Origin of the sequence: Paenibacillus sp. YIM B09110, from assembly GCF_037167145.1 — a bacterium.
Lineage (GTDB): Bacteria > Bacillota > Bacilli > Paenibacillales > Paenibacillaceae > Pristimantibacillus.
This window is the reverse complement of sequence record NZ_JBANSP010000004.1, coordinates 403,701-510,689: the sequence shown is the minus strand read 5'-3', so window position 1 is coordinate 510,689 and position 106,989 is coordinate 403,701. Positions and strand designations below refer to the sequence as shown.

Sequence of the window (106,989 nt, the reverse complement as noted above, 5' to 3'; positions counted from 1 at the left end):
AGTTCATTCGTGGTAAGGCCTCCATTCTATGAAATGAATAGCTATTATAATTGAAGTGGCTGACGGGATGAATGACACCCGTCAGCCACTTTCATGTTATTCGACATTCAGAACAAATTTCTCAATGACATGTCGTACGCCCTCTTCGTTATTCGACAGGGTGACGTAGTCGGCAATTTCTTTCAATGAGCCTATTGCATTGCCCATAGCGACACCAAGTCCGGCAGCGGAAACCATCTCGTTATCGTTCCATGCGTCGCCCATGGCGATCGTTTGATCCATTGAGCAGCCAAGATGCTCGGCCATGAATCGAAGGGCATGTCCTTTCGTGCCCTCCTTATGCATAAACTCTAAATAATGAGCCTTCGATTTCGTAATGTGAACGCGGTCGCCTATTAGCGGGCGAAGCTGCTCAGCAATGACGTCGAGCTTGGCGGGATCGTCGATAATGAGCATTTTGTTAAGCGGCTGACCGATTAGTTTATCGAAGTCGGGCTCGATTTTATAAGGAATATTGGACAGCTTGGAGTAAGCTTTGATTTTGTCGTTGTCCTCCGTGCCGTACAGCTCATCATTAACGTACAGCTGCAGATGAAGACCATTTTCCTGCACGAATTGGTATAGTTCCTTCGCTGCATCGGTAGGTACATTGCGCTCATACAGAACGGTGCCGTCGAGCAGCGTTTTGACGAGAGCTCCCTGATACGTAATAATAGGAACATTGAGCTCAACTTGCTTGGCGATCTTCACAGCGGAAGAATACATGCGGCCTGTAGCGAGCGTAACCGTTACACCTTGTGCGATCGCAGCTGCCATGGCGTTCTTCGTTCCTTCGGTTACGACGAGTTCGTCGGTCAGCAGTGTATCGTCTACATCAATTGCAATAAGCTTATACATAATAGCGGTAAAGCTCCTCTCTAGTCTCTTTCTGTACTCCTATATGGATAGTTCGCGTGGTAACCTTGATTGTATCGAAAATAGACCTATCATTCAACGCCTAAGAAGTCAAATTATACACATAAACTTGAAGGGAAGACATCACATGAACCTATTTACCTCTACTGCAGCGAAACAACGATTTATTGCGTTATGCGCATTGGGAGCGGTATTATGCGTTGCTATCGGGTTTGCAATCGGACTCCTATCGATGGGCAACCGATACCCGATGCTTAGAGAGAGGAGCTTCCAGCAATTTGCTGCGTCGTATGACAGAGTCATGAGCGACTACTTGAACGGCGCGGAACCGAAGCAACTGCTGGACGGAGCAGCCGAAGGCATGATTGCTTCGCTGGACGATCCTTATTCAAGTTATATGACCGGAGAGAAGGGAACTGCGTATACGCAATCCTATGAGGGGCAATTCTACGGTATCGGGGCAGATATTCGCGTCGAAGAAGGGCAATATGTTATTAGCAGTTTGACGAAAGGCGCGCCCGCCGAACGAGGCGGTCTGCTTCCTGGGGATATCATTGCTATGATTGACGGGAAACCAGTTAAGGGAATTGAGTTCCAAGAGCTGCTCGCTCGCGTTAGAGGGGAAGAGGGGACGACTGTTGTGGTGAAGGTCGTTCGCGGCAGTGATTCCAAGCCGATCGAAGTATCATTAAAGCGTGAAGCTATACCGGTGCATACGGTCACTTCGGAACTGCTGGATGGCGGGATTGGGCATGTAACGATTAGCCGTTTCGCGGAAATGACGGCGGAGGAATTCAAGACCGAGCTGGATGCGATGCAGAAGGACAAGCCGCTGAAGGGGCTGTTGCTCGACCTACGATCGAATCCTGGCGGTCTGCTTAAGCCAACGATTGAGATCGCGAACATCCTTATTCCGGATGACAAAGTGATATTAAATGTTGTCTACAAGGACGAGCGCCAAATTATGACGTACAAATCCAGCCAGGAGAAGGAATGGACGATTCCAATCGCCGTGCTCGTGAACGGAATGTCGGCCAGCGCAAGCGAGGTGTTGACTGCCGCATTGAAGGAGTCGGCGGGAGCGGTCGTTATCGGCCAGCAGACGTATGGCAAAGGCGTCGTTCAGACGTTCAAGCAATTTCCCGATGGCTCAGTCCTCAGCTTGACGGAAGCGCAGTGGAAGACGCCTAGCGGGGCTTGGATTAATAAGAAGGGCGTAACGCCCGATCATGTTGTTGCTCTGCCTGCGTATGCGAGTCTGCGGCCGCTGGCAATCGGTACGGAGATGAAGATTGGCAGCTACGGAGAAGATGTTCATACGCTTCAACAGGTCTTGCAGGAGCTTGGATACGGCCCAGCAGGCGCCGAAGGCTACTATGACAAGCAAACGGCTGCTGCGATGAAGAAATTCCAAGAGGCAGAGGAGCTGGAGTCGAGCGGTCAGTTCAACGATAAGAGCGGCTATCTGCTGCTGCAGCGGCTGCGTGAGAAGCTTGACCTTGAAGATCCACAACTCCACAAAGGATTAGAGCTGTTATTGAACCAAGGCGCTTAGATCGAGTTCTGAGTCGTCTCTGCGTCTATGCTGGCAGCGGTCCGGCCAACCAAGCTGTTCATATTCGCTGTTGACAACGGTAGTGATAATCATTATCATCTAATAGGGATGAGATAATTACACCGCGGCGGCGAGAGGTGACTTAATGAAATGAAGAAGATCAAGTATTGCAAACGTAATTTCAGGCACGGACTGAAGCCAATCTATAAGGCGATGAAGGATAAGTATCCTGAAATTAAGCAGAAGAAGAGCGATTGTCTAGGCAACTGCAAGACATGCAAGCTTGAATGCTTCGTTGTCGTTAAGTCCAAAACAATATCCGCGCCATCGGCAGATCAGCTGTACAAGAGACTCAAAAAAATGATCGGCTAAATAGATCTACCGTCGCCATCCTTTAGCATTTGTTGCCAAAGGATGGCGACAGCTTTCTCCGCATGTGTTAGAATAAGTACAATCTAGAGAAGAGAGGTGCGTTACGCCAATGAAGGACAATTTAGCAGAAGCATTAAATGAACAGATGAACTTTGAGTTTTACTCCGCCCATGTATACCTAGCTATGGCGGCGTATTGCTCTGCAGAGAACTTGGAAGGTTTTGCGAATTTTTTCCTTGTACAAGCTGAGGAAGAACGTTTTCACGCAATGAAAATTTACAAGTTTCTGAATGACCGCGGACGTCGCGCGACGATTTCGGCACTTGGTGAGCCGCATAACGATTACAAATCCGTTCTCGACACGTTCGAAGCAGGTTATGGTCACGAACAGCAAAATACGAAGCGCTTCTATGATCTGTCTGACCTCGCGATGAACGATCGCGAGCATGCGACGATCAACTTCTTGAAGTGGTTCATCGACGAGCAGGTCGAAGAGGAAGCGTTGTTCGACAACATCATCCACAAGCTGAAGCGCATTGAGAAAGACAGCAACGCGTTCTATATGCTTGATGCTGAGTTCGCACAGCGTTCGTTCACGCCTCCGGCTGGCGAGTAATCATTCACTGCGCAACAATAAGGGCAGTTCCAGAAGGTCTTCAATGACCTTCCGGAACTGCCCTTTACCTTTACTTAAATTGAAAGTTGTTCCTTCTGTTCGATTAGCGCAAGGAAGGAATCGACGAGAGACGGGTCGAAGTGTCGGCCTCTCTCCTCGCGAATGAGCTGCAAGGCGCGATCGACGGACCACTTTTCCTTATATGGCCGTGTGCTGGTCAAGGCATCGAACACGTCGACGATGCTAACGATACGCGCTTCAATCGGTATGTCCTCGCCTTTGAGCTGATGCGGATAGCCGCTGCCGTCCCATTTCTCATGATGGTGCAAAATAATGTTTTTGCCTGTTTCGAGTTCATTGGCAAGCAGCTCGTCTTGAAATTCGTTATAAATTTTATCAATGATATCCCGGCCGATCAGCGTGTGCATCTCCACAATCTGCCGTTCGTAATAGGCTAGCGCACCTGGCTTGTAAAGAATGCCTTCCGGAATGCCGGACTTGCCGATGTCGTGCAAAATGCTGGCATGAGAAATACGGTCAATCATCTCAGTGCTCCATTGCAGTTGCAGCCGCTCATTGTGATGGGCAGCAAGCGAGGCCGTTAGTTCGCGAACACGAACGAGATGAAGCTCAATGCCTGGATCGCGGATTTCACAGGAGATCGCCAGTACCTTGAGCATTGAGCTTTGCAACGATGAGATTCGTTCCTCGGCCAAGTAGTGGCCGCTTTCCAATTGCTCAAGCTCCCGGAAGACGCCGACGAAATAATTGTCCGTTTCGACAACGATCGGTGTAATCGTAATGGAGGAATGCCATAGATCTCCATCGCGCTTGCGGTTCGTGAAGACGCCTGACCACGGGTATCCAGCATGGATGGCGTTCTTCATCGTGTCATGCGTTTCCTTCGGTGTATAGGAGGTGCGCAGTATGCTCGCTTTCTTGCCTGTTATCTCATGTGAAGCATATCCGGTAATACGTTCATAGGCGGAATTGACAGCTAGTATTCGGTGCTGCCCGTCGGTGATAATAACGGCATCGGCGAGCAGCAGGAAAGATGCGAGTTTGTCATGGATGAGATTCATATCGCTTTATTGGATTCTCCTTATGTCTAGTTGGCTGTGAGCTTTGCTTTGTGTTGCGGATCGGATCATATTAAGTGATCGTTACACATTAACGGAGGTTGGAAGCCGTTTCGGACCTTTGCGCATCGGGCTCTTGCATAACGGGCATTCGCGCTCCTCGGGCTGCGCTTCCTCATACGTAATGATTCTCTGCCATACTTTGCAGCTCTCACTAGAACACATCCAGGCAAGCGCCAATTCCCCGCGCTCCTGGTCGTCGTTTATTGCGTGATCCGCAGGCAAAGGCTGGAAGGCGGACAAGACGAATCGGGACAGCTCGGCAGGCTTGCCGTGGTATACGGCCGGAGAGCTGATATAGAGCTGCTCCTGAGCTCTCGTGACTGCGACATAAGCGAGCCGCCGTTCCTCCTCCAGCGCCTCAGCGCGCGTATCGTCGCCTGTCTGCGCCGCGCTTCGATCGCTTCGTTTATCGGCGGCTAACGCGGACGTATGGGGCAAGATACCCTCCGATGCTCCGATGAGGAAGACGGCTGGAAACTCGAGCCCCTTCGACTTGTGTATAGACATAAGTGAAATCGCGCTTCTTCTGGTTGCAGCGTGCTGCTGCTGCTTCTTCTGTTGCGAAGCGGAGTTGTGCTTATCCGTGATGTCATCGATATAAGTTAAGAAGGCTTCGATCGTTTCATGCGCCTGTGCGGCTGATTCGAGCTCGTCGACGACCTCTTTAATCGCTTCCTTATGTTCGGTAAGGACACTTTGCTTACCCGTCTCAAGGTATTGGTCGTAGAAAGATTGGCGCAGCAACGCGATAGCAGCTTGCGGCTTCAGCTCGGTTAATGTTTTCAGCAGCTTGATGCGTTCCTTGATCTTTTCTTTCTGAAATTCCTTTAATGCGGGATAGTCGAGCAGATGAATTAGCGGCCATTTCTTGGCCCGCTCTTTGTCTTGATGCCAGATGAACGCCATCGCTTGCTCGCGATTCACATACAGCGTCTGGAGCATTGACTCGATCGCGTCGAAGTTGCGCCGGTCCAGTACGAGCCGCAAATGGGCAAGGAGCGGCTTCACTACAGAATGGTCGTAGAACAGCTGGCCGTCGCCGAAGTCGACGAACGGCAGTTGCCGGAGCAGAAGCTGCTCCACGAGCGCCCGGCTGCTGCTGGCAGTCCGGTAGAGCACGGCGAAGTCGCTGAACGAGCGGGTGCCTTGCTCCTGCTGCTCTGCTATGGTATCCGCAATGAGACTCGCTTCTTCCTGAGTCGTCTTAACGCGCGCGTAAGAGGGTGGCTCCCCCTCTGGCTTCACGACATGCAGCGTCTTCGGCTTGCGAAGCTTGTTGCGGCGAATAATCGCATTGCCAAGACCGACGATAGCGGCGGTCGAGCGATAGTTAATATCGAGCACGATCGTCGCAGCGCCCGGATACTGCTGCTCGAAGTTTAAGATATAGTCGTTCCGAGCGCCGTTGAACGAGTAGATCGTCTGATCATCATCGCCGACGACCATCAGATTGCGATGGCCTGCGGCAAGAAGCTTCACAATAGCGTACTGAACCTCGTTCGTATCTTGGAATTCGTCGATCATGATATAGTGGAAGCGCTGCTGTAAGGAAGCAAGCAGCGCATTATCACTTGATAACAGGCGATACGCTTCAAGCAGCAGGTCGTCGAAGTCGAAACGGTCACTTTCCTTCTTCCATAGCTCGTATCTCGTGAAGAGCACCTTCAGCTCGCGTTCCTCGGAGGTTGATTCGGGCAGCTCGTTTACATCGATCATCTGCAGCTTCACGGAGGACAACTGAGCAAGCAGCGTCTCCGGCTCATATTCGCGCGTGAGCGTATGTGCCAGCTCTCGCATCAGCCGCTTGAAGAAGACAAGCTTCTGGCTTGTCTCGCTTAAAATCGATTGCCGATAGCCCCTTCCGCGCAGCAGCTGGAGGCAGAAGGAATGGAAGGTGCGCGCTTCAATAGCTCCTGCAGCCTGTGCTGGAATGGCGGGCAAGGAACGAATACGGCCTTTCATTTCGTCGGCTGCCTTCTTGGAGAAGGTCATGAGCAGCACCTGTTGGGGCTGTACATGGCGAACTGCGACTAGATAGGCGGTACGGCAGACGAGCACCGACGTCTTGCCTGTGCCGGCGCCTGCAAGGGTAAGCGCCGGGCCTGTAGCATGGCGCACGGCGGCGATTTGCGGGCGGTTAAGCGAGATGCCGTGCCGCTCAAGCGCGCGGAAGAAAGCGGCATCCGCCTCGTTGCTGCCGACGAGTTGAGCGCTCGTATCGGCTTCTGCGCGGTCGGCAACGGGAATGGAACTATTTTGGATCCCAATAGGGTAAGAATAATAGGTAAGACTCATGTATCAATCACCTTCGTCAACAAATATATAGACCATCATAGCAGATGGCATAAGATTTCGACTAGCTAACGAAAGAGAGAGGAAGCTGACGCAACATGATTAGACAAGCTGTTCAAGAGGATGTGCATGAAGTGTTGCCGCTGCTGCTGGCGGCGATTGGCAACATCGCCCACACGCTGGCGGGCACGGAAGACGATGCGGAGACGAAGCGCATATTGGCGGAATTTTACGGAAGAGAGGGCAATCGGATCAGCTTTGAGCATGTGCTCGTCTATACGAGGGAGGGACATGTTGTGGGGATGGCAATCAGCTATCCGGGTGATGGAGCGGCGTTGCTTGATCGGCCCTTTGCCGAGCGCAATGCGCTAATCCATGGGGCTGCCGGAGCGGAGCCCATCGTCGTAGAGGCCAAGGAGGGAGAATATTACCTGGATTCGATCGCAGTCGATGAAGAGTATCAGGGGCAGGGGATTGCTAAGGAGCTGTTCGCCGCGTTCGAGGAGAGGGGCAAGGAAGCGGGTTATATCAGAATGTCGCTTATTGTAGAGTCATATAACGAAGGTGCCTATGCGCTATATAAAAAGCTTAACTACCTAGAGGACGGGATAATTACCGTCAGCGGGGGCCAATACAGAAGAATGGTGAAAATTATCGAATAATAGCTTGCGCTTCAAAACTATTTCTTGGAATAAATAGGATCGGTACGTTAATATAAAAGTGACAGATAAAGTCATTTTCAGTCATTTTTCATTCGTATCCGGGAGCGTGTTGTTTATGTTGGGTGGTCGGTTAAGAAGCACGAAGCTAGCTTACAGTTCGGGTAATTTGTCGGTAAATTTGATTGCACAGGCATTCGCGACCTACATCGTATTTTATTATGTGGACGTGCTGGGCGTGAAGCCTGGACTCATAAGCGCGGCCATGGTTGTGCACGGCATTGTAAACGCTGTTCTGAACCCTTTGTTCGGTCATCTGTCCGATCGAACGACCTCGCGCTGGGGAAGACGAATTCCGTATATGCTGTTCGGCATGGTGCCCTTGGCTGCTGCCTTCACCGCGATCTGGTTTCCTATAGGCGAAGGAATGACGTTATTCTGGTACTTCGTATTCATCGTACTCGTGTACGATATATTGTTCGTTATGGTTGTGCTCAACTACTCGGCGCTGTTCCCGGAAATGTTCACAACGATGAAGGAGCGCGCGAGTGTGTCCGCTTCACGCCAAATGCTCGGCATCGTAGGCATGATTATCGGCGTTGCGCTGCCTCCGCTGCTGTATAGCGGAATTGGCTGGGGCCCGATGGGCGTAATCTTCGCCGGCGTTGCGCTCTTGTTCCTTCTTATTATGGTGACGACAAGCAAAGAGAAAACAACCGTGGAGCGGGAGAAGCTTAGTCTGAAGCAATCGCTGAAATATACGTTCACCAATAAAGCGTTCGTTACATTCGTTATCGGAAGTTTCTTCGTGCAGTTCACGTTCGCTATGATTCCGGCGATTATTCCGTTCTTTACGAAATATGTGCTGCGCGCGTCCGACGACAGCAATACGATACTTCTCGGCGCGATATTCGTAGCTGCTATACCTTGCGTATTTCTTTGGAGCAGGCTCGTCACCCGCTGGGGACTGCGCAAGACGTCACTGGTCGCCGTCGCTTGTTATGCAGCTTCCATGTTGCCTTTCGCCTTCGTTTCCAGTGTGCTCGCTGCTGCGATTGCTGCTGCCGCAATTGGAATAGGTCTAGCCGGACTGCTCGTGCTGCTTGATATGCTGCTGTCTGAGGTTATCGACGAGGACGAGAAGCGGACGAAGGTGCGCAGAGAGGGCATGTACTTTGGCATGAACGGCTTCATCGTCAGATGGGGCGTATCGCTTCAGGCAGTAGTGCTTGGCATTGTGCTGGAGACAACAGGTTATGTGAAGGATGCGGTGCAGACGGACACCGCTGTATGGGGCATCCGCTCGATGCTGAGCTTTATTCCCCTCGGCGCGCTGCTGCTGGCGTTCGTGTTCTTCTATCTGTATCCAATCCGAAGTACGGGAACTGAACAGAAATCATCTAGAGTTACATAGGAAGTGTGGTTGTTGATTGGATGGCAAGTACATTTGATTGGGTTAAAAAGAATAGGCTGATCCTTGTTCTGTTCGCGATCGGCGCACTTGTGCGCTTGCTATATGCCGGTGCTATCCCGGCAGGCTTTAACCAGGATGAGGCGTCGATCGGTTATGACGCTTATGCTATTCTTCATTACGGTATAGATCGTAACGGCATAGAGCTGCCGATCCATCTCATTGCTTGGGGCAGCGGGCAGAACGCCTTATACGCGTACTTGTCGATGCCGTTTATATGGCTGCTCGGCTTGAATGAGCTATCGGTCCGCGCTGTCAATATCGTGTTTGGTCTTGTGGGCATGATCGCTTTCTACTTTATTGCAAAGCAATTGTTCAAGTATAAGGCAGCGGCCGGTACGGCCATGTTTCTTATCGCGATTTGTCCATGGCATATTATGATGTCGAGATGGGCGCTGGAGTCGAACCTTTTTCCAACGTTGGTACTATTGGCGGTGTGGTTCTTGTTCAAATCCATTCATCATCCGCGGTGGTTCACAATGTTTGCGATCACGATCACGTTGTCGTTGTACGCCTACGGAACGGCCTATTTCTTCGTTCCTGTGTTCGTGCTTGGCATTCTGGTCTTGTTCATCGTTCAGAAAAAAATCAAACTCCGTACTATAATATGGAATATAGGCATCATGATTGTGCTGGGGTTGCCGATCCTGCTCTTTCTGGCCATCAACCGATTTGGCAAGGATACGATTGAAACATGGCTGTTCTCGATTCCGAAGCTGACCGTTCCGAGGGTTGAGCAGGTATCGAGTGTTTTCCAGGGGGATGTGCTGCAAAATGCCGTTCAGCATTTCGATCTGCTGCTTCAAGTGCTGCTTAGTCAGGATGACGGCCTGCTGTGGAACGCTATTCCTCCCTATGGGTATATGTACCCTTTAGCACTGCCGCTCATGCTTGTTGGATTTTACGCAGTCTGCGTGAGAATTGGCAGCGGCTTGCGCACCGAGCAAGCGATTATCGCCATCTGGGGGATAACAGCAGTGCTGATGTCGCTCATTACGGATATTAATATTAATCGGATCAATATCATTTTCTTTCCGCTGGTTCTGCTAACGTTAGCAGGGTTGTTTTGGCTGAAGGGACAGCTCAAGTACGTTTTTCCAGTTACGCTTGCGGCGTTTGCAGTGTTTTTCGTTTTGTTCTGCGGCAATTATTTCGTAGAGTATCCGAAGAAAGCTGGTCCAATGTTCTATGAATCGTTCGGTGATGCGGTGCAATATGCGTCCGATCAGACGGATGGAACGATCTACGTAACGAATAACGTTAATATGCCGTATATATATGTGCTCTTCTACGAGCGGATCGATCCGCACACGTTTCTGGACACCGTCGTATACAGCAATCCGGGCGATCCGTTCCAATTCGTAAGCTCCTTCGGACGCTATCAATTCGGCTTGCCGTCTGCGTTGGAGAGTGGCGGCAATGCCGTCTATTTATTGTCCGAAGAAGATCCGCTTCCGAACGATCTGAGCGGCTACGAGGTGAGAGAGTTTAAGCACTATAAAGTCATTAGCACGGCGTCCCGTTAACGTAATAGCTGTCCTCGCGATAAGCGATGAACACGACCTCGACCTCGGATGCGCCGAGCCTTTGAATAGATTCGGTAACGGCTAGCGCGAATTCGTTTCTTGTCTGTTGTCCTCGATCGAACCAGCCTACCTCGACGAAGACGAACATCGATCCGTCAGCCGGATCGCCGAATACGCTTGTCGCATTCAGGCAGGACATCGTGAAGTTGTCCGTGCCGCAATGACATAACTTGGCTAACGTCTCGGCAAGCGGCTCGCTGACAGTGCGCAGTTGATCGGCGGTTACGCCGCGGAATACTAAATGTGGCAAGCTGTATGCCTCCTTATGCGGTAAGTTGTAGGAATGAAGCACAACCAGTATAACATATCAAGGATGGGCTGCTGATTCAGAAGGAATCAACTAAATAGAAATCGGATTCAGGAGTAGGCGCCACGGCATCTGCTCCTCTTTTCATTAACCTAAAGCGCAGAATAGTATTTGACAGGAAACGAATCCTGCACCATAATAGAATGAACATTCGATCTAAACTAATCAGTATAGAATGAACGTTCAATTTATTATTTGGAGGTATTAAAATGAATAAAACAGTTTTTATTACGGGAACCAGTTCAGGCTTGGGAAAACTTACGGCGATTCGGTTTGCTGAAATGGGCTGGAACGTAGCTGCAACCATGCGTACACCCGACAAAGAAACGGAGCTTACCGGTTACGATAATATCAAAATTTTCAAACTGGACGTCACCAATGTGCATGAAGTTCAAACATCGGTAAATCAAGCCATTGCCGCGTTCGGTAAGATCGACGTCGTCATCAATAATGCAGGTATGGGGACTTACGGTCCGTTGGAATTAGCCCAAGAGGAAGCAATCGACTGGCAATTCGCCGTTAATACGCGAGGACCGATCAATGTCATTCGTAAATTTATACCGCATTTCAGAGCCAATGGCGGAGGCATGTTCATCAATATTAGCTCTTTCATGGGAATCACGACAGCAGTGCCGCTCGGGTCTCTCTATAATATGTCGAAATTTGCTTTGGAAGGATTGACGGAAGGTCTTTATTACGAATTGAAGTCGTTAAATATCGAGCTTAGATTGATCGAGCAGGGCGGTTCTACAGGAAATAATTTCAAGAACAGTGTCACTTGGAACCGAGATGATAACATACATGATTACGATAATCTGATGACGAAAGTGCAGAATTTAATGAATCATGCGGAATCCAGTTCTTCATTGGATGATCCTCAGATTATCGTGGATGCCATAGCCGCTTTGGCGACTGGTGAGAGCAATAAATTTCGCACTGTCATTGGAACAGCAGGCAATGATCTGATGGCGCTTAGAAATTCTGTGTCCATTGAACAATATTTGGAGACGATCGCTAACAATTATATGTAATCCATTATTAACGCTTCGTCATAACGCCAGGTCGATCGGACAATCTTGACTACGGATTGCATGAGGTGTATGTTAAAAATAGAATGATCATTCGATCTTATGGTGGGAGCGGGATAACCTAATGTTTGAGAACTATAACAAGGTGCAGCGGGCTGTCCTTGAAACAACACTTAACATCATCATCCGAAAGGAATTACAGGCTACTTCAATGGCGCTTATCGCCAAGGAGTCTGGTGTATCGACCGGGAATATTTATCATTATTTCAAAAGTAAAGAGGATATCGTTAACGAATTGTACAAAGCCATTGTTACGTTTAACGGAGAGTATGTGCGAGGAGGCTTGCTGAATGGCACAACGATTCGTGAAAAGTTTGAATTAGGTTGGAATCGGGTTATCGAATTGGGAAAACAGTATCCTCAGGGCTTTCAATTTATTGAGCAGTATTCGTTCTCGCCGTACATTTACGAAGAGGTAAAGCAAGAAGTCTATACCGGCGGATGGTGCGGGCCAATGAACGAGTTATATCAAGAAGCCGTTCAGGAGAAGCTGTTTATCCCGATGAATCCGAAAATGATGGTGCAGATGCATTACGGCACATTTGTTTATATGTTGAAGGCCCATATACACGGAATCTTCGAGTTAAGCAGTGAGAGCGTCAACGATGCAATCCGTTCGTGTTGGAATGCAGTAACCCATAGAGATGTATCGTAGGCAGATGGCCAAAATCCGCGCTCAAAGGAAGTGTAATAACAACCTTTGAGCGCGGCTTCTGTTTTGTCCAATGCCTGCCGCTGTTTCTTATTGGAAAGGGTTTAAGAACAGCTTAGGAATCTCTGTCTCGAACCGAAGCAGCTCGCCGGTAGCCGGGTGGTTGAAAGCGAGCACGCGGGCGTGCAGGCCAAGTCGGCCAATCGCTTTCGTGCGAGCGCCATACTTTTTGTCGCCGACCACAGGATGTCCGATTTCCTCCATATGAACGCGAATTTGATTTTTGCGTCCAGTTTCCAGATGAACCTCGAGCAAGGAGAAGTTTTTGTCCGAGCGAAGCACTTTATAATGGGTCACGGCATGCTGACCGTCATTCGGATAGCTGCTGGAATACATCTTAAGCGTCTTGCTCTCCTTGAGCCAAGACGAGATTGTCCCTTGCGGCTGCTTAACCGCCCCTTCGACTAATGCTACGTACATACGCTCCTGTACGGTTTCCTGCCAATTGTTCTGGAGCTGCTGCTGAATGGCTTCACTCCTAGCGAACAGCATGAGTCCTGATGTATCCCGATCAAGCCGATGGACGATGAAGATCCGATTGTTCGGATTGTAGACGCGAACATAGGCCATCAATTGACGATAGGCTGTTACTTCGTTCTCCGGCCCTGTAGTAGAGGAAACCGACAGCAGTCCTGCCTGTTTAACAATGACAATCACATCATCATCCTCATGAACAATTTTCATTCCCTCGAGCGGCGGCGCCTCGATGGTTCTCCCTTTGTTCAGCGTAACCGTACTGCCCGGACGAAGCGGGAAATTATAGGCGGTGTTCGGTTTGCCGTCGACGGCGATCTGACCATGCGCGAGCATCGATTTGATTTTATTCCGACCGACACCCGCAATATGCTTAATGAGGAAAGGCAGCAGTTCTACATGCTCCTCCACGATATACGCCTTCTGCTTTTCTTTGGTGTTATCCTTCAACTGGGATCGCTCATTGTGCGGTTTAATATGGCCCGCAGATCTATTTCTATTGCCGTTATTGCCATTGCTTCCGCCGCTGCTGTGATTTTTCTTCTTTATTGGATTGTGCGTCTGCTTCTGTTGTTCAGGGCGACTTCTCCCCTTATTCATACTTACGACCTCCTAGCTTCATTGCTCCTACTATACCATGATTGGCCGTTGCTGTTCTAATGATTCACTTGAAAAGAAGAAGACTGCGCATGCCATTCTATGAAAGCTGTTTTCATAGACAAGCAAGGATAGGGGTGTTACCATAATTTTAATAGGTTGTCAGCTGTATAAAAGGTAAAGGTTAGGAGAATGCACAAAATGAAACTAGTGAACAACAAGCTTGCAACAAGGATAGTAATTCCAATGCTTGCCGCAGGCCTCCTGCTTGCTCCGCTGCCTGGTCTTAGCAGCCCTTCTGCAGTCGAAGCAGCTGTTGCACCGGCACCGGCTGCCGCAGCAGCTAATTCGCCACTCGTATATGTGGACGGCAAGAAGCTGACGTTATCGGCATCGGCATTCGCTCAGAACGGAGTTACATTCGTACCGATGCGCAATATTTTTGGCGCCTTGCAAGCATCCGTAACGTGGGAGCCGAAGACGAAGACCATTATCGGCCGCAAGGGCAATATTACGATTACATTAACGGTTGGACAGAAGACAGCGCTTATTAACGGCAAGTCAATAAAGCTAGACGCTGCGCCGATCGTCAAGGGCGGGGTGACATTCGTTCCCGTCCGCTTCACCTCCCAATCGCTTGGAGCGACAGTGAAATGGGATAGCACGGCGAATACGATTCGAATTACATCCGCGGAAGAGGCCCAGCGGCTGGCTTATGAGAATTGGTTGGAGCAGCAAGCCAATATTCCTAAGCTTACAACGAAGCAAATTGTAGAGAAATACGACCAAAGCGTCGTCCTTATTTCTACGAATATTGGCCAAGGCAGCGGAATTGTGATTGGAGACAATCTTATTTTGACTAACTATCATGTGATCGTCGATGCGACCTCGGCAACCGCAATGACGGTAGATGGAGAATCTCTGGGCGTGGTTGGTGTCGTTCATTATAATAAGACGGATGACCTGGCTATCATTAAGACGGAGGAATCCATTGGCGCTCCTGCAGTCGAGATCGGATATGGTATAAATGCGGAGAAGGGCGATAAGGTTGTAGCGATTGGAAGTCCGCTGGGCTTCCAAAACACGGTGTCGGAAGGCGTCATTAGCAACATCATCTATGAGGATGGCGTTCGTTATTTGCAGATTAGCGTACCGATCGACCATGGCAGCTCAGGTGGCGCGCTCTTCAGCGACACGGGCGAGTTGATCGGCATTACATCGGGGGGCATAGAAAATACGACTGCCCAATTGAATATTGCCGTGTCGGTTATGCATGCGTCGCTGTTGGAAGGAACGGTGACGGAGCAGATGATTAGGCAAGCCAAGTTCCTTCCTCCTTCTTTGCCGGATACGCTGGTCGGGGCTCCTTTTGCAGATGTGAAGAAGCTTATGGAAGAGCAGTTCGGCAGCGTGCAACTGAAGGCGTCGACGGCGACGTTCACGAATTGGGAAGTGAAGCGCGATGCGGAGGGCTGGTACGTCATAACGGCAGATATCGATCCGATGTTCTACATGTATTATGGTCCGGCATCGGCGGACGAGCTTCGCATTTGGACGGCTAACTTAGGTTACGAGCTTCATCGGATGCTGCCTGACGAGAAAATTCAATTTTTGGTATCCTATGATCGAGTTCTTACGTTCGAGCCTCGCGGCTACGAGGAGAATGAGGTTACACCCGCAGGCGAAGGCAAGTGGCGCCTGCGCTTCCCGGTAATCGATATGCAGGTGAAGGATCAGCTTGTCATTGATGTTAAGCAATAATAGAACTCATACGTTGGCGTTTCGCCCGCATGCTGCGGACGAGGCGCCTCTTCTTTTTTGATGCAAATTTCTGTACAATAAGAAGCAGTCTTATAATAAGCGCTAAAGTTAGAGAGGTATTTGCTATGAAAGTCGTCTTAACGACGTTGAACGCGAAGTTCATTCACACCTCGCTTGCGCTGCGTTGCCTGAAGGCATACAGCGGCGAGCGATTCGATATGGATATAGCAGAGTATACGATTAAGGATCCGGTGATGAATATCGTATCGGATATTTTCTCGCGCAAGCCGGACGTGGTGGGCTTCTCCTGCTACATCTGGAATATTGAAGAGACGATCACCGTCATTAATATGCTGCGCAAAATCATGCCTGAGGTCAAAATCATAATGGGCGGGCCAGAGGTCAGCTACGATATGAACTATTGGATGGATCGGGTGTCCGAGATTGATTTCATCGTCATCGGCGAAGGCGAAGAGACGTTCGACCAGTTATTGACCGAGATTCAAGGGGACGGCAAATATCATATGGTATTCGGCATTGCTTACCGCAAACAGCGCGGGGAGGAATCCGAGGTGATCATTATGCCGCCGCGTCCGAAGCTGAATCTTGCGGAGCTGCCTTCGCCCCATCGGTTCAAGGAGGACATTCCGAGTCTCGGAAGCCGTGTCGTTTATTTCGAGACGAGCCGCGGCTGTCCGTTCAGCTGTCAGTTCTGTCTATCCAGCATCGAGGTCGGCGTGCGCTACTTCGATATCGAGCGGACGAAATCCGATATTTTATATTTGATCGATTCCGGCGCCAAATTGATAAAGTTCGTAGACCGCACGTTCAATATTAAGCGCGACTATGCGCTGGAGATGTTCCAATTCCTGATCGAGAATCATCAGGGCTGCGTCTTCCAATTCGAGATTACCGCCGATATTATGCGGCCGGAGGTGCTCGATTATTTGGCAGAGCATGCGCCTCCTGGCGTATTCCGCTTCGAGATCGGCGTTCAATCGACGAATGATCCGACCAATGAAGCGGTGCAGCGGAGACAGAACTGGTCGAAGCTCGTGCGCACCGTAACGAAGGTGAAGGATTCGCAGAAGATTGATCAGCATCTGGACTTGATCGCCGGCTTGCCGCTTGAGAATTACGACACGTTCCGCGGGACGTTCAACGATGTGTTCGAACTTCGTCCGGAAGAGCTGCAGCTCGGATTCCTGAAGATGCTGCGCGGTACAGGGCTGCGGCTTGATGCGGCGAAGTGGGGTTATATTTATATGGATCGGGCGCCTTACGAAATGCTCGGCAATGATCTGATGCCGTTCGGCGATATCGTTCGCATTAAGCGGGTGGAGGATGTGCTGGAGAAATATTGGAACGCGCATCGGATGGACCATACGCTGCTGTATTTGGTCGAGCGCGTATTCGACTCGCCGTTCGACTTCTTCCAGCTGTTCGGCGATTATTGGGAGCGCCGAGGCTGGCAGAAGATCGGTCATCAGCTCGAGGATCTGTTCTCGCGGCTATGGGCGTTTCTTGGCTCGCTCGCGGATGCATCGGCATCAACGGAGCTGCAAGCTTCGATGCTCGCAGACGCTCGCGACCGTCTCGATTCCGACGTCGTGCTGGGGCTCATGAAATATGATTTCTTCCTGAATCATAATTACAAGCCGCGCAAGACATGGTGGGAATTCACGATGGACAAGTCGGAGTGGAGCGGCTGGATGCGCCGTCTCGTCGACCGTCCTGGCGACGTATCGCCGGAATTCGCTGCGCTCGGCTTAAGCGAGAAGGAGCTGCACAAGCATGCGGTCATCGAGAAGCTGCCGTATGATCTTACAGCCTTCCTTGCAAGCGGAGAGATCGATAAATCGCGGCATACGCTTCTCGTCATGCTGTATGCGCTCGATGCCGGCAGCACGAAGCCGACGCCGCGCCCATTTATGTTGACGATGGAAGCGGATAAGGCAAGCGAGGCAGTTACGAATTAACATTAGATTGATAGACGGCTTAGCGTCCGATAGTGACGCTGAGCCGTTTTTTTCTTGGTTGCGCGCTAACGAATCTTAGGAACGTTAATAGGAAGGACGTACGTATTTTCGTTAGCCTACGAACCCCAGTAACGCTAACAGCTGTCAAAGCCCAGCTTTTCTAAACAAAATAACTATTTAGCGTTTCCACGGTTCGTAAGAAGCAACGAAAGGTGGATTTGAGGTTAAATAGAGATACTACGATTCGTAAGCAAGCTGCGACCATGAACGAAGAAAGCAACAGCATAAAAAAAATGCCGTACCATGGCTGGAAGGCCAAGATACGGCAGTTATGAATAGGTTTACTTATTGCCAGGAACAACGCTGCGCAATACCGTCATGCCGCCGGACAGCTCGTAGCTGCCGAGTGTCGCCGGCAGTAGGAAGCACTCGCCCGCTTTGACCGACAGTTCGCCGTCCGCCCACTTCAGGCTGCCTTGGCCTTCGGCGATAACAAGGATGACAAAGCTTTGCGTCGTTGTTTCAAGCTGCCATGGCGCTGCAACAATGCCTTTCTCTACGATGAAATACGGGGAAGAGGCGATTGTCAGCCATTCGCCTGGGGCTGCTCCGTCCGTCTTCATGCGCTGAGCGCCAGCACCCTCGTATGCGATAACATTCAGCGAGTCTTCGATATGAAGCTCACGCAGCTGACCATCGAGGCCTGGGCGGTCATAGTCGTACAGGCGGTAAGTCGTGTCCGAGTTTTGCTGAATTTCAGCAACAACGACACCGGAGCATAGAGCGTGAACCGTGCCTGCAGGGATGTAGAAAGCATCGCCCGCCTCCACGGAAACCTCCTGAAGCGTATCCATAATGCGGCCTTCGGCAATAGCCGATTCCATAGCAGCACGGTCGATGCCGTCTTTGAGGCCGTATATGATTTTGGCGCCTGGCTTAGCGTCGAGAATGTACCACATCTCCGTCTTCCCAAGCTCGCCTTGCGGCAGTCCTTCATAAATATCGGTTGGATGAACTTGGATAGACAGGTCGTCATTGCAATCGAGTAGCTTGATCAGGAGCGGGAAACGTCCGTTTTTCTCTGAGAAGCCTTGCGAGCCGAACCACTCGCGACCGTATGTTTCGCGGATGACATCGAGGCCAGTGCCTGCCAGCTCGCCGTTCATCACTTTAGTTGTTCCGTTCGGGTGATCGCCGATCATCCAGCCTTCGCCGATCGATCCATCAGGCAGCGTAAGGCCGAAGCCTTCAAGTGCTCGTCCTCCCCAAATACGTTCTTTCATCTCCGGTTGAAATTGCAATGGATAAGGTTTTACTGTCATTGTTGTATCTCTCCCATGTACGTGAATTTATATGTAAAACGTTAAGACTGAGATTTAATTGCTGCGCCGCTTCTCCGCAGCAATAAGATATGGCGCAGTTCCGCGTTGCAACTGACGGTATATGACCGTCTGCGCCAAAGTTTGGGGAAGCTGAGCAGCCCAGTTCTCGACGGCTGCCGCTTCTTCTGCCCCGCCCGGATGACCGGGATAGAGCACGCAGGTTACGATGCCGCCTGGCCGGAGCAGCGACAAGGCGGCATCTAATGCCGCAAGCGTCGAAGCAGGCTCCGTAATGACGGCGTGATCCCCGCCTCCAGGCAAGTAGCCGAGATTGAACATAACCGCGGCTACTTCGCCTGCTGCTTCTGGATCAACAGCTTCCGCCATACGCGAATGGTTCTCCAGCAGCAGCCGGACATCTGGCTTCTTTCCATTGTCAGCGAGCGGAGATAGCCGCTGGTTAGTTCGATCCAGCGCTTCCTGTTGGATGTCGAAAGCGTACACGGTGCCGCCCTGGCCGACAAGCTCGGCAAGGGCAAGTGTATCGACACCGCCTCCTGCGGTTGCGTCAATGACAATTTCGCCGGCAGAGGCGCGCTCTGCGATCCATTTATGCGCCATGCTCAGCACGGATAAGAAGCCCATACTAACTCTCCGGCTGCCACAGCTTGCCTTGCCACGTATCGCGGCTGCGCAGCTCGGCATCGATGGCGTTCAGCACTTCCCACTTCTTCAGACTCCACATCGGCCCGATCAACAGGTCGCGAGGCGCATCGCCCGTCAATCGATGGACGATCATCTCCGGAGGGAGGAATTCCAAGCTGTCGACAATCAGCTTCACGTATTCGTCTTGCTCGAGGAAGCGCAGCAAGCCTGCCTCGTATTGGCGGACCATCGGCGTCTTGCGCATGAGGTGGAGCAGATGGATCTTAATGCCTTGCACATCCATTTTGGCAACTGCACGTCCCGTATCCAGCATCATCTCATGCGTCTCCTGCGGCAAGCCGTAAATAATGTGAGCGCACACGCGAATGCCGCGCTCTCTAAGTCTGCGAACCGCGTCGAGATAGCAGGCGGTATCATGCGCGCGATTGATTAGCTCGGATGTCGATTCATGCACCGTCTGCAAGCCCATCTCGACCCAAAGGTAGGTGCGTTCGCTCAGCTCCGCCAAATAATCGACGACATCATCCGGCAAGCAGTCCGGCCGTGTTGCGATCGACAAGCCGACTACGCCAGGCTGCTGAAGAATGACTTCATAATACTCCCTTAGCTCCTCGACCGGTGCATACGTGTTCGTATATGCCTGGAAGTAGCCGATGTAATTCGCCTCCGGCCACTTTTGATGCTGGCGGTCGCGAATATTATTGAATTGGGTGACGAGATCGTCGCGTCTGCTGCCCGCGAAGTCGCCTGATCCGCGCGCGCTGCAGAACGTGCAGCCGCCCTTGGCGATCGAGCCGTCCCGATTCGGGCAAGTGAAACCTGCGTCGAGCATGACCTTGAATACCTTGCCGCCGAACTGCTCGCGCATCTCGTAGTTCCATGTATGAAATCTTTTGTCGCCCCAGAGCATCGGCTGCTGCGGCGTCGATTTTAGATCAATCATTTTTTTCCCCTTCTTTCAAGTCGTACATCCTCTATTTTAGCGAAAAACGAACCGAAAAGCCACGACTTATCCACTTAGCCGCGGACAATGTTCGGAAACCGCTTTAATTGGAAATTATTTTTGAAATTGGTGATTATGGGCTTGCAATACCTTACATGAAGTGTTATATTAAAAGTGCGACAAAACAACAAATAAACCTAACATAGCCCATTTGCACCTGAATTCATGAAACGTCGATTAACTGGTAACGCTATATAATAAATCGATGAGGTGATGTGAGATGACTACAACAAAAATTCCGCATGGCAATGACAAAGTAACGGTAGAGCTTACAGTGAAAGAGTTAATGGCGCTGACAGGCGTTCGTTTCCACGATAATCACAGCGTAGAAATTTCGGCACGCAAGAAGCTGAACGAAGTGCTGGAAGGTACTTATGAGTTCGGTCAAAGCGGAGAAGCTCCAATCCCGTATCAGCTGCTAAGCTAATCGTGAACCAGCTCCAGTCCTATAATGCAACAGATTAAAGCCGAAGCGCCCTCATAAGCGCCGGCTTTTTTTATTTTATTTGCCCAAGCAAGCTCGTATTGATCATAATCTCCGAAATTCCTTTACAAGGAGGCTATTGTTGGGCACAATAAGGACTAGTTTCATTATAAAGAACTACACAATGGACTTTTGATTTTAGAGCAATTGGAGGCATATATGCGATGCGTTTAAGAGGAAGAAAAGGAATTCGTGAAAGCTTGGAGAGCCAGCCGGAGCTCGTTGTACTGGATGCTGCCCCGCACAAAGGAAAGTGGCGCGAGTTCTTCGGCAACGATAACCCGATTTATGTAGAGCTTGGCATGGGGAAGGGCCGTTTCATTAGCAATATGAGCGCTCGTTACCCGCATATTAATTTCATCGGCGTCGATATGTACGATGAGCTGATACGCCGTGCCAGCGAGAAGGCGCGTGTCATTTGGGAAGAGAAAGGTGTCGAATCCCCGCCGAATCTAGCCCTTCTGCGTGCGAATATTGAAGGCATTGAGGATATGTTCGCGCCAGGCGAGCTTGAGCGAATTCATCTGAACTTCAGCGATCCTTGGCCAAAAAGCAAACACGCCCGCCGGAGGCTGACACATTCCCGGTTTGCCCTGAAATATATCGAGCTGTTGAACGAGCGCGGTGAAATTCATTTTAAGACCGATTCGCTGTCGTTGTTCGAGTTCTCCTTGAATAGCTTCGCCGATATGGAGCTTATTATGCGCAACATCTCGCTCCACTTGCATAAGGACGGTCCGCGAGAGGACCTCGTGTTTACGGAATATGAAATGAAGTTTATGGAAAAAGGCCAAAATATTTATCGCGTCGAAGCGGTTATCGGTTCCGAAGCGCTCCGTAAGCATCGCGAAGCGAAACAAGCGACTGCAATAAAGGAAGCTGCTGAAGCGAATGATGCTGCTGTGGATAATGATAGTGACGACGAATCAGCAACCGAGTAATCGGATTAATTAAGAGCTACACGCTTGGAACGGTGGATGCGATCCAAAAGTAATTGACGGCATACGCGGTAGCCGTTCCAATCAGTGCTCCAGCTGCAACGTCCGACGGGTAATGCAGTCCCAGGTACATCCTCGACCAACCAACGGAAATGCCGATTATAATGGCGGTAGGCACGATAATGGTCAACCCGGCGCTGGCCGTCAGCAATATGGGGACGAGCCAAGCGAAGATGGCTGTCGTATGGCCGGACGGGAACGAAGAATCCTGCAACGGCTTATGACAAGTGTTGACATCCTGCAGCGCTTGATAGGGTCTTAACCGCTTGAATTTTCGCTTCACAATCGCTACCGGCAAGTGGCTAAGGATGACGGCCGCGAGGCACTGCCAGCCGGTTGTGCTCCAAGGTGTCGGAGCAATAAGCGCATAGAGCAAGGCGGTTACAAGGGTGAACGTAGCGCCGCCCATATGTGTTACGGTGTTCAACCATCTGCCAAGCAACGAATGAACTCTTCCGTCAATAGGTCTCCGGTTCGCCCAAAAAAGCATTCTCTGCTCATTCGATCGCAACCAATCGAGCATTCTCTCCATAAGTGAATCCCTCCTGCCGTATTTGCCCTCAGCAAATAACCTTCATATGCGTATTCCGATCTTACCACGTTTTTGTACGATGAACGTCAACGAATTGATAATCCTTTATTAATGAATTTTCATTTTCCATAAAACCCTTTTTTGTACCGAAATTCGTTTTACAATTCGAATCGTATGGAAATGCTGATACAGACTATCCGCATTATTCGACAATTTCTTCGAAAAGAAAATGATTAGCCATGCATCCGTTCACCTATTCGTCACACGTCTGGGACGCGAAATAGGGAACATTTTCAAACCTTTTATCGTAAGTAAGGTCGTTAGTGCTAAAAAGTCAGCAAATGGTTGAAAATAAGGCGTAGCCATCGCAAAAGGGGGGATTGGGCAGATTCCGTAGGAATGCAAGCGTTTTTCTGACGAGATTAAGCGTAATCGCGTCCTATTCTACTTTTGACAAAGCTGTTAATTGTGTGGAAAATCAAAAAGGGTTGGCGGAGCGCTTGCAGAGAAGCGCCCATACACAAAGAGAAAATATATGATAAAAACTTGCTCGATGTTCTCGTTAAGGTCGAAGCAAGAAAAAATGGGGTCTCAAGGGGGCAGTACCGCATGTTCAACACAATCATGCTTGTGGTTCAGATTGTTTTTGCTTTACTAGGATTGTATCAGCTGTTTCTAACGTTTTTTGGCTGGCATCGCAAGAAAGAGGATTTATCCCATCCGCCGCAGAAGTCTTTCGCGCTTCTCGTTGCGGCGCATAATGAGGAGCAAGTCGTTGGGGCTTTGATCGAAAACTTGCTGAAAATGAAATACCCGCGCGAGCTGTTCGATATTTTCGTTATTTGCGATAATTGTACAGACGGCACGGTTAACGTGGTTAAGAGTTACGACGGCGTATATGCTTGCGAGCGTACGAATCCGGCTCAACGCGGCAAAGGCTTTGCTGTGGAATGGATGCTGAAAGAACTGTGGAAGATGCCGAAGAGCTATGACGGCGTTGCGATCTTCGACGCTGATAACCTGGTAGCGACAGACTTCCTGCAATATATGAACAACGACTTGTGCAATGGTTCACGTGTTATCCAAGGTTATTTGGATACAAAAAACCCGAACGATTCTTGGATTAGCTCGGCCAATGCGATCAACTACTGGTTCTGCAACCGGTTGTGGCAATTGCCGCGTACGAACCTGAAGCTGGCGAATTTTCTCGGCGGTACGGGCATGTGCTTTGACGCTAAGCTGCTAAAGGAAATGGGCTGGGGAGCGACAAGCCTCGTGGAGGATTTGGAGTTTACGGTGCGCTGTATTCAGCGCGGTATTTATCCGAAGTTCAACTTCGAAGCGAAGGTATATGACGAGAAGCCGATTACGTTCCAAGCGTCCGCCCGTCAGCGTCTTCGCTGGATGCAAGGACACTTTGACGTGACACGCAAATATATGCTGCCGCTTCTATGGCAGGGCATCAAGGAACGCAGCATGACGAAGATCGACGCTGCGCTGTATGTTTTCAACGCTTACAACTATTTGGCCGGCTTCTTCATTGCGGCAATCGTCTGGGGCGATATCTTCTTATCCGGCGGAGACAATGTGACTTCCGTGTACAACATGCTGCCGATTTGGCTGAGCATTCCGTATATGGCTTACGTATTCGTGCAAATCCCGCTGTCGATGTATATGGCGAAGGTGGATTGGAAGCTTTACCTGCGCATTCCGACGTTCCTGCTGTTCACGTTGTCGTGGTGGCCGATTACCGTTCACGCCTTCTTCACGCAAAACAACAAGACGTGGAGTCATACGGAGCATACGCGTGTGATTCGGCTTGAAGAAGTACAGAGCAAGCAACTGTAGAAACGACAGTTGACATCGTTTAGCGCACTATGATATATTTACACGGTAGTATTTCTGAACAACTTAATGACGCACAAGCAGAAGCACCCGCTTCTCACCTTTTGGCTTAAGCTGACTGGTTCGCGATAATCGAAATCAAATGGTCGACCCTCGTTACATACGAACGGCGGCTGCTATGAACGGTTATGAGATGCGGGTTCGAGCGAACCCGCATTTTTTTTATTGTCTTCACCAAGCAACATACCATTTTGGAGGTGGCACGTTATTAGCAGAGAACATCAAATCAATGATGAGATCCGGGCAAGAGAAGTGCGCTTAGTCGGCGCGGAAGGCGAACAAATCGGCATTAAACCGATTCGCGAAGCGCTTCAAATGGCAATCGACCTTAGTCTGGATCTTGTTAACGTCGCTCCGACGGCAAAACCGCCGGTATGCCGCATCATGGATTACGGCAAATTCCGTTACGAGCAGCAGAAGAAAGAGAAGGAAGCCCGTAAGAATCAGAAGATCGTTGATATCAAAGAAGTGTGGTTCCGCGCCAACATTGAGGAGAACGACTACCAAACGAAATTCCGTAACGTAGTCAAATTCTTGAACGAAGGCGATAAAGTGAAAGCTTCTGTTCGATTCCGCGGCCGTGAAATCACGCATGCGGCGATTGGACAACGGATATTGGACCGCCTCTCCAAAGAGGTTGCCGAAATATGCAGCGTAGAACGTGCTCCTAAGCTTGAAGGCCGGAGCATGATTATGATTTTGGCACCAAAAACAACTAGCTAGCACTCGGATCATCATCCGTAGCAACGAAAACTTTTTAGGAGGATAACTGACATGCCAAAGATGAAAACGCACAGCAGTCTGAAGGACCGCTTCAAAATTACCGGTACAGGTAAAGTAAAACGTTACAAAGCTTACCGTAACCACTTGCTTTCGCACAAATCCGGTCGTCAAAAACGCGTTCTTGCTGGTCAGCCGCTTATGGCTGCAGGCGACGTTCGCCGTTTGCAACAAGGCCTTTCCCAATTGAAATAGTCGTATTGCTATATAAATTCATTCAACCTACAGGAGGTTTCCACAAATGGCAAGAGTCAAAGGCGGATTTGTCCGCACTCGTCGTCGCAAAAGAATTCTAAAGCTCGCAAAAGGTTATTTCGGTTCGAAACATCGTCTGTTTAAAACAGCGAAGGAGCAAGTAGGCAAATCGTTAATGTACGCTTACCGCGACCGCCGCAACAAAAAACGCGACATCCGCAGACTGTGGATCGTTCGTATTAACGCTGCTGCGCGCATTAACGGCCTTTCGTACAACAAATTCATGCACGGCTTGAAACTTGCGGGCGTAGAAGTAAACCGCAAAATGCTTGCTGACATGGCTGTTAACGATCTGAACTCGTTCAATTCGCTTGCAGGCATCGCAAAAGAAAAAATTAACGCTTAGTCGTTATTTTTGATATAAGAGGCTGTTCCTTTAGATCATGAGAATGATCTTAGGGGACAGCCTCTTTGCGTTAAATATAGGAAATTATATTATTATGTTATACTTTCTCTATTTCTCGGAATGAAACGCGCAGCGCTGCAAAAAGCAGCGATAGCCGGTTCACCTTGAATAAGCACATTTGTTGACTCAGTGGACAAACAAACAGACGATGACCCTCCTCCCGGAATAAACTGAAGAACAACGGGAAAGGAGGGATTTGGCATGCAGAATGTTTCCAAGAAGGAAGTGCGGAAACTAATCGGCAAACCGATCTATGCAGTACGTCCGGATGGCTCGGTCGTTACAGGGAAGCTTGTACGCATTCATCGCAATAAGCTTATTCTTGAGCCTCTTGGCAAGGATAAGGGCAAAAAAGTGCAGACTAGCTTTTTTTTCCTCCCGCTGCTTTTGCTAGGCGTGCTTGCGGTCGGCGCCCTGTGCAGCTGCGGCTGCGGCGCTAAAGCTGGTAACTGTTACAACAAATGCGGAGGCGGCTACGGCGGCGGTTATGGCGGCGGCGGTTACGGTGGAGGCTATGGCGGAGGCTATGGCGGTGGCGGTGGCGGTTATGGAGGCGGCTACGGCGGCGGATATAACGGATACAGCAACGGCAACGGCAATGGCAATGGCTACCAAGGTGACGGCTACTATAGCGGCTTCTAAAGGAAATTAGGCGATCAAGGCGAGGTTAGCGGTTTGATAAGCTCATAGCAGCGAAGATCCTGGTGATATTGGACGACGGAATAACCGAGCTTGACATAGAAATGTCCAGCTTTCTCATTAACCGAATCCACGAATAACCGGGCAGCTTTGCAATGGTGCGCTTGGCCGTAGGCCTCGCCTTGCGCCATTAAACGCTTTCCCCACCTTCGATTCTGATGATCGGGATGGGTCACGAGCATATCTACATAGAGAAACTCACCCATAATCTCGCAATGGACGAAACCGACCGGCGGGCTGTTCTTGGATAATGAGGCGACATATGTCATTCCGCTGCGGAACCGTTTAGGTAGCTCTCGAACGATTTGTGCGTCCAGCGGGCGTGCAGTATGAGAGAGCGGAAGCAGCTCGGTACGAATAAGACGAATGAGCTCGGCATCGTCGGTTCTCGGATTACGCAATCTGATCATGACATTCATTCCTATCTGCATGGCCTCTGTGTTGCATATGTACGGCCGTTGCATGGTTTTGCCGACGTGAGGCTACAATACTATATGTGATCAAGCGAAGAAATGCGCCCAATACAAATGATTAAATAACCATTTACGGGCGCTTGCCGTTTACGCTTGACGAACCGAATATCTCGGCATATAATAAAGAAAGTCTTATCTACCACATTGGCTTACGGCTTCAGTGGTAAATATATTATCGGCAATGATGAGGACGAAGTGCTAAGGGCTCTTTTGAACAGAGAGCAGACGGATCAGCTGCAACCGTCGCCAAAATCCCTTTTCTACGAGCTCACCTCGGAGCTGTTTCCCTGAAAAGCATCAATCGATGCGCATTAGGGGAAATCGCAGGGCAAGCGTTAAAGTGCCAAAGGTATGAACGACAATGTGCACATCGTTCTTACCTATGGAGGTTATACATTGGAATATGTATAACGAATTTGGGTGGTACCACGGAAGATAAACCTTTCGTCCCTCGTTGCTTCGATTATGAAGCGTGAGGAACGGAAGGTTTTTTTGTTTATTTGAAGTATAGCTAAGCATAAGCTTCATGCCTATGCGGACATCTATATTTCACCGCGAAACGTAAGCTTTTGCCGCCAGAGGACGGCGTCAGCCGTTTACGCTTGAGAGGAGGATGACTGATGGTAACGCAAGATGCTTTACAGAAGTCTAAAGAAGAATTGATGGAAAAACTCTCGAAGCCCGAGGTCATATCGGGATCGGAAATATTGCTCCGCAGTCTGTTGCTTGAAGGTGTAGATTGTGTGTTCGGTTATCCGGGCGGCGCTGTATTGTATATCTATGACGCCATGCATGGCAACCCTGACTTCAACCACTTATTGACTCGCCATGAGCAAGGCGCGATTCATGCAGCAGACGGCTACGCACGCGCCAGCGGCAAGGTCGGCGTATGTATCGCAACGTCGGGACCAGGCGCGACTAACCTAGTAACAGGTATCGCAACGGCTTATATGGACTCCGTGCCGCTCGTTGTAATTACGGGTAATGTTATCTCTTCCCTAATCGGATCGGATGCGTTCCAAGAGGCTGATATTACAGGCATTACGATGCCGATCACGAAGCATAGCTACCTAGTACGTAATGTGGAGGACTTGCCGCGTACCATTCACGAGGCGTTCCATATTGCGAACACCGGCCGTAAAGGCCCTGTGCTTATCGATATTCCGAAGGACGTATCCGCAGCGAAGACGCTGTTCAAGCCGGTAACGGAAGTAAGCATCCGCGGCTACAATCCAACGGTAAATCCGAACAAGCTGCAGCTTGATAAGCTGGTTAAGGCGATTGAAGAATCGACTCGTCCGCTCATTCTTGCCGGCGGCGGCATTGTCTACTCTGGCGCTCATGAGGAGCTGCTCGAGTTCGTGACAAAGACAGACATTCCCATCACGACGACGCTTCTGGGTCTTGGCGGCTATCCAAGCGGCAACGATCTATGGCTTGGCATGCCGGGCATGCACGGCACATATACGGCCAATATGTCGATTCAGAACGCAGACTTGCTTATTAATATCGGCGCACGGTTCGATGACCGCGTAACAGGCAAGCTTTCCGGCTTCGCTCCGAAAGCAAAGATCGTTCATATCGATATCGATCCGGCCGAGATCGGCAAGAACGTGCCGACAGACATTCCTATCGTCGGTGACGTGAAGACGGTTCTAGGTCTTGTGAACAAGATTGTGAAGCGTGCGGATAAAGCAGACGTTTGGCGCGCCGACATTCAGAAGTCGAAAGCGGCACATCCGTTCCGCTACATCGATTCCGAAGACGAGCTTAAGCCGCAATGGGTCGTGGAGTTAATTCACGAAACCACGAACGGCGATGCGATCGTAACGACGGATGTAGGTCAGCATCAGATGTGGGCGGCTCAATATTATAAATTCAACAAGCCGCGTTCTTGGGTAACATCGGGTGGCCTTGGCACGATGGGCTTCGGATTCCCATCGGCTATCGGCGCTCAAATGGCGAACCCGGATCGTACAGTCGTATCAATTAACGGAGACGGCGGCATGCAGATGTGTGCGCAAGAACTCGCGATTTGCGCAATCAACAACATTCCTGTTAAGGTAGTTATTATTAACAACCAAGTACTCGGAATGGTACGTCAATGGCAAGAGCTTATTCACGAGAACCGCTTCAGCCATATCGATCTTGCAGGCAGCCCTGATTTCGTTAAGCTTGCCGAAGCGTATGGCGTAAAAGGTTTCCGTGCTTCGAACAAAGAGGATGCTAGGGCGGTTTGGGAAGAGGCGCTTAATCATCCAGGTCCGGCTGTCGTGGAATTCGTCGTTCGCAGAGATGAGAATGTGTATCCGATGGTCGCGCAAGGCAGCACTATCGACCAAATGATCATGGGGGATTCGGAATGAAGAAGCATACGATCGCAGTAATCGTTAACGATCAGCCCGGCGTTCTGCAGCGCGTATCCGGCTTGTTCGGACGTCGCGGCTTCAATATTGAGAGCATTACAGTAGGCACAAGCGAGGAAGTTGGCTTGTCGCGCATGGTCATCGTCACTACAGGCGATGATCATACGCTCGAGCAAATCATCAAACAGCTGTACAAGCTGATCGATGTCATCAAAGTTATCGATCTTAGCTCAAACCCAATGGTAGCCCGTGAGCTTGCGCTCATCAAGGTAGCCGCTGAGCCGTCGGTAAGACCGGAAATTCTCGGTGTTGTCGATACGTTCCGCGCAGCCGTTGTCGACATTGGCACGCATTCATTGATCGTACAAGTTGTCGGCGACACCGAGAAGATCGACGCAATGGTCGAGCTTCTTAAGCCATATGGCATTCGCGAGTTGTCCCGCACCGGGGTAACAGCACTTAACCGTGGCAATTCTAAGTAAGAGCATCTTGTTCATCGTCTGACCTGTTCAACATCCCTATTTGAACGGGAGTTTAAGGGGAGAACCGCTTCTATTCGCCATTCTCTGCTTAAACACCCGTTCAAAAGGGTTAAATTAAAGGAGGCAATTATTATCATGGCAGTTACAATGTATTATGAAAAAGACGCTGATCAAGGCGTTCTTCAAGGTAAAACAATTGCAGTAATCGGTTACGGCAGCCAAGGCCACGCGCAAGCGCAAAACCTTCGCGACAGCGGTCTGAAAGTGGTTATCGGTCTTCGTCCTGGTAAATCCGCAGACGTAGCTAAGAAAGACGGCTTCGAAGTATTGACAGTTGCAGAAGCAACTAAAATCGCTGACGTTGTTCAAATCTTGCTTCCTGACGAAACACAAGCGAAAGTATACGCGGAAGAAATCGAACCAAACCTCAAAAAAGGCGCGGCTCTTATGTTCTCCCACGGCTTCAACATCCACTACGGCCAAATCGTGCCTAGCCAAGATACAGACGTTTTCCTAGTTGCTCCTAAATCGCCGGGCCACATGGTTCGCCGTACGTACCAAGAAGGCTTCGGCGTTCCTGGTCTGATCGCGATCCAACAAGACGCTACTGGCAATGCTAAAGCTATCGGCCTTGCATATGCTAAAGGTATCGGCTGTACTCGTGCAGGCGTTATCGAAACTTCTTTCAAAGAAGAGACAGAAACAGATTTGTTCGGCGAGCAAGCCGTACTTTGCGGCGGCGCTTCCGCGCTTGTTAAAGCTGGCTTCGAGACGCTTGTTGAAGCTGGATATGCTCCAGAGATGGCTTACTTCGAGTGCTTGCACGAGCTTAAGCTGATCGTTGACTTGATGTATGAAGGCGGACTTGCAACAATGCGCGATTCCATCTCCAACACAGCTGAGTACGGTGACTATGTAACTGGTCCTCGTATCGTTACAGAAGAAACGAAAAAAGAAATGAAACGCGTTCTTGAAGACATCCAATCCGGACGTTTCGCACGCGACTTCATCTTGGAAAACCAATCGAACCGTGCAATGCTTACAGCTACACGCCGTAACGAAGCGGCTCACCCTATCGAGCAAACAGGTAAACAGCTTCGTGAGCTTATGCACTGGATCAAGAAGTAATAAACTGCGTCTATACGCAAAATGATATGATCCCGGTACGCCTCTAGCGCTTGCGGCAATCGTCTGACGATCCGCGTGCGCCCCGCGTGTACCGGGATAATTCTGTTCACGGAGGTACTAGAGCCATATGCGGAAAATTTATATTTTCGATACAACGCTTCGTGACGGGGAACAATCCCCCGGCGTCAACCTGAATACGAAGGAGAAGGTCGAGATTGCGCTGCAGCTCGAGAAGCTGGGCGTCGATCGAATCGAAGCAGGCTTCCCGGCTGCGTCGCCAGGCGACCTGGCAGCCGTCAACGCCGTTGCGCGCGCTGTGAAGAACGCAAGCGTAATCGGATTGTCCCGCTCGCGTGAGCAGGACATCGATGCGGTGCGTGAAGCGCTTATCGGCGCACAAGATCCAAGCATTCACGTCTTCCTTGCAACAAGCCCGATCCATCGCAAGCATAAGCTTAGAATGGAGAAGGAGCAGGTGCTGGAGACAGCTGAGCGCGCCATTCGGTATGCGAAGCAATATTTCAGCAAGGTAGAATTCTCGCCTGAGGATGCAGGACGCACAGAGCTTGATTTCCTCTGCCAAGTGACGGAGATGGCAATCAAGGCTGGCGCTACGGTCGTGAACATTCCCGATACGGTAGGTTACTTGAATCCGCTTGAGTATGGCAATATCTTCAAGACGCTTAAGGAGAACGTGCCGAATATCGAGACGATTCAGCTTAGCGCGCACTGCCACGACGATCTCGGCATGGCGACAGCCAATGCGCTATCGGCAATCATGAACGGCGCGGATCAGATCGAAGGCACGATCAACGGCATCGGCGAGCGCGCTGGCAACACGGCGCTTGAAGAAGTGGCGATGGCGCTTGCGACGCGTCCGGATTATTTCGGCGCTCAGACGACGCTGAACTTGAAGGAAATCGCTAAGACGAGCCGACTAGTCAGTAAGCTTACAGGCATGGTCATTCCGGGCAATAAGGCGATTGTCGGTGCGAATGCGTTCGCGCATGAATCCGGCATTCACCAGGACGGCATGCTGAAGGAGAAGACAACGTACGAGATTATTTCGCCGGATACAATCGGCTTGAAAGAATCGAAGCTTGTCCTCGGCAAGCACTCCGGACGTCATGCGTTCCGCGAGAAGCTGATCGACCTCGGATACGAGCTGGAGGATGAATCTGTTAACGCGGCGTTCGCTAAGTTCAAAGACTTGGCTGATCGCAAGAAGAACGTAACGGATGAAGACATTCGCGCGATGCTCGAAGAGAAGCTCGTCGATACGCCGGAAGTGTTCACGCTTGAGACGATCCAGGTGAACTACACGAACCAATCGACCCCTAGCGCATCTGTTCGCATTAGCAAAGCGGAAGGCGAAGCAGTCGAAGAAGCGGCAGTCGGCAACGGCTCCGTGGATGCGATCTATAACGCGATCGATAAAGTAACAGGCGAGACAGTCGAGCTGGAGGACTACTCCATCAAGTCTGTATCGCAAGGCAAGGACGCGCTTGGCGAGGTTCATGTCGTGCTCAAGCAGGATGAAGTGACCGCTCAAGGCCGCGGCCTAAGCACCGACATTCTGGAAGCAAGCGCTCGAGCCTACATCGATGCGGTGAACCGCTTGATCGACAAGCGCAAGTCGCCGAGCCGCCGCGATAAGATGAGCCTGATCTAAGTTAAATAGACAATAAAGAAGAAGCCGGCAAGCAAAGGTGTTAATACCTTTTGCTTGCCGGCTTCTTCTCTTTCCAAAGCTATACGGCATAGGAAAGCTTGTGCTTCTTCATCATGCTAGCGAAAGCAGGATCGTTCGTGAATTGTACGAATCGTTCGACGACGGATGAATCAAATTGCGAGCCGCTATGCAGCAGCAGGTTAGCAATAGCTTGAGAGAGCGGCATACCTTTGCGGTAACAGCGGTTGTCCATCATGCTGTCGAAAGCATCGATAACGGTACAAATCCGCGTGAGATAAGGGATTTGATCCCCGCTCAAACGCGATGGGTAGCCTGTGCCATCTAAGCGTTCATGATGATGGGCAATGATGTTCATAACACGAGGATGAATCTGAATGCCAAGCTTCTTCACGAGGTCGCCGCCGCAATCGGGATGAAGCCTCATGATACTCCATTCCTTGTCTGTGAGCTTGCCTTCGTGAAGCAAGATGGAACTTGGGGTAAGCAGCTTGCCAAGATCATGCAGATAGCAGCCTTGGACCAGCAGCGATTGATCCTCTTCGGGAAGACGAAGATAGGAGGCGAATTGTCCGGCTAATAGAGCGACTCTGACGCAATGGTTGTAAGCGGAGGCGCTTTTCATTTCCAACTGCTTCATGCAGGTTTCAATGACTTTGGTTTGTTTCCAGCCTATGAAAGTGGTTTGTCGCTCGGTTAGGGGGTTCATCTGTAACACTCCTTCTATATGAATAGACATTATTTTTTAAGAATGCGATGCCGAGTGGAGCACCGTTACGTTACGGGATAAAGCCAGGTCAAGCTCATAAGGGGCATTCAACTTATTTCCTTCCGCATCCTGTATGATTTGTACGACGGGACGATGGATGATTGCCGAATTGTACGACTTGACGACCCCCATCTGTCCATTGCTGAGCTTTAATACGCTTAACAGAGGATACGCCGTTATTTGCTTCAGAAACAGTTTTACTAGATCAGCGTTAAAATAGAAATTTCCGGTAGCGAACATAAATTCGATCACGTCATCTGTTTTACACTTGCGCTGTTCCTTAGCCGTCGTATGCAATCGTCCGTATAGATCCGCCATGGCTACGATTTGGGCGTATTCCGGAAAGGCACTGCCTTTAAGCTTAAGCGGATAGCCGGAGCCGTCGTATCTCTCGTGATGAAGCAGCGCACATTGCGCTGATGAGGCGGGCATGCCTTGAATATCATGCAGCATTCGAAATCCTAAAGCGGTATGGCTTTGCAATTGTTCTTTCTCATAGGCGGTCAATATCCGCTCGCTGGCGGTTAATGACGCAGGCAACTGCGTCATGCCAATGTCGAACAGCAATGAGCCGATAGTTAGCTCCAGCATCCTCTCGGCGTTATAGCCGCATTCCATTCCGATTATCGTTGATAAGATCGATACATCTATAGCGTGCTCATACAAGCATTCGTCATAGCTTAGCAGTTGAGCCAGTAATGTGGTTGTCTCGGACTGCGATAGCATATCATTGATCGAGTTTCGGTAAAGCCTCTTATGCCGCTGCTCTGTCTCACCAGAGAAGGCATAGCCGCATAAGGAATGATTGTCCAGCCGTTTTATAATGTGATTGAATAACAGCGTTCGGTCAGGTTTCTTGTCTAGATAAGGGTGCTCCCCTTGTTGGATGAGATTTTCTGGACAATCTATCCATACTCTACGGACCTTGCGCTGAATCAAGCGTTTAATATAAAGCTCAGTTAGTATGGTTCCTTTGCCCAAGATCATCGTTCCGTTATCGGCGAGGATCGGCTTTGCGAGCAAGTCGCCTTCTTTCAGTACTGCTACGTCCGCTTCGCGCACTCGGAGCGGCCCCCTTTCTCCTCTTCATCGTTTCCATGCTCGCTTCCATCTGTTGATACAAGCGTAACATCGCACGATCCCCGCATCTATTATCCCTGTAGCCCTTTCAAGGTATCCGAAAGGATACTTTTGGTAGGGGGAAGGAGCAATAACTGCTGAAATGAGGAGATTAATCATGTAAAATAAAGTTATTAGTTAATAATTCGAAACGGGTGAGCTCTTTATGACGGTAGAGGAAAAGAAAAGTCAGGATGAGAGCCTGTACGTTGTTGGCCGCGAACAGGAACTTACGGTATTCCAAAGGGAATTGGACAGTGCTGTATTCACGCGGAAAATCATGAACCTGTATGGAACGGCAGGAATAGGCAAAAGCTTCTTGCTTGATGAATTTTATAAAAAAGCCCTCGCTAGCAGCGTTATCCCATATGTTATCGATTGCGAGAGCTTCGCGGTAACGCCCCAAGGATTTTGCCTTCACGTGCTGAACTTAGTTTATCCGCGAGGTTATGAGTCCGCTTCGGACGGCGAGCTTATGTCGGAGTGCGTACAGGCATTAAACGGGTTGGCGGATTCGAAGCGCGTCGTCCTTCTTTTCGATGCATATGAACGAATGGACGTATTGGACCAATGGCTGAGGGATTATTTTCTTAAGCAGCTGGAGCCGCATATATTAACGGTCATAGCGGGGAGAACGCCGTTAGCCGAGCCATGGTTCTTATCGCCTTCTTGGCGTCAGCAGATAATTAGAATGCCGCTCGTGGAGCTTGATTTCGAAGCGGTTGAGCGTTATGCCGGCAGCAGCGGCGTGCATGATCATGAATTGGTTGCAAGGCTCTGGAGACATTCGAAGGGACATCCCTTGACGTTGTCACTCGTTACATTCATCCTTGAGCAAGCCCAGCTGTATGGGCAAGATCCCGTATTCAGCGATCACGATACATTGCCTTACCTAGTAGACAAATGGCTGCAGGAGGTACCGGATGAGGAGCTTCGCTCACTCATCGAAGCCGCTTCAGTGCTTAGACAATTTAACCAAGACAGCTTATCGTTTCTTATGGACAAGCAGGTTCCATCTGCGCAGTTCCATCGTCTCATCCGATTCTCCTTCATCAGGAAGGTCGAGCGCGGCTGGTCGCTTCATGCTTTAATGCGGGAGGCCGTGAGCCAGGAGCTGATCGCCAGAGCGCCGATGCGCTATAAGAAGTTAAGGGAGAAAGGGCTGCTGTACTATTACGGAAGGCTGAAGGAGAACGAAACGTTCGAGGCGAGTCCCAGGGAAGCGGTCGAACTGATGTATTATATCGGCGATGCATTACTCAGAGCGCTCATGAATTGGTTCGAACTCGATCCGCCGCGGTTCGAGCAGGCAGGACGACATACGATGGGCGAGCTTGAGCGTTACATAGTGAGGCGAAGAGAAGAGGCGAGGGACTCGCGAATCGAATTGTACGATCCGCACTCGGGACGTACGTTCGACTTCTTCGTTACGGCCCAGCAGTCTTGTCTGACTTTGAAGCGCTTGGACTTTGAGAAGCTGTTCCAGCTTGGCTATGACGTTGTCCGAATCATGAGAGACACCGTTGGGGAGGTTATCGGATTCGCCGTCGTCATCCCGATTAACGGCAAGACATTGCCTTACTTGCTCGAAAGTCCGAGGTCCAAAGCATATTTCGAACAATTGCCTTCCGGGAGGTTGGATCAGCTTGCCGCAGTATCCGATTCGACGCGGGCGGGCTGGTTTATCGAAACGATCGATATTTCGGATTTCGCAGATGCGTCGCAGCAGACGGCTATGGGGCACTTAATTCATGCGTTGATCTTCACAGGCGAGCTAGTGGTTGAATCGCCGGCGCCTATCCCTTATTTTATTGAAGCGCATAAGAGCCTCGGTTTCGAGATCGTACCAAACGCGACGCATAGGGAATATGACGGGATAACCGACACCCCGACGTTTGTTATCGATATGCGTAAAAACAATCTGCTCAGCTACATCCATCGGATGATTCAAAACGAAGGCCAGTTGGAAACGATCATTAAGGAAAAGGAACGGCCATCCGATCCCTTAGAGGAAGAATCGACTAGAAGAGAAACAGCGGTTGATCCCATACTGGCCAGGAGCGATCTAACGCCTCGCGAGAAGGAGGTAGCCAAGCTGTTGGAGCAGGGGCTCAAAAATGCGGACATTGCGCAAAGGCTATACCTGAGTGAGGCAACCGTTAAGAAGCATATGAAATCGATGCTTGCCAAGCTGAATGCTGCCAATCGTACACAATTACTGAAGAAACTGTTGGAGCAGTCGTAGATAGGTTTCATGCAAAATTGGGCTTATAGTCGCAAACTATAAACTAAATAGATTTTATATCTTTGTAATCAATGCGGTTTTATGGTACAAATGATAATAGACTGAGAATGAGATAATAGAGGAGTGTACAATCAATCATGGCAGAAGTGAAAAAGATCGCGGTCATTGCCGGCGACGGTATCGGACCTGAAGTTGTAGGCGAGGCGCTTAAAGTACTTAAGAAATCAGAAGAACTGTTCGGGTACCAATTCGAGACGGAGAACGGCTTGTTCGGCGGTATCGCAATCGACGAGAAAGGTACGCCGCTTCCGCAGGAAACGCTTGACCTGTGCAAAGGCGCGGACGCTGTATTGCTCGGCGCTGTTGGCGGTCCGAAATGGGACAACAATTCGAAGGAGCTTCGTCCTGAGACAGGTCTGCTCGGCATTCGCAAAGCGCTTGGCCTATTCTCCAACATTCGTCCAGCAACTGTATTCGACTGTTTGAAAGAAGCTTCCACACTGAAGCCGGAAGTTCTTGAAGGTACGGACCTGATCGTTGTGCGTGAATTGACAGGCGGCATCTACTTCGGCGAGAAGTTCCGCCGCGAAGGCGCGAACGGCGAAGAAGCTGTTGATACTTGCGTATATAATGTACAAGAAATTGAGCGAATCGTACGCCAAGCGTTCGACATCGCTATGACTCGCAGCAAACGTCTTGCATCCGTTGACAAAGCGAACGTTCTTGAGACATCCCGCCTGTGGCGCGAAGTCGTTAACCGGATCGCTCCTGAATATCCAGAAGTTGAGCTTGAGCATGTACTCGTTGACAACTGCGCTATGCAATTGCTTCGCCGTCCATCGAGCTTCGATGTTATCGTAACGGAAAATATGTTCGGGGATATTCTTAGCGACGAAGCGGCAATGCTGACGGGTTCGATCGGCATGCTGTCGTCTGCTTCGCTAGGCGAAGGCAGCTTCGGCTTGTACGAGCCGGTACACGGCTCTGCTCCTGACATTGCGGGACAAGGCATCTCCAACCCAATTGCTACGATTCTGTCGGTTGCGCTTATGTTCAGACTGACGTTCGGCTATCACGAGGCTGCGGCATCGATCGAGAACGCGGTGAAGGAAGTATTGGATGCCGGCCACCGTACAGGTGATATCGCAGTTGATAAGAGCACTGCAATCGGCACAACAGCTATGGGCGATCTGATCGTAGCTGCAATGAAAAAGTAACAACCTAGTTTAAAATAATTATCAAAAACAATTAATTATAATATTGACTTCATTACATTCTAGTGATAGTATGTAACAAGTAAGTTGCGCAAATAAATCGGCACAAATAATAATCTATGGATAGGTCAAGGAGGTTTTTCGATTATGGCAGAACGTTTGGTAGGTCGCCCGGCTCCAGATTTCACAATGGAAACGGCAACTGGTAACGGACAAGATTTTGGTACGGCGTCGCTTTCGGATTACAAAGGTAAATGGTTGGTATTGTTCTTCTACCCGCTCGATTTCACTTTCGTATGCCCGACTGAAATTACCGCTTTGAGCTTGGCTGCAGAACAATTCAACAACTTGAACACTGAGATTCTTGGTGTCAGCGTAGATAGCAAGCACAGCCACCGCGCGTGGATCAACACGCCAGTTAACGATAACGGTCTTGGTCAACTGAGCTTCCCGCTCGCTGCTGACATTACGAAGAACGTTGCGCGTGACTACGGCGTATTGATCGAAGAAGAAGGAATCGCGCTTCGCGGTTTGTTCATCATCGATCCGGAAGGCGAAGTAAAATACCAAGTTGTTAACCACAACGACGTAGGCCGCAGCGTTGAAGAAACGCTTCGCGTATTGCAAGCTTTGCAATCCGGCGGACTTTGCCCAATTAACTGGAAACCAGGCCAATCTCACCTGGTAGCGAAATAATAATCGATTTCGTTCATACGGAACCCGTACCTTCTGGTACGGGTTTTGTTATTGTTAGAGCGGAATGTTTAAGTACCATAAACGAGATGTCATTTATTTCAAGCAGGAATTTCAGAGTTTATTAGCGAATAATGTAGGGTATAATGAGCAGCCAGCGTGAATGGTAATGATGCAACGTCTAAGGAGGGGTATCGCTATGAGTTTTTGCTGTGGAGCGAGTATGATTGGAACGAAGGGTACGCTGAAGCATTATCGAACACAAATTCACAATGTGCCAATTACGTTTTGTCCAGTATGCCATCGCGTCGATATTCACTATTTGGCACAGGACGAGTATGACATTTTGGCTGAGTATGCTCATGGCGACGATGCCGCCGAGGTGGACTTTCAAGAATATGTGGAGCAGGACGGCAAGCTGCTGTTCGAGAACTGTGTTAATAACGAGAACGAGGATCCAATGGATGTTGTGCATAGTCAGATCGATATGGCGCTTGATCTGCTCAGCTTCGCTAAGCAGATTGAGGATGCAGAGTGGGAGCTACAGCTTAAGAAGCGGCTTATGATGCTTAATAGCCGCCGCAACAAATTGCGTCAGAGGCGCACCTCGGTGTAGCTGCGATGAGTATAAAGCGACAGCCTCCTGCGGGAGGCTTTTTTTGCGGAGAGAAAAATGAAAAAAATTAAAATCGTCACCCCCCGAAAAAGAAGGAACACATTCGAATCATACTAGTAGTGAGGTGGAGCGGTTGTTACTTGTATTGTTCAAACGGTTCTTGCGAAAGTCCGCTTCCGCAAAAACGCAGGAGACCGAGCAGAAGCTCGCTCCCGAACAATGGGTTGCCAGAATCCGTCTGGGCGATGAAATGCTCCGAGAGCAGTTCATATCAGACTACAAACCTTATATTTTGAAAGTAACAAGTCGATTTAGCAAACGGTACATCGATCCGAGCCGTGATGATGAATATAGCATAGCGCTGCTGGCCTTTAATGAATCCATTAACCAGTTCGATAGCAATGCGGGAAAATCATTCATCGGATTCGCTGAAACCGTCATTAGGCGTCGGCTTATTGACTATGTCCGAAAAGAACAGCGCCATTCGCAGGTTGTTCCGTACAGCATGTTCGACACGGAGGAAGAGGATCAGCCGGTATATAACTCGGTGGAGACGAAGCAGGCGCTTCATCAATATGACTTAAGACAAACTGAGAACGAGCGGCGATTGGAGATCGGTGATCTGAATGCCGAGCTTGAGAGCTACGGTATAACGTTCATGGAACTGGTTGAGCATTCGCCTAAGCATGCCGATTCGCGCAAGCTGCTGATCGGCATTGCGCAGACACTTGCGTTCGACCCTGATCTGCTGCAGACGTTCAAGCATACGGGCAGACTGCCGGTTAAAGAGCTCACCGAGCTATGCGGCGTATCGCGCAAGACGGTTGAGCGCAATCGAAAGTATATTATCGCAATTGCGCTTGTGATCACGGGTACATATCCTTTCATGCATGATTACTTAAACATACCGATTGAACCCCATTCTATGAATCAGGAGGCTAGCCAATGAAGCGCGGAATCGTCATGAGCATGACTGATAAATATGCTGTTGTTATGACGGCAGATGGCGGATTTTTGCGAGCCCCTATTCAAGGAACGCCGCAAATAGGCGAAGAAATTATTTTCGAACAAGAATATTCGGAAGCCAGACGCAGACCCAGACTGAGATCCGTATATGGCTATTCAGGCGCGGCAGCCATTGCATTAATTTTATTTTTGCCGCTTCTCTTCATGATGGTGAAGGACGCTAATCCAATTGTTGCTTACGTCAGTATGGACATTAACCCAAGCATTGAGATCGGCGTCGATAGCCATGATCGCGTTCGGTCGCTACATGCATTGAATGAAGACGGAGAAAAGATTATTAGAGGTCTTACTTATAAGGGCGTTGCAGTTGAACTTGTTGCGGCAAGCTTGTTCGAGAAAGCAAGAGAGTCGCACTATCTCGATGTGGCAGACAAGGACATTGTCATTACAAGCATGGTGATGAAGGGCGGGCAAGATGGCAGCAATGATTATGATCAACTGCTGTCAGGCAAGATTAGCGATACGCTAATCGAACGACTGACCGAGCTTGCGGCTGAATCAATTACGGCTAATGTTACGACGCTTGCCATACCGTCGGAGCTTCGCGATGAGGCAGCCGCCAACGGCGTATCTTCGGGCAAAATGGCCGTCTATTTGATGGCGAAGGACGAAGGCTACCAGATCGAGCTGGAGCAGTTGAAGAAGCAATCGATCGATAGCGTAACTGCATCGATTGGCGGAGTGAAGACAATTGTCGACAATGCTTCGGATACGAGCAAAAGCAAGCTAAAAGAGCTTGTTGATCGCGAGAAGGCGGAGAAGATCAAGAAGAACGACAACGAGAAAAATAGTCAGAAGCCTGCCTCAACCCCTAAGCCTGCAAAGACGGCTAAGCCGAATGGCACAAGCAAGCCAGCTGTAACGAATAAAGAAGATAAGAAGCAGGGTAGTCAAGGCAATGGGGGCAGGAAACCCACGGCTACACCTAATAACGGCAAGAAGCCGACTTCAACCGATAAATCTTCCTCTGGCAAAAACGATGATAAAAATCGCGGCGATAAGGGTTGGGGGGACAAAGACGATAACAACGACGATAATCGCGGCAGCAGAGACAATGATAATAATGATGACAGGGGACACTCCAGCGGTCGCGGCAATAACGACAATGTGGATTGGGATAACGATTGGGACGATGACCGCAATGATGATCGTTCCAACGATCGGGATAATAATGAAGGTAATCGAGGCGGACAAGGCAGAAACGAGGATCGTGACAATAGTCGTGGCGGTGGATCGCAAAGCGGCAGAAATAGCAACGGAGACCGGCGACATTAGACGACGGTTATCACTATTTTAGCTGCATTTTTAGAAGAAACGTGTCTCCGGACTCATTTAAATAACAATTTTCGACAGTATTTCTGATTGACAGCGATTGTAAAGTAATCCTATGATTAGTGTATGTCATAACCATGGTCTGTAGTCGTAGCCGGGGAGGAGTACATAATGCAGGCTATTCGAAAGCGCTATTTCCCGGCGCTTGCCGAGTACTTACGGAGTCGCAGTGAAGAGTCTTTGTTTCGGGCAGGCGAACTCGGCAGAGAGCTGGATGGATTTATACCCGAGGAACTCATCGCCATGCATGAAGAAAGCTTGCAGAAGCTTGTCGCTAATGTAGAATCTGAGGAAGCGTTGCAGCTTTACAATCGTTCGTTTCTGTTCCTTATCGAACTTATGGTTGCAGTACGCTTCGAGGTGACTGCCGATCAATCTGTGGAACAACGATTTATGGAAATGAGAGAGATGCTTTTCCGATCGAACCGATCCTTTGAAATGGTCAAAAATAAATATGAGAACGTTCTGCAGCATATGGACAGCGGGATTGCCATCTTCGACAGCGATGGAATTTTGTCGTTTATTAACGTACAGATGGCCAAGCTGCTCGAGATTCCGCGGCAGACGCTTATCGGCTGCACTATGAAAGAAATATTGAGACATCGCCAACTGGGCATAAGCACGAAACGGACAATCCTTCGGCTCTATCGGGAAATGTTCCTCCTGCGCAGCAAATATTATGAATTTGAATACAAGGACGGCAAGCATCTGCTGGTGACTGTTACATACGGCGATCAACTGGACGGAGATTTTCTATTCAGCGTGAAGGACGTTTCCGAGTATAAACAGATCGAACAGAGCGCGATGCAGAATGACAAGCTGGCGATGCTTGGGAAGATTGCCGCAGCCATCGCGCATGAAATACGCAACCCGCTTACGAGCATTAGGGGCTTTATCCAACTGCTGCGCCCTTATTTGCTGCAAGTAGGCAAAGAGGAATATGCTCGTATTATTTTGACGGAGATTGATAGGGCGAACGATATTATTTATGAATTTCTTAATTCCTCTAAGCCGTCAGCACCGATGAAGCAATATGTATCTATCCACTCCTTAATCAAGGAAGTCGTCTTACTGACCGAGAGTGAATCATTGCTACGTAATTGCGAAATTGTGGCTGAGTGCCATATAGAAGATTTGTTCGTCTCGATCGATGTGAAGCAAGTGAAGCAGGTCGTGTTGAACATTATCAAAAATGCTCTCGATGCTATTGAAGATGTACAGCTGGAGCGCAGAGGCAGAATTGAAGTCATCGGCCGAAGCGACGGCCAGTACGCCGAGATCGTCATTCGAGATAACGGCAAAGGAATAGACAAAGCTACGATGAGCCGGCTGTTCGATCCATTCTTCACAACGAAGCAGCTTGGCACGGGACTGGGCTTGTCGGTAAGTTATCGAATCATACGCAATCATGGCGGAGCGATCCGGGTAGACAGCCAGCCCGGCAGCGGCACCGAATTTATCATTTATTTGCCATTAGCAGAGTAAACCATTAGAATCGGGGGTAATAACTCGATTCTTTTTTTCATTTCATTTGATCGCAGGAAAGTGAGGAGCAATAAACATGAACGTACAATTTACAGTTGGTGCACGCGCTGCCAATCAAGCCGCGCCTGATGCCGTTATTAGATGGATCGACGCTGCTGAGCTGAAGCAAGAGGCTGGTTCGAAGGTCATTATTCAGCCGCAGCTTGACGAGGCGATTCGAGGATTAAGCGCCAAAGGCATCTTCAAGGCGGAGTCCGAGCAAGTGGAGGTTGTTCCTACATTAGGACTATACCCTGCATCGCATATGTTATTTGTCGGATACTCGGAAGCGGGCGGAGCAGATGGCTTGCGGAAGTCAGCAGCGGCTGCGGCCAAAGTGTTGAAGCGGCTAAGAGCGCAATCCCTGCAAATTATTCCTCCAACGCTCGGCAACAGCGGAGCGGAAGGTTTGAGCGCTAGCGCTGCTGCTCAAGCAATGACGGAAGGATTGCTGCTTGCGCTGCATGATCGTATGCCGCTGAAGAAAGAGCAGGGCAACAGATTTCAGCTTAAGGATGTTAACATTACTCTAGAGGCTGCAACACCTGGGGACGTCTTGGGTTGGGAAACCGGCATTAAGCGCGCCAAGATTGTCGCAGGCGGCGTAAGCTATGCGCGCGACTTGACGAACTTGCCGGGCAATGACCTGACACCGGAGAGATTGGCTTTCCACGCGGAAGAACTGGCGCGTGAGTATGACTTGGACATAGAAGTTATTGACGAATGGAGCGCCTCTGAGCAAGGGATGGGCGGCTTGCTTGGCGTTGGCCAAGGAAGTATTAACCCGCCTCGCATGATTGTAATTGAATATAAGGGCGATCCGAATTCGAAGGAAACATGGGGACTGATTGGCAAAGGGATTACATTCGATACTGGCGGTATTTCACTTAAAAGAGCGCCCGGCATGGAGGAAATGATATCGGATATGGGCGGTGCAGCGGCAGTGCTCGGCGCCATGAAGGTTATTGCGGAGACGAAACCGGCGGTTAACGTGATCGCCGTCGTTCCAACCGCGGAGAATATGCCTTCAGATCGAGCGCTAAAGCCCGGCGATGTCATTCGTACAATGAGCGGTTACACGGTAGAAGTAGTAAACACCGACGCGGAAGGAAGGCTTGTGCTTGCCGATGGTTTAACGACCGCTATTCGTCGTGGCGCTACACGTCTAGTCGATGTGGCAACGCTGACCGGAGCGGTAGGAGTGGCGCTTGGTACGGAGGCAACGGGAGCGGTTACGAACGATACGTCATTGCTGCTGCAATTGCTTGCGGCTGCTGAACGGTCAGGCGAACGCGTATGGCAGTTGCCTTCCTATCCAGAGTACAAAAAGCAGTTGCGGAGCGACGCAGCTGATCTGAAGAACAGCGGCGGACGTTATGCCGGAACGATCACGGGCGGCTTGTTCATTGGCCATTTTGCCGAGGAGCTGCCATGGGTTCATCTGGATATCGCCGGAACGGCATGGCTGGAAGCGCCAAGAGGCTGGGAGCCTAAGGGAGCAACAGGCGTAATGGTGAGAACATTGGTGGAGTTAATCGATCAGCGAGATTAAGGTTGTTTCAGGCATCAGTTAGGCTATTCACCCTCCCGTAAGTGGGCATACTAACTATTAACTTAACGATCTGGGGGACAGTTGTCGTGACTTATGAAGAGGTTATGAGCGAGCTGGAACGAATGGGGTCGGAACAAACGAAGCGTACATGTATATCACATGGAGCAATGGAGCCTTTTTTTGGTGTAAAGATTGGAGATATGAAGAAGCTCGTGAAGCACGTAAAGAAGGATCAGGAGCTAGCTCTACTGCTATATGATTCGGGGAATTCTGATGCGATGTATCTGGCAGGTCTTAGTGTGAATCCAAAGTTGATTACGAAAGAGCAACTGCAGCATTGGGCAGATCGGGCGTATTGGTATTTGCTTGCGGAGTCGACAGTAGCGGGGGTAGCGGCCGAGAGCCCCTATGCCCGCGAGCTGGCGCTTGCATGGATGGAATCGCCGAAGGAAATGGTTGCTTCGTGCGGCTGGAGCACCTATGCGAATTATGTATCGGTGACGCAGGATGAAAAGCTTGACATAGAAGAAATTCGCGGCTTGCTTCGGCGCGTTGAGCAGACCATTCATCAAGAGCAGAATCGCGTCCGCTATACGATGAACAGCTTCGTTATTACAGTAGGCGTGTACGTCACGGAATTGACGGAAGAGGCCGTGGCAGCAGCTGCGCAAATCGGCAAGGTGCATGTGGATGTGGGTAATACGGCCTGCAAAGTGCCGCTCGCAGCCAATTACATACAGAAGACGGTAACCATGGGCAAGGCGGGCGTGAAGAAAAAAACATGCATATGTTAGCCTGCTTATTAACAATCAAACGGATTAATCGATTATCGGCAAGTTGATGCTCATAATTGATGCTTGAAATGGATGAAACCGATGCCAAGTTGATTATGGTTGACGGGCAAGTAATGTACTAAAATATTAAGAGGTTATATGAAATTATGAAGCAATTTGTATCAAGGAAGACGGCGCCCATGTATGTTGGCGTTCGCCTTAGAAAATAATAGGATGGTTATGAATAGAGAGGGTGGAATTTTCTGCAATGAGCATCCATGATGAGCGCAATCATTCGCCTTGGAAAAGCTACTATGGTCCCAATCTTGGTTATGTGCAAGAGCAATACGAGCAATATTTGACCGATCCGAATTCGGTTGACGCTTCGGTTCGTGAACTGTTTGTCCAATGGGGGGCACCTCCTTCCACGCCGATTGCGGGCGGAACGCAAGCTGCAAGTGCAGTAGTGAGCAACGGGGCACTGCCGGCAGGTGCCGGAGTCGGTCCGATCGACTCGAATATGTTGAAGAAGGTCGTTGCTGCGCATCAGCTTATGCTGAACATACGCAGATACGGCCATTTAGCTGCGGATATCGATCCGTTGGGCTTAAGTCCAGAGGCTGATACGAAGCTGCTTGATCCCGCGACGTTCGGTCTTACGCAAGCGGACTTGTCGGCTATACCGGGATCGTTGATCTGGGATAACGCGCCAGCGGATATATCGAACGGCTGGGATGCAATTGTGCGCCTGAAAGAAATTTACTCGCGTTCGGCTGCTTACGAGTTTACGCATATCCATGACGAAAGCGAACGTTTCTGGCTGCACGAGAAAGCGGAATCGGGTTCATTCCCTGCGCCGCTATCGGCAAGAGAACGCGAATCGCTTTTGGAGCGTTTGCTTCAAGTCGAGCAATTCGAGAGCTTCCTGCACCGCACATTCGTAGGTCAGAAGCGATTCTCGATCGAAGGCGTTGATATGCTCGTGCCGGTGCTGGACGAGATCGTCCGCGCAGTCGCTCATGATGGCGCTACTAATATTCTAATGGGTATGGCGCATCGCGGTCGTCTTAACGTACTTACTCACGTGCTCGGCAAGCCGTACGAGAAAATTTTCTCCGAGTTCCATCATGCGCCTAACAAGGAAGTTATTCCTTCTGAAGGCTCGATGGGCATTAATTACGGCTGGACGGGCGACGTTAAATATCACCTTGGCGCGGATCGCGCAATCAAGGAAGGCGAGACGGTACGCGCGAATGTTGTACTCGCGAACAACCCGAGCCATCTGGAGTTCGTTAATCCGGTCGTTGAAGGATTCACGCGCGCGGCGCAAGAAGACCGCAGCAAGCCTGGCTTCCCGCAGCAGGATCTGCACAGCGCCGTAACGATCGCCATTCATGGCGATGCGGCATTCATCGGCGAAGGCATTGTTGCCGAGACGCTTAACTTCAACAAGTTGCAAGGCTATCGCAACGGCGGAACGATTCACATTATTGCGAACAATCGCTTGGGCTTTACGACGAACAGCATCGATTCCCGCTCGACGCATTATGCGAGCGACCTGGCCAAAGGCTTCGACATTCCTATCGTTCACGTGAACGCGGATGAGCCGGAAGCTTGTCTTGCAGCCGTACGCCTTGCTTGCGAGTATCGTCTGCGCTTCAACAAAGGTTTCGTTATCGACCTGATCGGCTACCGCCGCTATGGACATAACGAGATGGACGATCCGGAAGTAACGCAACCGCTGATGTACACGAAGGTTCGCAATCATCCGACGGTTGCAACGCTTTACAGCGAGCAGTTGAAAGGCGCACAAGCGATATCAGAAGAGCAAGTGGAACAATTGCGCCAACGCACGACAGCTTCGCTTCAAGCTGCTTATGATGCGATGAAAGCGAACGAAGGCAAGGCGAAGATTGCCCCTCCTGAACAAACGGGCAATGTCGTGGCCGAGGATGTTGCGACAGCTGTTCCTCTTGAAGAGCTGCGCGAAATCAACCTGGAACTGTTGAACCGCCCAGAAGGCTTTACGGAATATACGAAGCTGCAACGTATTCTGCAGCGCCGGGCGTCGGCATTAAACGACGGCGAGAAAGTAGAATGGGCGCATGCGGAGACGCTGGCTTTCGCTACGATTCTTGCTGACGGAACGCCGATCCGTCTTAGCGGTCAAGATTCCGAGCGCGGCACGTTCGCGCATCGCCATATTATGTTGAACGACAATGCGAACGCGGAGAAGTTCTCGCCGCTGCACATGATTCCGCAAGCGAAGGCGTCGTTCGCTGTTCACAACAGCCCGTTGTCTGAAACGGCTGTACTGGGCTTCGAATACGGCTACAACGTATTCGCGCCGGACACGTTCGTTATTTGGGAAGCGCAATACGGCGACTTCGCGAACGTGGCGCAAGTTATTTTCGACCAATTTATTTCCGCAGGCCGGGCAAAATGGTCGCAAAAATCGGGTATTACGATTTTGCTGCCGCACGGTTATGAAGGTCAAGGTCCTGAGCATTCCAGCGCAAGGCTCGAGCGTTTCCTACAGCTCTCCGCCGACAACAACTGGACGGTAGCGAATTTGACATCCGCGGCTCAATACTTCCACTTGCTCCGTAAGCAAGCGGCTATGCTTGGCAGCGAGAATGTTCGTCCGCTCGTGCTGATGGCGCCTAAGAGCTTGATCCGTAATCCGCGTGTCGCATCGCATGGCGTAGAACTCAGCGAAGGCTCATTCAAGCCGGTGCTGCCGCAGTTCAGCCTGACTGAACCGAAGGCTGCGAAGGAGAAAGTGAAACGTCTACTCCTTGCGACAGGCAAAGTTGCTATCGATCTTGACGAGGCGCTTGCTTCAGGTAATTCTGAGGACTATGCTTGGCTGCGCGTTGCTCGCGTAGAGCAGCTGTATCCGTTGCCGCAAGCAGAGCTTGAACGCATAATTAGCCAGTTCCCTAAGCTGGAAGAGATCGTATGGGTACAAGAAGAGCCGAAGAACATGGGCTCATGGTTCTATATGGAGCCGCGTCTCCGCGAGCTTGCTCCTCATAAAGTGGGAGTCCGTTATATCGGACGTCCTGATCGCGCCAGTACGGCAAGCGGTCACCAAGAAGTGCATGCAGCAGAACAACAAAGCATTATTTCATCCGCTTTGAACGGTCAACCGTTCGAATCGAGTTTGGTAAGGGGGTAGTTACCGATGGCAGAAATTATTGTGCCGGAATTGGGAGAGTCGATTTCGGAAGGTACAATTACGAAATGGTTTGTGAAGGAAGGCGATTCCGTCAATCAGGGCGACGTCCTTCTGGAGCTGGAAACGGATAAAGTAAATATTGAGATCAGCGCAGACAGCAGCGGTGTTGTTTCGCGTATTGCAAAAGGCGACGGAGAGGTTGTACTTGTAGGCGAAGCGATCGGTTCGATCGGCGCTTCCGCAGGCGGTGCAGCGCCAGCGCAAGCGGCAGCACCTGCCGCAGCTCCGGCACAGCCAACAGCTCCAGCAGCCGCTGCGCAAGCGGCAGCACCTGCAGCTGTACAAGCGCCAGTAGCTGCTTCCGCAGCTTCTGTCAACGCTTCGCCGGCTGTTCGCAAGCTAGCTCGCGAGCAAGGCATCGATCTAACGCAAGCGCAAAGCCAAGCTGGCCGCATTTCTTCCGGCGATGTATTGTCGTCGCAAGGCGGACAAGCTTCTGCACCAGCAGCTCCAGCGGCAGCAGCACCTACTGCTCAGCCGCAAGCCGTGAGCGGCAAGCCGGTTGAACGCAAGCGCATGTCGCGCCGCCGGGCAACAATCGCGAACCGTCTTGTTGAAGCGCAACGTACAGCTGCGATGCTGACGACGTTCAACGAAGTAGACATGACAGCGATTCTTGACCTGCGCAAACGCCGCAAGCAATCGTTCTTCGAGAAAAACGACGTGAACCTCGGCTTCATGTCCTTCTTCACGAAAGCAGTCGTTGGCGCGCTCAAAGCGTTCCCGCTGCTTAACGCAGAAATCGACGGCGAAGATATCGTCGTTAAGAAATTCTACGATATTGGTATTGCCGTATCCGCGAAGGAAGGTCTTGTTGTTCCTGTCGTACGCGAGGCAGATCGTCTTAGCTTCGCTGAGATCGAGAAAAGCATCGGCGAGCTTGCATCGAAAGCTCGTTCAAACACACTTGCGCTTAGCGACCTAAGCGGCGGTAGCTTCACAATTACGAATGGCGGCGTCTTCGGCTCCTTGCTGTCAACTCCAATCTTGAACACGCCGCAAGTAGGTATTCTCGGCATGCATAAGATCCAAATTCGTCCGGTCGCGATTAACGATACAGAGATGGCTAACCGTCCAATGATGTACATCGCTCTTTCTTACGATCACCGTATCGTAGACGGAAGCGAAGCGGTTCGCTTCCTAGTTACCGTTAAGAACCTGCTTGAAGATCCGGAAGCTCTTCTTCTTGAAGGCTAAGGTCATTACCTATTCAATCTTAAGCCCGTGGGCAGCAACTTCGTTGCTTCCACGGGCTTTTTTTATGTTGGCGTACTGTTGCAGTTTCTGCAATGACCATCCGCAACGACCTGAAAATCGATGATCAAACAAATTTAATAGGTACTAAGCAGGACAATGGTTTTGCACGTTGAACATTATTCAATGATGATGACAAATTAACATGCAAATGCACATATAGGTGGGATAACATATGTCGATAAACAAAAGTGATCTTTTAATGATGGAGAGCGAGGAGCGTTATAGACATTTGGTTCAGATGCTGCCTGACGCACTCGTTGTATTTGTCGATTTTCACCTCGTTTTCGCGAATGACTCTGCACTTCGGCTTTTCAAGGCAGGGAAGCTGGAGGACGTGATCGGCGTGCCGATCGTTCAATTCGTGCATCCGGATTACTTGTATTGCCTCCCGGCACATGTGGAGTTTCTGCTTAGCGATGTTGGTCCCTCGAACCTTCAAGTGAAGAAGCTGCTGCGTATGGATGGAACTGTTTTTGACGTCGAGATCAAGGCAGTAGCCGTTGCTTACGATGGCAAACGCGGCATTCAGCTCCTTATCCGCGATTTATCCGATCAGATCCGCATGGAGGCTACCCTTAACGAAAAGGAGAAATTGTACAAGACGGTAATTGAAAACACGGTTGCAGGGGTTTTCGTCGCGCAAGGAGATGAAATTACATATACAAATCCGCATTTCGCGGAGATGTACGGTTATACACCCGAGGAGTTCGTACATATTAGAGTGCGAGATTTGCTGTATGATGACGATCTGAGAAAGCTTATGCATGAAGTAAGGGACAGTATAAGCAAAGGATCGACTAAGATTCATCTGAAATTGAAAGGACGGCGCAAGGACGGCAGCGTGATGTATATTGAAGGCAGCTCCTCGATCACAACGATAGAAGGTGAGGAGGTTATGCTAGGCATTGTGCAAGACGTTACGTTCAAGCATGAGCAGGAGCAGCAGCTTCGCAAGACAGCGCTAATGTATCAAAAAATTATTAAATTCATTCCTGAGGCTATCGTATTAACCGATAACGGTCAGGTTATATATGCCAACAAGCTTGCGCTTGAGCTGATTGGGGCAAAGGATGGGAATGAAGTAATCGGTCAGAACGTAATTAACTTCCTGCATCCAACCTTTCAAGAGATAACAACGATGCGGATGGACGAAATCATATTGTCTGAGGAAATCGCCCCATTCACCGATAGTATCGTATGCTGTATGGACGGTAGATATGTGGATGCCGAAATATCAAGCATACGCATCAATGACTACATGGGCAAAAACGTGCTGCTGAGCGTTATAAGGGATCTGACAAACCGAAAGCGGTCGGAGGAAATGCTTGTTCGTTCGGAAAAGCTCTCGGTCATTGGCCAATTGGCGGCAGGCGTGGCGCATGAGATCCGCAATCCGTTAACGGCGCTTAAAGGATTCACCCAGCTGCTTAAGACGAAGTATGACGATCATTCGCATTACTTTGATATTATGGCGGGAGAGATTGATCGCATTAACCTTATTGTGAATGAATTTATGACGCTTGCGAAGCCGCATTTCTCGCAATTCAGCAACGGACATATCGAACCGATTTTGCATAGCGTGCTTTCCATATTAGAAACGCAGGCAATTCTGCTTAACGTCGAGATTAAGGTGGCGCTCGAGCCTGAAATGCCGACCGTGTTTTGCAATGAGAATCAGCTGAAGCAGGTGTTTTTGAATGTCATCAAAAACGCGATAGAAGCAATGCCTAACGGTGGTGTAGTGGATATATCGGCAGTTCTTACTGCTGAGAACGACATTTGCATCCGAATTAAGGATGAGGGGCAAGGTATACCTGAAGAGCTCATTGCCAAGATTGGCGAGCCGTTCGTGACGACCAAGGAAAAGGGAACGGGTCTTGGTCTGATGATCAGTTCCCGAATCATTGAGGCCCACAACGGCACGCTTCATCTGAGCAGCAAGCAAAATGAAGGCACGACAATCGAAATTATATTGCCTGCTCGAGATTCCCAGCAGTAACGGCTGATTGGCGGCGCTTATGATGCAGAATGAAATAAACAACGGAAGATAAGGCCACAATGGTGCCGCAAATGAGATACATGGCAGTGTAGCCGTAATGAGTTGCGATTAAGCCAAGGCAAAAGGATCCGATGCCGTAGCCGAGATCGAACAGAATAAAGAACGTTGCCGTAGCGAGGCCTCTGCGATGCGGCGGAGCAGCCAGTACGGCTATCGTCTGAAAGCATGGAAGCAAAGCTCCGTAGCCAAGTCCGATGACGGCGCCCGATACGAGCAGCATAAGCGGTGAATGCGCTGCGCTTAGCATGAACAGGCCAATGGCAAAGACGGCGATGCTCGGATAGACGATATAGTGCTCGGATACTCGATCGAGCAGCTTGCCTACGATTGGACGAGGCAGGACGATCATAATGCCGAAGCAGACGAAGAAGTAGCTGGCATAATCATCAATAGCACGATCGGCTGCGAATACGGACATGAAGGTTACGAGTCCGCTGTAAGCGAAGGCGACGACGAAGCCGCTAACGGCAATAGGCAATACTTTACGTTCGAAGAGGTTACTCCATTGCAGCTTAGTCTTCGTCCGGGTATGAGTATTCTGAGATAGCTCCGATTGAGCCTTCGATGACTCTTGAGCTTTTGCGCTTGACTTGCTCTTTGCACTGGCTCCTAGAGCAAAAGCGATTAGCGCAAATACAGCGCATAACATGAACAGTGAATTGTAGCCGCCGTGTTTCGTAATCGTCAGCCCGACGAACGGTCCTATAACCATTGCAAGGCTCATGAACAAGCTGAAGTAGCTAATGCCTTCGCCCTTGCGATTCTCAGGCATAATGCTAATTGCGGTTGTGTTCGTTGAGGTTGTGCCGATTGCGAATGATCCTCCGTGAAGAAAACGGACAAGCAGCAGCATGCCGAAGCTATATACGCCTAAATAAGCGACGGAAAATAAAAAGAACAGCAATAGCGAAACGAATACGATCTTCCTTTCGCCAAATTTGTCCATTAGCTGACCGGTGAACGGGCGAAGCAATACGGCGGCGATAATGAAGACGGTCATTGCCAATCCCGCTTGTGATTCAGACCGGCCGAGGCCATCGGTTACGTAACCCGACAAGGCGGTAGCCATAATATAAAAGCTTAGAAATAAGAAAAAACTGCTTAAGCAGACCTTAACAAAGTCTTTGGTCCATAATTTATGATTGTCTATCACTGCAGGTTCCCCTCTCAGATGTAGTCGGTTATTCCTCAACACAAATAAAGCTGTAATCGCTAGAATGCAACGTCAGCTGTTTAAGCTTGAATATCTTGAGCGTTCTCGATGTTCCGGTTCACTTTGTTCATGAATTGCATGAACAATTGAATTTCTTCCGGCGAGATGCCGGACACGATCTGCCGGACATATGCGGCTTCGATAGGAGCTAGCATGTGCGCTGCTGATCTTCCAAGATCGGTTAAGTGAAGCAGGAGCGATCTTCGATCATTCGGATGCGCTGCCCGTCGCACGAGCCCTTTTTTCTCCAGTTGATCCACTAGGCGCGTGATGTTGGCAGGATCCTTCTCGGAACGCTGAGCGAGTTCCTTGTGGCTGATCCCATCCTTCTCGTCTAACGTCATGAGCAGCGTCCATTGCTCAGGCGTAACGTCTGATTGGTGAAATTGCTGCTGTAAGCTTTGATTAAGCTTCCGTCCCGTATTTGAGATCATATAGCCAACTGATTGTTTGAATTCCACTGATCATTCACCTTCTTCGTAATCCGAATCTAAATTAGTTGATATAACAATAATACGCTTAACAACTAAATGGGTCAAGATAAAGTTGTCGGCACAAAACGCCGTTAATTACGGAGCTGATGCTGCTTGCGGTATTGTTCAGGCGTTACATTTAATTGCAGCTTGAAGGCACGGCTGAAGTGTGACGGATGCTTGAAGCCGACCTCATAGCCAATATCGGTAATCGGCTGCTTGCCCTGAGTGAGCTCGATCTTTGCTTGATAAATCCGGCGCTGCATCAGAAATTGAAAGATCGTCATGCCGGTTATTTCTTTGAACGTTTTGGCCAAATAATATTTGCTTAAATGGAGCTCGGCTTGAACGGCGTCAAGCGTAACGTCGTCGGCGTAGTGCTTCTCCACATAGGAAATAATCGATTGAACATGATGCTCCTTCGGGGATGGAAAGGCCGCTATCGCCTGCAATGGCTGCTTGCAATGTTCGTTAATAATGATCATGAATTCGAGAAACAGAGCTTGAAACCGTTGGAACGCATATTTGGAAGGATCCTTATGGAATTGCACCAGCTTGGCGAATATCATCTCTATTTCCCGCTTGTCCTCGCCGCGAAGCTGCAGCCTCACGTTTTGCAGCTTCTGGAAAGGAGCTAGCAGATCAGCTGCAAAGGGCGGTTGAATGAACTGCTTGAAGTAATAGGGGTCGAAATGCAACGTCGAACGATGGTAAAGCACGTTTGGATCGACATTCGCACGGTGCAGCGTTGTGCCATGCATAAGAAGCAAATCGCCCGGTTCGAGCACATAAATGCGATCATTGATAAGATAGTTCGCTTTACCGTCATGGAAGTAATAGATTTCATAATGAAAATGGGTATGGTATTGAATTTGCGCGTTATAATCAGAGTTTGTCCCGATTGTGAAAGGCTTGGAGATTTTATGCTGCGTGCTCATTGCGCGTCGAGTCCTCCTAGTGTAAATAAACTCATTATACACCAACCAGAGTTAAATTAAAGCGGATACAAGCTAATGCGAATGAAGCCGCTTTCGCTCTGAAGTGATACGATTCAAGTAAACCAATACAAAGGGGAAATGACGGATGCAAACCGTTCGATTGGGCATCATCGGACTCGGCAATATGGGCAAGGGACATATCGGATATTTAAAGAAAGGCGAGGTTAGCGGCGTCGTCCTGACGGCCGTCAGCGACAGCGTGCCAGCCAGTCTTGCATGGGCAAAGGAGCAGCTCGGCGATCAGGTTGGCTTATTCGCGGATCCCTATGAGATGATGGACTCCGGACTTGTTGACGGCGTATTAATCGCAACCCCGCATTTCTCTCATCCCGAGCTTGCGATCGCTTGTTTCGAACGAGGTCTGCATGTGCTTTGCGAGAAGCCCGCAGGCGTCTATACGAAACAGGTCCGCGAGATGAACGATGCCAGCCGGAAAACGAACGTGAAGTTCAGCATGATGTACAATCAACGGACCAATCCGCTATATGTGAAGCTGAAGGATTTGATCGATTCCGGCGAGCTTGGCGAGATTAAGCGTACAAACTGGATTATTACAAATTGGTATCGTTCGCAATCCTATTATGATTCGGGCACTTGGCGCGCGACTTGGGCAGGCGAAGGCGGCGGCGTGCTGCTTAACCAAGACCCGCATCAGCTTGATCTATGGCAATGGACGATCGGTATGATGCCGACGCGCGTCCGCGCCTTCTGTTACTTCGGCAAACATCGGAATATCGAAGTAGAGGACGACGTAACGGCTTTCGTCGAATATGAGAACGGGGCAACAGGCGTATTCGTAACGACGACAGGCGAGGCGCCAGGGACGAACAGGCTGGAAATTAGCGGCGATCGGGGTAAGGTTGTTATCGAGGACAATAAACTTACGTTCTGGAGATTGCGCGTATCGGAGAAGGAATTTAACAACAGCTACAAAGGCAGCTTTGGTCAACCGGAATGCTGGAAGATGGACATACCGGTCGAAGGCAGCTACCCAGATCACAAGGGCATTACGCAGAACTGGGTGAACGCGATTCTGCGCGATGAGCCGCTTATTGCTCCCGGCGAGGAAGGCATTAAAGGATTGATGCTGTCCAACGCGATGCTGCTGTCCACTTGGACGGATAATTGGGTCGACTTGCCGATCGATGAGGAGAAATACTACGAGTATTTGCAGGACCGTATTGCCAATTCGACGTTTAAGAAGGAAGTGACTGCAAAATGAGTAAAGCCGACGGTATGAATTACGCCCCTAAAGGCAAGCCCAATCGGGTAGCTGAGCCGGGACAGTTTGTTTTCGCGGCGGTGAGTTTGGATCATGGGCATATCTATGGCATGTGTAACGGTCTACTGGAAGCGGGCGCTGAGCTTAAATGGGTATATGACATTGAACCTGCTCGGGTGGAAGCTTTCTTGAAGACTTATCCGCAAGCGAAAGCGGCACAATCGCTAGAGCAAATATTAGACGATTCGCAAGTGCAGCTTGTTGCTGCAGCGGCGGTGACGTCGGACCGCGGACCGCTTGGCGTTCGCGTTATGCGCGCAGGCAAACATTATTTCACCGATAAAGCGCCGTTCACGACGCTGGAGCAGCTTGAAGATGCTCGGCAAGCGTATGCCGATACGGGCAAGAAATATGCAGTCTATTATAGCGAGCGGTTGCATGTGGAGAGTGCCGTGTTCGCCGGACAGTTGATCGAACAAGGCGCGATTGGCAGAGTGCTGCAGGTCATCGGCCTTGGGCCTCACCGCTTGAACGCGCATTTGCGACCAGAGTGGTTTTTCCAGAAGGAGAAGTATGGCGGCATTATATGCGATATCGGATCTCATCAGGTGGAGCAATTTCTTTATTTTACCGGCAACAAAAACGCAACGGTCGTAAACAGCAAAGTTGCAAACTACAATAATAAGCAATATCCCGAGCTAGAGGATTTCGGAGATATGTCGATTGTTGGCGAGAACGGCGCGACGGGCTATTTCCGCGTAGACTGGTTCACGCCGAGCGGCCTAAGCACCTGGGGAGACGGCCGTATGATTATTATGGGCACGGAAGGATACATCGAGCTTCGAAAGTATGTCGATATTGCACGGGATTCCGCAGGTAACCAAGTGTATCTAGTCAACGCGGACGGCGAGCAGCGGATGCAGGTAAGCGGCCAAGTCGGTTTCCCGTATTTTGGCCAACTGATTCTCGACTGCTTGAACGGCACGGAGCTTGCCATGACACAGGAGCATACGTTTAAGGCGGCGGAACTGAGCTTGATCGCACAGAAACAAGCGGTGAAGGTCGAATAATCCACTTAAAAATAGCCAGGCCGCAAGCGCATCAATCGCTTGCGGCCTCTTTATTGTGAATTAACCGATTCGTGCGCCTTCGAAACGTGTGCCCACGCCTGCTTCAATGTTGCCGCCGGCAACTCCGCTAATCGTAAAAAAGACTTGTACCCGATCGCCGGCGCGCAGCCTTACAAGTCCACTCGCATCAATGCTTCCATCACCGAAGGAGAACGTTTCACGATCCGTAATAATAGGCGAGTTGTTTGCCCGGATCGCTAATCCGACACTAACTGCTCCAGATACGTTGCTATCGAAGGTTACCGTTGCAGTAAACGAATATACGCCGCTTCTTCTCGGAATAAATGTCGATGTTGCGGGATCATATTCATTATTGAGATCGAATTGTTCCAAACCGTACAATACCTGAGGGAATGGGTCGCCTCCTGCGCCAGGCACGGGCTGGACCACGTTGGCAATAGCTCTAAACGCCGATTTGCATCCGCAAGTATTTTTTTTGCAGGAGCATTTTTTTTTCACAGGCCGTTTTGCGCATTTCGTCACGCGATTTTTTACATGACATACCTGTTTCTTGGGAGAGCATATTGTTTGCTTTTTAAACATTCCGCCACCGTCCTCTATTAATCTAGCATGAGCTATATAATAGAGTATGTAGCTCAAAAGTTTATTGATTGGATATGAGCCCGGAAAAGTAGATTGGTACACATACATTGACGAGAGCCTTTTGGACTGATATACTCGTTTAATCGTAACAATTACGATTAACCCGATATAAATCGGTTTTTCTTTCGATATCTAATCGTAATAATTACGATATAATAATTGAAACGAGGGGTCACTTAAGATGAGCAATTTGAGCAATTTGGACAAAATGAAGAGTCGCAACAAAATTCCGGTCACGGTGCTGAGCGGTTATTTGGGCGCTGGAAAAACGACGATTATGAACCATGTTCTGAACAATCGGGAAGGATTAAAAGTAGCTGTTATCGTCAATGACCTTAGCGAGGTCAATATCGATGCCGACTTGATTCAAGGCGGCGGCGGGTTATCCCGCACGGACGAGAAGCTCGTGGAAATGTCTAATGGCTGCATTTGCTGTACGCTGCGCGAAGACTTGCTTCGGGAAGTCGAGAAGCTTGCGAAGGAGAATCGGTTCGATTATATATTGATTGAATCGACTGGCGTAAGCGAGCCTGTTCCTGTAGCGCAGACGTTCACCTACTTGGATGAGGAGCAAGGAATTGATCTATCGAGGTACTGCGCATTAGACTGCATGGTCACTGTCGTGGATGCTTATAGCTTCTGGCATGATTACTCCTCGGGGGAATCGCTGCTGGAACGAAGCCAGGCAGCTTCCGAGGACGATACGCGCTCAGTCGTGGATCTGCTGATTGATCAAATCGAGTTTTGCGACGTGCTTATCCTTAACAAATGCGACTTAGTAGAGGAAGAGGATCTGGCGGAGCTGGAAGGCGTATTGCGTGCGCTTCAACCGAGTGCCAAGCTGATACGCGCTGCAAGAGGGCGGGTCAATCCGAAAGAAATTTTGCACACGTCGTTGTTCAACTTCGAAGAAGCGAGCAGGTCGGCCGGCTGGATTAAGGAAATGGAAGCGCCGGCACATACGCCGGAGACGGAGGAATACGGCATCGCTTCCTTCGTTTATGAACGAGCGAAGCCGTTCCACCCGGGGCGATTAATGGCCTGGATGGAGCACTGGCCTGAGGAGGTCGTCAGAGCCAAAGGGATCGTCTGGCTTGCGACTCGGAATAGGATGGCTCAAAGCTTGAGTCAAGCAGGGCCATCCATTCAATTCGGGCCGGCAGGATTATGGGCTGCCGAGCTTCCGGAGGCCGAAAGGCTGGCGCTGCTCGCCGAAGAGAGGGAGCTTGCTGACAAATGGGATGACAAATATGGGGACCGCATCAATAAGCTTGTTTTAATCGGCATTGCGATGAATCGGGCCGAGCTGACAAGCTCGCTGGATGACTGCCTGCTCAGCGATCAAGAGCTGGTATCGGATTGGAGCCTGCTCGGGGATGATTTTCCGGCCGTGTTAGAAATGTGAGGAGCAGCAGGCGAAAATGACGTTTGACAGCGGTTGCGATCGTTGTTAACATAGCGGTATAAACGCGTGTTTACAGGAAGTGGGACATCGATTTGAGCAAGCTGGGCAAGGAAATAAACAGTACCGAAATTGCCAGGCTTGCTGGCGTATCGCGCAGCACGGTGAGCCGTGTCATTAACAACTATTCGAACGTTCCGGAGCATACGAAGCAGAAGGTGCTCCAGGTCATAGAACAATATAATTATTTTCCGAACCTGTCAGCGCAAGTGCTGGCCGGGAAGAAGACAAGAACGATCGGCTTGTTCATGATCGATTCGGGCGATGTATCGAGCGACTGGATCGCCAGCCTGCTGCTGACGAAAGTAATTGAGAGCGCGTCGAGGTACGGCTACTTCGTCTTGACGCATATCGTACGCGATCCGAAGCGGCAGGAGGAAGCGAGGGCAGTGAAGGAATGTTTCTATCAGCGCCGAATTGATGGTGGCATCTTCATTGGAGCAGCCAATGAGGAGCCGATCGTCGAGGAGCTTATCGCGGAAGGCTTCATGGTCGCCATCGTTGATCATCATATGTCTGGTGAGCAAGAGTCGAATCGGATTGTCTTCAACTTCGATAATGAGGCAGGTGCTGGTCTCGTTATCGATTATTTGGCGGGACTAGGGCATACGCGCATTGGGATTATTAACGGCGATTTGAACAGGTATTCGGGAGCTGCGAGGTGGAAGGGCTTCAAGGCAGCCATGGAGCGCAATCGGCTGCCTATTGTAAAGCAATGGATGATGGCAGCTGATTTCAATGAACCAAGCGGCTACTTGGCGATCAAGGAACTGTTAAAGCTTGGCGGAGAGCTGCCGACGGCGATCTTCGCAGCCAACGACAGCATCGCTTTCGGAGCTATACGCGCATTAGGGGAAGCGGGCTTGCGCGTCCCTGATGATCTATCAATCGCAGGTTTCGACGACCATAGCCTGAGCGCTGGATATAATCCCCCGCTGACAACGATTCACGTTGACTTCTCGGCGATGATGGATGAGTTGACTCGCCATTTAATTGATGGCATAGAGAACGGTAGTCAAGATTACACACAATTAGCGATGACGAATTCGCTTATCGTACGTGAATCATGCCGTGCGCCTTCTTCTTCATAAGTAGAAGAGGCGCTTCTTCTTACTAAGAAATAAACGCGTGTTCACTCTATTTGAGGCTAATGAGGGGGGATGCTTATGTAAGAAATCCGCGATTCGGATTTTGCATAAATGCACACTAATCGAAAAGGGGAATGTTAGCTATGAACAATAATATTTTGGGCAATCGTACCATTACTCAGATTGGTCTATTGGTGCATGACATAGAAGCAACCTCTAAGGCATACGCACAGTTTTTTGGCGTGGAGAAGCCCGATTGGTTCTGGACGGATACGGTAGACAAGGCGCAGACGGAATATAACGGCGAATCATCCGTAGCGCGGGCGAAGCTTGCGTTCTTCGATATGGGAGCGCTTCAGCTTGAGCTTATCGAGCCGGATGAGCATCCGAGCACATGGAGGGATCATCTGAACGCGCATGGCGAAGGGCCGCATCATATTGCTTTTGCCGTCGAGGGAATGAAGGAGAAGGTCGCCTTGATGGAGAAAAACGGTATGTCTCTTGTGCAAAAAGGGGAGTATACCGGTGGTCGTTACGCTTACATGGATACATTCAAATCATTAAAGGTTATGTTGGAGCTGCTCGAGAACGACAACTAAGAAAGCATCAACTGCGACATAGATGGAGGTAGATGACGAAATGCGAATATTAATTACAGGTGCAAATCGGGGGCTTGGCCTTTCCTTGGTAAAGGAAGCTTGCGAGCGTGGACATGAGGTGCTGGCGGGGGTACGAGGACCTGGATCTTCTGTGGAGAAGCTGCAGCCATTGATCGAGCATTATGGAGAGCAACTTACATTATTGCCGATTGACGTATCGGATGAGAATTCGATCCGATATGCGAGTGAGCAGGCAGGGGCTCGGTTCGATGGGCTCGATGTCATTATTAACAGCGCGGCTATACTGCTTGGGCGCGATCAGAAACTGGAACAGCTGGATGTGGAACAGCTGGAGCAGTCGTTCCAGACGAATCTATATGGGCCAATACTCGTGCTGAAGCATTTCCTGTCTTTGCTGCGCAAAGGTGAGCAGCAAGCGGTTATCAACATAAGTTCGGAGGCAGGCAGCTCGGCTGGCGCATACGGCGGCGATTACTCCTATGCGTTGTCGAAGTCCGCGCTTAACATGTTCTCCGCTCAACTTCGGGCGGAGCTTAGACCGCAAGACATACTTGTTCATGCCGTACATCCCGGCTGGATACGGACTGACATGGGCGGCGAGCAAGCGCCAGGTGACGCAGACGCTTCGGCTAGCGGCATATTGGATTTGGTGGAGAGAAGGACAGCGGCGGAAGACGGTGCGCTGTTCATTGATCATCGTGGAGCGCCGATGCGCTAGTAGTGATTATAGGTGAAGACTGAGGTTTGAAAGAAAAGGCTCGCAGCGAAAAGGCTGCGAGTCTTTTAACTATATGGTAAAACGGGATAACCCTTTATCCAATTGCTTCGCCATGGTTGCGAGCTTCTCGGCGTCTTTGGCGATGATCTCCATCGTAGCCAATTGCTCCTGATTAGCAGCCGCCGTCTCCAAGGAAGCTGCAGCGCTTTCTTTGGCGGCGGCGGCTACCGACTCCATGGAAACGACGGCGAAGGAGCTGCCTTCTGCCAGCCGGGCGATATCCGTCGTCACCTCTTCGATGAGGGCGGCGGCTTCGGCAACCGAGCCGCGAATGTTCTCGAATGTGACCCCCGTTTTTCCTGCTTCTATTATGCCGGCTTTAGCTTGTTCCGTGCTTCGCCTCATCGACGCAGCGGTTGCGTCGCTCTTGGTGCGAATCGCGCGAAGCTTGCCGGTTGCCTCTTGCGCCGCGTTGTCGCTGCCCTCGGCGAGCCTGCGCACCTCGTCCGCGACGACTCGGAAGCCTCGTCCCGCATCGCCGGCTCTTGCCGCTTCAATAGCTGCATTGAGTGCCAGTAAGTTCGTCTGCCCAGCGATATCGACGATTACCGACGTTGTTTCGCTGATCTGCCTGCTGGCGTTTGCCAGTTCGGCCACATCCAACTCTGCCGCTTCCAGGCTGTTTCCGATCGCATCCATCTGCTCCCGCATAATGGCAAGCGCCGCGGAACCCTCATTCGAAGCGGATGCCGCCATAATGCTCGCTTTCGCCATCCCTTGACTATTGTTGTCTATCCGTTCAATTGCGCCGTTCATCTCAACGAGCTTGTGCAACGCGCCATCGAGATCGGCGACTTGACTGTGGCTCGCCATACTCAGCGAGTCAGTAACGACAGCAATCCGTTCAACTGCTACTAGGCTCTGTTGCGCGTGAAGCGCGAACCGACCCGCATCGTCGAGAAGACAGTCGGCCGTATCTTTGACGTCGGCTAGCAAGGCGCGCAGACCTTCGGTCATTTGATGATAAGAACGGCTCAGCGCGCCTATCTCATCTTTGGACCTATACCGATCCTCCGCCGATAGATCGCCCCGTTCAGCTTTACCCATCAGCGCATTCATTCTACGGATAGGCTTCACAATGAGCTGTGCCATGAAATAAGACAGCACTCCAAACAACACGCAAGCAGAAGCGGAAACGATCAGCAGCAGAATAACGATTTTATCGTAAATGTCGTCATTCTCCTTATTTAATTGTTCGGACATATCCATCCGTGATGCTAACAAATTATCAATGTAACCTTCCATATTGTCCAGAAGCGGACGGGCGAAAGTCCGGAATCGTTCATACGCTTCGTCCTCCCTACCCTCATTGGAGAGTTTTACGATTGCCTCTCTTTCCTTCGTATAGGCGCCAAGCGACTGGCCCAGTTTGTCATACCACATGCGGGTCACATCATCCGCCGCAATCGCGCTCTCGTAAGCAACTAGGCTTTCACTTGCAGCGGCTGATGCCCGATCCGCTTCCCGGGCCAGCACGTCCTTGAACCTGGATTCCTTCGCTAACATATGCTCCAGCAGTTTCCGTGTCGTCGTTCGAATGTGAGTGTCAACCTCGGTCATTTGCATACTCGGTACAAAGCCGCTTGTATGCATAGATTTTGCGGTGCCATGAATTTGGCTGAGAAAAACGTATCCGGAGATAGACAAGCCGAGCAGGAAGAGGACTGCGATGGCGTTCAGCAAAAAAAGCTTTTGTGCAATTTTTAGATTTCTCAACAAGTTCACGATATAAATCCTCCTGAAAGTTTAATGGTGTTAGGGTTCACGTTATCGGTGATGTCTGAAAAAAATAGTGAAATACGAGATTGTCAGATAACTTGGAGGCGAATAGATTTGGTGTGCAACTAAAATCCACCGTATACGCGGTCAAACAACAGTATATATTGTGTTTTGTTGTGTGTTTTATAATGTTTTGTAAATGACGTCTGAAATCGGGGGCGATACGGAGCGAGTGGAAGCATGGATGGCGGACCGTTGTCGCAGCTGGCGCCGATCCTCATCTTTGTTGGCGTTTGGGAGACGTAGATGGCGTATATACGAAATGTTTAGATACGGTAAAGAGCATTGACACCACCTCACTGGTATCTTACTATTTACTCGTAAACACAATTAAAAACAACTAAAAGCAATGTATTTTATGACAAATGTAATTTTTTTCATTGAATCATTCGAATGATTCTGTGAAAACAAAGCAATTCCAAAACAATCAACAGGAGTGAGCTAAAGATGACGACGACGGTATATCGCGGACATATTCAAGGGGTTGTATTCGATTGGGCCGGAACGATGGTGGACTATGGCTGCTTCGCTCCGCTGCTTGTATTCGTGAACGTATTCCATCAAAGAGGGATCGAAATTACCCCGGAGGAAGCTAGAGTGCCAATGGGCATGTTGAAGTGGGATCATATCAAAGCGCTTCTCGAAATGGAGAGAATTGCAGCGCTATGGAAGGAACGCTTCGGCAGCGCGCCAACAGATGCCGATGTTGATGATTTATATGCCGATTTCGAACCGATGCTGTTCGCTGATCTGGCGCGTTATACCGATCCGATTCCGGGAGCGCTTGACGTCGTGGAGAAATTGAGGTCTGACGGTCTCAAAATCGGTTCAACGACGGGATACACGTCAAAAATGATGGAAATCGTTGCGGGCGAAGCGAACAAAAAAGGGTACGCGCCGGATACGCTCGTCACGCCGGACGACGCGGCTGCCGGACGGCCGTATCCATGGATGTGCTATCGGAATGCCGAGCTGTTGGGCATTCATCCGATGAACGCCATGGTGAAGGTCGGCGATACGACCAGCGACGTGTTGGAGGGGGTAAATGCGGGAATGTGGAGCATAGGCGTCATTAAGGGCGGCAGCGAGCTGGGCCTGAGCGAAGCCGAGGTGGAAGGAATGCCGGCAGAGCTGCTGGCGGTGAAGATGGAAGCCGTCACTGAACGGTTCAAGGCAGCTGGGGCGCATTACGTCATCGAGCAAATAAGCGATTTGCCAAACATCATTGAAACGATAAATGAACGCCTCGCTGCAGGCGACAAATAAGGAGATAATTCGCATGAACATTGATTTGCTGGATGATAATCCGTATTTGCTGTTGACGCCGGGCCCGCTCTCAACGAGCAAACGCGTCAAGGTAGCGATGCTCAAGGACTGGTGCACATGGGATAGCGAGTACAATGACTTGGTTCAAAATATCCGAAGACGGCTGGTCTCGCTTGCTACGCGACGTACCGAGGACTATTCCAGCGTGCTGATGCAAGGAAGCGGCAGCTTCAGCGTGGAATCCGTCATCGGCAGCGCGATCGGCCCGGGCGGAAAGCTGCTTGTGATGACGAATGGCGCATACGGGCAGCGCATTGCCCAAATGGCGGCCGTGCTCGGAATCGATACGCTCGTGCTGGACAGCGGCGAGGTATCGTTACCGAATCTCGCGAAACTTGAAGAAACTTTGAAAGCCGATTCCGCCATTACGCATGTCGCCATGGTGCATTGCGAGACGACGACGGGGATGCTTAACCCGATTCAGGAAGCGGGAGCTATCGTAAAAGCTTACAATAAAACGTTCATCGTAGATGCCATGAGCAGCTTCGGCGGCGTTCCGCTCGATATGGCGGAGCTTGGCATCGATTATTTGATCAGCAGCGCCAACAAATGCATTCAAGGCGTACCTGGATTCGGTTTTGTTATCGCTCGCATCGATCAATTGCAATCCTGCAAAGGGCAGGCGAGATCGCTGTCGCTTGATTTGTACGATCAATGGAACCATATGGAGCAGAACGGCGGGAAGTGGCGGTTTACATCTCCGACCCATACGGTGCGAGCCTTCTACGAGGCACTATTGGAGCTCGAGGAGGAGGGGGGCGTAGCTGCAAGGCATACGCGCTATCTTACCAACCAGCAGACGCTCGTCAAAGGCATGCGCGCGATCGGCTATGAAACGCTGCTCAGCGACGGTATGCAGTCACCGATCATTACGTCTTTTTATTATCCCGATGATCCATCCTTCACGTTCGAGACGTTCTATAAGCAGCTTAAGGAGCAAGGCTTTGTCATCTACCCTGGCAAAATATCAAACGCCGACACGTTCCGAATCGGCAATATAGGCGAAATTGCCGAGGCCGATATGAAGCGGCTAATCGCGGCCGTCGGCCGTGTCGAGCGAAGCGTCAAATCCCATACTTGATCTTCTTGCAAAGGAGTCGTCCCTTATGATAATCGGTGTACCGAAAGAACTCAAAAACAACGAAAACCGCGTTGGCATGACGCCTGCCGGTGTCGCTTCCTTCATTAAACGCGGCCATGCGGTCATCGTGGAGAGAGGAGCGGGACTCGGAAGCGGCTTCACCGACCAAGCTTACGCCGCAGCAGGAGCTGCTATCGCAGAAGTACCCGAGGAGGCGTGGTCGGCCCAAATGGTCATGAAGGTAAAGGAACCGCTGCGCGAGGAATACCGTCATTTCCGCGAGGGGCTCATTTTGTTCACTTATTTGCATCTCGCCGCCGAGCCTGAGCTTACAAAGGCGCTGATCGACCGCAAGGTTGTAGCGATCGCATACGAAACGATCCAGAAGGATAACGGCTCGCTTCCGCTGCTGACGCCAATGAGCGAGGTGGCGGGGCGGATGTCCATTCAGATTGGCTCGCAATATTTGGAGGGCACGAGGGGCGGGAAAGGTATATTGCTTGGCGGCGTGCCGGGCGTTCCGCCTGCAGAGGTCGTCATTATCGGAGGCGGTGTCGTAGGCACGAACGCTGCCAAAATGGCAGTCGGCCTCGGGGCCTACGTAACGGTTATCGACAGCAATCCGGATCGGCTGCGCCAGTTGGATGATCAGTTCCAAGGCCGGCTGAGAACGGTCGTTTCGAGCGAAATGACGATTGCTGAAGCCGTCTCGAAGGCCGATCTTCTGGTCGGAGCCGTGCTTATTCCTGGCGCCCGGGCTCCGCGTCTCGTCACGGAGGAAATGGTCCGTACCATGCAGCCAGGTTCGGTAATCGTCGATGTAGCCATTGACCAAGGCGGATCGATCGAGACGATTGATCATATCACAACGCATAGCGATCCAACCTATGAGCGGTATGGCGTCGTTCATTACGCCGTAGCCAATATGCCTGGCGCGGTATCAAGAACCGCGACCATTGCGCTGACAAATGTTACTGTGCCTTATGGTTTGCTTATTGCCGACAAAGGCTACAAAGCAGCTGCCTTGGCGCACAATGATTTGGCGAAAGGCTTAAACGTGCTGAATGGTCACGTTGTGTTCCGCGGCGTCGCCGATTCATTGGGTTATGCGCATGCATCCGTAGATCAATTACTGAAGGAACAGCCCGTCGCTTGAGGCGATTTCGATTACTTGTTGGCCTGCGTACAGTGCATGTAGTGCGCGGGCCTTTTTTGAAAAAAGAACAACACAAAAACAACCAAAACAAGTTATTTACAATAAAATAATAAGCTTTTAATAGCATATTGATTCTGATATATTCGAAATGAGCTCACCAGCAACGACAAACATAATGGTTCTAAAAATTTAAACGTACAGAAATCAGGAGGAGAGAAAATGAAAGCAACATCGAAAAAAATGGGCATGACGATTCTGAGCTTGGCGCTTGTGATGGCAATCTTGCTGACGGGCTGCGGAGGCGGAACGGGAAGCAACAACGGGGGCAATAAAGCAAACACGGGTAATACGACGGGAACTGAAGGCGGCTTAGATACGGAATCCAAAGAACTGACGGTCTACACGGCGCTGGAAGACGATATCATTCAGGAGTACTTGGTTACGTATAAAGCGAAATATCCGGACGTGAAGCTCAATATCGTACGCGATTCGACAGGCGTCATTACAGCGAAGCTGCTCGCCGAGAAAGATAACCCGCAAGCGGATGTCGTATGGGGCTTAGCGGCAACGAGCTTGCTTGTCCTTGATCAGAACGGCATGCTTGAAGGCTACTCGCCGGTAGGCATCGAGCGGATCGACCCGCTCTTCAAGGATGCGAACGAGCCGGCCAAATGGGTAGGCATCGACGCATGGGAGACAGCATTTGTCGCTAATACGGTCGAGCTGGAGAAAGCCGGAATTCCCGTTCCGCAAACGTATCAAGACTTGATTAAACCGGAGTACAAAGGTCTCATCACGATGCCGAATCCGGCTTCGTCGGGAACAGGCTATTTGACTGTATCGGGATTGATTCAGTTGCTTGGTGAAGACGAAGCATGGTCCTACATGGACAAGCTGAACGAAAATATCGCTATGTATGTGCATTCCGGTTCGAAGCCGGCTAAGCTGGCGGGAACAGGCGAATATCCAATCGGCATTTCGTTCGGCTACCGCGGTATTCAAGAAGCTGAGAACGGTGCGCCGGTCGACGTCGTATTCCCTACTGAAGGCTCCGGCTACGACGTAGAGGCGAATGCACTTATGAAGAAAGGCACGATCAAGCAAATCGCCAAAGACTTCCTCGATTGGGCTATCACAGACGAGGTCATGAAAGAATACAACAAAAACTATGCCATCATCGCAATTAAAACGGAAAATACGGAACTGCCTAAAGGCTATACGAAAGATCCAATGTCCCAATTGATCAAAAACGACTTGAACGCTTCCGCGAAAAACCGCGAAGGCATCCTGGCCGAATGGTCCAAGCGTTACGACAGCAAAAGCGAACCCAAATCCTAATTATCAGAAACTCGCATGAGCGGATAACCGTATCGCGAATCCAAGTATTCGCGATGCGGCATCCGTAAGATTAATGCTTATCGGAGGGAAACGACGTGCAACCTTATCTGTCAATCCAAGGCGTTACCAAGACATTCGGATCATTCACTGCACTTCACAACGTGTCTGTTGACATCCACAAGAATGAGTTCGTTTGCCTGCTCGGTCCCAGCGGTTGCGGGAAGACGACACTGCTCCGAATTATTGCCGGTCTCGAGCAGCCGACGACGGGGAGCGTACATGTCGGAGGCAAAGACATTACGAAGCTGCCGCCAGCCAAACGCAACTTCGGTATGGTGTTCCAATCCTACGCCCTATTTCCGAATATGACTGCCAAACAAAATATCGCTTACGGCCTCAAGGGCAAAGGATACAGCCGAAGCGAAATGAAAGAAAAGGTAGAAGCCGCCATCGTTCAGGTTGACCTTGCCCATGTGGCGGATCGTTATCCGTCGCACTTATCCGGCGGACAACAGCAGCGCGTGGCATTAGCCAGAGCGATCGTGCTCGAGCCGGACTTTCTATTGCTTGACGAGCCGCTCTCGGCGCTCGATGCCAAGGTGCGAACGAGGCTGCGCCGCGAATTGCGCGAGCTTCAGGAAAAGCTGGGCATTACGACGATCATGGTTACGCATGACCAAGAAGAGGCACTGACGATGTCCGACCGCATCGTCGTTATGAACCGTGCTGAAATTGTACAGGTCGGGACGCCAAATGAAATATACGAGCAACCGAATAGTCCTTTCGTAGCCGACTTCGTCGGCGCAATTAACTTCCTGAATGATCCAGATCCGCGCAGCTGCATGGCGGTTCGCCCCGAGCATGTCAGCATCTCTCCTTCGGGCCAAGGCATGCCGGCTATTATCCATAACATTGAATTCAGGGGCGCCTTCTACCGCTTGTCGCTGCTTACGGAGACGAAGGCGGGGGAGACCCAAATGATAACCGTGGACGTATCGGCCCAGCTGTCCCATCAGCTGCAGTTAGCCAAAAACAGCGCCGTTTCGCTCCATTTGGCCGCCGATAAGCTGCTTACGTTCCATAAGGAAGCGGTGGTTTGATGGCTGCCGTTATCCGCTCGGCCTTCCGCTCCATTCAGCAACGATTGACGGCGGCGGATCTGGTAATCAGGACGCTGACCGTGCTCATGATTGCGGTACTGCTGCTCGTTTTGCTAGTCCCGCTATTGTTTCTGTTCGTTAAGGCGTTTCAAAATAACGACGGCGCCTTCATTGGACTCGACAATTTTCTAACGTATTTCACGACGGCTTCGATGCTGCGCTCATTGACCAATACGTTATTCGTCTCGGGAATGACGACAGTCATTTCTGTCGTGTTGGCATTCCTTTACGCATACGGAATCGTCCGCACGTCCATGTCAGGCAAGCGGATGTTCAAGTCGATCGCACTGCTGCCTCTATTCGCTCCAACGATGATGCACGCGCTGTCGCTGACCTATTTGTTCGGCAATCAAGGCATCGTTACGAACGGATTTTTCGGCCTATTGCCGTTCGGCGTTCATATTGAAATTTACGGGCCGATCGGCATCATCATTTCCGAGGTCATCTATACATTCCCGCAGGCCTATATGATTTTCCTCACGGCGCTGTCGATCACCGATTATCGTCTGTATGAGGCGTCCGAGTCGCTTGGCGCAAGCAAATGGCGGACATTTTGCAGCGTCACGGTGCCGACCGTCAAATACGGTCTAATCAGCGCGGCCTTCGTCTGCTTTACGGCGAGCTTCATCGATTTCGGTGCGCCGCAATCAATTGGCGGGCAATTTTCGGTGCTGGCGACCGACATATACAAGCAGGTCATCGGGCAGCAGAACATGCCGATGGGCGCGACGGTCGGCATTCTGCTGACGATACCGGCCGTTATCGCATTCGCGGTGGACCGGTTCGTCGAACGGAAGCAGAAGATGACGCTCACGGCGAAGTCGACAGCGTATCAGATCAAGGAAAACAAAGGCCGCGATATTATCTTCTTGGCGTTCAGCACGATTGTAGCCGCTTGCATTCTCATTCCGCTGTTTACGATCGTATTCGCATCGCTCGTTAAGACATGGCCGTATAACCTTAGCTTAAGCTTAAGTCATTACAATTTCTCCAAGGTTGCAGCCGGGGGCATGGGACCTTTCATAGTAAGCTTAAAGGTCGCGGCGCTGACCGCTGTCGTCGGTACGATCGCAACGTTCGTATTCGCGTACTTGATCGAGAAGTCTCGCGATTTCGGGCGACTGCGCCAATTCGGCTACTTCCTATCCGTGCTGCCGATGGCGCTGCCGGGCATGGCGCTGGGGCTGGCGTACATTTTCTTCTTCAACGAGCCTAGTAATCCGCTTGGCTTCATGTACGCCACGATTGCGATTCTTGTGCTTGTCAACGTCGTTCATTTCTATTCGGTGCCATTCATTACGGCGACGGCATCGCTTAAGAAGCTCGACAAAGAGATCGAAGCCGTATCGGAGTCGATGAGCGTGCCGTTTTATCGGACTTTTATTCGCGTGACCGTACCGATGTCGCTGCCGGCCATCCTTGAGATCGCGATGTACTTTTTCGTTAACGCCATGGTTACGATATCTGCGGTCGTATTTCTCTACGCGCCGGATCTGAAACCTGCCGCGGTGTCCATCGTGAACATGGACGATGCGGGAGATGTAGCGGCCGCTGCCGCCATGTCGGTACTGGTCGTCGCCGTGAATCTGGCCGTCCGTTCGCTTTACGAGCTGCTCGTGATGGGCGTACGCAAAAAAACGCAAGCATGGTATGCGTCCCGTTCTTAGCCGTTATGTAAAGGTTCGGAAAATCGCAACTGCGGGATAGCATGGAACAGTACCGAACGTTATAATGAAAACAATAGGCTAGTAGACGGAAGGGGACTCATTCATTGTCGTTGGTAGGAGAAGAGCGCAAATCGATTATTCTCGAGAAATTGAATTCGGAAGGCCAGGTCAAAACGTTCGATTTGGTAAAAAAGCTTAACGTATCTTCCGAAACGATCCGGCGATACCTAGAGGAGCTGGAGGACGAGAACCGGCTGAAACGGGTATACGGAGGCGCGGTCAAAATCAACCTGAGCGGGGAAGAGCCTTCCTATCTAAAGCGGGAAGTGCTGCATGCCGAGGAGAAACGCTTGATCGGCAAAGCAGCGGCAACGCTCGTCGAAGACAATGACGTCATCTTCATCGACGACGGGACGACGCCGCAGCAGATGATCCATTTTCTGATGAACAAGCACAATTTGACAGTGCTAACGATGTCCATACCAGCGCTTCATTTGTTGATCGAATACAAGAACAAGGAGCTATTCTCGGGCGAGATCTATTTGATTGGCGGCAAAGTGAATGCGACGCATTCCCGCGTCACAGGCTCGATTGCCGAGAAGATCGCCGGCTTGTTCCATGCGGATAAGGCGTTTATCTCGATTGACGGCATCGTGCTGAACAAAGGCATTACGGCATTCGACGCGGAACGAGGCCAGCTGGCAAGCAAAGTCATCGAGAACTCGAAACAAACGATCATCATGACCGACAGCTCCAAGATCGGCTTAACCCAAATGTACCGGATCGCCGAGTGGCGAGACATCGATATCGTCATCTGCAACACGGCAATGCCGAAGGACTGGCGGGAGACGCTGGACGAGCGCGGAGTTGAATGGATTGTTGCCGAGTAGAACAGCAGAAGGAAGCCCGTTAGGTCTCATTCAGACCTAGCGGGGCGATGATGGATTTCTGCAACATAGAGCGTCACTTTTGGAAGAAGAAAAAAGCTATATTGGATTACTGCACGAACTTTGTCTGAAATGGGCAATTGGCGTGGATTTTGCCGAAAGTTAATGCAGATATCCATCAAAGCCATGCAAAGGGCCAACATCGGTATAAAGTTAATGCTAATATCCAACATAGCTCGGAGGAGGCCGGCTCAGTTCGCGTCCGGCCAATTGATGCGGCGCCTAACGTTGTAAAAGTTCCCCGCGGAATCAATGGTTTCAGCTCTGAATAAACAAGCTCCCACAACGAATGTTGAGGGAGCTTGTTTATTTTCTAAATATAGGAAAGTATAAAATTCGCTTTTATACTGGGCACGCCGCCAAAGGACGGCACAGAACCGAGCTGCGCATAGACGCAGCTAACGGTTCGTGCGTAGCGAAAGCCGTTTTGTTCTTATAGGTAAACCGCTTTGCCGGTTTTGGCCGATTCGTAGATAGCTTCGAGAATTTGGGATACGACGAATGCTTGCTCAGGCGTTACGACTGGATCTTTGTCCTCGTCGATTGCTTTGATCCACATTCTCATCTCGAGATCGATGTCTCTTTCGGTAGCGCCGTCGTAGAACGCAACGCCGCCGGCTTTCAAGTCAATCTCCGTAGTGTACAGGCGGCTGTGCTTCTCGCCGTTGATACGAAGGCCGTCTTTCATGTCGGCTCCGCCTTCTGTACCGGACAGCGTACATTTCGCTTCGTCGACTTCAAGCGTATTGAGAGCCCAGCTTGATTCGAGCGAGATCGTAGCGCCGTTCTCCATAACGATCATGCCGAATGCGGAATCTTCAACCGTGAACTTGGCAGGGTCCCATGGTCCCCATGCATTAGCCGCGTTCTCGCGTTGCGACAGCTTGTGGTACGAAGTGCCGAGTACGACTTTCGGCTTGTAGTTGTTCATCATCCACAGCGTAAGGTCAAGCGCATGCGTACCGATATCGATAAGCGGGCCGCCGCCTTGTTTCTCTTCGTCGAGGAATACGCCCCAAGTCGGTACGGCACGGCGACGAATCGCGTGCGCCTTCGCGAAGTAAATTTCGCCAAGCTCGCCTTCCTCGCAAATTTTCTTCAAGTGTTGGCTGTCAGCGCGGAAACGGTTGTTGTAGCCGACAGTCAATTTTTTGCCTGTGCGTTTCGCTGCATCAACCATACGCTGAGCGTCATGAGCCGTCTTCGCCATCGGCTTCTCGCTCATAACATGTTTGCCTGCTTCGAGCGCGTCAATCGCAATTTCAGCATGCGAATCGTTCGGCGTACATACATGAACGATGTCAATCGAAGCATCGGTTAGCAATTCTTTATAGTTCGTGTATACGCGTGCGCCTTCAGCGCCGTACTTTTGGGACGCTTCCACAGCGCGCTCTTCCACGATATCGCAGAATGCGACCATTTCAATGTTTTTCAGCTTGCTCAGTGCCGGCATATGCTTGCCGTTGGCGATACCGCCGCAGCCTATAATTGCAATACGATAAGTACGTGACATAATAAACAGCCTCCTCAGATTAAGTCTATAACGTAGTCACGGTCTGACGTTCCATTTTCCGATAGTCGGAAGGGGTCATTCCGTAACGCTTGCGAAAGACGGTGTGCAAATAGTTGCCGGCGGCAAAGCCGGCGTTCTTCGCGATTTGCTCTACGGATAACTCGCTTGCTACAAGCTCCCGGCAGACGGCCGCAAGCCGAATATCTTCGAGTATGCGGCTGAAGGATTGCCCGTTATGAAGCTCCTTGAACAACCGCTGAATTTGCCTTACGCCGAGATTCAGCTTGTCGGCAACATCCTCCAGTGTAATCGGCCCTGCATAGTTGGCTTGGATGTATTCCATTGCGAGCCGATACCGATACGCCTTCATGTCGCGCGTCGGAAATTGCTTCTGCTCGCCAGCCGTTTCGTATGCGCGGACAGCACGCAGCAGAATTTGAATCACATTTTGCTTAATGGTGGTATAGCTGCCCGTATAGTTGTCCTTATAAGCTCGGTATGCATCAAGGAAACACGGCATCGCCTCGTGAAGATCGGACGTCGGAAAAGCAGGCAGCGCCTTCAGCTTCTCGACGCAGGCATGGGCTTCCGCATCCTCCCAGTCATCGTATACATCGGGAAGTTCGTTCTGCTCCAAACTGCGATCAATAATATCGACATGAAGGCAAAGCTCGTCCATAGCCTCAGCCGTATCCGCTTCCTGATAGTGCATGACCTCGGGCCCTGTTAAGTACAATAATCCGGACTTCAACGGGTACTCTTGATCGACGATGATGACCTTGCCTCTGCCTTGAGGAATGAAATGGAATTCGAACTCCGCATGCTTATGAAAGCCGATGACTCTGCCGGATGGAAAGTGGGTGAGATGGAATCGCAGCACATGGATATCATAACGTCCCCATCTGATGTGCAGCTCCAATCGTTCCAGCGCATCCTCGCGTTCTCTCATCATTTCGTATGGGAAGCTCGGCAAAACCATCTCCTCCTCTGCAGTTCAAGGTGCCCGTCTACTCGCTAAGCTCGCTGATCGAGATCGCTCTTCTCTCCTGAGCAGACCGGTTCGAAGCTTCCATCAGCTTCGTAAGGTCAGTTGCCAAGGAAATGTTCTCAACTGCCTGCGTGTCGTTGTTGATGTGGCCGACCCATTGGTCGAATGCGCTTTCACGTTTGCTAGGCAACGGAATCTTCGTCCACTTGTCGGCATATTCGCCGTTTGCGCCATTCGTGCGTAGCAATAGTTCGCCGTCCGGTGTACCATACAACAGCGTTCCTTCCGTGCCGTGGACTTCAATCGTGAACGGCGAGTGGCTATTCACGAAGCCAGCCTCCGCAATACCGATAGCTCCCGAAGGGGTAGACAGCACGGATACCGCGTTGTCCTCGACATCTTTGCCAGTTAAATAACTGAACGTGGCGGATACTTCGGAAGGCATCTCGCCCAGGAACAATCTAGCGAGGTACATCGGATGACAGCCAAGATCGATGAGCGCGCCGCCGGCGCATTGCTCCAAGTTGTAGAAGTGGCTAGGCAGCCAGTCCGCGATCGCGCCGTTATGGGACAACCGTGTTCGCACAAGCGTTAGCTTACCGAGCAGATTCTTCTCCAAAATATCGCGAATCGCGAGCGTATAACTATCATTTAGACGAGGCAGCGATACGGTAAGTTTCACTTTGTTGCTTGCTACTTCGTTAAGTATAACATTTGTTTCCTTTAAAGTCGGCGCGATTACTTTCTCTGTGAAAATATGTTTGCCTGCGCGTGCCGCCTTCACGATCACTTCGGCATGCATCGAGGTTGGCGCATCGACGATAACGGCGTCAATGTCTTCACTTGCTAACATGTCATCCAAATTCTCATAGAATGGAACGCCTTGTTTCTCGGCAGCTTCCCGTCCGCGTTCAGGAATCTCGTCCCATACGGCCGCAATTACTGTGCCCGGATGAGCCTGAGCTTGCTTCGTGTAATCCCATGCATGCACATGCCAATAGCTAATTTTACCTATGCGAATCATACATTCACCTCTCCATTAGTTCAGTAGTTGATTGTATAGCTTGAATATATAAATTTATGACAACAAAGTAAATGTAACATATTTATTTTCTTATTATTAGTGCAATTTTATGACCTTTTGTCTTCAATATTACGACACTTCGAGAATCGAGATCGTGGAAGCTGATCAACTCTTGCCATACTGCTTGCGATAGTCGCGAGGCGACTGCCGGGCGATCTTCTTGAACATTTTGCCAAAGTGGGAAAAGTTCTCGAAGCCGACGGCAACTGCGATCTCCGAGATTGAGCTCTCTGAATCGCGAAGCAGGCGCTGCGCCTCCTTAATACGGGTCAGAACGACGTAGTCGGAAAAGGCAAAACCGGTAATTTCCTTAAACATGCGGCTGAGATAATAAGAACTTATGAAGAAACGCTCCGATAGGTCTCCAAGGCGAAGCGGCTCAGCGTAGCTGGCGTTAATATGACGCACGACCTCGGTTATCTTCGCATGCATCGGAGTTTCGTGCTGCAACGGCGCAAAATCATGCTTTTCCACATAGCGTGCAGCGATAAGAAGCAGTTCGACAATAGCCGGTCCGGGGATAAGCTCGTAGCCCGTAGGTTTATTCTCTATTTCCGAGAGCAGTTGGCGAATGAGCTGCAAGGCGCGATTTTGTTCGGACAACGGCAGGCGAATGATGGGGCTGTCTTGCCGGAAAGAGCTAAGCAAATAGCCGACGTGCTCCGAAGACCATTTCTCAACCGTGTCGTCGTCAAAGTGAATAATGACACGCTCGTGTGCGGCTTCTCCGGCATGCATCGTTTTGTGGAGCTCATGCTTCGGTATGAACACGAGATCGCCTTGCTCGACGGCGTATGAACGATCGCGAATAAAGTACAGCCGTTTTCCCGACAGCATGTAATAGATTTCGTAATAGGCGTGATAATGGTCGACGCTCATCGTGAACGCTTCCGATCGCTTCATATATTCGACGTAAAGCTCCGGCGTGTCGCCGAAGCTGTAACTGAACGGTTCTTGCTCTGTGGGCATGATCTTCAGCCTCCAATAGGTATGTTTAGCGCAAGATATGCGGTATTCCATTGAAATTAAGCAGAATATGAAGAGAATTATACTACTCTTATGCGCTAAAATAAAACCATGATAAATTGAGGAGGACGAATCAAATGACAAAGAAACGTTACGTATTGGTAGGCAGCGGCGGCAGGGCTGAATTTTTTTACGGTGCCCTTGCAACCGATTTCAAGGAAACGTCGGAGCTAACCGCATTTTGTGATATTAACCAGACCCGCATGAATTACGCGAACCGCATTTTGACCGAAAAGTATGGCTACAACGCCGTTAACACATATAAGTCGAATGAGTTCGATCGCATGATCGAAATCGAGAAGCCCGATGCCGTAATCGTAACAAGCATGGACCGTACGCATCATACGTATATCATTCGCGCCCTGGAGCTTGGCTGCGATGTCGTAACCGAGAAGCCGATGACGGTAGACGAGAAGAAATGCCAGGAAATACTCGATGCGGTAGAACGCACGGGCGGTAATGTGCGCGTCACGTTCAACTATCGATATGCGCCGCATCATACGAAGGCGAGAGAACTGATTGCCAGCGGCGCAATTGGCAAAGTAACGTCCGTCCACTTCGAATGGCTGCTTAACACACAGCATGGCGCGGACTACTTCCGCAGATGGCATCGCAATAAGGGGAACAGCGGCGGCTTGCTCGTCCATAAGTCGACGCATCACTTTGACCTCGTTAACTTCTGGATCGATTCGCAGCCGGAATCGGTATTCGCTTTCGGCGACCTGTTGTTCTACGGACGCGAGAATGCGGAGCAACGCGGCGAAACGAAGTTTTATGAGCGCGCGACGGGCAATCCGATTGCCGAAGACGATCCATTTGCGCTACACTTGGATAAAAATGATCATTTGAAATCGATGTACCTGGACGCGGAGCACGAGGACGGCTACCGGCGCGATCAAAGCGTGTTCGGAGACGGCATCAATATCGAAGATACAATGGGCGTGCTTGTCCGCTATAAGAACAACGCGATAATGACGTATTCCTTAAACGCTTACTTGCCATGGGAAGGCTACCGGATCGCATTCAACGGTACGAAAGGCCGCATCGAGATGAATATCGTCGAGCAGTCTTACGTGAACTCGGGCGGTGAGAAGTCGCAGGAGGGCGCGCTTAAAGACAAGGCGATCACGGTGTTCCCGATGTTCGGAGCGCCTTACGAGGTTGACGTTGAAGAGGGCGTTGGCGGTCATGGCGGCGGCGATCCAGTGCTGCTGAACGATCTGTTCGGTACGCCGGTGGAGGATAAGTGGAATCGCGCTGCCAATCATATTGACGGTGCAAGATCGATACTGACGGGAATCGCAGCTAACCGCTCTATTCAGACGGGGCAGGCAGTACAGATCGACGATTTGGTTCATTTTTACAAAAAGTGATTATGGGGGAAAGCTGAAATGAAGCCTTTTATGGACGACAACTTCTTGTTATCGAACGAGACGGCCGTTACGCTTTATCACGATTATGCGAAACAAATGCCAATTATCGATTATCACTGTCATCTAAGCCCGCAACAAATTTATGAAAATACGAGCTTCGTGAACATTACGGAAGCTTGGCTATACGGCGATCATTACAAGTGGCGTGCCATGCGTGCGAACGGCGCGGAGGAAAGACTCGTAACCGGCGGCGAGGGCGCTACCGATTACGAGCGGTTCGCTGCTTGGGCGAAAACAGTTCCGCAGACGATCGGAAACCCGCTGTATCATTGGTCGCATCTTGAACTGCGTCGGTTTTTCGACGTGCAAGACCTTATTAACGAGAAGAATGCTCCTGAGATTTGGGAGAAGGTTAATGCGAAGCTTGCAACGGGCAGCTTCAAAGCTCGCGATTTAATCAAGATGTCGAACGTCGAGGTTATTTGTACGACGGATGATCCTGTCGATTCGCTGGAATACCATATCGCAATAAAAGGTTTGGAAGATTTCGACGTGCAGGTGCTGCCGTCATTCCGTCCGGATAAGGCGCTTGAAATTAACCGCGCGACTTACCTGCCGTGGATCAAGCAGCTTGCGGAAGTATCCGCCCGCCAGGTCGACAGCTATGATGCGCTGCTTGACGCGCTCGCGGATCGCGTAAAGTTCTTCGACGAGGTCGGATGCAAAGTATCCGATCACGCGCTGGACTATGTGGCGTTCGCAGAGACGACGAAGGAAGAAGCTGCGGCTATATTCGCGCGCGCGCTGCAAGGCGAGAAGGTAAGCCTGGAGGACGAGAAGAAGTACAAGACGTTCACGCTGTTGTTCCTTGGCCGTCAATATGCGCAGCGCGGCTGGGCGATGCAGCTTCATATTAACGCTGCGCGCAACAACAACGCGCGCATGTTCGGCAAGCTCGGACCGGATACGGGATTTGATTCCATTAACGACAGCTCGGTGGCTTACCCGCTGTCCCGTCTCCTCGATGCGCTTGATTCGGACGACCTGCTGCCGAATACGATCGTCTATTCGCTTAACGCGAACGACAACGACGTGCTTGGCGCTCTGATCGGCTGCTATCAAGGCGGCGGCGTACCTGGCAAGATTCAGCTTGGCTCAGCATGGTGGTTCAACGATACGAAAAACGGCATGCTTGATCAGATGAACGCGCTGGCTAACCTTGGTTTGCTCAGCCGCTTCGTCGGCATGCTGACGGATTCGCGCAGCTTCCTGTCCTATACGCGCCATGAGTATTTCCGCCGGATTCTATGCAACCTGCTCGGCGAATGGGTCGAGAACGGCGAGGCGCCTGACGATCTGGAATTGCTCGGCGATATGGTGCAAAATATTTCGTACCGCAATGCGAAGCAATATTTCGGATTTTAAACGAAAGAGGATCGAAATAGAGGCCCGAATACACTAAAAAGTGTATTCGGGTATTTTTTATTGGAAATGACAATTTGGATAAAGGATTTAAAGGATTTGTGTAGAATTTTGTAGATTAATTATACTTAATGGTAAACGCAGGTTCGAATCATTTGAACAGCAAGAACGGCCGGGCAACTTACTAAAGGAATGGTGATATTGTCATGTTAAAGGAACAGATGAGATATTCACGTCTGGCGAATCTCACGAAATTAATTAATACAAAGCTTGAACTGCGAGACGTGCTCGAGCATGTAACGACGGCCATATCCGAAGAAATCGTGAGTTGCAATTCTGTAGGCATTTATTTACCTCAAGAGGACGGTACATTCAGAGGCTATGTGGGCAAGCCGGAGGTCATTAACGGCTGGACGCTCGATATGCACGTCATCGACACCGAGATGGACTTGCTTGCAAAAGAAGTAATCGAAACGAAGAAAACGATCTATATTCCGGATACGTCTCAAGATTCGCGGCCTGATCCGAGAGCCGTGCAAGGCTTTCATATCAAATCACTGCTCGTGCTTCCAATCTCATTCGAGCAGGAGTTGTTCGGGCTTGTATTTCTGTTCGATTACGGCATTCCAATGAACTTGACTGAGTCGGAAATACAGACGGTAGAAGCTTATGTAAATATGGCGGCCGTGTCGATCCAAAACGCGAAAAACCTGGCGCACAAAGAAAATTTGATCGCTGAGAAGCAACTGCTGCTCGACGTCATCCGCGACCTGTCGCTGTGCTCCACATTGCAGGAGAGTCTGGACAGCTGCTTCTTCTACCTCGGCAAGGTGCTGGAGAACGATAATATCGGCGTACATTTGCTTGATCCAATTACGGAAAGCAAAATTAAGCCGGCGAAGCTCAGCAAGGACAGCGACTGGACGGAAGAAGACTGGATGCGCACTCATAGCAAAATAATAATCGACGAAAGCAATGATGAGGTCGTGCAAGAGGTTATTCGAACGAAGAAGGCCGTGCTCATACCGAACGTGTATAAGGACAGTCGTCCGAATCATGAAGTATGCCGCAATTTCGGGATTACCGGAATGCTGATGCTCCCGCTCGTATCGATGGGCGGCGCTCTCGGCTCCATCGCGGTCGTTAAGCTCGAAGAGGGAGCGCTTCTCTATTCCGAGGCTACGCTGCAGCTTGCGCAATCGATCGTGGACGCCACGGCGTCGACGCTGTCGAACTTGCTCTATATGGAGAAGCAAGAAACGATCATCAAAGAACGGACCTCGGAAATCACGGTCAAAAATAACGAGCTTGAACGCCTCGTTAGCGAATTGCAGCAGCTTAGCAGGGAGAAGGAGCTTATTCTTAATTCGGCTGGCGAAGGCATTTTCGGTCTAGACCTCGACCGCAGCATTACGTTCTGCAATCCGGCTGGCGTCTCCATGTTAGGCTATAGCTCTTCCGCCGAAATGATCGGCGAGCCGTCGCGGATTATTTTCAAAGGAAAGCAACCGGAGCAAGAGTCCTTCGGCCAAAAGCAGGAGTCCGACAACAAATGGGACCATTACTATGAGAATGAGCTGTTTTATCGGAAGGACGGTTCCAGCTTTCCAGTCGAAAACGTCATATCGCCTATTAAGGAAAATGACGAAATTGTCGGCGAAGTGGTCACCTTCAAGGACATTACGCAAAGGAAGCAGATGGAGGAGGAGATTAGGCGTCGGGCCTACTTCGACAGCTTAACCGATTTGCCTAACCGTCTGCTGCTGATTGACAAGCTCAATGACGGGCTGGTTCATGCGCAGAAGAACGGCGGAAAGCTCGCGGTCCTTTATTTGGACATGGACCGCTTCAAGTTCATTAACGACTCTCTAGGCCATAGCTACGGCGATCTTCTGCTGCGGGATGTTGCCGGCCGATTGATCCGCTCCGTTCCGAAGGAAGCAACCATATCGCGTCAGGGCGGAGACGAATTCACGATATTGCTGCCGCATATCGAATGCGAAGACGAGGTCATCGAGGTTGTCCGGTTAGTCGTGGACTGCTTCGCCGATCCGTTCGAGCTGATGGGCCACGAAATTTATATGAAGGTGAGCATGGGCATCAGTATGTATCCCGATCACGGCGACACGACCGAAACGTTGATCAAAAACGCGGATACCGCCATGTACAAATCAAAAGAAATAACCGGCAACAGCTATCATTTCTTCCGAAACGGCATGGATACGAGAACGTTCGAAATCATTAAGCTCGAGAACGATCTGTATAAGGCGCTCGATCAACAAGAACTCGAGCTGTATTACCAGCCGCAAATCAATTACTTGACCGGCCGAATTGTCGGCGTTGAGGCGCTGCTGCGTTGGAATCATCCTATGAGCGGGCTTGTATCGCCGGATCAGTTCATTCCGATCGCCGAGGAAACGGCTCTTATCGTCCCAATCGGCGAATGGGTGCTGCGAACGGCATGCCGACAATTAAAAGAGTGGCAGCAGCTAGGCTATCCGTTATACAGCATGTCGATTAATTTGTCGGCGCGCCAGTTCGAGCAAAACAATTTGTTTGTTGCGGTCCAGTCAGTGCTGCAAGAGGTGGGGATAGACCCTGACAATTTGCAGCTAGAACTTACAGAAAATTCAATTATCAAAAACAAAGAAGTAACGTTGAAAACGATGAAGGCTTTGAAAGGGATAGGAGTGAAAATCGCGATTGACGATTTTGGAACGGGATATTCGTCGTTAGGCTATCTGTCCAGTCTTCCGATCGACACGTTAAAAATCGACAAATCGTTCTTGCAGGACATTACAAGCGATGACGATCATGCAGCCATTACGAATACGATTATTACGCTGGCGCGGAACTTGAACTTGAGCGTTATTGCGGAAGGCGTCGAAACGAAGGAGCATGTTCGCTTTTTGAGCGACCGTGATTGCTACTTAATGCAAGGCTATTACTTCAGTAAACCAATGACAGCTAAGGCAATCACCGACAATTTTCTCGCGAATGAATACGATAGAGATAAGTGGAGGTAGTGGTATGAGAGCGGCAAGAGCAGTATTAGAGTTATTGAAGGCAAACGGTGTGAAACATATTTTTGGTATCCCGGCGGGGTCGGTTAACGCCTTCTTCGACGAGCTTTACGAAATGCCGGAAATCGAACCGGTCGTCACGAAGCATGAAGGAGCCGCATCGTATATGGCGGCTTCCTACGCGAAGTATTCCGGCGGTCTTAGCGTGAGCATCGGCTGCAGCGGTCCGGGCGGGACGAACCTCATTACCGGTGCTGCCAGCGCGATGCGCGAGCATTTGCCGGTGTTGTTCATTACCGGTGCAGTTCCCGTGAGCACGATGGGCCTGAACGCCTCGCAGGAGTTGGATGCAGCTCCGATATTTCGTACCGTGACGAAGCACAGCGTTATCGTCAAGGAAGCGAGCGAGCTGCTCTCGGAAGTGGTTAAAGCGTGCCAAATCGCGATATCAGGGGTGCCGGGGCCGGTTCATGTCGCGATACCGATTGACGTTCAGCATGCGAGGGTGGGAGAGCCCGACATTCCCCTCCTTCCTCCTAGGAGACCGATGGTTCCGAAATTGGACGTCATCGAGAAGACTGCCGGAGCGCTGCTGAATACGAAGGACGGCTGCATACTGGTCGGACAAGGCGTCCGCGGTTCCGTGGATTTGCTGATCGAGCTGGCAGAAATGCTGAACTGGCCGATTATGACGACGCCGCAGGCGAAGGGCTATATAACGGAGCGGCATCCGCTCTACTGTGGCATATTCGGTTTTGCCGGTCATGAGACGGCCTCGAATCTAGTTACCGAAGGAGCAGGCGGCGCACTGCTCATCGTCGGCTCGAGCTTGGGCGAGACCGCTACGAACAATTATAACGCAAGCTTGACGAAAGGCCGGTTCACGATTCAGCTCGACTTCGACCAGACGGTGTTCAATCGGAAATACGCGATCGATATTCCCGTGTTGGGTGATATCCGCTTAAGCTTGCTCATGTTAATCGATGAGTTGAAATCGCTCGGATTGTCTGGGGTTAGCGCTAGCGGCGAACACAAGGCGGTTAAGCAGGAGACGCCGGTTGCTGCTGACGAGGCATACAATACACAAAATGTGCTGCGCCATATTCAGAGCAGCCTGCCGGCTGATATGAGGTATACGGTAGATATTGGCGAGTTCATGTCTTATGTCATTCACCATATGAAGGTGCTGGAGGAGGATTCGTTCGATATCAATGTCCACTTCGGCGCAATGGGAAGCGGGATCGGAGCGGCGATCGGCTCCAAGTTGGCCGAGCCCGGGCGGCCCGTCGCTTGCATAACGGGGGATGGCTGTTTCTTCATGCACGGCATGGAAATATTGACGGCCAAGGAGCTTGGCTTGCCTATCTTGTTCATCGTCATGAACAACGCCCGTCTCGGCATGGTCTATCATGGACATTCGCTGCAGTTCAAGCGAACGCACCCATCCTTCGAGCAGGAGCCGATTGATATATCCCGGATGGGTGCGGCGATGCAAATTCCGAGCTACCGCATTAACGATATGAACGATCTGGACCAAGATGCCGTGAACCGGCTTCTAAACTCGAACGGACCGGCTATATTGGAAGTAGCGTTAAAGGATAACGGCACGCCGCCAATGGGCGACCGCGTCAAGTTTCTATCATCCTTCGGCAAATAACACTCGTCGGTTGAACTCGCGTATCGCGTCCAAAAGCGCCTTAATCGTGTGTCCCTTGAACGAGTCGGGAACAGCTTTGCCCGCAGGATCGGCATAGCGGAAGCAGAATGACTGTGAATCATACTCGTAGCCCAGCCGGGATAGATCTGTTATCAAGGCCTGCGGCGGCTCAGAAGAACCGGTAAGCTCGACGTAGCGGACTGTCGCAGAGATTTGAACGTCCACATCATGAGGTCCAGTATGTACGGCGAACAGATCGTCGCTACTTTGGATCATCCACCGACCTTTCGAAAACATCGAAATTTGTTTACCCTCCAGCGCAGATAATGCATCCAGATTTATTCCAAAAAGTTGATTAATCCACTGGCGAATGTCCACGCCGGAAGCCGTCTTTCGGTCGTGGCTTTCGATATACGCTTCAAAAGCGGCGTTAGCTGAGCCTTCATAGGTGCTAGTTTCAGTGTCAGTGTCAGCAGCAAGTACGGGCATCCATTCTAGCTGTATGGCAAACACTTGCCTTACAACCGCGATAATGTCTGCGCCGCTAGCACCAGATCCATAGGTCTCAAGCAGCTTGTCCATTTGTTCCGACTTCGTCATCATTGTGCATGCCTCCCATCTATGTCATATTATAAGGGATGGCAGTGATGTCTCATAGAGAAAGATTACCGGTACAAGCTCGTCATATACCGGAGCATTTGAGGACCGGCAATGTTAGCGGCTATTCCGAACAGCTCGGAGTTTGCCGTTTTTTTGCATACTAAATAAAAGGCGAATCCGCCGATCAGCTCGAAGGCGATAAATTCTCTCCATTTCCAGGCGGGAACGACGTAGACGGTAAATTCTTTCGTGGGTAGGGTTCGCTTTTTCAACGTGATACGACCTCCGGCAATCGGGCTCTAATCAATCATATAAGCGTATGCGGGGCGGCTTATCCAACATTCGACCTTTCAACAAAGCTTCGTCCCAGTCATTCAACCAGAGGGGGTATTCGATATGACGAAAACAACAAAAACAGTATTTGTATCAGGAGCGGATCGCGGTGTCGGACTGGCGCTGGCATCGGTATGGCTCGGCAAAGGTTATACGGTATTCGCCGGCCAATACGCGGAGGGGACGCAAGGGCTGTCTGAGCTGCAGCAGCAGTACGGCGAGCAGCTTCAAATTGTGCAGCTTGATGTGTCGCGTGATGAAAGTGTTGCCCAGGCGGTTAGCTATGTGGCAGACCGCGCAGGTCAGTTGGACCTGCTGTTCAACAATGCGGCGATTCTGGGCGATATTCAGGCGAAAATTACCGATGAGTTGAACTACGCGGAGATGATAGACGTGTTCAACGTCAATACGCTCGGAAGCTTGCGGATGAGTCAGTCCTTCATGCCGCTTCTGCTGAGAGGCGAGACGAAGATGATCGTGAACATATCGTCCGAAGCGGGCAGCATAAGCAACTGCCATCGCGATAGCTGGTATGCGTATTGCATGTCCAAGGCGGCGCTTAATATGCAGTCGAAGCTCGTGCATAACGGCTTCAAACCGCTTGGCGGCCGCGTACTCGCCATGCATCCGGGCTGGGTACAGACGTATATGCAGGGCAAGCTGGACGCAAATGCCGAGCTGACACCAGAGCAATCCGCTGCTTCGATTACACGCGTCGTCGAAGAGAAGCTGGCGCAGCCTCAGTCGCAGGCGGAATGCGAATATGTCGATTATAACGGCACGGCTATGAACTGGTAGTTTATAATAGGAACGAGATTGGTAGGAATAGAAAGGGGATTAGTAATGAGTGATAGGATTCGAGCAATGGTGTTCGGCGACAATGAGCGCGCGCCGTATCATCCGCTTCATGCGATAGAGAAGGAGCTGCAGGCGATTCTGGGCGATCGCTTCGTCCTGGAAGCAAGCGATGACTATGACCGATTTTACTCTGCTTCAATTGGCGAATACGATCTATGCGTCTTGTATGCCGATTGCTGGGAGGAGAAGCTGACCGATGCGCAAGTTGCCGGACTTGTCGCTTTCGTGGCGCAAGGAGGCGGCTTGCTCGTCATTCATAACGGCATATCGGTACAGAATCGGCATGAGCTGCGCCAGTTGATAGGCGCTAAGTTTCTCGGGCATCCGGAATATCAGCGGCTGAAGTTCCGCTACACGGACAACAGTCATGAAATATGGACTGGAGCGGAGCCGTTCGAGATGGATGAAGAGCCGTATTTGTTCGAGATGGATTCTTTCATTGAGACAGAGCTGCTCATGACCTATGAGATGGACGGCGAATTGTATCCGGCGGCATGGGCGCATAAGCACGGACTTGGCCGCGTTGCCTATTTGATGCCGGGCCATCATGCGCCGTCGTTCGCTATACCTGCATATCGCGGCCTCATTGCGAGCGCGGCGAAGTGGGCGGCTCGTTAGCGGGAAACGGCAAGCACCTAGTCGTTGAGCAGAGACGATAACAGACCAACAGCAAGAAGGAGCCTGCATATGAGCGAGCCTATGTTACAGCCGAAGCAGCAAGCCATAAGCATGATGAAATTATGGTCTTTTTTTCTGCCATTAGGCATTTCGGCAAGTTTGGTCACCATTTCGCACGTTATTATTAATAGTACATTAAGCAGAGCTGCTGACCCCGAGCGGATAATCGCCAGCTATGCGGTCGCGATGAGCCTGCTTGCAATTACAGAAAGGCCGGCCGTTCTGCTACGTCAGACCTGCTCTACGCTGGTTCGGGATAAACGCTCCTATACGTCGACGCTTACCGTTGCACAGCTTGTGTTTGCCAGCATTATGGTAATGGGGCTGTTGATCAGCTATACACCGCTCGGGACATTCATATTTAAAGACGTATTCGGAGTCGGCGAGGACAGTGTGGACGATGTTCTTCAGGTCTATCAAGTGCTTATGTTCGTAAGTATATTTTCGGGGATTCGTTGTTTTTACCAAGGCGTTATCATTTATAATTTGCGCACGAAGTGGCTGACGATCGGAATGGCAGTCCGACTTGCCGGCATGTATATGCTCTCGCTGTATTTTATCCATACCGGGGTGCACAGCGGCGTTGTCGGAGCGTACATCTTCTTATTCGGCATGATGATCGAAGCGGCGGTCAGCTTCATGGAGGGGCGTTTGCTCGTACGCAAAATGCCGGACAAGCTGGAGGATCATACCACTAAGACCAAAGGTCATGTCTTCTCCTTTTACCGGCCGTTATTGTTCTCTTCCCTTATTTCGGTATGGATCGGTCCGGCTATTAATGCGATGCTGGGCAAAACGTGGAATGCCGAGCTGGCCATCTCTTCCTTTGCGATCGCAGCCAGTCTGGTTATGCTGCTCAGCAGCTTTTTTAGCTATTTTCATCAAATCGTAATCAATTTCTATCCTATCGATCCTGGTGCGGTCCGTCGATTTACGTTAATGCTAGGTTTCGTTCCCGCACTGTTAATGGGGCTCATAGCCTTTACGGATATAGGCGTTTTTTTACTGGAGCATGTTATAGGCGTACACGGCCGATTGCAGGCAGAAAGCATTCGGGTATTGCAAAGCTTCGTGCTCTTCGCGCTCGTGATGCCTTGGCTTGATGTCCTGAATGGACTCGTATTCGTACGCAGGCAGACGAAGCTTATTATCGGCTCCCAAATCTCGAATCTAACTTTTACATTTATCACGCTTATCGTTTGTACCTGGCTTGCTCCCGAATGGAACGGGTCAATCGGAGCTTGGGCGCAGTCGCTCGGCATGATGGCGGAGCTCATATTCGTTGCTTTGGCGCTGCGATTTATTAAACCGGATGAACCCGTTCCTGCTGCAGCAAGAGCGGCAGTCTGATAGGTCGCTATGTCATTTAGCACATAATAAAGGGGCGTCGATCTGATGATCGACGCCCCTTTATTATGTGGCCGGGTTATGCGAGGAGGTTGCTCATTTCGCGGCGCAAAATATCGATCATAAGATCGCTGTGCTCATGCGACACAATGAGCGCCGGCATCAGCCGGATGGCAGATGGCTTCGGCGCATTGATGAGCAAGCCTGCATCTTGGCAAGCAGCCGCAAGCTTCGGTCCCAGTCCTTCCGGGACGTCGAAGGCGAGCAATAGCCCTTTGCCGCGAATGTTCGAGATCGGAAGGTCACGCGATAGGCCGCTTAGTTTACCCTTCAAGTACTGCCCCTGCAGCTCGGCATTGCGAGACAGGTTGTTCTCGACAATTTCCTTTACGACCGCGTATCCCGCAGCCATCGATAACGGCGCTCCGGTGTAGGTGCCGCCTTGATTGCCTTGCTCGAAAATATCGTATTTGTCGGTAGTCAGCATCGCCGACAACGGGAAGCCTCCGCCGATCGCTTTGCCCAGCGTCAAAATATCGGGCTTAATTCCGTAATGCTCAAAGGCGAACAGCTTGCCGGTTCTGCCGAGTCCGGTCTGTATCTCGTCGATGATAAGCGGCATGCCATACATATCGCAGATTTTGCGCAGTCCATACAAGTAAGCCTCATCGACGACGTTAACGCCGCCTTCGCCTTGAATAAGCTCGAGCATAATCGCGCATGTATGGTTATTGACTGCGGCGAAGCAGGCATCCAAATCGTTGATTGGCACATGTTTGAACCCATCTACCTTCGGAGCGAATAACGTCTCCCATTCCGGCTTGCCAGTCGCCGACATCATGGCAAGCGTACGACCATGGAAGCCGTTCGTAACGGTAATAATCTCATAAGCGCCGTTCATCTTAATAGCGCCATGCTTTCTTGCCAGTTTAATGGCGCTTTCGTTCGCCTCAGACCCGCTGCTCGCGAAGAACGCTTTATCCATGCCGCTAATATGCGTTAGCAGCTCAGCGAATTGAATCATCGGCTTGTTGTAGTAAGCAGGGCTTGCATGCACAAGCGTTGCCGACTGCTCGGCAAGCGCCTCCCGAAGCACCGCCGGCGAGTGGCCAAGCGCATTAACGGCCCAACCTGCAATAAAATCAAGGTAACGCTTGCCCTCTGTATCCCACATATACATGCCTTCTCCGCGTTCCATTACAATAGAAGGACGTTTGGTCGTAAAAAGTATCGATTTATCGGCTTCGGCCAGCAAGCCGTTTGTTTGCGTTGTTGCAGCTGTTTCTGTTTGAATCATAAATGGATCACCCGCTTATTCAGAATATTGTATAAATATACAGTACGATGTATTTATATGCAATAGTCCGTTAAGTAATTTTTAACGAGCGTAGGTTAAAAATAGGCCTGTGTCTAACACCCCGCCCCTCGCCCGGTCCCCTCTAGCAGTGTCGCAGCTACATGTGTAATCAATCCGAATTTATTAAGTAAGTAGATTGGATTTCATCCATTCAAATGAGACGAAATAGTCCAAAATGTAAGTTTGAATGGAACTGATACAGGCTAAATGAGTCCATTCGGGCGGATGTGAGCTAGATAGACGGGGTAGGCATCAGGCAGCGATCTTCGGACTGGACGGGGAGGGATTGCCTCTCAGTCGCTATTTATGACAGCGCTATCATGTTATGATCAATATAACGATAATTGAGCAGGGAGGATGAACGAGAGATGAGTAAGTGGAGCGGGGATACGCTGCTTGATCGGCTGTATGAGGAAGCGGTGAGCAGGCATCAGGAGCAAGCTGCCGGGGAGACTTGGCTGCAGCGAAAAGAGAAACTGAAGCAGTCGCTTCGTAAGACAATCGGCGAATTCGAGCGTAATGAGGAGCATGAGCCGCGTCTGCTGGAGCGCGTCGAATGCGACGGTTATATTCGCGAGCGAGTGGAGCTGTCGGCGACGCCCGGCGTCTCCTATGCCGCGTATGTCCTCATTCCGAAGGAGGCGAGAGGTCCTCTGCCCGGCGTCCTGGCGCTGCATGGCCATGGTTACGGCAGCCGCGAGATCGTCGGCCTGATGATGGATGGAACGCCGGATGAAGGCATACCCGGCATACACCAGCACTTCGCGGTTCAGCTTGTTAAGCGAGGAATGATCGTTATTGCACCTGACGTGATCGGCTTCGGCGAACGCAGGCTGCTTGCCGATTTGGCAGCGAATCCGGATGCTCCGAGCTCCTGCTATCGTCTGTCTACGCAGCTCATGATGCTCGGCAAGACGCTTACCGGACTGCGGGTCGCAGAAGCGCTTCAAGCATTTCGTTATCTAGCCTCGCGCCGAGAAGTGGATGAAGCTCGGGTTGGCGTCATGGGCTTCTCGGGAGGCGGTCTAATCGCATATGTGTGTGCTGCTTTGGAAGAGAGGATCAGCGCTGCTGTGCTGACAGGCTTCACGAATACGATTAAAGACAGTATCTTCGCTGTGCATCATTGCATCGACAACTACACGCCCGGTCTGCTTGAGCATGGGGAGCTGCCGGAACTGATCGGCTTAATTGCGCCGCGTCCGTTGTTTCTGGAATCGGGAGAGAAGGATCCGATCTTCCCTGTTGCCGGATTCCATAAAGCAGCCGCCCGAATCGAGGAAATCTACGATAGGGAGGGCGCGGCAGACAAGCTGGCGCAAGACGTATTCCCGGGCGTTCACGAAATAAGCGGAAGGTTTGCATACGACTGGCTGAAGGACACACTCTCCTAATAAAGCTGCTAGGTCTTCTTCTCTTCCATGATCCGCTTTGCATACTGATTCGGGGGCATACCGACATGTTTCTTGAACACTTTGCTGAAGTAATAGGGATCGTTCAAACCAGTTAAATAGCCGATCTCGCCAAAAGTAAGGTCGGTTGTCTCGATGAGCTCCTTCGCATGCTTGATTCGTACTTGATTGACGTATTGGGTAATCGTTTGCCCCGTCATCGCTTTGAAGCACCGATTCAAATAATCATAGTTGCCCTCGAAGACCGATTCGATTTGATGACTCGTTATTTTGTGCGGGTAGTTCTGATGAATATAATCGAGCAGACCGTTCACCTTGCCAATCGATTTGGCAGGGTAACGGTCATTTCTTTGCAGCTCGTCCATGAAGTTGTCCCGCGACAGCTCGATCAGCAGCTCCGTGAACCTTAGAGCGGTCAAGCTGTGGTTGTAATGCTTGCGTCTATACAGCTGCAGCATGTCGTTCATAGCAAGAAGCGCCTTGCGGAACCTTGCTTTATCCGTAATCGCATGGCTTTTTGGAAAGCAGCAGTCATATTCAGACACAAGCGGATGAACAGGCTTCCCCTCTAGAAACGGCGACTGATCGTGATGAGCGATAAAATATTGAGCCAGCGCCTTCAAATCTTCCACCTGCAGCGTTCTAATGTCCCCATGCTCGAAGTGAATATAGTAATAATCGCATAGATCATGTTCGGTGCCTTCATGCTCCATATTTGGTTCAAGCACGTATATATCGCCTTTCCGCAGCACGAAGGAATGGCCATTCTCCTTCATATGCAGTTCGCCGCTCTTGATGAAATAGAGGACGTATTCGTCCGTCGTCCGTTTGAAGTGAAGCCAAGGGCTCTTATACGATATGAAGCCTACCAGACGAATTCTTGGCACGATTTCGATATTGATCGCAAGCAAAGCGCACACCTCCGTCATAAAGTTCAAAAGTCGGTTTTGTACAAAAAGAGTCTGTATCTTACATTCCCGTTCATTCTATCACAATCTATACTGGGGTTGTATTCGCAGCCGATATTGAAATGGGGGAAAACGAGTGAAGAAGTTAAAGATTGGCGTTATTGGACTAGGCGGCATTGCTAACTTTCATATCGAGGGCATACAGGCAAGCGAGGATGCGGAGCTATGGTCGATTTGCGACGTTAATGAAGAAGCGCTTGCTTCTAGGGGAGAGCAGTTGAATATTCCGGAGGAGCGCCGCTATACCGACCATAAGCTGATGCTCCGGGATGCCGAGATGGATGCGGTGACGATCGGAACGCCGAACAGCAATCATTTTGATGCAGCATACGATTGTATTCAAGCTGGCAAACCGTTTGCGCTGGAGAAGCCAATCGCGCTCAATGAACAGGAAGCGCTTACGCTGCGTGATGCTCTAATTCACAACCCTGTGCCGCATATGGTGTGTTTCTCTTATCGGTATAAAGCAGCCGTTCGCTATGCGAAGCAATTAATCGAGAAGGGCGAGCTTGGATTCGTCCATCATGTATACAGTCAATACTTGCAAAGCTGGGGGCTGAACGAAGACATTCCGCTCGTATGGCGATTCCGCAAAGACTTGTCAGGCTCGGGAGCGCTCGGTGACTTAGGCTCGCATATTCTGGACCTCCATCGTTTTCTTGTCGGGGAAACGGTACGTGTTATAGCCGATGCAGGCACGATCGTGAAGGAGCGTAATCGGATTGGAGCGGAGGGCAAGGGTGCCGTTGATGTCGATGATTTCTGCCATGTGCTTGCTCGTTTCGAAAGCGGAGCATCGTCTTCGATGAGCATTTCCCGGTTCGCGTACGGACGGGGCAATTATCAGCAGGTGGAAGTGTACGGGACGAAGGGCGCGCTTTTGTACAACCTCGAAGAAGAGGATACGCTTCAAGTGAAGTTTGGCGATGAGCAGCAATTCCGTTCCGTGGTTATTCCTGACGATTGCCGAGTCGGCCAGATGCAATCCTATTTTGATTTATTGCTGGGTAAAGGCGACGGCTTAGATGCGACCATACAAGACGGATTCATCAACCAATTAACAATCGATCGCATTATTCAATCGTTCACCGAAGAAAAATGGGTATCAATCACACCCGTGGAGGCAGCTAATCATGGCTAATATAAAAGTAACCGTATGGAACGAATATCGGCATGAGCGCGTGAACGAGCATGTGGCGAGCATATACCCTGAAGGTATTCATAATGCTATTGGCGGGTATTTGAAAACGCAAGCGGGTATTGAAGTGCGGACCGCCGTGCTGGATGATCCCGATCATGGCTTAACGGACGAGGTCTTGGCAAATACGGATGTACTTATCTGGTGGGGGCATCTGGCGCATGGAGAAGTAAGGGACGATATCGTGGCGAAGGTTCGCGACAAAGTACTGGACGGCATGGGGCTGATCGTCCTTCATTCGGGTCATGGCTCGAAAATATTCGAATCGCTGCTCGGCACGAAAACGGGCGCGCTGAAGTGGCGCGACGATGGGGAGAGGGAACGGATATGGGTAATCGAGCATGGTCATCCGATTGCGGAAGGCCTCGATCAGTATATCGAGATCCCGAAGGAAGAAATGTACGGCGAGCGCTTCGAAATTCCGGCACCGGACGAGCTTGTGTTTATCTCGTGGTTCGAAGGCGGAGAAGTGTTCCGGAGCGGCTGCTGCTACCGTAGAGGCAAGGGCAAGCTGTTCTACTTCCGCCCGGGGCATGAAACTTTCCCGATCTATCACCAGCCGGAAATCCAGCAGGTCATCGGCAATGGCGTTCGATGGGCTGCGCCAGTTAAAGGCGCGAGCGTCGCATATGGACGCGTCGCTCCGATCGAGCCGATCGGTAAGGCGGACTAAGGTTAATTCAGAGGAAAGGCGTTCCCGGTTCAGACGGGGACGCCTTATTTTTTTCTAAAGGTTATCCATAGCTGTGTAGAACTGCTTCCTTAGAAGCGACTTGTCTTCATTGCTATGTGACCAATAGATGACGATGAGATTATGTTTTTGAACTGTATTGGCGTGCAGATTGTTTAACGTAACGGGATTAGGAGAGCCGTCGGAATTATTAATTCGTATACGCTCCTCCTCCGATTTGAAAGCATACACAAATGTGAACTCGCGGTGGGCCATGTCGGCCGTCGGCAAGGTTAGTTCATACGCACTGGGGAGGACTCCGTTAAATTCGAGCGGGGTTGACGCTAATAGCTCAGCTTCGTCTAGCGAAATGCCTCTGACCTCCAGGCCTTGCTTGTGTAGAGCTTCACTAACATCATCGGCTGTGTGTGCGCCTTTGGATGAGCAAGCAGCCAGTAACAATATAAACAAGAGCAGCAACGCATATCGTAAGCTGGGTTTGATCACTCCGTCGATCCCCCTTTCGTATCTATGTAAATACAAGACGGAGAGTGGTTCATTTAAGTTGCTTGCTTGCAGAGCTCTGCCGATCGAAAATTAACGGGAAAACCTCCCGTTAAATTGTCAATTTAGGCGTCGTTAATTGAAATAACTGGAGTTACTCCCTTTAATATCGATCTAATCTCCCCCAGAGGAGGAGAATGGCATAATTAGAAGGAAAAATTCCAGTTATTACATTCAAAACGGTTACTTCTATAGAATTAACTGGAGTTTTTCCAGCTAATTGATCGAATCTATACTTACAGATCAGCGCAGCCTCAACGAAGTGGTGTCTTATATTTCTGCAAACACAGAAATATAAGACACCACTTTATTTCGCTCCATAACTCGTTCAAGAAACATGAGTAATATCCGACACCATAAGCACAATGTAAACGGTTTCTTGTAACCGCCTTTCAACTCATAATGAGGAAGCAACGCACATATGAGAGGGAGGGTCTTACACAATGAAAAGGTACAAAAAGATTTTCTTCGGGGTTCTGGCAGCGGTAACGGCATTCACGATTACGGCTTGCAGCGGCAACAGCGGAAACAATGTGAACAATACGCCGGCCGACAACGGGGGCAACAGCAAGCCGACAAATGAAAGCGGGAACAAACCGCAAACGGACGGCAAAAAGGTAACAATCGAGTATTGGCACACGTACAGCGACCAGGAAGAGAAGGTGCTTACGGAAGAAATCAAGCCGCTGTTCGAGAAGCAGTATCCGAACATTGAGCTGAAGCTGACGCGCATGCCGTATGAAGGATTGAAGGAGCAGGTTATCGCCGGCGTAGCGGGCGACGCGGCTCCCGACCTGATGCGGATGGACATTATTTGGGTGCCGGAATTCGCGAAGATGGGCGCGTTGCAGGACGTTAGCCAACTGGACGGCTTCGAGGATCTGAAAGGCAATCTGTTCGAAGGGCCGATGCAAACGAACGCATATAACGGCGGCTACTATGGCGTGCCTCTGAATACGAATACCAAAATCGCGATATACAACAAAGCGATTTTGGATGAAATCGGCGTAGCGCAAGCACCGGCGACTATCGATGAACTCGTCGCTGCGGCGAAGCTTGCGGTATCCAAAGGCAAGCCGGGCGGCATCACCATCGGCGGCGCCAACGTGTGGGCGGCATCGCCATACTTCTGGAGTCTCGGCGGCACGCTGACGAACGAGGATTACACGAAGGTTGAAGGTTTCTTGAACAGCCCTGCCAGCGTGAAGGCGCTGGAGACGATCGTGCAATGGAACAAGGATGGACTCGTTACGCCGACGATTCTCGGCGGCGAACCGGGCGCTTGGGACGGTATGAAAAACAATGATTACATGATGATCGACGACGGACCTTGGTTCTACAGCATTCTTATGAACGAAGCGGAATCAGCGTTCAAGCCGCTCGAGCAAACGGTTCGCGCGTTGATGCCTGCCGGCGACGGAGGCAGCCGCTCCGTCGTAGGCGGCGAGGATCTCGTTATCTTCGCAAACTCGAAAAACCCGCAGGAAGCATGGACGTTCGCAAAGTGGATGCTCGGCGAAGAGCCGCAGAAGATTATGAGCAAGCTTGGCCTCATTCCAACGAACAAAACAGCAGCTAACGATCCGTCATTCCTTGAGACCCCTTTTGTTGCCGAATATGTGAAGCAGCTTGAGACAGCGCTGCCGCGCACGCCGATTCCGCAATATGGCGAGATGGAGTCCATCATTAATCTCGCGTTCGAGAAAGCAGTACGCGGCGAGCTTGACGCCAAGACAGCGCTGGACGAAGCAGCGAAGAACATCGAAGCGATCCTCACCAAGTAAGCAATCAACTAACTTACGCATTCTCAATCACTGAGGCCTTCTTCTTCATCCCAGGCGGAGAGAAGAAGGCCTCCCAATTGAGCGAGAAGGAAGGAGTTTCCTTATGTCTATTCCAGTGACGGGTCAGCCGATATCCGGGCATAACCCTGCTAGCTTGCGAATCAAAAAAGGATTGAAGCAATGGATGATGGTGCTGCCGTTCATCTTCCTGGGCGTCGTTGGCACGGCTGTGTTCGTCATCTACCCGATGATCCGGAATATCCTCATCAGCTTCCAAGACTACAGCATTATGCCGAACGCGGAAAATCCGTATGTCGGTTTCGACAACTACGTATCGGCCTTCACTGATCCGAACAACAAAGTGTTAATGGCGATCCGCAATACGTTTCTGAACGTCGCGGTGACCGTACCGATCAACTGGCTGCTCGCGATCGTGTTCGCCGTACTGATCAATCTTCATTTTGTGAAGCAAAAAATCGTCTTCCGAACGGTCTACTACTTGCCGATCATTACATCTTGGATCGTCGTTGCGTTTCTGTTCCGCTTCCTGTTCGCAGGAGGAGAATACGGCCTGGTTAACTACATTTTCTACAAGCAGCTCGGTATCTTTAATGAACCGATCAATTTTCTCTCCAACTATTGGTCGGCGATGATCGTCATTTGGCTGTTCCATATTTGGAAGACGGTCGGCTGGGGCGTCGTCATTTATTTGGCAGCGTTGCAGGGGATTTCGAAAGAGTATTACGAGGCTGCGGCTATCGACGGGGCAAACGGCACGAAGCAGTTCTGGAGCATAACCGTCCCTATGCTAGGACCGGTAACGGCGTTTGTCGTGATCAACTTGATCAACGGCGCATTCAACTTCTTCCCGCAGGTGTACTTTATTACGAGGGGCGGGCCGATGGATCAAACCCAGACGCTGCCGAGCTTAATGTATATGCAAGCGTTCAAAAACTTTAACTTCGGTTATGCATCCGCAGTAGCTGTCATGATGGGAATCGCCGTCTTCCTGCTGACGTATACCCAGATGAAAAAATTCGGAAATCAGAGGTTTTTGTAAAATAACGCTTGGGAGGGATAGCAATGAAGACAAATTGGCATATTCAGCTGCTCGTATACGCAATTATCATTTTAGGCGCTTTGGCCTTCCTGTTTCCCTTCGTCTATATGATTATGACGAGCTTCATCAAAGGCGCCTATTCGCTGCCGCGGCCGAAAGAAGTGTTCTCGGTCGTTCCGGACTTATACAATTACAAGCTGGTGTGGGGCAGAAATAATTTTGCGCGTTATTTTCTGAACAGCTCGCTTGTGACGATCGTATCCATGGTCGGCAGTCTGTTCCTCGGCTGCTTGACGGCGTATGGTTTTGCGAGATTTACGTTTCCCGGCAAAGAATTTCTGTTCCGCACGTTTCTGCTGACGATGATGATCCCGGGTGTCATCAATATTATCCCGCAGTTCCTGATCATCAAATCGCTTCATCTGATCAACACGTATTGGGGGCTATGGCTCATCTACATCGGCGGCGGGGTCGTCGGAAGCACGTTTTTCTTGCGAGGCTTCTTCCAAAGCATACCGAAGGAATACGAGGAATCGGTGCTCATCGACGGCGGGGGCAACTGGCGGATTTTTTGGAATATTTATTTGCCGCAGTCGATGCCGGCCATCGCGACGCTTGCCGTTCTCTCGTTCCAGGGTACATGGGAGGAATATTTCACTGCGCTGGTCATTATTAAGGATGAGGCGATGCGCACGCTGCCGATCGCGCTCCTCATGTTCAACGACAAATACGCGACGAATTACTCATGGGTATTCGCAGCTTCGATTATTGCGCTCATTCCGACCGTGCTGCTCTATATCATTTTCCAGAAACGGTTCGTGCAGGGCGGATTTAACGAAGGCGGCGTGAAAGGTTAATTGCTATCGATAAGAACAGGAGATTACGAATGAAATTGAATCCGATGAAAATAAAATTATTATCGTTGCTGCTCGTCGGCTCCGTTGGCGCAATGTCCGCGGCAGGCTGCAGCAGCGAGCTGAAGCTGAATGCCGAAACCGTACAGAGCCAAAGCTTCATGACGAAGCTTTCTACGGATAAGGCTGCCTATCGTCCTGGCGACAAGGTGCAATTCACGCTAGATCTGAAGGAAGACCGGTCCGGTTCGAAGATCATCGTTCAATATCGCCATCTCGGCGAACAGGTTGGCAGGCAGGAAGTGAAGCTGGTCGGCAAGCAAGCCGCTTGGAGCTGGACGCCTCCGAAGGAGGATGGCAAGGGTTACATGGCCGAAGTGTTCCTGACAGAGAAGGGCGAGGCGGTGGATCATCTCAATGTCGCGGTCGACGTCTCCGCAGATTGGAGCAAGTTCCCGCGTTACGGCTACTTGGCTGACTTCCATGCGATGTCTACGAATGAACAGAATGCCGTTATCGAGCGCTTGAACCGATTCCATATTAACGGCATCCAGTTCTACGACTGGCAATACAAGCATCACGAGCCGCTCCAAATGAACGGGAACGAGCCGGCCGCCGAGTGGCCGGATATCGCGAATCGTCCCGTTGCTTTCGATACCGTTAAAGGTTATATCGATCTTGCCCATGAACGGAACATGATGGCGATGAACTACAACTTGCTGTTCGGCGCATACGAAGGAGCGGAAGCCGATGGGGTGAAGCGGGAATGGGGCTTATTCCGCGATCCGACGGGGACGAATCAAGATAAACATCCGCTGCCGGATAGCTGGGCTAGCGATATTATGCTCTATGATCCTGCTAACCCGGAATGGCAGAACTATCTAATAAAGAAGGAAATCGAGGTATTCAAGCAGCTTAGCTTCGACGGTTGGCATGTGGATCAGCTCGGCGACCGCGGTGCGCTATGGAATGGCAAGGGCGAATCGGCCAAGCTCACCGAAGGGTACGTTTCCTTCCTGAAGGCGGCTAAAGAGAAGCTGGATACCGATTACGTCATGAACGCGGTTGGCCAATACGGGCAAGCTTTCCTTGCTGCGCAGGCACCGCTAGAGTTTCTATACACGGAGGTATGGGACGCGCAGCCTAAGTATTTGAACCTGAAGGACATCATCGATCAGAACAACAAGTACGGCAAGGGCAAGCTGAATACGGTGCTGGCTGCTTACATGAACTATGATCTGGCTAATTCGGCGGGACAATTCAATACGCCTGGTGTTTTGCTTACCGACGCCGTTATTTTCGCAGCGGGCGGCTCGCATCTGGAGCTCGGCGAGAACATGCTGGCGAAGGAATATTTTCCGAATCGGAACTTGATTATTCCGGATGAGCTGGAGGAGCAGCTCGTTCGTTACTATGATTTTCTGGTCGCCTATCAAAATGTTCTTCGCGACGGGGTTGAAGATTCTGAGCTAGTAGCGGAAGGGCTAGGCGATATCGAGGTGTCAGCCACTCCCGAGATTAATAAGGTATGGTCATTCACTAAGCAAAAGGGTGACAGCGATATCGTCCACTTCATTAATTTCACCGATGCGACGACGCTGGAATGGCGCGATAATGAAGGCAAGCAGGCCATTCCTAAAGAGCTTAAGGATGTCGGGATAGCCCTTCCCGTAGGGAATGAGGTTGCGAGCATTCAGTTCGCTTCGCCCGATTATTACAACGGATCGTCAGTCGAGCTGTCGTTCGAGCAGAAGGACGGAGTCGCAACATTCAAGCTTCCGGGCCTAAAGTATTGGGATATGGTAACGGTGAGCTACAAGCAATAATAGAAGTGCCAAAGCGATGGCGGGAAAGCCCGAAACGCTTTGGTTTTTTCTCTTTTAAACAACGGCGAATGAGGTAAACTAGAATTATCTCGAATAGTAAGGGTGGACTTAAGTATGCTGCGCTTTGAACGAATCAGAAACCGCTATGCTTCCAAGGTCATTATCGCCTTTTTGTTCATTATATTGATCCCTACTACGTTGTCGGGATTCTCTTTCTACTTGGAATCTACCGCACTTGTCAAAAAAAACGTAAGGGCTTCCACGGTGCAGTTGACGAAACAGACCGCGGATGCGCTATCAACCATGATCAATGCGGGCAGCGACACATCGGATTTGATCTATAGCGACTTGCAGGTTCAGCATACGGCTATGTATTACACGACGAGCCCGCTGAATGAGCAAGTAGAGATGTCGAAATCGACGAACACGCTGCTTCGAAATATTGCCTATTCCAGCTCCTTTGTCAAAATCGTTTATATATTGAAGGATAGCGGCGTCGGCTGGGGAAGCGGTACTTTCTCTACGTCGAAGCTGAAGAAAGCTGAGCTGGCCGAGCTGGACTGGGTGAAGAAGTCGAAGCAGGAAGACGGCAAGCTTGTCTGGCAGCCGCTTCGCAGGGACCTCTTTAGCGGAGGCGGCGAGAACACGGAGCTGGTGCTGCCGGTAAGCCGTGTCCTAAAGGATTTCAATACGCTGAAGCAGATTGGGCTGCTTGTCGTCAACATGAACGGCCGATCGGCAGTCAACACGATTGGGCAAGTGAAGCTCGGCGAAACGGGACGTTATACGGTTGTCGATTCGGAGGGTGTTGTCATGATTGACACCGATCTGGCGCGAATCGGCAAGCCGGTAGCTGAGCGTGATCTGCATGAGCTTATTATCGGCAATGACGCGGTCGAATTCGAATATGACAACAATGGCGTTCCGTATTATGGCGTCAAGCAAATGCTGAGCAACGGTTGGATGCTTGTCGGTACGGTGCCGACCGTGGAAATTACGGGCGCGCTCGATAAGCTGCATACGCGCATTCTGATTACATCGGCGTGCTTCGCGCTTATGGCCGTCCTTATCGGACTATTGATTGCCAAGAAGGTGACAAGGCCGATTAAGCAATTGACGCTCGAGATGCGGCGCGTGCAGCAGGGGGATCTGACGGTGCGGACGGAGGTCAAGACGTCAGATGAGATCGGGCTAATGAGCAAGCATTTCAACAAGATGCTCGATGAGATTGAACAGTTGATGGAACGCGTCGAAACTCAGCAGAAGGAGAAGCTGGAGGCTGAGGTGCGAGCGGTAACGTATCGGATTCATCCTCATTTTCTATATAACACATTAAGCACGCTGCGATGGCTTATCCGATCGGGAGAGCGGGAGCGGGCCGATCAAGGACTGGCAGCACTTACTCGGCTGCTGCAGGCGAATATGGGCAAGGACGGACAAATGATTACGATCGAAGAAGAGCTGGAGATTATTCAGAAATATTTGGTCATTCTCGAGATGCGTTATGAACATAAGTACGAGCTGAATATTCAGATTGAGCCGGAGCAAAATGGGATTCGAATCCCGCGAATGCTGCTGCAGCCGCTTATCGAAAATGCCGTATTCCACGGCTTCGTCCCGCTCAATCGGGGTGGAAACATAACGGTTGAAGTCTATGGTCGATATCGCGAAGTGCATATCGTTGTGAAGGATAATGGGGCTGGAATAGAAGAAGAGCAACTGAAGCTAATGAATTCCCGGCAGGGAGGCATGGAGCAACTCGGCATCGGCTTGCGGCATATTCATGATTCGCTGAGGCTGTATTACGGACCTGCTTCATCCTTCACTATCACGAGCGAGCCGGATGTCGGATCAACGATCCATATTATACTTAGATTTCAGAATTAGCGGCAAGAGGGGGGAAGAAAATGTTTGATCATGTGTTAATCGTGGACGATGAGCCGATTATTCGCAATGGTCTGAAGAGCTTCATCGATTGGGGCGGGCTGGGACTTATTCTAGAAGGAGATTGCGCGAACGGCAAGGAAGCGCTCGCCGTGCTTCGCGAGAAGCCAATCGATATTCTCGTCACCGATATCAAGATGCCGGTCATGGATGGCCTAGAGCTTACTCGGCAAGCGCTTGCCGTTAATCCGTCGATCAAAATCATTCTCATCAGCAGCTATAATGAATTTGAATACGTACGCGAAGGAATGAAGCAGGGAGCGATCGATTATTTGCTTAAGCCGACGCTGGAGGCCGAGGAGCTCATAGCTGTATTGCAGAGATGCAAGGACCTGATTGCTCGTGGCCGTAAGCAGGTCGTGGAGCATCAGCAGCTCGTCAAACAGACCGCGCTGCTGGATCGCAAACGGCTGGAGCATGACGTCATTCGGACACTCGTAGCCAGTGATTCCGGAACACGCTTCTCCGATTTATTCGGCATTGCCGGAGCAGCTTATGTATGCGCCTTTGTGACGGCCGACGGATTATACGAGTGGCAGGAGACATACGGCAACTTGCATATAAGCATGATGTATGAGGATATGCAGACGTTGTTTTACGATTGGTCGGAGATCGGCTGCGCACCGATATTGAGCGGGGAAGGACTGCTGCTTATTTACCCTGTTGTATCGTTGAATGATGGCGGAAGATCAGGCGCGGTGCAATCGCTAGAGAGCTTCCAAACACTAGTAGCCCGAGAGCTAGCCGCATCCGTTACGATCGGTTGCTGCTTGGCTTTGGAAACGGAATGGCTGGAGAACGGTATGAACAGATGCCGTTCCGCTGCTGCAAGGCGTTTCTTCGAAGGGATGGGCAGCATTTACCCATGGAATGATGAAGATACGAAGGCGAATGAGCACGGACCGACGGATATCGAAGAGCTGCGCGGGCACGCCATGCAGCAAAGGATGCGTTCTGAATCTAGCCCGATAGCCATGATCGACAGCTGCATCACGCGGTGGAAGTCCATGAGACCGATGCCTGAGCAAGTACGAAGAGAAGCATACGAGCTATTGACGGCCTTCTCCTATAGGAACGGCGATGCTAAGCCGTTGCCCGACTTTCGTGAGCTGATAAGACGATGCGATACAATTGATCAGCTTGAGGCTTTCATTCGCTGCTCCGCGGAGGAGATGGAGCAGCCGAATCGGCTAAAGCTTACGGACAAAGGGCATGGAGCCCAATTAATTGCGAAGGCGATGGAATTTATTAAGCTCCATTACCTCGAGGAATTGACGCTGCAGGACGTCGCGGATTCCATTCATGTAAGCAAGAGCTATTTGTCGAACCTGTTCAAGAAGCAGTCCGGCCATAATTTTATTGATTATGTAATCGAACTTCGACTGCATGAAGCGAAGCGGCTGCTTATGCAGAATGAGATTAAGATATATGAGGTTGCCGAGCGGTCGGGCTTCAACGATGTCAAATATTTTAGCAAGCTGTTCAAGAAAATGACGGGAATGACGCCGGTGGAATATCGCGACAAGCACCAGCAATAAGCGAAATGGCGACGGGAGAGAGCGAAATGGCCGTTAATCAAAAGCGAATGATGATGCTAGTGCTCGCAGCGTTGCTGCTCTTTGCTTCCGGCTGCGGGCAGCAGTCGATCATAACGGACAAGAGCAGCGTGGCGAGTCTGAACGATAATAAAGTGTATGAAATCGAGTTTTGGCATACGTATAGCGATGCGGAGACGCAAATACTGGAGGACCAGTTGATTCCGGCCTTCGAGAAGGTCCACCCGGATGTCCGCGTTCATCCCGTCCGTCAAGCGAATGATAATGAGCTGAAGTATACGCTTATATCCAAGGCATCCTCCGGCCGCGCGCCGGATGTTGTTCGGATGGATATTGCTTGGATACCGGAGTTCTCTCAGAGCGGGCTGCTGCTTCCGCTCGGCGACAATCCCGACTACGACGACGTGATGTCCGCGCTCCAGAGCAATACGGGATCGGCGGGTTATTATGAAGGCCAGCATTACTCGCTGCCTGTCAATATGAATACGAAGGTCGCCATTTATAATCGCGCGCTGCTCAAGGAGGCAGGCTTAACCGATCCGCCTGCGAGTTTCGCGGAAGTCATCGAGCTTGCGAAGAAGCATCGATTCAAGATCGGCATCGGAGGGCTCGACGCGTGGAAGAGTCTTCCCTACATTTATGCGTTAGGCGGTATAATGACGAGCAGCGATTATAAGAAGGCGACGGGTTACTTGAACAGCGATAAGACGATTCATGCGGTTGAGCAGCTTGTCTCGCTGTACAACGAGCAGCTAATCGACCGCAGCATCATTAGCGGCGGAGCAGATAACTGGGAGGGCGTGAAGACAGGGCGCATTTTGGTAACGGATGAAGGGCCGTGGTTTTATAGCATCTTCGAGGGGGATGAGTTGAAACGGGTCATCGATTCCACCGTCGCTGTCCCTTTCTCGCCAGATTATGGCCCTGCTTCGATACTAGGAGGAGAGGACTTGGTCATCATGCAGGGAGCGGAGTATCCGGCTCAAGCATGGGCATTCATGAAATGGATGGTGCGCGAGGATTCGCAAATCGCAATGTCGAAGACGGGGCTCATTCCAACGAATATGAAAGCGAAAGTAATCAAAGCGCAGGACGATTCATTCATCCCGCCGTTCACGCAGGCGCTCGATCAGACGTTTCTACGTCCGCCGGTCAAGCATTGGGGCAAGATCGAAGAGATCTTTTTGAATGATATGATAAGGATTTTTCAAGGAGAGCTTTCTGTTAAGGACGGCTTGACCGCGGCGGCCGAACAGATTGATAAATGGCTGGAGTGATTGCTTGCCCTGCACGACCAGCCGTTTGTCTGGTTAGGTCGTATACTGCTTGCGGAACTTGCTCGGAGCCATTCCGATCTTGTCGGCGAAGCAATTGGAGAAGTAAGGCGTATTCTCGAAGCCGACATACTGCGCGATTTCCGCTACGGGCCATTCCGTCTTGATCAGCAGCAGCTTCGCCTGTTCGAGTCTGTACTTGGTTACGTAGTCCATCGGGGTCATCCCGTATACCTGCTTCATACAGCGAGTAATGTAGTTGTAATGGAAGTTCAAGGCATCGGTCATTGTTTTGCTCGTAATTTCCGTCCGATAGTTATTCTTAATGTAGGCTTCCGTTTTCTCCGCGAGCGTGACCGAGGGGCTCGTATACGTGTCATCTTGCCTGAGGTCCAATAAGCGAAGCAGTTCATCGAAGTGCTGTTGACTTGTCCAAAAAGCGCTGGATTGGCGCTCGCTGCCCGATTGGTTCAGCGCGCGGAGGAGCTGATACGTCGTCTCGGGGCTTGGCAGCCTCCATTGCTTCTGCAGGTGTAAGGAGTAAGGCGTTGTATGAAATTTTGTATAATGCTCCTCTTGATTCAGGCTTGCATATTCTTCTGCCGACTGCTGCCATTCGCCGACAGGCAGGAAGTGTATCCAGTAGAAGCAGGTTGTTTCCTCGCAGGGCTTCACCGAATAATGATAACGATCCGGAAGCAGCAGGAGCGTCTCTCCAGCTGTCAGCGCCCATTTCGAATTCTCTTCTCCTATGTGCAAAGTGCCGGATTCGACGATAATCAGATCGAACAAGCCAAGCTGTTGGCGGCTGGGATGATGTCCACCCGGCTCATAAATAGTCATGCCGCTCTCTAGAAAATAAGGAAGCGGCGGGGCTGCGAAATACACATGCTCAGACGATCGGCTAGTCATTGTAATCTCCCTCCCGGGCGAGTGTGATATTTTATAAGAAATAGGTTTGATCTTATTATATTTATGTTTCATTGTAGCGCATACAATAGGAATCAGCAGCACATAAATCATAACTTTCTTTCGGAGAGGTGCGAGGTACTGATGGGACAAGCGGTAAATAATAGGAGCAAGGCAAGACCGGCTTCGCTTCAAGACGTTCAAATAAAAGACGATTTCTGGAGCTACTATATCGATTTGGTGCGTGACGTCGTTGTTCCGTATCAATGGGATGCGTTGAATGACCGAATTGACAGCGCCGAGCCGAGCCGTGCAATTGCTAACTTCAAGATTGCGGCTGGAGAAGCCGAAGGCAGCTATCATGGTATGGTATTCCAAGACAGCGACGTAGCCAAATGGCTGGAAGCAGTAGGCTACTTGCTGCTTACGAGGAAGGATCCGGCACTGGAGCAGATTGCCGACGATATTATAGATACGATTGCCAAGGCGCAGCATCCGGATGGTTACTTGAACACGTATTACACGCTTAAGGAACCGGGCAAGAAGTGGACGAATTTGACAGAATGCCATGAGTTGTATTGCGCTGGCCATATGATCGAAGCGGGCGTCGCTTATTACAAGGGAACGGGCAAGCGCAAGCTGCTTGACGTATGCTGCCGTATGGCGGACGATATCGCAGTTGTGTTCGGGGACGGAGCGGGACAGATCGCGGGTTATGACGGTCATCAGGAGATCGAGCTGGCGCTCGTGAAGCTGTACGAAGCGACGGGTGAAAATAAATATTTGGAACTAAGCCGATACTTTATAGATAAGCGCGGACAGAAACCAAGTTTCTTCCAAGCGGAGGCTGAAGCGCGGGGTTGGACATCGCATTGGCATAATGGAAGACTGCAGCTTGATGATGCTTATTTCCAAGCGCATGTGCCGGTTCGCGAGCAGGACGTAGCGATCGGCCACGCGGTTCGAGTTGTATATATGCTTGCGGGAATGGCTGACGTAGCGCGCGAAACGAACGATCAATCGTTGGTCGATGCTTGCAGTAAGCTTTGGGACAATATTGTCTCCAAGCAAATGTACGTGACGGGCGGCATCGGTTCGATGGCGAACGGGGAAGCCTTCTCGATCGATTATGATCTGCCCAATGACACGGCTTATTCGGAGACGTGCGCCGCAATCGGACTTATTTTCTTTGCGCACCGGATGCTGCAGATTGAACCGAACAGCCGGTATGCGGACGTATTAGAGCGTGCGCTCTATAACACGGTAATCGCAGGCATGTCCCGCGACGGCAAACATTTCTTCTACGTTAATCCATTGGAAGTAACGCCGGAAGTATGCGACGGAAACAATAAAACCTACAATCATGTTAAGCCAGTACGCCAACAATGGTTTGGCTGCGCTTGCTGCCCGCCGAATATTGCGCGCTTGCTTGCTTCCCTAGGTGAGTACATGTATGCGGTCAAAGGCTCGACGATCTACTCGCATTTGTATATTGGCGGCGAGGCAACCTTGCAGGTTGAAGGAACAAGTGTACA

General features: G+C 50.5%; 91 protein-coding genes and 1 other annotated feature (1 of these 92 cut by a window edge). Of the genes, 64 read left to right on the top strand and 27 right to left on the bottom strand.

Annotation, left to right across the window (positions count from 1 at the left end):
* Positions 1–96: 96 nt before the first annotated feature.
* Complete coding sequence (locus V8F51_RS08920) at positions 97–897, bottom strand: Cof-type HAD-IIB family hydrolase (RefSeq protein WP_337099826.1); 801 nt, start codon at positions 895–897, stop codon at positions 97–99.
* 145 nt (positions 898–1,042) lie between these two features.
* On the opposite strand from V8F51_RS08920, the gene V8F51_RS08915 reads away from it, so the two are divergent.
* The 3 genes from V8F51_RS08915 (at position 1,043) to V8F51_RS08905 (ending at position 3,458) form a co-directional block, all read left to right on the top strand.
* A complete protein-coding gene (locus tag V8F51_RS08915; RefSeq protein ID WP_337099825.1) occupies positions 1,043–2,470 on the top strand; it encodes a S41 family peptidase in 1,428 nt (475 codons plus the stop codon).
* 150 nt (positions 2,471–2,620) lie between these two features.
* Positions 2,621–2,842, top strand: coding sequence for a DUF1450 domain-containing protein (locus V8F51_RS08910; protein ID WP_337099824.1), 222 nt, complete (start codon positions 2,621–2,623; stop codon positions 2,840–2,842).
* Between the two features lie 109 nt (positions 2,843–2,951).
* Complete coding sequence (locus V8F51_RS08905) at positions 2,952–3,458, top strand: ferritin (RefSeq protein WP_337099823.1); 507 nt, start codon at positions 2,952–2,954, stop codon at positions 3,456–3,458.
* Positions 3,459–3,532: 74 nt separating this feature from the next.
* On the opposite strand, the gene V8F51_RS08900 is transcribed toward V8F51_RS08905, so the two are convergent.
* Together V8F51_RS08900 and V8F51_RS08895 are read right to left on the bottom strand one after the other, a co-directional pair.
* The gene (locus V8F51_RS08900; RefSeq protein WP_337099822.1) at positions 3,533–4,540 is read right to left on the bottom strand and encodes an HD domain-containing phosphohydrolase; all 1,008 of its coding nucleotides are present in this window, start codon (positions 4,538–4,540) and stop codon (positions 3,533–3,535) included.
* An 81-nt stretch (positions 4,541–4,621) separates the two neighbouring features.
* Positions 4,622–6,895, bottom strand: a complete 2,274-nt coding sequence (locus tag V8F51_RS08895; RefSeq protein ID WP_337099821.1) for a UvrD-helicase domain-containing protein — start codon at positions 6,893–6,895, stop codon at positions 4,622–4,624.
* A 95-nt stretch (positions 6,896–6,990) separates the two neighbouring features.
* Here V8F51_RS08895 and V8F51_RS08890 point away from each other — a divergent pair, with 95 nt between their 5' ends.
* The 3 genes from V8F51_RS08890 (at position 6,991) to V8F51_RS08880 (ending at position 10,548) form a co-directional block, all read left to right on the top strand.
* Positions 6,991–7,554 (top strand): GNAT family N-acetyltransferase, encoded by a 564-nt coding sequence (locus V8F51_RS08890; protein WP_337099820.1) that lies wholly within the window; start codon positions 6,991–6,993, stop codon positions 7,552–7,554.
* Between the two features lie 115 nt (positions 7,555–7,669).
* Complete coding sequence (locus V8F51_RS08885) at positions 7,670–8,965, top strand: MFS transporter (RefSeq protein ID WP_337099819.1); 1,296 nt, start codon at positions 7,670–7,672, stop codon at positions 8,963–8,965.
* A gap of 20 nt (positions 8,966–8,985) precedes the next feature.
* A complete protein-coding gene (locus tag V8F51_RS08880) occupies positions 8,986–10,548 on the top strand; it encodes an ArnT family glycosyltransferase (protein WP_337099818.1) in 1,563 nt (520 codons plus the stop codon).
* Here V8F51_RS08880 and V8F51_RS08875 read toward each other — a convergent pair.
* Positions 10,529–10,858 (bottom strand): DUF1904 family protein, encoded by a 330-nt coding sequence (locus V8F51_RS08875; protein ID WP_337099817.1) that lies wholly within the window; start codon positions 10,856–10,858, stop codon positions 10,529–10,531. The two genes, V8F51_RS08880 and V8F51_RS08875, sit on opposite strands and share 20 nt — an antisense overlap.
* Before the next feature lie 266 nt (positions 10,859–11,124).
* On the opposite strand from V8F51_RS08875, the gene V8F51_RS08870 reads away from it, so the two are divergent.
* Positions 11,125–11,946, top strand: a complete 822-nt coding sequence (locus V8F51_RS08870) for an SDR family oxidoreductase (protein WP_337099816.1) — start codon at positions 11,125–11,127, stop codon at positions 11,944–11,946.
* A 121-nt stretch (positions 11,947–12,067) separates the two neighbouring features.
* Positions 12,068–12,658 (top strand): TetR/AcrR family transcriptional regulator, encoded by a 591-nt coding sequence (locus tag V8F51_RS08865; protein WP_337099815.1) that lies wholly within the window; start codon positions 12,068–12,070, stop codon positions 12,656–12,658.
* Positions 12,659–12,745: 87 nt separating this feature from the next.
* Here the strand turns inward: V8F51_RS08865 and V8F51_RS08860 are convergent, their stop codons facing one another.
* Positions 12,746–13,789 (bottom strand): RluA family pseudouridine synthase, encoded by a 1,044-nt coding sequence (locus V8F51_RS08860; protein ID WP_337099814.1) that lies wholly within the window; start codon positions 13,787–13,789, stop codon positions 12,746–12,748.
* 198 nt (positions 13,790–13,987) lie between these two features.
* Here V8F51_RS08860 and V8F51_RS08855 point away from each other — a divergent pair, with 198 nt between their 5' ends.
* Both V8F51_RS08855 and V8F51_RS08850 read left to right on the top strand, forming a co-directional pair.
* On the top strand, positions 13,988–15,547 hold the full coding sequence (locus V8F51_RS08855) for a stalk domain-containing protein (RefSeq protein ID WP_337099813.1): 1,560 nt from the start codon (positions 13,988–13,990) through the stop codon (positions 15,545–15,547).
* Positions 15,548–15,672: 125 nt separating this feature from the next.
* On the top strand, positions 15,673–17,526 hold the full coding sequence (locus tag V8F51_RS08850) for a B12-binding domain-containing radical SAM protein (RefSeq protein ID WP_337099812.1): 1,854 nt from the start codon (positions 15,673–15,675) through the stop codon (positions 17,524–17,526).
* A 341-nt stretch (positions 17,527–17,867) separates the two neighbouring features.
* On the opposite strand, the gene V8F51_RS08845 is transcribed toward V8F51_RS08850, so the two are convergent.
* From V8F51_RS08845 to V8F51_RS08835, 3 genes are read right to left on the bottom strand one after another with little or no spacing between them, the layout of a single operon-like run.
* Positions 17,868–18,848, bottom strand: a complete 981-nt coding sequence (locus tag V8F51_RS08845) for a type I phosphomannose isomerase catalytic subunit (protein ID WP_337099811.1) — start codon at positions 18,846–18,848, stop codon at positions 17,868–17,870.
* A gap of 54 nt (positions 18,849–18,902) precedes the next feature.
* Entirely contained in the window at positions 18,903–19,493 is a 591-nt protein-coding gene (locus V8F51_RS08840) for a class I SAM-dependent methyltransferase (protein ID WP_337099810.1), read from the bottom strand.
* Position 19,494: 1 nt separating this feature from the next.
* On the bottom strand, positions 19,495–20,457 hold the full coding sequence (locus V8F51_RS08835) for a TIGR01212 family radical SAM protein (RefSeq protein ID WP_337099809.1): 963 nt from the start codon (positions 20,455–20,457) through the stop codon (positions 19,495–19,497).
* A gap of 280 nt (positions 20,458–20,737) precedes the next feature.
* Between V8F51_RS08835 and V8F51_RS08830 the strand changes: the two genes are divergently transcribed.
* On the top strand, positions 20,738–20,944 hold the full coding sequence (locus V8F51_RS08830) for a hypothetical protein (protein ID WP_337099808.1): 207 nt from the start codon (positions 20,738–20,740) through the stop codon (positions 20,942–20,944).
* Between the two features lie 221 nt (positions 20,945–21,165).
* Positions 21,166–21,942, top strand: coding sequence for a tRNA (guanosine(46)-N7)-methyltransferase TrmB (gene trmB, locus V8F51_RS08825; RefSeq protein WP_337099807.1), 777 nt, complete (start codon positions 21,166–21,168; stop codon positions 21,940–21,942).
* Positions 21,943–21,958: 16 nt separating this feature from the next.
* Here trmB and V8F51_RS08820 read toward each other — a convergent pair whose 3' ends face one another.
* The gene (locus tag V8F51_RS08820) at positions 21,959–22,531 is read right to left on the bottom strand and encodes a phosphatase PAP2 family protein (RefSeq protein ID WP_337099806.1); all 573 of its coding nucleotides are present in this window, start codon (positions 22,529–22,531) and stop codon (positions 21,959–21,961) included.
* A gap of 609 nt (positions 22,532–23,140) precedes the next feature.
* Here V8F51_RS08820 and V8F51_RS08815 point away from each other — a divergent pair.
* The 5 genes from V8F51_RS08815 to V8F51_RS08795 all read left to right on the top strand — a co-directional run bounded on the left by V8F51_RS08815 (position 23,141) and on the right by V8F51_RS08795 (position 26,519).
* Positions 23,141–24,379 (top strand): glycosyltransferase family 2 protein, encoded by a 1,239-nt coding sequence (locus V8F51_RS08815; protein WP_337099805.1) that lies wholly within the window; start codon positions 23,141–23,143, stop codon positions 24,377–24,379.
* A 69-nt stretch (positions 24,380–24,448) separates the two neighbouring features.
* Positions 24,449–24,605 (top strand) — a sequence feature (ribosomal protein L20 leader region).
* Positions 24,606–24,661: 56 nt separating this feature from the next.
* Positions 24,662–25,159 (top strand): translation initiation factor IF-3, encoded by a 498-nt coding sequence (gene infC / locus V8F51_RS08810; protein ID WP_337099837.1) that lies wholly within the window; start codon positions 24,662–24,664, stop codon positions 25,157–25,159.
* Positions 25,160–25,210: 51 nt separating this feature from the next.
* The gene (rpmI, locus tag V8F51_RS08805) at positions 25,211–25,411 is read left to right on the top strand and encodes a 50S ribosomal protein L35 (RefSeq protein ID WP_087570780.1); all 201 of its coding nucleotides are present in this window, start codon (positions 25,211–25,213) and stop codon (positions 25,409–25,411) included.
* Between the two features lie 46 nt (positions 25,412–25,457).
* Positions 25,458–25,817, top strand: a complete 360-nt coding sequence (gene rplT, locus V8F51_RS08800) for a 50S ribosomal protein L20 (protein WP_337099804.1) — start codon at positions 25,458–25,460, stop codon at positions 25,815–25,817.
* Positions 25,818–26,078: 261 nt separating this feature from the next.
* Complete coding sequence (locus tag V8F51_RS08795; protein WP_337099803.1) at positions 26,079–26,519, top strand: hypothetical protein; 441 nt, start codon at positions 26,079–26,081, stop codon at positions 26,517–26,519.
* A 14-nt stretch (positions 26,520–26,533) separates the two neighbouring features.
* On the opposite strand, the gene V8F51_RS08790 is transcribed toward V8F51_RS08795, so the two are convergent.
* Positions 26,534–26,986 (bottom strand): GNAT family N-acetyltransferase, encoded by a 453-nt coding sequence (locus tag V8F51_RS08790; protein ID WP_337099802.1) that lies wholly within the window; start codon positions 26,984–26,986, stop codon positions 26,534–26,536.
* 683 nt (positions 26,987–27,669) lie between these two features.
* Here V8F51_RS08790 and ilvB point away from each other — a divergent pair.
* From ilvB to V8F51_RS08770, 4 genes are all read left to right on the top strand, one after another.
* The gene (ilvB, locus tag V8F51_RS08785; protein ID WP_337099801.1) at positions 27,670–29,415 is read left to right on the top strand and encodes a biosynthetic-type acetolactate synthase large subunit; all 1,746 of its coding nucleotides are present in this window, start codon (positions 27,670–27,672) and stop codon (positions 29,413–29,415) included.
* A complete protein-coding gene (gene ilvN, locus V8F51_RS08780) occupies positions 29,412–29,897 on the top strand; it encodes an acetolactate synthase small subunit (RefSeq protein WP_337099800.1) in 486 nt (161 codons plus the stop codon). Before ilvB ends, ilvN begins: the two co-directional genes overlap by 4 nt.
* A 135-nt stretch (positions 29,898–30,032) precedes the next feature.
* Positions 30,033–31,025, top strand: a complete 993-nt coding sequence (gene ilvC / locus V8F51_RS08775; protein WP_337099799.1) for a ketol-acid reductoisomerase — start codon at positions 30,033–30,035, stop codon at positions 31,023–31,025.
* Between the two features lie 127 nt (positions 31,026–31,152).
* Positions 31,153–32,697, top strand: coding sequence for a 2-isopropylmalate synthase (locus V8F51_RS08770; protein ID WP_337099798.1), 1,545 nt, complete (start codon positions 31,153–31,155; stop codon positions 32,695–32,697).
* 79 nt (positions 32,698–32,776) lie between these two features.
* On the opposite strand, the gene V8F51_RS08765 is transcribed toward V8F51_RS08770, so the two are convergent.
* Both V8F51_RS08765 and V8F51_RS08760 read right to left on the bottom strand, forming a co-directional pair.
* A complete protein-coding gene (locus V8F51_RS08765; protein WP_337099797.1) occupies positions 32,777–33,355 on the bottom strand; it encodes an HD-GYP domain-containing protein in 579 nt (192 codons plus the stop codon).
* A 105-nt stretch (positions 33,356–33,460) separates the two neighbouring features.
* A complete protein-coding gene (locus V8F51_RS08760; RefSeq protein WP_337099796.1) occupies positions 33,461–34,546 on the bottom strand; it encodes an HD-GYP domain-containing protein in 1,086 nt (361 codons plus the stop codon).
* A 223-nt stretch (positions 34,547–34,769) separates the two neighbouring features.
* Here V8F51_RS08760 and V8F51_RS08755 point away from each other — a divergent pair, with 223 nt between their 5' ends.
* From V8F51_RS08755 to V8F51_RS08700, 12 genes are all read left to right on the top strand, one after another.
* The gene (locus V8F51_RS08755; RefSeq protein ID WP_337099795.1) at positions 34,770–36,848 is read left to right on the top strand and encodes a LuxR C-terminal-related transcriptional regulator; all 2,079 of its coding nucleotides are present in this window, start codon (positions 34,770–34,772) and stop codon (positions 36,846–36,848) included.
* A gap of 137 nt (positions 36,849–36,985) precedes the next feature.
* Positions 36,986–38,065 (top strand): 3-isopropylmalate dehydrogenase, encoded by a 1,080-nt coding sequence (gene leuB / locus V8F51_RS08750; RefSeq protein ID WP_337099794.1) that lies wholly within the window; start codon positions 36,986–36,988, stop codon positions 38,063–38,065.
* A 144-nt stretch (positions 38,066–38,209) separates the two neighbouring features.
* Positions 38,210–38,758, top strand: coding sequence for a peroxiredoxin (locus tag V8F51_RS08745; protein WP_337099793.1), 549 nt, complete (start codon positions 38,210–38,212; stop codon positions 38,756–38,758).
* Between the two features lie 196 nt (positions 38,759–38,954).
* Positions 38,955–39,371, top strand: coding sequence for a hypothetical protein (locus V8F51_RS08740; protein WP_337099792.1), 417 nt, complete (start codon positions 38,955–38,957; stop codon positions 39,369–39,371).
* Positions 39,372–39,495: 124 nt separating this feature from the next.
* Positions 39,496–40,320, top strand: a complete 825-nt coding sequence (sigI, locus tag V8F51_RS08735; RefSeq protein WP_337099791.1) for an RNA polymerase sigma factor SigI — start codon at positions 39,496–39,498, stop codon at positions 40,318–40,320.
* Positions 40,317–41,672, top strand: coding sequence for an anti-sigma-I factor RsgI family protein (locus V8F51_RS08730; RefSeq protein WP_337099790.1), 1,356 nt, complete (start codon positions 40,317–40,319; stop codon positions 41,670–41,672). The genes sigI and V8F51_RS08730 overlap by 4 nt, the downstream gene beginning before the upstream one ends.
* A 168-nt stretch (positions 41,673–41,840) precedes the next feature.
* Positions 41,841–43,214 (top strand): ATP-binding protein, encoded by a 1,374-nt coding sequence (locus V8F51_RS08725; protein ID WP_337099789.1) that lies wholly within the window; start codon positions 41,841–41,843, stop codon positions 43,212–43,214.
* A gap of 76 nt (positions 43,215–43,290) precedes the next feature.
* Positions 43,291–44,805, top strand: coding sequence for a leucyl aminopeptidase (locus tag V8F51_RS08720; RefSeq protein WP_337099788.1), 1,515 nt, complete (start codon positions 43,291–43,293; stop codon positions 44,803–44,805).
* Positions 44,806–44,891: 86 nt separating this feature from the next.
* Complete coding sequence (locus tag V8F51_RS08715; protein ID WP_337099787.1) at positions 44,892–45,599, top strand: DNA alkylation repair protein; 708 nt, start codon at positions 44,892–44,894, stop codon at positions 45,597–45,599.
* Positions 45,600–45,846: 247 nt separating this feature from the next.
* A complete protein-coding gene (locus V8F51_RS08710) occupies positions 45,847–48,759 on the top strand; it encodes a 2-oxoglutarate dehydrogenase E1 component (RefSeq protein ID WP_337099786.1) in 2,913 nt (970 codons plus the stop codon).
* 6 nt (positions 48,760–48,765) lie between these two features.
* Positions 48,766–50,016 (top strand): 2-oxoglutarate dehydrogenase complex dihydrolipoyllysine-residue succinyltransferase, encoded by a 1,251-nt coding sequence (gene odhB / locus V8F51_RS08705; RefSeq protein ID WP_337099785.1) that lies wholly within the window; start codon positions 48,766–48,768, stop codon positions 50,014–50,016.
* A gap of 232 nt (positions 50,017–50,248) precedes the next feature.
* A complete protein-coding gene (locus V8F51_RS08700; RefSeq protein WP_337099784.1) occupies positions 50,249–52,075 on the top strand; it encodes a PAS domain S-box protein in 1,827 nt (608 codons plus the stop codon).
* Here V8F51_RS08700 and V8F51_RS08695 read toward each other — a convergent pair.
* The 3 genes from V8F51_RS08695 to V8F51_RS08685 all read right to left on the bottom strand — a co-directional run bounded on the left by V8F51_RS08695 (position 52,044) and on the right by V8F51_RS08685 (position 54,759).
* Positions 52,044–53,288, bottom strand: a complete 1,245-nt coding sequence (locus V8F51_RS08695) for an MFS transporter (protein ID WP_337099783.1) — start codon at positions 53,286–53,288, stop codon at positions 52,044–52,046. The genes V8F51_RS08700 and V8F51_RS08695 overlap by 32 nt on opposite strands.
* 80 nt (positions 53,289–53,368) lie before the next feature.
* Positions 53,369–53,809 carry a MarR family winged helix-turn-helix transcriptional regulator gene (locus V8F51_RS08690; RefSeq protein WP_337099782.1) on the bottom strand — a complete coding sequence of 147 codons (441 nt, stop codon included), beginning with the start codon at positions 53,807–53,809 and terminating at the stop codon, positions 53,369–53,371.
* A 104-nt stretch (positions 53,810–53,913) separates the two neighbouring features.
* Positions 53,914–54,759, bottom strand: coding sequence for a helix-turn-helix transcriptional regulator (locus tag V8F51_RS08685; protein WP_337099781.1), 846 nt, complete (start codon positions 54,757–54,759; stop codon positions 53,914–53,916).
* Between the two features lie 145 nt (positions 54,760–54,904).
* Between V8F51_RS08685 and V8F51_RS08680 the strand changes: the two genes are divergently transcribed.
* Both V8F51_RS08680 and V8F51_RS08675 read left to right on the top strand, forming a co-directional pair.
* Entirely contained in the window at positions 54,905–56,041 is a 1,137-nt protein-coding gene (locus V8F51_RS08680; RefSeq protein ID WP_337099780.1) for a Gfo/Idh/MocA family protein, read from the top strand.
* The gene (locus tag V8F51_RS08675; RefSeq protein ID WP_337099779.1) at positions 56,038–57,111 is read left to right on the top strand and encodes a Gfo/Idh/MocA family protein; all 1,074 of its coding nucleotides are present in this window, start codon (positions 56,038–56,040) and stop codon (positions 57,109–57,111) included. The genes V8F51_RS08680 and V8F51_RS08675 overlap by 4 nt, the downstream gene beginning before the upstream one ends.
* A gap of 60 nt (positions 57,112–57,171) precedes the next feature.
* Here the strand turns inward: V8F51_RS08675 and V8F51_RS08670 are convergent, their stop codons facing one another.
* On the bottom strand, positions 57,172–57,561 hold the full coding sequence (locus V8F51_RS08670; RefSeq protein ID WP_337099778.1) for a C1q-like domain-containing protein: 390 nt from the start codon (positions 57,559–57,561) through the stop codon (positions 57,172–57,174).
* A 394-nt stretch (positions 57,562–57,955) separates the two neighbouring features.
* Here V8F51_RS08670 and V8F51_RS08665 point away from each other — a divergent pair, with 394 nt between their 5' ends.
* The 4 genes from V8F51_RS08665 to V8F51_RS08650 all read left to right on the top strand — a co-directional run bounded on the left by V8F51_RS08665 (position 57,956) and on the right by V8F51_RS08650 (position 61,662).
* On the top strand, positions 57,956–59,179 hold the full coding sequence (locus V8F51_RS08665; RefSeq protein ID WP_337099777.1) for a GTP-binding protein: 1,224 nt from the start codon (positions 57,956–57,958) through the stop codon (positions 59,177–59,179).
* Between the two features lie 92 nt (positions 59,180–59,271).
* Positions 59,272–60,327, top strand: coding sequence for a LacI family DNA-binding transcriptional regulator (locus V8F51_RS08660; RefSeq protein WP_337099776.1), 1,056 nt, complete (start codon positions 59,272–59,274; stop codon positions 60,325–60,327).
* A 140-nt stretch (positions 60,328–60,467) separates the two neighbouring features.
* Positions 60,468–60,923: a VOC family protein gene (locus tag V8F51_RS08655; protein WP_337099775.1), complete on the top strand. Its 456-nt coding sequence runs from the start codon at positions 60,468–60,470 to the stop codon at positions 60,921–60,923.
* A 40-nt stretch (positions 60,924–60,963) separates the two neighbouring features.
* Positions 60,964–61,662, top strand: a complete 699-nt coding sequence (locus tag V8F51_RS08650; RefSeq protein WP_337099774.1) for an SDR family oxidoreductase — start codon at positions 60,964–60,966, stop codon at positions 61,660–61,662.
* A gap of 69 nt (positions 61,663–61,731) precedes the next feature.
* Here the strand turns inward: V8F51_RS08650 and V8F51_RS08645 are convergent, their stop codons facing one another.
* Positions 61,732–63,447, bottom strand: a complete 1,716-nt coding sequence (locus V8F51_RS08645; protein ID WP_337099773.1) for a methyl-accepting chemotaxis protein — start codon at positions 63,445–63,447, stop codon at positions 61,732–61,734.
* A gap of 501 nt (positions 63,448–63,948) precedes the next feature.
* Between V8F51_RS08645 and phnX the strand changes: the two genes are divergently transcribed.
* The 7 genes from phnX to V8F51_RS08610 all read left to right on the top strand — a co-directional run bounded on the left by phnX (position 63,949) and on the right by V8F51_RS08610 (position 72,119).
* On the top strand, positions 63,949–64,767 hold the full coding sequence (gene phnX / locus V8F51_RS08640) for a phosphonoacetaldehyde hydrolase (protein ID WP_337099772.1): 819 nt from the start codon (positions 63,949–63,951) through the stop codon (positions 64,765–64,767).
* Positions 64,768–64,780: 13 nt separating this feature from the next.
* On the top strand, positions 64,781–65,908 hold the full coding sequence (phnW, locus tag V8F51_RS08635; protein WP_337099771.1) for a 2-aminoethylphosphonate--pyruvate transaminase: 1,128 nt from the start codon (positions 64,781–64,783) through the stop codon (positions 65,906–65,908).
* A 25-nt stretch (positions 65,909–65,933) separates the two neighbouring features.
* Positions 65,934–67,064 (top strand): alanine dehydrogenase, encoded by a 1,131-nt coding sequence (gene ald, locus V8F51_RS08630; protein ID WP_337099770.1) that lies wholly within the window; start codon positions 65,934–65,936, stop codon positions 67,062–67,064.
* Between the two features lie 219 nt (positions 67,065–67,283).
* The gene (locus V8F51_RS08625) at positions 67,284–68,402 is read left to right on the top strand and encodes a putative 2-aminoethylphosphonate ABC transporter substrate-binding protein (RefSeq protein ID WP_337099769.1); all 1,119 of its coding nucleotides are present in this window, start codon (positions 67,284–67,286) and stop codon (positions 68,400–68,402) included.
* Positions 68,403–68,497: 95 nt separating this feature from the next.
* Positions 68,498–69,502 (top strand): ABC transporter ATP-binding protein, encoded by a 1,005-nt coding sequence (locus V8F51_RS08620; RefSeq protein ID WP_337099768.1) that lies wholly within the window; start codon positions 68,498–68,500, stop codon positions 69,500–69,502.
* Positions 69,502–71,229, top strand: coding sequence for a putative 2-aminoethylphosphonate ABC transporter permease subunit (locus V8F51_RS08615; RefSeq protein ID WP_337099767.1), 1,728 nt, complete (start codon positions 69,502–69,504; stop codon positions 71,227–71,229). Before V8F51_RS08620 ends, V8F51_RS08615 begins: the two co-directional genes overlap by 1 nt.
* Before the next feature lie 104 nt (positions 71,230–71,333).
* Positions 71,334–72,119, top strand: a complete 786-nt coding sequence (locus tag V8F51_RS08610; protein WP_337099766.1) for a DeoR/GlpR family DNA-binding transcription regulator — start codon at positions 71,334–71,336, stop codon at positions 72,117–72,119.
* Between the two features lie 490 nt (positions 72,120–72,609).
* Here the strand turns inward: V8F51_RS08610 and V8F51_RS08605 are convergent, their stop codons facing one another.
* From V8F51_RS08605 to V8F51_RS08590, 4 genes are all read right to left on the bottom strand, one after another.
* A complete protein-coding gene (locus V8F51_RS08605; RefSeq protein ID WP_337099765.1) occupies positions 72,610–73,689 on the bottom strand; it encodes a Gfo/Idh/MocA family protein in 1,080 nt (359 codons plus the stop codon).
* 25 nt (positions 73,690–73,714) lie between these two features.
* Positions 73,715–74,638, bottom strand: coding sequence for an AraC family transcriptional regulator (locus tag V8F51_RS08600; RefSeq protein WP_337099764.1), 924 nt, complete (start codon positions 74,636–74,638; stop codon positions 73,715–73,717).
* Between the two features lie 58 nt (positions 74,639–74,696).
* Positions 74,697–75,701: a Gfo/Idh/MocA family protein gene (locus tag V8F51_RS08595; protein WP_337099763.1), complete on the bottom strand. Its 1,005-nt coding sequence runs from the start codon at positions 75,699–75,701 to the stop codon at positions 74,697–74,699.
* A gap of 165 nt (positions 75,702–75,866) precedes the next feature.
* Positions 75,867–76,730: an AraC family transcriptional regulator gene (locus V8F51_RS08590; protein WP_337099762.1), complete on the bottom strand. Its 864-nt coding sequence runs from the start codon at positions 76,728–76,730 to the stop codon at positions 75,867–75,869.
* 134 nt (positions 76,731–76,864) lie between these two features.
* On the opposite strand from V8F51_RS08590, the gene V8F51_RS08585 reads away from it, so the two are divergent.
* From V8F51_RS08585 to V8F51_RS08570, 4 genes are all read left to right on the top strand, one after another.
* Positions 76,865–78,160: a Gfo/Idh/MocA family protein gene (locus V8F51_RS08585; protein WP_337099761.1), complete on the top strand. Its 1,296-nt coding sequence runs from the start codon at positions 76,865–76,867 to the stop codon at positions 78,158–78,160.
* An 18-nt stretch (positions 78,161–78,178) separates the two neighbouring features.
* Positions 78,179–79,585 carry a glucuronate isomerase gene (gene uxaC, locus V8F51_RS08580; RefSeq protein ID WP_337099760.1) on the top strand — a complete coding sequence of 469 codons (1,407 nt, stop codon included), beginning with the start codon at positions 78,179–78,181 and terminating at the stop codon, positions 79,583–79,585.
* Positions 79,586–79,788: 203 nt separating this feature from the next.
* Positions 79,789–82,608 carry an EAL domain-containing protein gene (locus tag V8F51_RS08575; RefSeq protein ID WP_337099759.1) on the top strand — a complete coding sequence of 940 codons (2,820 nt, stop codon included), beginning with the start codon at positions 79,789–79,791 and terminating at the stop codon, positions 82,606–82,608.
* Positions 82,609–82,612: 4 nt separating this feature from the next.
* Positions 82,613–84,262 carry a thiamine pyrophosphate-binding protein gene (locus V8F51_RS08570; RefSeq protein WP_337099758.1) on the top strand — a complete coding sequence of 550 codons (1,650 nt, stop codon included), beginning with the start codon at positions 82,613–82,615 and terminating at the stop codon, positions 84,260–84,262.
* On the opposite strand, the gene V8F51_RS08565 is transcribed toward V8F51_RS08570, so the two are convergent.
* Together V8F51_RS08565 and V8F51_RS08560 are read right to left on the bottom strand one after the other, a co-directional pair.
* The gene (locus tag V8F51_RS08565) at positions 84,245–84,865 is read right to left on the bottom strand and encodes a hypothetical protein (RefSeq protein ID WP_337099757.1); all 621 of its coding nucleotides are present in this window, start codon (positions 84,863–84,865) and stop codon (positions 84,245–84,247) included. The two genes, V8F51_RS08570 and V8F51_RS08565, sit on opposite strands and share 18 nt — an antisense overlap.
* Positions 84,866–84,927: 62 nt before the next feature.
* Entirely contained in the window at positions 84,928–85,134 is a 207-nt protein-coding gene (locus tag V8F51_RS08560) for a hypothetical protein (RefSeq protein WP_337099756.1), read from the bottom strand.
* Between the two features lie 124 nt (positions 85,135–85,258).
* On the opposite strand from V8F51_RS08560, the gene V8F51_RS08555 reads away from it, so the two are divergent.
* From V8F51_RS08555 to V8F51_RS08545, 3 genes are all read left to right on the top strand, one after another.
* Positions 85,259–85,993, top strand: a complete 735-nt coding sequence (locus V8F51_RS08555; protein WP_337099755.1) for an SDR family oxidoreductase — start codon at positions 85,259–85,261, stop codon at positions 85,991–85,993.
* A gap of 45 nt (positions 85,994–86,038) precedes the next feature.
* On the top strand, positions 86,039–86,671 hold the full coding sequence (locus tag V8F51_RS08550) for a ThuA domain-containing protein (RefSeq protein WP_337099754.1): 633 nt from the start codon (positions 86,039–86,041) through the stop codon (positions 86,669–86,671).
* Between the two features lie 69 nt (positions 86,672–86,740).
* Positions 86,741–88,081, top strand: a complete 1,341-nt coding sequence (locus V8F51_RS08545; protein ID WP_337099753.1) for a multi antimicrobial extrusion protein MatE — start codon at positions 86,741–86,743, stop codon at positions 88,079–88,081.
* Positions 88,082–88,157: 76 nt separating this feature from the next.
* Here the strand turns inward: V8F51_RS08545 and V8F51_RS08540 are convergent, their stop codons facing one another.
* Positions 88,158–89,375 (bottom strand): aspartate aminotransferase family protein, encoded by a 1,218-nt coding sequence (locus tag V8F51_RS08540; protein WP_337099752.1) that lies wholly within the window; start codon positions 89,373–89,375, stop codon positions 88,158–88,160.
* A 404-nt stretch (positions 89,376–89,779) separates the two neighbouring features.
* Here V8F51_RS08540 and V8F51_RS08535 point away from each other — a divergent pair, with 404 nt between their 5' ends.
* The gene (locus V8F51_RS08535; RefSeq protein ID WP_337099751.1) at positions 89,780–90,829 is read left to right on the top strand and encodes a dienelactone hydrolase family protein; all 1,050 of its coding nucleotides are present in this window, start codon (positions 89,780–89,782) and stop codon (positions 90,827–90,829) included.
* Between the two features lie 8 nt (positions 90,830–90,837).
* Here V8F51_RS08535 and V8F51_RS08530 read toward each other — a convergent pair whose 3' ends face one another.
* On the bottom strand, positions 90,838–91,776 hold the full coding sequence (locus V8F51_RS08530; protein WP_337099750.1) for an AraC family transcriptional regulator: 939 nt from the start codon (positions 91,774–91,776) through the stop codon (positions 90,838–90,840).
* Between the two features lie 115 nt (positions 91,777–91,891).
* Here V8F51_RS08530 and V8F51_RS08525 point away from each other — a divergent pair, with 115 nt between their 5' ends.
* Together V8F51_RS08525 and V8F51_RS08520 are read left to right on the top strand one after the other, a co-directional pair.
* Positions 91,892–92,956: a Gfo/Idh/MocA family protein gene (locus V8F51_RS08525; protein ID WP_337099749.1), complete on the top strand. Its 1,065-nt coding sequence runs from the start codon at positions 91,892–91,894 to the stop codon at positions 92,954–92,956.
* Positions 92,949–93,686 carry a ThuA domain-containing protein gene (locus tag V8F51_RS08520; protein WP_337099748.1) on the top strand — a complete coding sequence of 246 codons (738 nt, stop codon included), beginning with the start codon at positions 92,949–92,951 and terminating at the stop codon, positions 93,684–93,686. Before V8F51_RS08525 ends, V8F51_RS08520 begins: the two co-directional genes overlap by 8 nt.
* Before the next feature lie 54 nt (positions 93,687–93,740).
* Here V8F51_RS08520 and V8F51_RS08515 read toward each other — a convergent pair whose 3' ends face one another.
* Complete coding sequence (locus V8F51_RS08515; RefSeq protein WP_337099747.1) at positions 93,741–94,190, bottom strand: hypothetical protein; 450 nt, start codon at positions 94,188–94,190, stop codon at positions 93,741–93,743.
* Positions 94,191–94,690: 500 nt separating this feature from the next.
* Between V8F51_RS08515 and V8F51_RS08510 the strand changes: the two genes are divergently transcribed.
* From V8F51_RS08510 to V8F51_RS08480, 7 genes are all read left to right on the top strand, one after another.
* Positions 94,691–96,031: an extracellular solute-binding protein gene (locus V8F51_RS08510; protein ID WP_337099746.1), complete on the top strand. Its 1,341-nt coding sequence runs from the start codon at positions 94,691–94,693 to the stop codon at positions 96,029–96,031.
* A 103-nt stretch (positions 96,032–96,134) separates the two neighbouring features.
* Complete coding sequence (locus tag V8F51_RS08505) at positions 96,135–97,091, top strand: carbohydrate ABC transporter permease (protein WP_337099745.1); 957 nt, start codon at positions 96,135–96,137, stop codon at positions 97,089–97,091.
* Positions 97,092–97,114: 23 nt separating this feature from the next.
* Positions 97,115–97,948, top strand: coding sequence for a carbohydrate ABC transporter permease (locus V8F51_RS08500; protein ID WP_337099744.1), 834 nt, complete (start codon positions 97,115–97,117; stop codon positions 97,946–97,948).
* Positions 97,949–97,977: 29 nt separating this feature from the next.
* Positions 97,978–99,771, top strand: a complete 1,794-nt coding sequence (locus V8F51_RS08495; RefSeq protein WP_337099743.1) for a glycoside hydrolase family 66 protein — start codon at positions 97,978–97,980, stop codon at positions 99,769–99,771.
* 114 nt (positions 99,772–99,885) lie between these two features.
* Positions 99,886–101,658 (top strand): cache domain-containing sensor histidine kinase, encoded by a 1,773-nt coding sequence (locus tag V8F51_RS08490; protein WP_337099742.1) that lies wholly within the window; start codon positions 99,886–99,888, stop codon positions 101,656–101,658.
* A 20-nt stretch (positions 101,659–101,678) separates the two neighbouring features.
* A complete protein-coding gene (locus V8F51_RS08485; RefSeq protein ID WP_337099741.1) occupies positions 101,679–103,253 on the top strand; it encodes a response regulator transcription factor in 1,575 nt (524 codons plus the stop codon).
* A 26-nt stretch (positions 103,254–103,279) separates the two neighbouring features.
* Entirely contained in the window at positions 103,280–104,548 is a 1,269-nt protein-coding gene (locus V8F51_RS08480) for an extracellular solute-binding protein (RefSeq protein ID WP_337099740.1), read from the top strand.
* Between the two features lie 33 nt (positions 104,549–104,581).
* Here the strand turns inward: V8F51_RS08480 and V8F51_RS08475 are convergent, their stop codons facing one another.
* Positions 104,582–105,457, bottom strand: coding sequence for a helix-turn-helix transcriptional regulator (locus tag V8F51_RS08475; RefSeq protein WP_337099739.1), 876 nt, complete (start codon positions 105,455–105,457; stop codon positions 104,582–104,584).
* Positions 105,458–105,598: 141 nt separating this feature from the next.
* Between V8F51_RS08475 and V8F51_RS08470 the strand changes: the two genes are divergently transcribed.
* Positions 105,599–106,989, top strand: the 5' portion of a protein-coding gene (locus V8F51_RS08470) for a glycoside hydrolase family 127 protein (RefSeq protein WP_337099738.1). It continues 586 nt past the right edge of the window; only the first 1,391 of its 1,977 coding nucleotides appear in the window; its start codon is at positions 105,599–105,601; its stop codon lies beyond the right edge, outside the window.

Bases quoted from the DNA above. Each gene is read 5' to 3' on its own strand.
- V8F51_RS08920 (WP_337099826.1), bottom strand. From the start codon at position 897: ATGTATAAGCTTATTGCAATTGATGTAGACGATACACTGCTGACCGAC.
- V8F51_RS08915 (WP_337099825.1), top strand. From the start codon at position 1,043: ATGAACCTATTTACCTCTACTGCAGCGAAACAACGATTTATTGCGTTA.
- V8F51_RS08910 (WP_337099824.1), top strand. From the start codon at position 2,621: ATGAAGAAGATCAAGTATTGCAAACGTAATTTCAGGCACGGACTGAAG.
- V8F51_RS08905 (WP_337099823.1), top strand. From the start codon at position 2,952: ATGAAGGACAATTTAGCAGAAGCATTAAATGAACAGATGAACTTTGAG.
- V8F51_RS08900 (WP_337099822.1), bottom strand. From the start codon at position 4,540: ATGAATCTCATCCATGACAAACTCGCATCTTTCCTGCTGCTCGCCGAT.
- V8F51_RS08895 (WP_337099821.1), bottom strand. From the start codon at position 6,895: ATGAGTCTTACCTATTATTCTTACCCTATTGGGATCCAAAATAGTTCC.
- V8F51_RS08890 (WP_337099820.1), top strand. From the start codon at position 6,991: ATGATTAGACAAGCTGTTCAAGAGGATGTGCATGAAGTGTTGCCGCTG.
- V8F51_RS08885 (WP_337099819.1), top strand. From the start codon at position 7,670: ATGTTGGGTGGTCGGTTAAGAAGCACGAAGCTAGCTTACAGTTCGGGT.
- V8F51_RS08880 (WP_337099818.1), top strand. From the start codon at position 8,986: ATGGCAAGTACATTTGATTGGGTTAAAAAGAATAGGCTGATCCTTGTT.
- V8F51_RS08870 (WP_337099816.1), top strand. From the start codon at position 11,125: ATGAATAAAACAGTTTTTATTACGGGAACCAGTTCAGGCTTGGGAAAA.
- V8F51_RS08865 (WP_337099815.1), top strand. From the start codon at position 12,068: ATGTTTGAGAACTATAACAAGGTGCAGCGGGCTGTCCTTGAAACAACA.
- V8F51_RS08860 (WP_337099814.1), bottom strand. From the start codon at position 13,789: ATGAATAAGGGGAGAAGTCGCCCTGAACAACAGAAGCAGACGCACAAT.
- V8F51_RS08855 (WP_337099813.1), top strand. From the start codon at position 13,988: ATGAAACTAGTGAACAACAAGCTTGCAACAAGGATAGTAATTCCAATG.
- V8F51_RS08850 (WP_337099812.1), top strand. From the start codon at position 15,673: ATGAAAGTCGTCTTAACGACGTTGAACGCGAAGTTCATTCACACCTCG.
- V8F51_RS08845 (WP_337099811.1), bottom strand. From the start codon at position 18,848: ATGACAGTAAAACCTTATCCATTGCAATTTCAACCGGAGATGAAAGAA.
- V8F51_RS08840 (WP_337099810.1), bottom strand. From the start codon at position 19,493: ATGGGCTTCTTATCCGTGCTGAGCATGGCGCATAAATGGATCGCAGAG.
- V8F51_RS08835 (WP_337099809.1), bottom strand. From the start codon at position 20,457: ATGATTGATCTAAAATCGACGCCGCAGCAGCCGATGCTCTGGGGCGAC.
- V8F51_RS08830 (WP_337099808.1), top strand. From the start codon at position 20,738: ATGACTACAACAAAAATTCCGCATGGCAATGACAAAGTAACGGTAGAG.
- trmB (WP_337099807.1), top strand. From the start codon at position 21,166: ATGCGTTTAAGAGGAAGAAAAGGAATTCGTGAAAGCTTGGAGAGCCAG.
- V8F51_RS08820 (WP_337099806.1), bottom strand. From the start codon at position 22,531: ATGGAGAGAATGCTCGATTGGTTGCGATCGAATGAGCAGAGAATGCTT.
- V8F51_RS08815 (WP_337099805.1), top strand. From the start codon at position 23,141: ATGTTCAACACAATCATGCTTGTGGTTCAGATTGTTTTTGCTTTACTA.
- rpmI (WP_087570780.1), top strand. From the start codon at position 25,211: ATGCCAAAGATGAAAACGCACAGCAGTCTGAAGGACCGCTTCAAAATT.
- rplT (WP_337099804.1), top strand. From the start codon at position 25,458: ATGGCAAGAGTCAAAGGCGGATTTGTCCGCACTCGTCGTCGCAAAAGA.
- V8F51_RS08795 (WP_337099803.1), top strand. From the start codon at position 26,079: ATGCAGAATGTTTCCAAGAAGGAAGTGCGGAAACTAATCGGCAAACCG.
- V8F51_RS08790 (WP_337099802.1), bottom strand. From the start codon at position 26,986: ATGATCAGATTGCGTAATCCGAGAACCGACGATGCCGAGCTCATTCGT.
- ilvB (WP_337099801.1), top strand. From the start codon at position 27,670: ATGGTAACGCAAGATGCTTTACAGAAGTCTAAAGAAGAATTGATGGAA.
- ilvN (WP_337099800.1), top strand. From the start codon at position 29,412: ATGAAGAAGCATACGATCGCAGTAATCGTTAACGATCAGCCCGGCGTT.
- ilvC (WP_337099799.1), top strand. From the start codon at position 30,033: ATGGCAGTTACAATGTATTATGAAAAAGACGCTGATCAAGGCGTTCTT.
- V8F51_RS08770 (WP_337099798.1), top strand. From the start codon at position 31,153: ATGCGGAAAATTTATATTTTCGATACAACGCTTCGTGACGGGGAACAA.
- V8F51_RS08765 (WP_337099797.1), bottom strand. From the start codon at position 33,355: ATGAAGCAGTTGGAAATGAAAAGCGCCTCCGCTTACAACCATTGCGTC.
- V8F51_RS08755 (WP_337099795.1), top strand. From the start codon at position 34,770: ATGACGGTAGAGGAAAAGAAAAGTCAGGATGAGAGCCTGTACGTTGTT.
- leuB (WP_337099794.1), top strand. From the start codon at position 36,986: ATGGCAGAAGTGAAAAAGATCGCGGTCATTGCCGGCGACGGTATCGGA.
- V8F51_RS08745 (WP_337099793.1), top strand. From the start codon at position 38,210: ATGGCAGAACGTTTGGTAGGTCGCCCGGCTCCAGATTTCACAATGGAA.
- V8F51_RS08740 (WP_337099792.1), top strand. From the start codon at position 38,955: ATGAGTTTTTGCTGTGGAGCGAGTATGATTGGAACGAAGGGTACGCTG.
- V8F51_RS08730 (WP_337099790.1), top strand. From the start codon at position 40,317: ATGAAGCGCGGAATCGTCATGAGCATGACTGATAAATATGCTGTTGTT.
- V8F51_RS08725 (WP_337099789.1), top strand. From the start codon at position 41,841: ATGCAGGCTATTCGAAAGCGCTATTTCCCGGCGCTTGCCGAGTACTTA.
- V8F51_RS08720 (WP_337099788.1), top strand. From the start codon at position 43,291: ATGAACGTACAATTTACAGTTGGTGCACGCGCTGCCAATCAAGCCGCG.
- V8F51_RS08710 (WP_337099786.1), top strand. From the start codon at position 45,847: ATGAGCATCCATGATGAGCGCAATCATTCGCCTTGGAAAAGCTACTAT.
- odhB (WP_337099785.1), top strand. From the start codon at position 48,766: ATGGCAGAAATTATTGTGCCGGAATTGGGAGAGTCGATTTCGGAAGGT.
- V8F51_RS08700 (WP_337099784.1), top strand. From the start codon at position 50,249: ATGTCGATAAACAAAAGTGATCTTTTAATGATGGAGAGCGAGGAGCGT.
- V8F51_RS08685 (WP_337099781.1), bottom strand. From the start codon at position 54,759: ATGAGCACGCAGCATAAAATCTCCAAGCCTTTCACAATCGGGACAAAC.
- V8F51_RS08680 (WP_337099780.1), top strand. From the start codon at position 54,905: ATGCAAACCGTTCGATTGGGCATCATCGGACTCGGCAATATGGGCAAG.
- V8F51_RS08675 (WP_337099779.1), top strand. From the start codon at position 56,038: ATGAGTAAAGCCGACGGTATGAATTACGCCCCTAAAGGCAAGCCCAAT.
- V8F51_RS08665 (WP_337099777.1), top strand. From the start codon at position 57,956: ATGAGCAATTTGAGCAATTTGGACAAAATGAAGAGTCGCAACAAAATT.
- V8F51_RS08655 (WP_337099775.1), top strand. From the start codon at position 60,468: ATGAACAATAATATTTTGGGCAATCGTACCATTACTCAGATTGGTCTA.
- V8F51_RS08650 (WP_337099774.1), top strand. From the start codon at position 60,964: ATGCGAATATTAATTACAGGTGCAAATCGGGGGCTTGGCCTTTCCTTG.
- phnX (WP_337099772.1), top strand. From the start codon at position 63,949: ATGACGACGACGGTATATCGCGGACATATTCAAGGGGTTGTATTCGAT.
- phnW (WP_337099771.1), top strand. From the start codon at position 64,781: ATGAACATTGATTTGCTGGATGATAATCCGTATTTGCTGTTGACGCCG.
- ald (WP_337099770.1), top strand. From the start codon at position 65,934: ATGATAATCGGTGTACCGAAAGAACTCAAAAACAACGAAAACCGCGTT.
- V8F51_RS08625 (WP_337099769.1), top strand. From the start codon at position 67,284: ATGAAAGCAACATCGAAAAAAATGGGCATGACGATTCTGAGCTTGGCG.
- V8F51_RS08615 (WP_337099767.1), top strand. From the start codon at position 69,502: ATGGCTGCCGTTATCCGCTCGGCCTTCCGCTCCATTCAGCAACGATTG.
- V8F51_RS08605 (WP_337099765.1), bottom strand. From the start codon at position 73,689: ATGTCACGTACTTATCGTATTGCAATTATAGGCTGCGGCGGTATCGCC.
- V8F51_RS08600 (WP_337099764.1), bottom strand. From the start codon at position 74,638: ATGAGAGAACGCGAGGATGCGCTGGAACGATTGGAGCTGCACATCAGA.
- V8F51_RS08595 (WP_337099763.1), bottom strand. From the start codon at position 75,701: ATGATTCGCATAGGTAAAATTAGCTATTGGCATGTGCATGCATGGGAT.
- V8F51_RS08590 (WP_337099762.1), bottom strand. From the start codon at position 76,730: ATGCCCACAGAGCAAGAACCGTTCAGTTACAGCTTCGGCGACACGCCG.
- V8F51_RS08585 (WP_337099761.1), top strand. From the start codon at position 76,865: ATGACAAAGAAACGTTACGTATTGGTAGGCAGCGGCGGCAGGGCTGAA.
- uxaC (WP_337099760.1), top strand. From the start codon at position 78,179: ATGAAGCCTTTTATGGACGACAACTTCTTGTTATCGAACGAGACGGCC.
- V8F51_RS08575 (WP_337099759.1), top strand. From the start codon at position 79,789: ATGTTAAAGGAACAGATGAGATATTCACGTCTGGCGAATCTCACGAAA.
- V8F51_RS08570 (WP_337099758.1), top strand. From the start codon at position 82,613: ATGAGAGCGGCAAGAGCAGTATTAGAGTTATTGAAGGCAAACGGTGTG.
- V8F51_RS08565 (WP_337099757.1), bottom strand. From the start codon at position 84,865: ATGATGACGAAGTCGGAACAAATGGACAAGCTGCTTGAGACCTATGGA.
- V8F51_RS08555 (WP_337099755.1), top strand. From the start codon at position 85,259: ATGACGAAAACAACAAAAACAGTATTTGTATCAGGAGCGGATCGCGGT.
- V8F51_RS08550 (WP_337099754.1), top strand. From the start codon at position 86,039: ATGAGTGATAGGATTCGAGCAATGGTGTTCGGCGACAATGAGCGCGCG.
- V8F51_RS08545 (WP_337099753.1), top strand. From the start codon at position 86,741: ATGAGCGAGCCTATGTTACAGCCGAAGCAGCAAGCCATAAGCATGATG.
- V8F51_RS08540 (WP_337099752.1), bottom strand. From the start codon at position 89,375: ATGATTCAAACAGAAACAGCTGCAACAACGCAAACAAACGGCTTGCTG.
- V8F51_RS08530 (WP_337099750.1), bottom strand. From the start codon at position 91,776: ATGACGGAGGTGTGCGCTTTGCTTGCGATCAATATCGAAATCGTGCCA.
- V8F51_RS08520 (WP_337099748.1), top strand. From the start codon at position 92,949: ATGGCTAATATAAAAGTAACCGTATGGAACGAATATCGGCATGAGCGC.
- V8F51_RS08510 (WP_337099746.1), top strand. From the start codon at position 94,691: ATGAAAAGGTACAAAAAGATTTTCTTCGGGGTTCTGGCAGCGGTAACG.
- V8F51_RS08505 (WP_337099745.1), top strand. From the start codon at position 96,135: ATGTCTATTCCAGTGACGGGTCAGCCGATATCCGGGCATAACCCTGCT.
- V8F51_RS08500 (WP_337099744.1), top strand. From the start codon at position 97,115: ATGAAGACAAATTGGCATATTCAGCTGCTCGTATACGCAATTATCATT.
- V8F51_RS08495 (WP_337099743.1), top strand. From the start codon at position 97,978: ATGAAATTGAATCCGATGAAAATAAAATTATTATCGTTGCTGCTCGTC.
- V8F51_RS08490 (WP_337099742.1), top strand. From the start codon at position 99,886: ATGCTGCGCTTTGAACGAATCAGAAACCGCTATGCTTCCAAGGTCATT.
- V8F51_RS08485 (WP_337099741.1), top strand. From the start codon at position 101,679: ATGTTTGATCATGTGTTAATCGTGGACGATGAGCCGATTATTCGCAAT.
- V8F51_RS08480 (WP_337099740.1), top strand. From the start codon at position 103,280: ATGGCCGTTAATCAAAAGCGAATGATGATGCTAGTGCTCGCAGCGTTG.
- V8F51_RS08475 (WP_337099739.1), bottom strand. From the start codon at position 105,457: ATGACTAGCCGATCGTCTGAGCATGTGTATTTCGCAGCCCCGCCGCTT.